Origin of the sequence: Kitasatospora sp. NPDC049285 (assembly GCF_040678815.1) — a bacterium.
GTDB lineage: Bacteria > Actinomycetota > Actinomycetes > Streptomycetales > Streptomycetaceae > Kitasatospora.
Window position 1 is genome coordinate 57672 of the sequence record NZ_JBFAQR010000010.1, and the last position, 93880, is coordinate 151551.

The window sequence follows — 93880 nt, forward strand, 5'->3', positions numbered from 1 at the left end:
CGGTGCCGTAGCCCATCAGCACGTAGTCGGCGATGAACACCGGGATCTGCTCGCCGCTGACCGGGTTGGTCGCGTGGGCGCCGGTGAAGACGCCGGTCTTCACCTTGGCGTCGGCCTGCCGCTCGACGTCGGACTTGGCGGCGGCGGCCGCCCGGTACGCGGCGACGGCCTCGGCCGGGCTCGCGGCGCCGCCGGTCCACTCGTCACGGGTGCCGGCCGGCCAGGCGGCGGGCACGATCGTGTCGACCAGGGCGTGCTCGGGGGCCAGCACCATGTAGGTGGCGCCGAACAGCGTGTCGGGGCGGGTGGTGAAGACGGTGACGGTGTCGCCGCCGACGCCGAAGTCGACCCGGGCGCCCTCGGAGCGGCCGATCCAGTTGCGCTGCTGCAGCTTGATCGCCTCGGGCCAGTCCAGCAGGTCCAGGTCGGAGATCAGCCGGTCCGCGTAGGCGGTGATCCGCATCATCCACTGGCGCAGGTTGGACTTGAACACCGGGAAGTTGCCGCGCTCGGAGCGGCCGTCCGCGGTGACCTCCTCGTTGGCCAGCACGGTGCCCAGACCGGGGCACCAGTTGACCGGCACCTCCTTGGAGTACGCCAGCCGGTACTCGCCCAGCACCTCGTCGCGCTCGACGCCGGACAGCTCGGCCCAGGCACGGCCGCCCGGCACCTCACGCTCGCCGGACTCGAACCGCGCCACCAGCTCGGCGATCGGGCGGGCCTTGCCCGCCTCCTCGTCGTACCAGGAGTTGAAGATCTGCAGGAAGATCCACTGGGTCCAGCGGTAGTACTCGGGGTCGATCGTGGAGATCGAGCGGCGCGAGTCGTGGCCCAGGCCCAGCCGGCGCAGCTGGCGGCGCATGTTGGCGATGTTGTCCTCGGTGGACACCCGCGGGTGCACGCCGTGCTGGACGGCGTACTGCTCGGCGGGCAGGCCGAACGCGTCGTAGCCCAGGGTGTGCAGGACGTTGTGCCCGTTCATCCGCTGGTAGCGGGCGTACACGTCGGTCGCGATGTAGCCCAGCGGGTGACCGACGTGCAGACCGGCGCCCGACGGGTACGGGAACATGTCCATGATGAAGCTGTGCGGCTTCGCGGCGACGGACGTCCCGTCCGCCAGCGGGCCGACCGGGTTGGGGGCGTTGAACGTCCCCTCCTTCTCCCACAGGTCCTGCCAGCGGGACTCGATCTCGGCGGCCAGCGCGGCGCCGTAGCGGAAAGGCTCGGTGGCGGCTTCGGCCGCGCCGGAAGCGGGGGTCGTCTCGCTCATGGTCCTTCGGGCTCCATCGTCATCAGTCGCGAACAGGCCGTGGAAAGCAGAAAACCCCTCACGCAGGAGGGGATGCCACGCTGACTCCGGCCACCCGGCCGGTCCTGGTCAGCGCGGCCGGCTAAGAAGCAGGCGCACCGTTCGCATGGGCTCAGGGTACCGCACCGTCACAAGGCGGATTCGCGCCGCCGACGCCGCCGATGCCACCGACGCCACCAGCCCGCCAGCCCGCCGGTCCTGGCCCCCGACCCCGCCCGTCAGTCCCCCGGCGTCTCCGCGCGCATCGCGGTGTCGAACTCCCGCAGCGCCCGGGCCACCCGCGCGGACTGCATGCCCGCCGCCAACTGCCGGGCCCGGTCGGCGGTGCGTTCGGCCTCGGCGCCCTCGCCGGTGCGCCGGTAGGAGTCGGCCAGCCGGACCATCAGCAGCGCCTTGGCGCGGGCGCGCTCCGCGGTCAGCGCCTCGATCGCGCCGGCCAGCAGCCCGCGGGCGCGCTCGTGCTCGCCGAGCAGCAGGTAGCCCTCCCCCACCATGCCTTCCAGGTCGGCGCGTTCCTGCCCGTGCCCGTCGAAGCCGTCCAGCTCCCGGAAGGCCCGCTCGGCGACCGCCTCGGCGCTGATCTGCTCGCCCTTGCGGCCGTGCGCGCGGGCGATCCGGCCGAGCTGCAGCGCCCGCTCACGGGGTGTCAGCACCCCGTCGGCGGCGCGCAGCGCGGTGGAGAGCATGGCGACCGGGTCGAGGCCCCGCCCGCCGGAGTTGTAGGTGGCCTGGACGGCCAGGCAGCCGACCACGCCGACGCCGAGCCGCGGGTCGCCGGAGACGTGCGCGGCCCGCAGCGCGGCGACGAAGGCGCGCTGCGCGGCGGCGTCGTTGCCCATGTCGTAGTTGGCCCAGCCGACCAGCCGGGCCAGCCGGCTGGCCGCCCCGTAGAGTTCGCGGCCGAGCGGCTCGTCGTAGCTGCCGAGCTCCAACAGCTTTCCCACCATGGCGAGTTCGGCCTTGGCGAGGTCGAGGATCAGGCCGCCGCCGTAGGTGCGTTCCAGCCGCTGCTTGGAGTCGTGGGACAGCCGCAGGTCGGCGAGCTGCTCGGGGGCGATGCGCAGGGCCCCTTCGCCGCCGACCACCGGGGGCGGTGGCGAGGCCCAGTGCCGGGCGGCCTGTTCGAGTTCGTCGCCGCGGAACAGGTCGGTGAGCCGGACCGGACCGGCGTCCGCCCCCGCCTCGCGCAGCGCGGTCTGCGCGGTGTCGGCGGTCCACGGGTCGGTGAGCAGCCGCGGGGAGAGCATCTTGGCGCCCCGGTTGGTGCCCATCTGGCCCCAGAGCTGCTCGTACGTGACGGCGATGCCGACGCTGCGGCCGAGCACCTCGCAGACCGTCTGGTCGTGCGGCGAACGCGGCACCATGCCCCGGTCCCGCCACTTGTACGGGGCGGTGGAGCTGATCGCGAGCCCGGTCGGCAGCGCCGCGTTGACCTCGCGAGCCAGCCGCTCGGGGCTCCAGCCGAGCTGGTGGAGTATCCGGGCCAGCTCCTCGTTCCGTTTCCGCGCCAGATCGGCCATGGCACGACGGTAGCGGCCTCGGCGGCCCGCTCGGTAGGGAAGTCCGGTGAACGACCGAAGGCCGCCCCTGCCGGGACGGCCTTCGAACTGCTGTGGAGCTACGGAGAATCGAACTCCGGACCTATTGCATGCCATGCAATCGCTCTACCAACTGAGCTATAGCCCCATACTCTTGTCACCTGCGGTTTCCCTCGGCGACATCGACAACTGTACACGCTCGGCGGGGAGTCCCCTAATCCGTTCCGGACCCCGCGCACCGCGCCCCGGAAACACCGAAGGCCGCCACCCGGTCTCGGGTCGCGGCCTCGCGGAACTGCTGTGGAGCTACGGAGAATCGAACTCCGGACCTATTGCATGCCATGCAATCGCTCTACCAACTGAGCTATAGCCCCGCAACACTGACGACCCGTCAATGACGGACCGCCGGTGCGGAGTGGAGCTACGGAGAATCGAACTCCGGACCTATTGCATGCCATGCAATCGCTCTACCAACTGAGCTATAGCCCCACGGTCCCGCGACTTCCGCCCCCGTCTCCGGTCTGCGTTCCTCGCTGCGAACGAGGAAGACTCTAGCTGGTCAGAGGCGGAACTGTGAAATCCGGTCGCGGCCCGGCCTCAGGTCTCGTCGCCGATGACCGGCTGCGGCAGCGTCCCCGCGTTGTGCTCCAGCAGCCGCCAGCCGCGCGAGCCGCGGCCGAGCACCGACCAGCAGCAGTTCGACAGGCCGCCGAAGCGCTCCCACGACTGCGGCTCCATGTCCAGCAACCGGCCGATCATGGTGCGGATGGTGCCGCCGTGGCTGACCACCACCACGGTGCCGTTCTCGGGCAGCTTGCCGACCGCGTCCAGCACCACCGGGACGGACCGGTCGGCCACCTCGGTGGCCAGCTCGCCGCCGCCGCGGCGGACCGGCTCGCCGTTCGCCCACGCCTCGTACTGCTCCGGGTAGCGGGCCCGGATCTCGGCGTTGGTCAGGCCCTGCCACTCCCCCGCGTAGGTCTCCCGCAGGCCCTCGTGGTGGTGCACCTCCAGGCCGGTGAGCCGGGCCAGCTCGACCGCGGTGCGCCGGGCCCGCTGCAGGTCGGAGGAGACCAGCAGGTCGGGCCGCAGCGCGGCGAGCAGCCGGGCGGACCGCTGGGCCTGGAAGAGGCCCTGGTCGGTCAGCTCGATGTCGGTGGTGCCCTGGAACCGCGACTCGAGGTTCCAGGAGGTCTGACCGTGCCGCCAGAAGACGATCCGCGGACCGGCCGCGGAGCCGCTCAGAGCTCGCCCCCGGAGACGGCGTTGCCGGCCGCGTCGGTGACGGCGTTCTCGGGCCGGTTGCGGGTGGCCAGCGCGTCCGCGGGGATCGGCAGTTCGGGGCAGTCCTTCCAGAGGCGGTCCAGCGAGTAGAAGGAGCGCTCCTCGGAGTGCTGGACGTGCACGACGATGTCGAGGTAGTCCAGCAGGATCCAGCGGCCCTCGCGCTCGCCCTCCCGGCGGACCGGCTTGACGTCCAGCTTCTCGCGGAGCTGGTCCTCGATCTCCTCGGCGATGGCGCGGACCTGGCGGTCGTTGGCGGCGGAGGCGATCACGAAGGCGTCGGTGATCGACAGCACCTCGCTGACGTCGAAGGCGATGATGTCGTGGGCCAACTTGTCGGCCGCCGCCTGGGCGGCGACGTTGATGAGTTCCTGGCTGCGGTCAGTGACGGTCACGATGCTCTTCCGGATCGGCTGTAGAGATACCCACCCAGGATCTCACGAACGCGCCGAGGCCCCCGAGCGGTTTCCCGCCGAGGGCCCCGATGCGTGCCCCGCCACGGCGGCGGGACGCGTCCGGCTACTGCGACTTGGGCTGGTAGTCCTTGCCGAGGACCAGCACCAGGTCGGCGTTCTGCGCCTCCGTGACCTTCTTCACGGCGGTGTCCGGCAGGCCCAGGCTGGTGGCCAGGGTCAGCGCGGCGGGCTGCTTCGCGTCGTCGGTGTAGCGGATCTCCGAGTTCGCCTGCACCGCCGCCTTGGCGGTGGACGGCAGCGCGTCCATGCCCGCGTTGGAGACGCCGACCTGCGCGGCGGTCACCGCGTCGTTGTTGCCGGAGGCGTTGACCACGGTGACCCGGGTGCTGCCGCCGGTGCCCTTGGCGTTGTTGACGGTGCCGCCGAGGATCTCCTTCACCTGCTGGCCGGCGGTGGCGTCGTCCAGGGTGCCGTCCGGCTTGGCCTTCAGCACGGCGGTGGTCAGGTGTCCGGCCTTGGCCTGCTCGGAGAGCTTCACCAGCACCCCGGCCAGCGCGGTCTCCGGCAGCGAGGGGTCGGCGACCGCGTTCATCCGGTGCACGTCGTCGGTGGCGTCGGCCAGCGTGGTCGGCATCGACCGCACCACGGCCTCCAGCACCTGGCCGAACCGCGCCAGTTGCGCGTCCCGGCCCTCCCCCGCGGCCTGCAGGGTGGCGTAGGCGACGGCGGCATGGCCGGTCAGCGTGGTGCCCTTGCCCGCCGGGGCCAGCACCTTGCCGTCGGGCTTGTTGCCCTCGCGCACCTCGGCGTTGGTGTCGACCTTGATGCTGCCGAGCTGGGCGACCAGCAGCTGCAGGTAGGGGGTGTCCAGCCGCCAGGTGCCGGCCACCTGGGCGCCGAGCACGGTGGACAGGCCGTCGCGGGTGGCGGAGGCGCCGACCGCGTCCAGCGCCTGGCCGACCGTGGTGGTGGCGCTGTCGCCGTTGCTGGGCAGCCGCAGGGTGTCGGGCAGCAGCAGCACGGTGGCCTTCTGCCCGCCCTCGTCGTCGACCAGCAGCGCGGTGGTGACCTTGCCCTGCAGGTCGCGCAGGTGCACCACGTTGACGCTGCGCCCGCCGGCCGCCTTGGCCGCGGTGTCCGCGCCGCCGAGCTTGCCGGTGAACCACAGGTAGCCGGCCGCGCCGGCCGCCAGCACGGCCAGCACCACCAGCAGCGCGATCAGCCGGTTGCGCAGCCGGCGCCGGCGCTCGGCCCGCACCTCGCTGCGTGACTCGGCGAACTTCAGCCAGTCGATGGCGTCCTCGGACTCCTCCGTCTTCTCGTCGACGAAGGTGAACTCGCCCGTGGCGTAGGAGTCCCGGGCCTTGGCCGCGGCCCGGCCGCCGACCATCTCGGACGGCTCCTCGCGCTCCGGCGCGGGCGCCGCCGCGGGGGCGGGCCGCGGCCGCGGCGGCGGAGGCACCACCGGGGCGACCGGGGTGACCTGGGCGACCGGCGGCGCGGGCGGCGCCTGCACCGGCTGCTGCTGGTAGTACCCCTGCGCGGGCTGCTGCTGCCCGTAGTACGGGTCGTACGGCTGCTGCCCGTACTGCTGCCCGCCGTACGGCTGCTCGTAGCCGGGCTGGTAACCGCCCTGGTCGTAGCCGCCCTGCTCGTAGCCGGACTGCTGGTAGCCCTGCTGCTGGTAGCCGGGCTGCGCGGCGTACGGGTCCTGCGGCGGGTAGCCCTGGTACGGCAGCTGCTCGTACGGGCCGCCGCCGTACTGCTGCTGCTCCTGGCCGTACTGCTGGTGCGGCTGCTCCTGCGGGTACCCCTGCTGCTGCGGGTAGCGCGGCTGGCGCTGCTCGAACCAGCTGTCGTCCTCCGACGTTCCGGTCACGCCGTCCCTCCCAGGATCACGGCCGGGCCGACGCGTAGAGCGCCCGCTTGTGGATGTATCGGACCACGCCGTCCGGCACCAGGTACCAGATGGGTGCGCCCTTGGCGACCCGGATCCGGCAGTCGGTGGAGGAGATGGCGAGGGCGGGCACCTCGACCAGCGAGACCCCGCCGACCGGCAGGCCGGTGTCGGAGAGAGTATGGCCCGGCCGGGTGCAGCCGATGAAGTGCGCGAGGTCGAAGAGCTCCTCGGAGGAGCGCCAGGAGATGATCTGGGCGAGCGCGTCGGCGCCGGTGATGAAGAACAGCTCGGCGTCGGGGTGCAGGGCGCGCAGCTCGCGCAGGGTGTCCACGGTGAACGTGGGGCCGTGGCGGTCGACGTCGATCCGGCTGACCGAGAACTGCGGGTTCTCCGCGGTGGCGATCACCGTCATCAGGTAGCGGTCCTCGGCCGGGGAGACCGTGCGGTCGGACTTCTGCCACGGCTGCCCGGTCGGGACGAAGATCACCTCGTCGAGGTGGAAGGCGCTGGCCACCTCGCTGGCGGCCACCAGGTGACCGTGGTGGATCGGGTCGAAGGTGCCGCCCATCACGCCCAGCCGGCGCCGGCGCGGCGCACCGCCGGACGCGGGCGCGCCCGTCGCGGTACCGGCCCGGGTGGTCTCGACCTGCTCTCTCATGGCGCCACACCTTACGCGACCCGGATGACCCGGGGGTTCCGCCCGTTCGCGGGCCCCGGGCGGTCCGGTCGCTGCACTGCCGCCGGGGTCAGCGGTCGCGGTTGAAGCGGGTGGTGATGAAGAGCAGCAGCAGCAGGATGAACAGCGCCGAGCCGCCCGTCAGCAGGGGGTTGAGGCTCTCGTGGTTCCCGCCCTCGGCGAGGTGGGCGAGGGTGGGCAGGGTGGCAGCGCTCATGATCGGCGGGACCTTCTCGGCTCGGCTTGGAGGACCAGGCGGTCACGGACCGTGCGGCCCGCGCGCTCATCGTACGGGGGCCCTATACGCAACCGCGCGGCGGCCCACCGCGTCTGACCCCGCGTGAGCCCGCGGCGCTCAGCCCTGGTCGGCGTGCTCGCGCTCGGCCGCGCGCGCGGCGTCCCGCTTGGCACCGTCGCGGGAGGCTCGGGCCAGCGCCCAGACCAGCAGCCCGACGCCGACGAAGGAGGCGATCAGGATGATCCGCAGGAACAGCCCGGGGCCGGATTCGTTGGAGATCGGTCCGGCGAGCTGGACCAGGTCGGCAGGGGACATCACGGGGCTCCTTTTCGGTACGTCACAGTCAGGGTAGTCGCGCTTACCGCCTGCGCCGCCCGCACCCCCGGTCGGCGCGGCGCGCGGCGGGGACGACTTCGGGCACAGCGACGTTGAATCCGACAGCAGCGGGGGCCGGCCGTACGGAGCCGGTGCCGGCGTCGATCCAGGGAGGGCATTCACACCATGACCGACATGACCAAGGGCGCCGCACCGAGCCGCCGCCGGCAGCGGTTCCCGGAGATCTCCACCCGCGCCTGGGAGCACCCGGCCGACCGCTCCGCGCTGGTCGCGCTGCGCAAGCTCAGCGGGTTCGACGAGATCCTCAAGAAGCTGGCCGGCCTGGTCTCCGAGCGCAGCGTCCGGCTGATGTTCCTGGCCACCGCGGTACGCGCCTCCGAGCGGCAGTTCCCCGAGCTGTTCGACATGGTGCGGGACGCGGCGTACGTGCTGGACCTGGAGAAGGTCCCGGAGCTGTACGTCACCCAGGACCCGCGGGTCAACGCGATGTGCATCGGCATGGACACCCCGGTGATCGTGGTGACCACCGGCCTGGTGGACCTGCTGGACGAGGAGGAACTGCGCTCGGTGATAGGCCACGAGGTCGGGCACGCGATGTCCGGCCACGCGGTGTACCGCACCATGCTGCTGATCCTCACCAACCTGGCCGCCCGGCTCGGTTGGCTGCCGCTGGGCAACCTGGCGATCACCGCGGTGATCACCGCGCTCAAGGAGTGGTTCCGCAAGGCCGAACTCTCCAGCGACCGGGCCGGCCTGTTGGCGGGTCAGGACCTGCAGGCGTCGATGCGGGCGCTGATGAAGCTGGCCGGCGGCGCGAACCTGGCCGAGATGAACGTCGACGCCTTCCTGGAGCAGGCCGAGGAGTACGACCGGGCCGGCGACCTGCGCGACGGCGTGCTGAAGCTGCTGCAGGTGCTGCCGCAGACCCACCCGTTCGCGGTGGTGCGGGTGGCCAAGCTGAAGAAGTGGGCGGAGAGCGAGGAGTACCGGTCGATCCTGGCGGGCGCGTACCCGCGCCGCGGCGACGACCCGGACACCTCGGTCGGCGCGCAGTGGAAGGCCGCCGCGGACTCCTACTCGCAGTCGGTGAAGGAGAGCAAGGACCCGCTGATGGGCCTGCTGCGCGACATGGCGGGCGGGGTCGGCACGGTCGGCGGGAAGCTCCGCGACACCTTCACGGGCGCCGCCCGCGCCGCGTCGAACGGCGCGAACGGGTCCCACGGCTCCACCGGTGCCGACGGCTCCGCGGAGAGCTGATCAGCCGGTGATCGGCCCGAGCACCCCGCAGCTCTGCCAGGCGGGCCGGCTGTGGTCGGCCGGGTCGACGGCGGGCGGGCTGCTCGGGCGGACCCCGGCCGCGGTGGCCAGCACCGGCTGCAGGTAGTCGGACTGCGCGACGCCGCAGTTGGTCGGCCCGGACTGCACCGCGGCGTCCACCACCCGCAGCCGCCCGGTGTCCAGGTCGGCGCGGTCGATCTCGAAGCGCACCGCCCGGCGCACCGCGTACAGGCCGACCGAGGGGTCGCTGGTGGTGCCGGCCGGGCGCAGCGCGTAGACGAAGGTGTGGTCGGCGACGATCTCCAGGGTGCCGCTGTCCGCCTCGCCGACCTGGACGCTGCCGGCGACCTTGACGGTGTCCCCGGCGAGCGCGATCTGCCCGGGGTCGAACCGGACCAGCCAGCCGGTCGCCGCGTGGTGCTGATCGTCACGCGGCGTGTTGACGCTGTCGTCGTACTGGGCCTGCTCGCCGGGGGTGACCAGCCGGCGGGCCTGCCCGGTCTCGCTCTGCCCGACCGTGGCGGGGCTGAGCGAGGAGACCGCCAGGTACTGCTCGACGGTGCCGAGCGCGCGGGTCACCTCGGACTTGGTGAAGTGTGAGGTCGCCGCGGCGGCCGGCACGCCGAGGCCCGCGGTGCCGTCCGCGTAGCCCGGCGGCAGCCCCGCGAACGGGTTGGCCGGGTCGGCGACCGCCGCGACCACGCCGGCCGGGGCGAGCGCGGTCAGGCTGACGGTGAGCTGGTTGCCGCTGGGCGGGGAGACCTGCCGGTGCGGGGAGCTGATGCCGAAGTACACGGCCGCGCCGAACGCCACCACGACCAGGAGCAGCAGGGCCACCGCCTGGCGCGGCAGCGAGCCGAACCAGCCCCAGCCGCGCGGCCGGGTGGCACGGCCGAACGCGCCGCTGAGCCGCTCGCGCGCCGACAGCTCCTGGATCCGGGCAGCCTTTACGAACGATTCGTCGAAGACGACGGACCGGAACTCGTCCTCGTTGGAACCGCCCTCGGGCCCGCCCTCGGGAGGCTCGCGCGGGTCACCCATAGCACCAGGGTAGACGCGCCTGCCGTCCGGTACGAGGGGCCGCGCGTAACGGCTGCACGACAGCGCCCAGCAGCGCGGCTCAGCCCACCGGCAACGGGACCATCGACGGCTCCACGTGAGTGGGCGCCGCGCCCGGGCTGCTGCTGCCGGACTGCGGCCGCGCCGGCGAACCGGCCGCCCCGCCGACGCCCCGGTAGACCGCGGCGACCGCCAGCGCGACCACACCGACGCCCATCACCACGGCCAGCACCCAGGCCACCGGCCGGTGCCAGCGCTGCTGGGCGACCTGCCCGCCGCGCAGCGGGTCGAAGCCGCGCATCCGGCCCCACCGGGAGCGGCGTCGCACCCGCTCGCGGCCGGACCACGGGTCCGGGTAGAAGCAGTCCTCGTCCAGCCCGCCGGGCAGCGGCCGCAGCTCCAGCGGCAGGCCGTCGCTCCCGGACACGAGCTCATGGCCCCGGACCGACCCGCCCTGCTCGGGCTCGAGCCTGGCCTCGGCCGCGGCGAGCTGCCGCTCCCTGGCACTCGGCTCGCGCACGGCGGCGGAACGGACGAAGCTCTCGTCGAAGACCACGGCGGCGAACTCGTCGTTCGCACCACCGTGGTCGGCGCCGTCGGAGTACGGCGAGCCCCCCACTTCCTCAGCCACGGATTCAATGTATTACCGGCCCGGGCTTTTGTCTGTGGGTCGCGCCGATCGGACCGCGGAAGCGTCCGACGGGGTGTCGGCCGGTCAGCCGCCGACCGTCTGCCGGGCCTCGCCGCGGACGTGGCCGTCACCGGTGACGATGTACTTGGTGCTGGTCAGCTCGGGCAGGCCCATCGGGCCGCGGGCGTGCAGCTTCTGGGTGGAGATGCCGATCTCCGCGCCGAAGCCGAACTCACCCCCGTCGGTGAACCGGGTCGAGGCGTTGACGGCCACCGTGGTGGAGTCCACCAGCTGCGTGAAGCGGCGGGCGGCGGCCTGCGAGGTGGTGACGATCGCCTCGGTGTGACCGGAGGAGTAGCGCCGGATGTGGTCCACCGCCGCCTCCAGCGAGGGCACCACCGCGGCCGCCAGGTCCAGCGAGAGGTACTCGGTCTCCCAGTCCTCCTCGGTGGCCGGCACGGCCGTCACCGCGCTGCCCTCGGCGGCCTTCAGCACCGCCTCGTCGCCGTGCACCGTCACCCCGGCCTCGGCCAGCGCGGCCAGCGCGAGCGGCAGGAAGGCGTCGGCGACGTCCTGGTGCACCAGCAGGGTCTCCGCGGCGTTGCAGACGCTGACCCGCTGCGCCTTGGAGTTCAGCAGCACGCCGACGGCCATCGCCAGGTCGGTCTGCGCATCCACGTACACGTGGCAGTTGCCGGTGCCGGTCTCGATCACCGGGACGGTCGATCCCTCCACCACGGTGCGGATCAGCGCGGCGCCGCCTCGCGGGATCAGCACGTCCACCAGGCCGCGGGCGCGCATCAGCTCCTGCACCGACTCGCGGCTCTCGCCCGGCACCAGCTGGATCACGTCGGCCGGCAGGCCGGCCCCGGCGACCGCCGCGCGCAGCACCTCGACCAGCGCGGTGTTGGAGCGGTACGCGGAGGCGGAGCCGCGCAGCAGCACCGCGTTGCCGGACTTCAGGCAGAGCGCCGCGGCGTCCACCGTCACGTTCGGCCGGGCCTCGTAGATGATGCCGACCACGCCGAGCGGGACCCGCACCTGGCGGACGTCCAGACCGTTCGGCAGGGTGTAGCCGCGCACCACCTCGCCGACCGGGTCGGGCAGGCCGACCACGCTGCGCACGTCGGCGGCGATCGCGGCGATCCGGTCCTGAGTGAGCGTCAGCCGGTCGATCACCGACTCCGCGGTGCCCGCCTCGCGGGCCCGGGCGACGTCCTGCGCGTTGGCCGCGGTGATCTCCCCGGCGCGGGCGACCAGCGCCTCCGCGATCGCCAGCAGCGCGGCGTCCTTCACCGACCGCGGCACTGGCGCCAGGACGGCGGCCGCCTCCCGGGCACGGCGCGCGGCGGCGAGGACGGGGCTGTCGGCGGTGGCGGTGAGGTCGCTCATGCGCCCAGCCTAGCGAGAAGCCGGTCCCGTCCCGCCGCACATTTCGCCCGCTGAGACGTACCGCCGGAGGTCAGTACGGGTGCACGCCGCCGAGCTGCGGCGGCGGATCGCCGAAGCCCTCCGCGACCCGCTTGTGGTAGGTCGGCCGGTCCACCACCTCGAGGCCGACGATCTCCCAGGCCGGCAGCTTCGCGCTCACCTTGTGCTCGCCCCACAGCCGCAGCGCGATCGCCGCGGCGTCGTGCAGGTCGCGGGCCTGCTCCCAGTAGCGGATCTCGGCGTGGTCGGCCGCGTAACGGGCCGTCAGGAAGAAGGAGTGGTCGTGCGCCAGCTTCTCCAGCCCGGCCCGCAGCTCGGGCAGCGGGGACGCCGCCCCGGCCACGCTCAGCACCACGTGCCAGAGCCGGCCCTGCTCCGGTTCCACGACGCCCGGGTTCGGGTCCTCGTCGCTCCGGCCGCCCTCGATGCTGGTGAGCCGGCGCTCCGTCCGCTGCTGCCCGGGCAGCGCTTCCTCCCGCCTGCGTCCCACCGGCGGCCTCCTGTTCAGCGTGTCGCGCGGGCCCCCCGACCCGCTGCTCCCACCCCCCGTACCGGCCCCGCCGCCCGTGCTCAGGCGCGCAGTACCACCAGGTCGTCCCGGTGGACGACCTCACGTTCGTACGCGGCACCGAGCTCCTGGGCCAGTTCTCGGGTGGACCGGCCGAGCAGACGGGGCAACTCCCTCGCATCAAAGTTGACCAGTCCGCGGGCGACGATGTGACCGTTTTCGCCAAGAAGGTCGACGGGATCACCCGCGACGAACTCCCCCTCCACCCGGGTCACTCCGGCCGGCAGCAGCGACTTGCCGCCGTGCACCACCGCGGCCACCGCACCGTCGTCGAGGGTCAGCGCGCCGCGCGGCGAGGAGGCGTGCTCCAGCCACAGCAGCCGGTCCGCCGAGCGGCTGCCGGTCTTGCGGAACAGCGTGCCGGTGGGCCGGCCGGCCAGCGCGTCGGCCGCGTGGCTGGCCGCGGTGAGCACCACCGGGATGCCCGCGCCGGTGGCGATCCGGGCCGCCTCCACCTTGGTCACCATGCCGCCGGTGCCGACGCCCGCCTTGCCCGCGCTGCCGATCTCCACGCCCGCCAGGTCCTGCGGGCCGTCCACCACCGCGATCCGGCTGCTGCCGGGCTTGCTCGGGTCGCCGTCGTACAGGCCGTCCACGTCGGAGAGCAGCACCAGCAGGTCGGCCCGCACCAGGTGCGCCACCAGCGCCGCCAGCCGGTCGTTGTCGCCGAACCGGATCTCGGCGGTGGCCACCGTGTCGTTCTCGTTGACGATCGGCATCGCGCCCATCACCAGCAGCTGGTCCAGCGTCCGGTACGCGTTGCGGTAGTGCGCCCGCCGGCTGGCGTCCTCGGCGGTCAGCAGCACCTGGCCGACCCGCACCCCGTAGCGCGCGAACGAGGCCGTGTAGCGGGCCACCAGCAGGCCCTGGCCGACACTGGCCGCGGCCTGCTGGCGGGCCAGGTCCTTGGGTCGGCGCTCCAGTCCGAGCGGCGCCAGGCCGGCCGCGATCGCGCCCGAGGACACCAGCACGATCTCCGGCGCCGTCGCCCCCGCCCGGGCCTTCGCCAGCGTGTCCACCAGCGCGTCGACCCGGTCCGCGTCCAGGCCGCCGGCCGCGGTGGTCAGCGACGAGGAGCCGACCTTCACCACGATCCGCCGCGCCGAAACGACCTCTTCGCGGAGCAACTGATCCACCATCAGTGGGACCCTTCCGACGCGACGCTGGTACGCCCGCAATGTAGCCAGTCGGCGAGCCGAGCACGAAATCCGTCCAGGAACGCCGAACGCGCACCGCGGCCCGGTGGCCTGCGGTGCGCGTCCCGGTGCGCGGCTGCTACTGCTCCAGCTGCTCCCGACCCGAGGAGAGCGCCTCGAAGTCGAGGTACTCCTGCTCCGCGGCGTCGCGGCCGCGCTGGCGCTCGCGGCGGCGGTCGACGGCCGGACGCTGGCTCTCCAGGCGGTGGTCCTCGCCGCGGCGGCCGAGCATCTCCGCGCCGGCGGCCATGGTGGGCTCCCAGTCGAAGACCACGGCGTTGTCGTCGGGGCCGATGATGACGGTGTCGCCCTCCTGCGCGCCGATCTTCCAGAGCTCCTGCTCGACGCCGAGCCGGGCGAGCCGGTCGGCGAGGTAGCCGACCGCCTCGTCGTTGGCGAAGTCGGTCTGCCGGACCCACCGTTCGGGCTTGACGCCGCGGATGCGGTACGCGCCGTCCTCCTCCTCGATGGTGAAGCCGGCGTCGTCCACCGCCTGCGGACGGATCACGACCCGGGTGGACTCCTCGACCGGCTTGGCGGCGCGCGCCTCGGAGACGATCTCGGCCAGCGCGAAGGAGAGTTCGCGCAGGCCCTTGTGGGCGAGCGCGGAGACCTCGAAGACCCGGTAGCCGCGCTCCTCCAGCGAGGCGCGGGTCAGGTCGGCGATGTCCTGCCCGTCCGGGACGTCGACCTTGTTCAGCGCGACCAGCCGCGGCCGGTCCTCCAGGCCGCCGTACTGGGCGAGCTCGTCCTCGATGGTCTCCAGGTCGGTGAGCGGGTCGCGACCGGGCTCCAGGGTGGCGCAGTCCAGCACGTGCACCAGCACCTCGCAGCGCTCGACGTGTCGCAGGAACTCCAGGCCGAGGCCCTTGCCCTGGCTGGCGCCGGGGATCAGGCCGGGCACGTCGGCGATCGTGTAGACGGTCGAACCCGCGGTCACCACACCGAGGTTGGGGATCAGCGTGGTGAACGGGTAGTCGGCGATCTTCGGCTTGGCGGCGGACAGCACCGAGATCAGCGAGGACTTGCCCGCGCTCGGGTAGCCGACCAGCGCGACGTCGGCGACGGACTTCAGCTCCATCACGATGTCGCGGGCCTCGCCGGGCTCGCCGAGCAGCGCGAAGCCCGGGGCCTTGCGGCGGGCCGAGGCGAGCGCCGCGTTGCCGAGGCCGCCGCGGCCGCCCTGGGCGGCGACGAAGCTGGTGCCGTGGCCGACCAGGTCGGCCAGCACGTTGCCCTTGCGGTCGAGCACCACGGTGCCGTCCGGGACGGGCAGCACCAGGTCCTGGCCCTCCGCGCCGGTGCGGTGGCCGCCCGCGCCCGGCTTGCCGTTGGTGGCCTTGCGCTTGGGCGAGTGGTGGTACTCGAGCAGCGTGGTGATCTGGGAGTCGACGACGAGCGTCACCGAGCCGCCCTCGCCGCCGTTGCCCCCGTCGGGGCCTCCCAGCGGCTTGAACTTCTCCCGGTGCACGGAGGCGCAGCCGTGGCCTCCGTTACCCGCGGCGACGTGCAGTTCGACGCGGTCCACGAAGGTGGTCATGAGGTGTGCCTCCCGTGCGAAGAAAAAAGTGTTCCTGCGATAAAGCATGAAGGGTGAGCCGGATCATCCCGGCCCACCCTTCACAGCGAGTCTGTACGGACTCAGGCCTCGACGGCCACGATGTTGACGACCTTGCGGCCGCGACGGTTGCCGAACTCCACGGCACCGGCGGTCAGCGCGAACAGGGTGTCGTCGCCGCCACGGCCGACGTTCGCACCCGGGTGGAAGTGGGTGCCGCGCTGGCGGACGATGATCTCGCCGGCGGAGACGACCTGACCGCCGAAGCGCTTCACGCCAAGGCGCTGAGCGTTCGAGTCACGACCGTTGCGAGTGGAACTCGCACCCTTCTTGTGTGCCATCTGGCTATCCCCTTTCTAAGGAAGACCGCAGTAAGTGATTACTTGCTGACCGAGTCGATGCTGGTGATGCGCACCGCGGTGTGCTTCTGGCGGTGGCCCTGACGACGGCGGTAGCCGGTCTTGTTCTTGTAGCGCAGGATGACGATCTTGTCGCCCTTGGTCTGGTCGACGACCTCGGCGTGCGCCTTCACGCCGCCGAGCACCCACGGGTCGGAGGTGATGGACTCACCGTCGACGATCAGGATGGTCGAGAGCTCGACCGAGTCACCCGGCTTGGCGTCAATGCGGTCGATCTCCAGCACGTCGCCGACGGCGACCTTGTGCTGGCGGCCGCCGGCGCGAACGATCGCGTACATGCGGTACCTGCTTTCCTAAACTCGGTCGGAACTCCGGATGCCAGCCACCTGGGTATGGACACAAGCGGCCTCCCCCGGAACGCCGGAAGCGGCGTCCACCCGGGAGGTGAGGTGCTCTGGAGCGTGGCGTCAACACGCCGAGGGTCAAGAATACGGACCTGTCCACCCAGGGGCAAACCGGGCCCTACCGAGGGCCGGGACCTCCACCGATACGGCGGCGGTCCCGGCCCCGGGGCTCACTCTGCGGCGCCGTCACCCTCGGCGGCCGCGGCCTTCTTGGCCGCCGCGCTGCTCCGCTTGGTGGCGGTCTTGCGGGCGGTGGTCTTCTTCGCCGCGACGGTCTTCTTCGCGGCCGTCTTCTTCGCGGCGGTCGTCTTGGCGGCCGTCTTGCGGGCGGCGCGCTTCTTCGGCGCGGCCTCCTCCTCGACGGCGGGCTCCTCGGCCTCGGCCTCGGCCGCGACCTCGGGCTCCTCCGCAGCGGCGACCTCGACGACCTCGACAGCCTCGCCGGCCTCCGCGGCCGGCTCGACGACCTTGCCGGCCGCCTCGGCGGCGCTCAGCGCGGCCTCCATCGCGGCCTCGGCCCGGGCCTGCAGCACCACGATCTCGGCGTCGCCGGCAGTGCCGGCCGGCGCGGTGGCCTTGCGGACCGCGCGGCGGCGGGTGCGGCCACCGGTCGCGGGCGCGGCCGGCGGGATCTCCACCAGGCTGACCCGCTCCTCGACGGCCTCCTCGACCACCGGCTCGGCCTCGACCGCCTCGACCGCCTCCGCGGCCTCCTCGGCCTCCACCGGCTCGGCCTCGAACAGCTCGGTCTCGACCGTCTCCACGGTCTCCGCCGCCTCCGCCTCGCCCTGCCCGGCGCCCCCGCGGCCCCGGCGGCGGCGCTTGCCGCCGCCCTCGCCCGCGGTGGCGGCGGCAGCGGCGTTGGAGCCGCCGCCGTGGCTGTGCGGCTGGTCCATGTGGACGATCACGCCGCGGCCGTTGCAGTGCACGCAGGGCTCGGAGAAGGACTCCAGCAGGCCCTGGCCGACCCGCTTGCGGGTCATCTGGACCAGGCCGAGCGAGGTGACCTCGGCCACCTGGTGCTTGGTGCGGTCCCGGCCCAGGCACTCCAGCAGGCGGCGCAGCACCAGGTCGCGGTTGGACTCCAGGACCATGTCGATGAAGTCGATCACGATGATGCCGCCGAGGTCGCGCAGCCGCAGCTGGCGGACGATCTCCTCGGCCGCCTCGATGTTGTTGCGGGTGACGGTCTCCTCGAGGTTGCCGCCCTGGCCGACGAACTTGCCGGTGTTGACGTCGACCACGACCATCGCCTCGGTCCGGTCGATCACCAGCGAACCGCCCGAGGGCAGCCAGACCTTGCGGTCCAGTGCCTTCATCAGCTGCTCGTCGATCCGGTACGTGGCGAACACGTCGACGTCCGAGGTCCACCGCTGCAGGCGCTCGGTGAGGTCCGGGGCCACGTTGGACACGTACTCGTGGATGGTGCTCCAGGCATCCGCGCCGGAGACGATGACCTTGGTGAAGTCCTCGTTGAAGATGTCGCGGACCACCCGGACGGTCATGTCCGGCTCGCCGTACAGCAGCGCCGGGGCGTTGCCGCTCGCGGCCTTCTTCTGGATCTCCTCCCACTGCTGCTGCAGGCGCTGCACGTCGCGGGTGAGCTCGTCCTCGCTGGCGCCCTCGGCGGCGGTGCGCACGATGACGCCGGCGTCGTCCGGGACGATCTTCTTGAGGATCTGCTTCAGGCGGGCGCGCTCGTTCTCCGGCAGCTTGCGGGAGATGCCGGTCATCGAGCCCTCGGGCACGTAGACCAGGTAGCGGCCGGGCAGCGAGATCTGGCTGGTCAGGCGGGCGCCCTTGTGGCCGATCGGGTCCTTGGAGACCTGGACCAGCACGGACTGGCCGGACTTCAGCACCGACTCGATCCGGCGCGGCCCGCTGTGCCCGCCGAGCGCGCCGAAGTTGACCTCGCCCGCGTACAGCACGGCGTTGCGGCCCTTGCCGATGTCGACGAACGCGGCCTCCATCGACGGCAGCACGTTCTGCACCTTGCCCAGGTACACGTTGCCGACGTACGAGGTGGCCTGCTCCTTGTTGACGTAGTGCTCGACCAGCACGCCGTCCTCGAGCACGCCGATCTGGGTGCGGGCGCCGTTCTGACGGACCACCATGACCCGCTCGACCGACTCGCGGCGGGCCAGGAACTCGGCCTCGGTGATGATCGGCACCCGGCGGCGGCCCAGCTCGCGGCCCTCGCGGCGGCGCTGCTTCTTGGCCTCCAGGCGGGTGGAGCCCTTGATGGACTGCACCTCGTCCGGGTCGAACGACGGCTCGCCGGAGCGGCGGCGCGGCTCGCGGACCTTCACCACGGTGCGCACGCCGTCCTCGGTGGTCTCCACCGGCTCGGCGGCACCGTCGCCGCTGCGACGGCGGCGGCGACGGCGGCGCCGCGAGGAGGACAGGCCGGCGGCCAGGTCGTCCTCGTCGTCGTCGTGGTCCTGGGCCTCGGGCTCCTCCTGCGCGTCCTCGTCGGACTCGCCCTCGGCGTCGGTGCCCTCGACACCCTCGGCGGCCGAGTCGTCCGCGTCACCGCGGCGGCGACGGCGGCCACCGCGACGGCGACGGCGGGACGGGCGACCGTCCTCCTCCCACTCCGTCTCGGCCTCCGGGCCGGCGGCGGGCGCCTCGACCTCGGCCGGGGCCTCCACGGGCTCCGGCGGGGCGGCCTTGACCGGCTGCGCGGCCTTCGCGGGCTGGGCGGCCCGGGCCGGCTGCGCGGCCCTGGCGGACTGCTGGACGCGCACCGCGGTGCGCACCCGGCGGCGACGGCCGACGCCGCTGTACTCGAACTCCTCCTCCTCGCCCTGGACCGGCTCGGCGGCCGGAGCGGCCTTGGCCGCCGCCGCGGGCTCGGCCTTGGCGGGCTTGGCGGCCGGGGCGGTGAAGGGCGCGGGCTCCTGGAAGACCGGCGCCTGGAAGATCGCGGTGGACGGGCGGACCGCGCGGCGGCGGACCCGGCCCGTCTCGGGCTCGGCGGCGGGCGCCTCGACGGCGGCCGGGGCCTCGGCCTCCTCGGGCTCCTCCTCGACCGGCTCCTCGACCGCCACGGGCTCCTCGACGGCGGCGGGGGTCTGCGCGGGGGCCGAGGCGCGCTTGCGGGTCCGGCGGGCGCGGGCCGGCTTCTCGTCGACGGGCTCGGCCTCGGCGGCCGGCTCCTCGACCGCCACGGGGGCCTCCACGGGCTCCTCGACGGCGGCGGGGGTCTGCGCCGGGGCGGAGGCCCGCTTGCGGGTACGGCGGGCGGGAGCGGGCTTCTCCTCGGCGGGCTCGGCCTCGGCGGCGACCGGCTCCTCGACCGCGGCGGGAGCCTCCGGCGCGCCGGCCGGGGACTCCGCACGCTTGCGGGTGCGGCGGGCCCGGACGGGCTTCTCGGCCGGGGCCTCGGCCGCGGCGGGCTCCTCCGCCTCGGCGGCGGTCACCGGGACGACGGTCTCGGCGGTCTCGCTCGCGGCGCCCTGCGGGGAGCCGGCCGGGCGGGACACCGCCCGGCGACGGCGGCGCGGCGGGGCCGCGGAGGTGCCGTCGGAGTCATTGTTGTCGGCCGCAGCGGGCTGCGGTTCGGTGTTTTCGAGCATGCGGGGGTTCTCCCGTCAGGCCCCCGGGCTCCGCATCCGGGCACGACGTGCCACCGCAATCACCAGCCGGCCGCGATCTGGCGGTCCGGCTCCCACGGTGCCGTCGTGCGGACGCGAGGCCGCACAGGGGCTCGTAGTCTCGCTCGACCCCCGCACGTCGCGGGGTGTCGAAAAGTCTTCTGGTCTGACCAGTCTTCTCAGTTTTCAAGGGCCGGGCCGAGGGGTGGCCGGGCCTGCGCGCGACGACGCTCGCTCCCCTGGGGAGCCGCGGGGGCCGGGGAGCCGCAGGCGCGGAGGTGTGCTCCGTGCCTGCGCTCCCGCCCACTCGGCGGACGGCGGTTGCGCGCGGCAGGTCGGCCTAGCGGCCGGCCTCGGCCGCGGCGCGGTCGAGCGCCAGCGGGTCGGTCACCGTGCCGGTCTGCTCGTCGAGCGGCCCCTGCGCCAGCCTGGTCACCTCTGCGGGGACCGGCGGCGCGAGGTCGGCCGTCGAACGGAGACCGGACAATACGTCGTCGGGTCGTACGGCGGGTGTGGCGTGTCGTACTACCAGGCGCAGTATCGCACAGGGAGCGCCATTGCGAACATCGTCTGCACCGTCCGCGCCGGTGTCGTCACCGATCCCGACCTGCACGGAGCCCTCGGGGAGGAGTTCCATGGCGGCGACCGCGGCGCGCGCGTCGAAGGTGCGCAGGCCGTTCTTGGTCATCCGCTGCACCTCGACCGCGTCGGCGGCGAGGAACACCGCGGCGGCCTTCTCGGCCTCGGCGGGCTCGACGCCGGGCAGGCGCAGCAGCCATTCGGAGGCCTCCAGGCGCTCCACGAAGTTGGCGGTGCGGACCTCGACGGCGTCGGTGATGTCCAGGCCGGGCGGCAGCGACTCGTCCAGCTGGCGGCGCAGCGCCTCGGGGTCGCGGGTCTCGGCGAGGCCGATCTCCAGGTACTCGGCCTCGCTGGCGGTGCCGGTCGGGGCGGCGTTCGCGTAGGAGACCTTGGGGTGCGGGGTGAAGCCCGCGGAGTAGGCCATCGGGACGGCCGAGCGGCGGAGCGCGCGCTCGAACGCCCGCTGGAAGTCCCGGTGGCTGGTGAAGCGCAGACGACCGCGCTTGGTGTAGCGGAGACGGATGCGCTGCACCGTCGGCGCGGGCGGCGGACCGTCGGGCGTGCGGCGTGCCAGGGAGCTCAGTCCTTCGTCAGTTGTCCCCGTCCGGCCTCACGCCGGTTGCGGCTCCGGCCGGACTCTGTCGTCACCAGGGTACGCGCTGGTTCAGCCCAGCAGCGTCCGCCGTACCTCCCGGGCCACCCGGCGGATCTCCGCCCTGACCGGCCACCAGACCTCCCGGCGCACCCAGCGGCAGGGCCGCACCACGGTGAAGCGCCAGATCCGGCCGCCGATCCGCCACGACCACAGGAACGCCAGCCACAGCGCGCGCAGCACCGGGAACAGCAGCGTCCGCCACAGCCACCGCAGCGGAACCCACAGCAGGTGGTACAGCACCCGCCCGATCGGCACCGCGACCCGGTGCCACAGCCGGCGCACCACCTTCGCGACCCGCACCGCGACCGCGCGCAGCACGCGTCCGAGCGGGGCCAGCACGTAGCGCCACAGCCACTGCGCGAGGGGCACCACCACCCAGCGCAGCAGCCAGCGCAGCGGTATGACGATCAGCCAGTTCCCCAGCGGTGCCAGCACGTACCGCCACAGCAGGTCCAGCGGTCGCCCCACCACCCGCTCGAGCAGCCACCAGAGCCCCCGGCCGACCAGCACGGCCAGCTCCCACAGCAGCCGCACCGGCACCACCACGGCGACCACGACCGGCCGCACCACCGCGACCAGGCACCCCTGCGACTCCTGACCCACCGTCACTCCCCCGTCGACCGATCGGGCGATGGTACGGCACGCGAACGCCCCCGGCGCAGGGGGTGCGCCGGGGGCGTTCGAGGTGAGGGGGTGTCAGCTGTTGACGACCGTCAGCGGGAGGAGCTTCTTGCCGGTCGGGCCGACCTGGATGTGGGTGTCCATCTGCGGGCAGACGCCGCAGTCGAAGCACGGGGTCCAGCGGCAGTCCTCGACCTCGACCTCCTCGAGGGCGTCCTGCCAGTCCTCCCACAGCCAGTCCTTGTCGAGGCCGCTGTCGAGGTGGTCCCAGGGCAGGACCTCCTCGTAGGTGCGCTCGCGGGTGGTGTACCAGTCGACGTCGACGCCGGTGCCGGTCAGGCCCTTGGCGGCGGACGCCATCCAGCGGTCGTAGGAGAAGTGCTCGCGCCAGCCGTCGAACCGGCCGCCGTCCTCGTAGACGGCGCGGATCACGGCGCCGAGCCGGCGGTCGCCGCGGGAGAGCAGGCCCTCGACGATGCCGGGCTTGCCGTCGTGGTAGCGGAAGCCGATGTTCTTGCCGTACTTGCGGTCACCGCGGATCGAGTCGCGGAGCTTGGCCAGCCGCTCGTCGGTCGCCTCGGCGGACAGCTGCGGCGCCCACTGGAACGGGGTGTGCGGCTTGGGCACGAAGCCGCCGATGGAGACGGTGCAGCGGATGTCGTTGGTGCCGGTGACCTCGCGGCCCTTGGCGATGACGTTCTTCGCCATCTCGCCGATCTGCAGCACGTCCTCGTCGGTCTCGGTGGGCAGGCCGCACATGAAGTACAGCTTCACCTGGCGCCAGCCGTTGCCGTACGCGGTGGCCACCGTGTTGATGAGGTCCTCCTCGGACACCATCTTGTTGATGACCTTGCGGATCCGCTCGGAGCCGCCTTCGGGGGCGAAGGTCAGGCCGGAGCGGCGGCCGTTGCGGGAGAGCTCGTTGGCGAGGTCGATGTTGAAGGCGTCGACCCGGGTGGAGGGCAGCGACAGGCCGACCTTGTCCGCGGCGTAGCGGTCGGCCAGGCCCTTGGTGATGTCGGCGATCTCGGAGTGGTCGGCGGAGGACAGCGAGAGCAGGCCGACCTCCTCGAAGCCGGTGGCCTTCAGGCCCGCCTCGACCATCTCGCCGATGCCGGTGATGCTTCGCTCCCGCACGGGGCGCGTGATCATGCCGGCCTGGCAGAAGCGGCAGCCGCGGGTGCAGCCGCGGAAGATCTCCACCGACATCCGCTCGTGCACGGTCTCGGCGAGCGGGACCAGCGGCTGCTTGGGGTAGGGCCACTCGTCGAGGTCCATGACGGTGTGCTTGGAGACCCGCCACGGGACGCCGGGGCGGTTGGGCACCACGCGGCCGATCCGGCCGTCCGGCAGGTACTCGACGTCGTAGAAGCGCGGGATGTACACCCCGCCGGTCTTCGCCAGGCGCAGCAGCAGTTCGTCGCGACCGCCGGGGCGGCCCTCGGCCTTCCAGGCGCGGACGATGTCGGTGATGTCGAGCACGGCCTGCTCGCCGTCGCCGATCACGGCGGCGTCGATGAAGTCGGCGATCGGCTCGGGGTTGAACGCGGCGTGCCCGCCGGCCAGCACCACCGGGTCGTCCATGGTGCGGTCCGCGGCGAGCAGCGGGATGCCCGCGAGGTCGAGCGCGGTCAGCATGTTGGTGTAGCCGAGCTCGGTGGAGAACGACAGCCCGAAGACGTCGAAGGCCTTGATCGGGCGGTGCGCGTCCACGGTGAACTGCGGGACGCCGTGCTCGCGCATCAGCGCTTCCAGGTCGGGCCAGACGCTGTAGCTGCGCTCGGCGAGCACGCCCTCGCGCTCGTTGAGCACCTCGTAGAGGATCATCGTGCCCTGGTTGGGCAGCCCGACCTCGTAGGCGTCCGGGTACATCAGCGCCCACCGCACGTCACAGGAATCCCAGTCCTTGACGGTCGAGTTGAGCTCGCCACCGACGTACTGGATCGGCTTCTGGACGTGCGGGAGGAGGGCCTCCAGGCGTGGGAAGACCGATTCGACAGTCATGCGCAAGGACCTTTACGGCAGAAAACGAGGTGACCCTTCAGGGTAGCCGAGCCCCGAGGGTCACCGTTTCCGCGCGCAGGCCCGGATCCCGATCGCCTAGATCCCTATCGGCCGCTGGGAGCGGACCGACTGGAGCAGTCCGACGGCGATCCAGACCGCGAACATCGACGAGCCGCCGTAGGAGACGAAGGGCAGCGGGATGCCCGCCACCGGCATGATGCCGAGGTTCATCCCGATGTTCTCGAAGGCCTGGAAGGCGAACCAGGTGACCACGCCCGCGGCCAGGATCGTGCCGTACAGGTCGGTGGCCTGGCGCGCTATCCGGCAGGCGCGCCAGAGGATGACGCCGAGCAGGCCGATCATCACCAGGCCGCCGACGAAGCCGAGTTCCTCGCCGGCCACGCTGAACACGAAGTCGGTCTGCTGCTCGGGGACGAACTGGCCGGTGGTCTGGGTGCCGTGGAACAGGCCCATGCCGGTGAGGCCGCCGGAGCCGATGGCGATCCGGGCCTGGGCGGTGTTGTAGCCGACGCCGGCCGGGTCGAGCGCGGGGTTGGCGAAGGCCGCGAACCGGTCGACCTGGTACTTGCTGAGCACCCCGAGCTGCCAGATCGCCAGCGCCCCGGCCGCGCCGCCGCCGAGCAGGCCGAACACCCACTTGTTGGAGGCGCCGGAGGCGAGCAGCACGCCGAGCACGACGACCGCCATCACCATCACCGAGCCGAGGTCCGGCATCAGCATGACCACGGCCATCGGGAAGGCGGCGAGGCCGAGCGCCTGCAGCACGCTGCGGCCGGTGGGGAACTCGCGTTCGCCGGCGTCGACCCGGGCGGAGAGCACCACGGACATCCCCAGCACGATCGCCAGCTTGGCGAACTCGGCGGGCTGGATGGAGAAGCCGCCGCCGAACTGGATCCAGGAGTGCGCGCCGTTGATGGTCGAGCCGAGCGGGCTGAGCACCGCGAACAGCATCAGCACCACGGCCAGGTAGACGAACGGCACCACCGTGCGCAGCCGCCGGGTGCCGGCCACCACGACCACCGTGCACAGCGCGACGCCGATCAGCAGGTTGGTCAGGTGCCGGTACAGGAAGTACTGCGGGTCGCCGTGGGTGAGCTGGTCGCGGCCGCGGGTGGCGGACCAGACCAGCATCGAGCCGATCAGGGACAGCCCGAGCGCCGCCAGGATCATGATCCAGTCGAGCCGGCGCAGCGGGGAGTCCTTGGCCATCACCTTGGCGAAGGAGTTGCGCCGGGGGGCGAGCCGGACGGTGCGGTACGAGCCGTAGGAGGTCATGCCCTGCCCCTTCCGTACCCGGTGCGGGTGGGTTCGACGGCGGCCAGCAGCACGGTGGCGGGGGCGTCGGCGCCGGCCGGCGGGGCCGGGTCGAGGAAGGTCGCGCCGGTCTCGTAGGTGTACGCGGCCTGGATGATCGCGGTGCCGTCCGGGTTGAACTTGGGCAGCTGTGCCTGCGGCTGCGGGAGCAGCGCCTTGGCGTTGTCGATGTTGCCCTTGTCGTCGACGCCGTACAGCGCCTGGTAGATCCGGCGCACCGAGTCGCCGGAGCCGCCGGAGCCGGTGCCGCCCTGACTGATCGTCATGACCACCGCGTAGTCCTTGCTGTAGGTGGTCAGCCAGGAGGTGGTCTGCTTGCCGGCGACCTCGGCGGTGCCGGTCTTGGCGTGCAGCTCGATCTTGCCCTGCGGCCAGCCCGCGCCGGTGAACTTCCAGGCGGCGGTGCCGCTGGTGATGACGCCGGCGGTGGCCTGGTCGATGTACTGCAGCAGCTGGCCCTGGGCGGGGATCTTGCCGTCCTCGTGCGGGGCGATGTCGCGCACCAGCGCGCCGCTGGGGCTGACGACCGCCTTGCCGATGGTGGGCCGGTACAGCGTGCCGCCGTTGGCGAGCGCCGCGTAGACCCGGGCCATCTGCAGCGGGGTGACCAGGGTGTCGCCCTGGCCGATGGCGAAGTTGACCATGTCACCGGCGCGCATCTGGTTGCCGTCGGCGCAGTTCTCGCGGGCGATCTCGTCGGCGTACTCGTGGCCGCCCTTGGCCGCCTGGTCGCACCAGGACTGCTTCATGGCGTCGTAGTACGACTGCTTCCACTGCCGGTCGGGCACCCGGCCGGTCACCTCGCCCGGCAGGTCGATGCCGGTCTTGGCGCCCAGGCCGAACTGGTGGGCGGTCTTGAAGAACCAGTCGCCGGCGTCCTTCTTGGGCTTGAGACCGCCGTCCTTCATCCACTGGTCGTAGGCCAGGCCGTAGAAGACGGTGTCGCAGGAGACCTCCAGGGCCTTCTCCAGCGAGATGTCACCGAAGCTCTCGGACTCGAAGTTCTTGAACTCGCGGCCGCCGATGGTCAGCGACTTGGGGCACGGGTAGTGCCCGTTCAGGGAGTACCCGGCCTGCACGGCGGCGGTCGTGGAGATCACCTTGAAGGTGGAGCCGGGCGCGGACTGACCCTGTATGGCCCGGTTGATCAGCGGGTAGTTGGAGTCCTTGCTGTTCAGCGCCTGGTAGTCCTTGGCGGAGATGCCGCCGACCCACAGGTTGGGGTCGTAGGTGGGGGCGCTGGCCATCGCGACGATCCGGCCGGTGTGCACGTCCATGACGACGGCCGCGCCGGAGTCGGCCTCGTAGTTCTTCTGGGTCTCCTTGTCGTACACCTTGCGGGCTTCGGCCATCGCCTGCGCCAGCTGGTCCTCGACCACCTTCTGCACCCGGGCGTCGATCGAGGTGACCAGGTTGTTGCCGGACTGCGCGGGGGTGGTGCCGGCGCTGCCGATCACCCGGCCGAGGTTGTCGACCTCCAGCCGGTCGACGCCGGTGGTGCCGCGCAGGTCGTCGTCGTAGACCGACTCCAGGCCGGCCCGGCCGATCTGGTCGGAGGGCAGCCGGCGCTCGCGGCCGGTCTTGTCGGCGGTCTTGGTGACCTCGTCGTCGGTGACCGGCGACAGGTAGCCGAGGATCTGCGCGGCGCTGGCGCCCTCGACGCCGGTGTAGCGGCGGGTCGCGGTGGGCTGGGCGGTGACGCCGGGGAAGTCCTCGCGGCGTTCCATTATCTGCATCGCCTGCTGCGTGGTGGCCTGCTGGGTGACCGGGATCGGCTGGTAGGGCGAGCCGTTCCAGCACGGCTGCGGCGTCTTGGCGTCGCACAGGCGGACCTTGTTGCGCACGTCGTCGGCGGGCACGCCGAGGACCTCCGCCAGCCGGGTCAGCACGGCCTTGCCGTGGTCCTTCTGCTGCAGCAGCGAGGTGCGGGAGACCGACACCACCAGCTTGGTCTCGTTGCCGGCCAGGATGCGTCCGGAGGCGTCCAGGATCTCGCCGCGGACGGCGGGCTCCACCACCTCGCGGATGTGGTTGCCCTGGGCCTGGGCGGTGAACTCCTTGCCGTTGCGGACCTGCAGGTACCACAGCCGGCCGCCGAGGGTGGCGAGCAGCGACAGCACCAGCACCTGGAGCACCACCAGACGGATCGTCACCCGCTGGGTCCGGCCGGTCTCGGGGATGTTACTCACGTTGCGCGGGGCTCCGTCCCGGCTCAGGGGCGCTTGGCGAGGCCGAGCGCGCGCTTCTTCTTGTAGGTGGGCATGGGCGAGGCCTCGCGGGTGGTCCGGTAGCGGCCCAGCGAGCCGAGGCCGGAGCCGCCGTCGGCGCCGCGCGCCGATTCGTTGACCACCCGGTCGCCGTCGAAGCGGCGGGCCAGCAGCATCACCAGCGGGACCGTGAACGGGGCCAGCAGCACGTCGTAGAGCAGCGCGCTGATCACCAGCCCGGTGAGGCCGACGTGCCGGGCGGCGGTGTCGCCGACCAGGGCGCCGACCGCGGCGTACAGCAGGGTGGAGACCACCGCGGCGCCGGCCACCACGGCGAGCGCGCTGAGCGCGGAGCGCTGCCGGCCGCCGTCCGGCTTGAGCAGGCCGGCGGCGTAGCCGACCAGGCAGAGCACCAGGGCGTAGCGGCCGATCGCGTGGTCGGACGGCGGGGCGAAGTCGGCGAGCAGGCCGGCGCCGAAGCCGACCAGGCAGCCGCCCTTCGGGCCGTAGACCAGGGCCAGGCCGACCACCACCAGCATCAGCAGGTCCGGGGTGGCGCCGGGCAGTTGGAGCCGGCCCAGCACGCTGACCTGGAGCACCAGGGCGACCAGCAGCAGGACGGCGGAGAGCAGGATCCGGTTCAGACGCGGCATCAGTGTCCCCCGGTGGTGGGCGGTACGGCGGCGATCGGCGCCTGCGGGTTGCTGGCGGCGGACGCGGCGGGCACGGGCGGCAGCACGGCGTCCCGCGGGTCGGTGCGCGGCGGGACGACCACCACGCCGACCAGGTCGAGGCGGGTGAACTGCACGTACGGCTGGACCAGGATGGTCTTGGTGAGCTGGCCCGGGGTGGCCTGGACCTCGCTGACCGTGCCGACCGGGACGCCCGGCACGAACGGGCGGCCGCTGTGCGAGCCGAAGGTGACCAGCCGGTCGCCGGGCTTGACCTGGGCGCGGCCGTTCAGCAGCTGGATCTTCATCGGGGCGGTGCCCTGTCCGGCGGCGAAGCCGATCTCGTCGCTGCCCTCCAGCCGGACGCCGGCGGTGAAGCCGGGGTCGGAGGCGAGCAGCACGGTGGCGGTGGTCGGCGCGACGGTGGTGACCCGGCCGACCAGGCCCTGGCCGTCGATCACGGTCATGTCGCGGGTCAGGCCGTCGTCGCTGCCGGCGTCGATGGTGATGGTCCAGGAGAAGCCCTGGGCGGCGCCGATCGCGATCACCTGGGCGGCCTTGATGGTGTAGCCGCCGGAGCCCGCGGTGCGCAGCAGCTCGTCGAGCTGCTTGGTGCGGCCGACCGCGGCGTCCGAGGACGCCAGCTTCTGCCGCAGCTCGGTGTTCTCGCGGGTGATCTGGTCCAGGCGCTGCTGGTGGGTGCCGGCGTCGCGGATCGCCCGGATGTACCCGGCGACCGGGTCGACGGCACCGGCCGCGACGTTCTCCACCGGGCCGAGCACCGAGGCGGCGGCCCGCCGGGCCCCGCCGAGCGGCGAGGACTCGCCGCCCTTGATGTCCACGGTGATCAGCGCGAAGGCGACGGCGACCAGCAAGACCAGCAGCAGTCGGCTCTCTCGGGTGTCCCTCACGGTGCTGGTGCTGCCCCTTCGTGCTGAGTGTCCGTCAGCTGAGTCTTGTTCAGTTGGGATGCTTAACGACGCGGCTGCGCGTCGAGGACCTGCTGCAGCGCCTCGAACTCCTCGACGCACTTGCCGGCGCCGAGCGCCACCGAGTCGAGCGGGTTCTCCGCGATGTGGATCGGCATGCCGGTCTCCCGGCGCAGCCGCTCGTCGAGGCCGCGCAGCAGGGCGCCGCCGCCGGTGAGCACGATGCCGCGGTCCATCACGTCGCCCGCCAGCTCCGGCGGGCACTGGTCGAGGGTGGTCTTCACCGAGTCGATGATCGAGTTCACCGGCTCGTCGATCGCCTCGCGGACCTCGGCGGCCGAGATCACCACGGTCTTCGGCAGGCCGGAGACCAGGTCGCGGCCGCGGATCTCGGCGTGCTCGTCCTTCTCGCCCTCGCTGCCGAAGGCGGAGCCGATCGACATCTTGATCTGCTCGGCGCTGCGCTCGCCGAGCAGCAGGCTGTACTCCTTCTTGATGTGCTGGACGATCGCGTTGTCCAGCTCGTCGCCGGCCACCCGCAGCGACTGGGCGGTGACGATCCCGCCGAGCGAGATCACCGCCACCTCGGTGGTGCCGCCGCCGATGTCGACCACCATGTTGCCGGTCGGCTCGTGCACCGGCAGGCCCGCGCCGATCGCCGCGGCCATCGGCTCCTCGATGATGTGCACCTGGCGGGCGCCGGCCTGCGAGCTGGCCTCGATCACCGCGCGGCGCTCCACCCCGGTGATGCCGGACGGCACGCAGACCACGACCCGCGGGCGGGCCAGGTAGCGGCGGCGGTGGATCTTCAGGATGAAGTAGCGCAGCATCCGCTCGGTGATCTCGAAGTCGGCGATGACGCCGTCCTTGAGCGGGCGGATCGCCACGATGTTGCCCGGGGTGCGGCCGATCATCTTCTTCGCCTCGGCGCCCACCGCGAGGATCCCGCCGGTGTTGGTGTTGACCGCCACCACCGAGGGCTCGTTCAGCACGATGCCCTTGCCCCTGACGTACACCAGTGTGTTCGCGGTGCCGAGGTCGATCGCCAGGTCCCGGCCGATGAACGACAGGTTGTTCGCCATGGGATGTCGAGTGCCTTCCCGAGTTCGGATCAAGGGCGCAGGGCGGGCCGGCCGCGCGGGCCCGCGCGAGGGCTGACGGCGGCTGAGCAACCGCGCCGGGCCCGTGAGTTGGGGTCCATCGTAGTCACGCCGGTCAGCACGAGCGGCGGGTACGGCATGCCGCCCATTCTCCGGCGGCGGTACGGCTTCTCATGGCATTGGGACGCCGTGTCGGGGGGTGGGGTTCCGTGATTTGAGGATTAACGCTCAGATGGTGGAACCAGGCTCTCACCAGCCCGAACACCCGGACGCGCGGGTGCCGGGAAGTCCCACGGCACCCACACGTCCGGACGCGGAATCCCTACCGGAACGTCACGCGTGGGCGGGGAAGAAGATCTTGATCTCGCGCTCGGCCGACTCCGGCGAGTCCGAGGCGTGGATCAGGTTCTCGCGGGTGATCGTCGCGTAGTCGCCGCGGATGGTGCCCGCGCCGGCCTGCAGCGGGTCGGTGGCGCCGGCCAGCACCCGGATGCCGGGGACGACGTTCTCGCCCTCGACGATCAGCGCGATCGACGGGCCGGAGGTCATGAACTCCAGCAGCGGCTCGTAGAACGGGCGGCCGACGTGCTCGGCGTAGTGCTGCTCCAGGGTGGCCCGGTCGAAGGTGCGAAGCTCGATCGCAGCGAACCGCCAGCCGGCCTTGCGCTCGATCCGGCTGATGATCTCGCCGGCCAGGCCGCGCTTCACGGCGTCGGGCTTGAGCAGGACGAGAGTGCGCTGGGACACGGTGCGGCTCCTGGTTGTTCGGTCGTGCCTGGTGTATGTCCCAGACACTACCCCGGCCAGGAGGCCGCCCCGTTGACCAGCCCGGTCAGAGCGCGGGCGCGGGCGCGGCGGCGGCCGCGGCGCGCTCCGCCTTGATGACGTCGATCTTGCGTCCGTAGTGCACCGAGCACCACCACAGGCCGCCGAAGACCAGGCCGAAGCCGTACATCGTCGGGAGCACCAGTCCGCTGGCCAGCACGCCGAGTTGGAGCGCCCAGCCGACCCAGACCGCGCCGGGCCGGGTGATCACGCCGCAGAGCAGCACGCAGAGCAGCATCGCGGTGCCGCTGACCGCCCAGATGGTGCCGGTGCCGACGTCGGTGAGCTTCATCGCGACCAGGCCGGCGAACATGATCAGCAGGGCCTCGCCGATCAGGGTGGAGGAGCACAGGGTGCGCATCGGCGGGTTACTTCCTTCCGAACAGTAGGCGCGCCTCGCCCACCGTGATGACGGAGCCGGTGACCAGGACACCGGCGCCGCCGAGGTCCTCCTCCTCGGCGAGGGTGACCGCGGCGTCGATGGCGTCGTCGAGGCGGGGCTCGACCTGGACCCGGTCCTCGCCGAAGACCTCCACCGCGAGCGCGGCGAGCCGGTCGACCGGCATCGCCCGGTGGGTGGAGTTCTGGGTGATGACCACCTCGGCGAGCACCGGCTCGAAGGCCTCCAGGAACCCGGAGACGTCCTTGTCGCCGCTGGTGGCGATCACGCCGACCAGCTTGGTGAAGCCGAACGCCTCGCCGAGCGCGGCGACCGTGGCCTGCGCGCCGTGCGGGTTGTGCGCGGCGTCCAGGATCACGGTGGGGCTGCGCCGGACCACCTCCAGGCGGCCCGGCGAGGAGACGCCGGAGAACGCGATCCGGACCTTGTCCTCGTCCAGGTGCTCGGCGCCGCCCTGGCCGACGCCGAAGAACGCCTCCACGGCCGCCAGCGCGAGCGCCGCGTTGTGCGCCTGGTAGTCGCCGTGCAGCGGCAGGAAGAGGTCCTGGTACTCGTGGCCGCCGAGGCCGCGCAGGGTGACCAGCTGTCCGCCGACCGCGACCTCGCGGCGGATCACGCCGAACTCCATGCCCTCGCGGGCGACGGTGGCCTCCACCTCGACGGCGCGGCGCAGGATGGTCTCGGCGGCGTCCAGCGGCTGCTGGGCGACCACGGCGAGCGCGCCGGCCTTGACGATCCCGGACTTCTCCACCGCGATCTTGCCGGTGGTGTCGCCGAGCTTGTCGGTGTGGTCCAGGCCGATCGGGGTGATCACCGAGACCTGGGCGTCGATCACGTTGGTGGCGTCCCAGGAGCCGCCCATGCCGACCTCGACCACCGCGACGTCCACCGGCGCGTCGGCGAAGGCGGCGTAGGCCATGCCGGTGAGCACCTCGAAGAAGGACATCGCGACCGGCTGCGCCGCGTCCACCATCTGCACGTAGGGCTCGATGTCGCGGTACGTCTCGACGAACTTCTCCGGGCTGATCGGCGCGCCGTCCAGGCTGATCCGCTCGGTGACCGACTCCACGTGCGGCGAGGTGTAGCGGCCGGTGCGCAGTTCGAAGGAGCCGAGCAGCTGCTCGACCATCCGCGCGGTGGACGTCTTGCCGTTGGTGCCGGTGATGTGGATCGAGGGATAGGCGCGCTGCGGCTGGCCGAGGATGTCCATCAGCGCCTCGATCCGCGTCAGCGAGGGCTCCAGCTTGTTCTCCGGCCAGCGGCCGGCCAGCTCGGCCTCGACGGCGCGCAGTTCGGAGTCGGTCCCGCCGGCTTCGGCGGGGCGGACGGTGTAGGGGTTGGGCTCGGCCTTGTCGCTCACCCCGCAAGTCTAAGACCGACCGGCGGCCGTACCCGACCGTGCGCGCGCCAACCCTCAACGGGCCCTCTTGACACCGGAATTGGTCTACTCCACCGTGTGAGTCGCTCCCCCACCGCTCCCCGCACCGCACCACCCATCGACACTCCCCCACATGGAGATGGCATGCGTGCACCACATCACCGACCCCGCACCCAGCGGACCCTGCTCGCCGGGCTGCTGTCCGTCGTCCTCGCCCTGGTCGGCCTGCTGATGGCAGGCACCGGGACGGCCACGGCCGCCAACGTGGACGTGATCCAGAACGGCGACTTCAGCGCCGGCAACCACATCAGCCCGTGGGTCTGCGGCCCGACCGTCGCCGCGGTGAACAACTCCGGCACCGGCTGGGACCTGCAGGGCACCCCGGCCGGCCAGGACTACGCCGGCTGCACCCAGCAGGTCGCCGTGCTCCCCAACTCCACCTACACGCTGACCGCGGTGGTGCAGGGCCCCTACACCTTCCTCGGGGCCACCGGCACCGGCGGCACCGACCCGTCCACCTGGACCAGCGGCACCGGCTGGTCGACGCTGACCACCACCTTCACCACCGGCGCCTCGACCACCTCGGTCTCGGTGTGGTTCCACGGCTGGTACGGCCAGGCCGCCTACCTGGTGGACAAGGTCTCCCTGGTCGGCCCGGGCAGCGGCTCGCCCAGCCCCTCGGCCACCGCCTCCTCGCCGCGGCCGTCCACCTCCACGTCCACCTCGCCCTCCCCGTCGCCCTCCGTCTCGACCTCGCCCAGCAGCTCGCCGACCACTCCCCCGCCGCCTCCCGGGAAGCACCGGCTGACCGGCTACTGGCAGAACTTCTACAACGGCGCCACCCCGCAGCGGATCAGTGACGTCCCGGCCGCGTACGACATCATCGCGGTGGCCTTCGCGGACGCCACCAGCACCCAGGGCGCGATCGGCTTCACCCTGGACTCCACGCTGTCGTCCAAGCTGAACGGCTACACCGAGGCCCAGTTCAAGGCCGACATCGCGGCGAAGCGGGCGGCCGGCAAGAAGGTGATCGTCTCGGTCGGCGGCCAGAACGGCACGATCTCGGTGGCCAGTTCCGCCGCCGCGACCAACTTCGCCGACTCCGCCTACAGCCTGATCCAGACCTACGGCTTCGACGGCGTCGACATCGACCTGGAGAACGGCGTCAACTCCACCTACATGTCGCAGGCGCTGCACTCGCTGGCGAGCAAGGTCGGCTCCGGCTTCGTCCTGACCATGGCCCCGCAGACCATCGACATGCAGTCCACCGGCGGCGAGTACTTCAAGCTGGCGCTGGCCACCAAGGACATCCTCACCATCGTCAACATGCAGTACTACAACAGCGGCACGATGCTCGGCTGCGACGGCAACGTCTACGCCCAGGGCACCGAGAACTTCCTCACCGCGCTGGCCTGCATCCAGCTCCAGGGCGGCCTCGACCCGGGCCAGGTCGGCCTGGGCGTGCCCGCCTCCACCAGTGCGGCGGGCGGCGGCTACACCAGCCCGGCGACCGTCAACGCGGCGCTGGACTGCCTGGCCGCCGGCACCAACTGCGGCACCTTCAAGCCCAGCCGGACCTGGCCGGGCATCGGCGGCGCGATGACCTGGTCCACCAACTGGGACGCCTCGGCGGGCAACCCGGTCGCCACCACCATCGGCTCCCACCTGCACGCCATGCCGTAACCGGCGCCGGCCCGGCAGGAGCGCCGACGCCCTGCCGGGCCCGACCGCCGACCGGCGGCGCCCGACTCAGCAGTGACGATCCGTCAGTAGGTGGCGCGGGGGGTGGGCAGCCGCCCGCCGTGCCGCCGGCGCAGTTCCGCGGCGACCTCCTCCGCCTCGCCCTCCGGCAGCAGCGGCAGCATCATCGCGACCGCCTGCACCAGGCCGCCCAGCAGGTAGGTGGTGTCGGCGGTGCTCGCCACCAGCGCCCGCACGGTGGCGACGTCCCCGGCGGCCACCGCCTCCAGCAACTGGGCGGCGCCGGCGGCCTCCTCGTCCACCGCGACCTGGGAGCTGTCCAGCGGGGCGCGCCGGGCCAGTCCGCGCAGCACCCGGTCGGCGACCTCGGGCGCGTACGCCTTGCGCACCGCCTCGGCGGCGATCCACACCAGCAGGGTGGCCACCTCCCGCTCGGCGTGCTCGGCGAGCAGCAGATCCAGCTCGGTGTCGAAGGCGAGCTGGTTTCCGTGCCGGAATGCCAGCAGCAGCGTCGCCGCCCGGGCCTTGGCCGCCTCCACCTCTTCCATCGGCAGTTCGTCGGCCAACTCCCTGGTCACCACCATGTGCGTGCCCTCCGTTCGTCGCCCCGCCCGAATGGGAACTTCCGTCCACCGTACACATCTGAACTGCGAAGGTCGCTGAACGCGGCGGGAGCGACAACGGAATGCGGCCCAATGGAGTTTGCCCGCGCAATTGCCCCGGAATGCACGCCGAATAGCCGCTGCGAAAGAACTCGGGTCCCGCCTTCAAAAGAAAGGCGGAGGGCCGCCGCCCCCCGGTGGGAGCGACGGCCCTCGACGACCGACGGTGCGTCAGCCCTGCGGCAGCGCGGCGAGCTGCGCGGTGATCCGGACGATGTCGGCCTCCGCGGCCTCCTGCCGGGTGCGGATCTTCGCCACCACGTCGTCCGGCGCCTTGGCCAGGAAGGCCTCGTTGCCGAGCTTGGCGGAGGTCTGCGCCTTCTCCTTCTCGGCGGCCGCGAGGTCCTTCTGCAGGCGCTTGCGCTCGGCCGGGACGTCGATGGTGCCGGACAGGTCGAGCGACACGGTGGCCCCGGCGACCGGCAGCGAGGCGGTGGCGTGGAAGCCCTCCGCCGGCTCGGTCAGCCGCAGCAGCGAACGGATCGCCGCCTCGTGCACCGCGAGCCGGGTGCCGGCCAACTCCAGCTGCGCCGGGACCTTCTGGGTGTCGCGCAGGCCCTGGTCGTTGCGGAACCGGCGGACCTCGGTCACCACCTGCTGCAGCAGGGCGATCTCCGACTCGGCGTCGGCGTCCCGGTAGCCGGAGTCCTTCGGCCACTCGGCGACGACCACCGACTCGGCGCCGGTGAGCGCCGTCCACAGCGCGTCGGTGACGAACGGGACGATCGGGTGCAGCAGACGCAGCGTCACGTCCAGCACCTCGCCGAGGACCCGGCGGGCGTTGTCGGCCTGCGCGCCGCCCTTGCCCAGGGTGGTCTTGGAGAGCTCGACGTACCAGTCGAAGACCTCGTCCCAGGCGAAGTGGAACAGCGTGTCGGAGACCTTGGCGAACTCGAAGTCCTCGTAGAGGGCGTCGACCTCGGCCACCGTGGCGTTCAGCCGGGACAGGATCCAGCGGTCCGCGGCGGTGAGCTCCTCCGGCGCGGGCAGCGGGCCCTGCACGGTGGCGCCGTTCATCAGCGCGAAGCGGGTGGCGTTCCAGATCTTGTTGCAGAAGTTCCGCGAGCCCTTGACCCAGTCCTCGCCGATCGGCACGTCCGCACCGGGGTTGGCGCCGCGGGCCAGCGTGAAGCGGACGGCGTCCGCACCGTAGGCGTCCATCCAGTCCAGCGGGTCGACGGCGGTGCCGGAGGACTTCGACATCTTCTTGCCGAACTCGTCGCGGACCAGGCCGGTCAGCGCGACCGTCTTGAACGGTGCCTGGCCGTCCATCGCGTACAGGCCGAACATCATCATCCGGGCGACCCAGAAGAAGATGATGTCGTGGCCGGTCAGCAGCACGTCGGTCGGGTAGAACTTCTCCAGGTCCGCGGTCTGCTCCGGCCAGCCCAGGGTGGAGAACGGCCACAGACCGGAGGAGAACCAGGTGTCCAGGACGTCCGGGTCCTGCACCCAGCCCTCGCCGGTGGGCGGCTGCTCGTCCGGTCCGACGCAGACGACCTCGCCGTTCGGGCCGTACCAGACCGGGATCCGGTGGCCCCACCAGAGCTGGCGCGAGATGCACCAGTCGTACATGTTGTCGACCCAGTCGAAGTAGCGGCGCTCCAGCTCCTTCGGGTGGATCTGGACCCGGCCGTCGCGGACCGCGTCGCCCGCGGCCTTGGCCAGCGGCTCGACCTTGACCCACCACTGCAGCGACAGCCGCGGCTCGACCACGGTCTTGCAGCGCGAGCAGTGGCCGACGGCGTGCTCGTAGGGGCGCTTCTCGGCGACGATGCGCCCCTGCTCGCGCAGCGCGCCGACCACGGCGGCGCGCGCGTCGTGCCGGTCCAGGCCGAGGAACGGCCCGTGCACCGTGATGGCGCCGCGCTCGTCCATCACCGTCAGGTTCGGCAGGTTGTGCCGCTGGCCGATGGCGAAGTCGTTCGGGTCGTGCGCGGGCGTCACCTTGACGGCGCCGGTGCCGAACTCCGGGTCGACGTGCTCGTCGGCGATGACCGGGATCTCACGGTCCGTCAGCGGCAGCTTGATGGTCCGTCCGACCAGGTGCGCGTAGCGCTCGTCGGACGGGTGGACGGCCACCGCGGTGTCGCCCAGCAGGGTCTCGGCGCGGGTGGTGGCGACCACGATCGAGTCGTCGCCGTCGCCGTAGCGGATCGAGACCAGCTCCCCGGGGACGTTCTCGTGCTCGACCTCGATGTCGGAGAGCGCGGTCAGGCAGCGCGGGCACCAGTTGATGATGCGTTCGGCGCGGTAGATCAGGCCGTCGTCGAAGAGCTTCTTGAAGATGGTCTGGACGGCCTGCGACAGGCCCTCGTCCATGGTGAAGCGCTCGCGGGACCAGTCGACGCCGTCACCGAGGCGGCGCATCTGGCCGAGGATCCGGCCGCCGTAGTTCTCCTTCCACTCCCAGACCTTGTCGACGAAGGCCTCGCGGCCCAGGTCGTGCCGGGACAGGCCGGACTCGGCGAGCTGCTGCTCCACCTTGTTCTGGGTGGCGATGCCCGCGTGGTCCATGCCGGGGAGCCACAGCGCCTCGAAGCCCAGCATCCGCTTGCGGCGGGTGAGGGCGTCCATCAGCGTGTGCTGGAAGGCGTGGCCGAGGTGCAGCGCGCCGGTGACGTTCGGCGGCGGGATGACGATGGTGTACGCCGGCTTCTCGCTCTTCGCGTCCGCCGTGAAGTAACCGCGCTCTACCCAGCGCTCGTACAGCTCGCCCTCTACGTCGGCCGGAGCGTAGGTCGTCGGGAGGGTGGCTGCGTCGTCCCCGGGGTAGGAATTCGCGGGGCGCTGGTTCGTCGTGTCGGTCACGACGGACAGTTTACGGAAGGCCGGGCCGCGGTTACGAACCGATAGTGCCCGGACCACTCGGGCGGCCCGTGGGGGGCGTACGGTACCGTGCCCGAATACTCGACGAGACCGGGGCCGCGCGAGTCAGCGGCGGGGGAGACGAAGCGCATGTACGGCCAGGGGCAGGGACAACCGTATCCGCAGGGGCAGCCGCAGCAGCCGTACGGCGCGCAGCAACCTCCGTACGGCGCACCGCCGCAGCAGCCGCCCGGCCAGCAGCAGTGGGGCGCGCCCCCGCAGCAGCCGTACGGCCAGCCCCCGCAGCAGCCCGGCTACGGCACCCCGCCACCCGCCGGGCAGCCGCCGTACGGCCAGCAGCCGCAGCCCGGTTACGGCTACCCGCAGCAGCAGCCGCCCGCGCAGCAGCCCTGGGGCGGCGCCCCGCAGCAGCCCGGGTACGGCTACCAGCCGCCGGCGCCGGCGAAGAGCGGCAAGGGTCCGCTGATCGCGATCGTCGCGGTGGTGGTGCTCGCGGTGCTCGGCGGCGTCGGGTACTACGCGCTGAGTGACGGCTCGTCCGGTCCCGGTTCCGGTACCGGCGGCAAGTACAAGCTGACCGCTCCGGACACGGTGGCCGGCTACACCAAGAAGTCGTCCTCGGACAAGGGCGCGGTGAACGGCACCGACGGCCTGGCTACCCTGGAGGGCTCGCTCGGCGCGCTGTACCAGAAGACGCCGACCGACATGATCAGCTTCGGCGGTGGCTGGGGCACCGTCAACGACCCCGGCGCGATGCTGAAGACCGCCTCCGACCAGGCCACCCAGTCCCAGGCCGCCGGTACCGCGGGCAAGTTGACCTGGAAGAAGCAGCCGACCGACGTCGCCGCCAACGACCCCACCGACCCGGGCGCCAAGCTGCAGTGCGGCGTGGCCACCTCCGGCGTGGTGGAGATGCCGGTGTGCATGTGGGCCAGCCACTCCACCTTCGGCACCGTCGCGTTCGTGACGATGAGCGCCACCGGCACCCCGCAGCCGATCACCCAGACCCAGGCGGCCGACCGCACCCGGCAGTTCCGGGACGCCGTGGTGGCCCCCAAGTAGCCACCGCCGCAGCGTCGTTCACACCCCTTCACCTCACCACTTTTCGCGCGAATCGGAGTTCTCCGTGTCCGACAACCAGTTCGGTCCGCCGCAGCCCGGCTTCGGCCCGCCGCAGCCGCAGGCCCCGGCCGGCGTGCCCCCGCAGGCCGGCTACGGCTACCCGCAGCAGGCGCCGGCCCAGCCGCAGCAGCCCTGGGGCGGCGGCCAGGTCCCGCCGCAGGCGTTCCCGGCCGGCGCCCCCGGCGGGTTCCCGCCCGGCTACCCGGCCCCGCCGAAGAAGTCCCGCAAGGCGCTGTGGATCGTGCTCGGTTGCGTGGCCGGCGTGATCCTGCTCGGCGGCGGCCTGCTCGGCTACTTCATCTACGACACCGCCTCGAAGACCGGCAAGAACAAGGTCGTGCTGCCGGAGACCTTCCACAGCATGACCCGCGACCCCAACGAGGACTCCGCCAAGGAGCTCGCCAACGAGCTGCAGTCGGACTTCAGCAAGGGCGACTCGGCGTGGACGCCGACCGAGGTGGTCAGCTCCATCTACCACTCGGCGGACAACGAGAAGGCCGCCATCGTGGCCGGCGCCTACGGCAACGTGCTGCTGCCGTCCAAGCAGGTCGACGCGGTCTTCACCGGCGCCACCTCGGGCGGCGCGGCGATCACCGACCGCAAGGACGTCGACCCGGGCCCGCTGGGCGGCCGGATGTCCTGCGGCACCACGGAGACCGGCGGCGAGAAGGTCGGCTTCTGCGCCTGGGCCGACGGCTCCTCGGTGATGATGCTGATGGAGTTCGACGCCTCCACCGCGGTCTCGCTGGACCAGATCGCCGCCGACGCGCGCGAGCTGCGCGGCATCTCGGAGATCCCCAAGTAACCTCCGGCACCCGGCAACAGAACGGGCCCCGCACCGAACTCCGGTGCGGGGCCCTTCCGTTGAAGCCTTGACGGAGCGTCAGGCGCTCTTCTCCCGACGCTCGCGCTTGATCATGTCGCGCGGCACCAGGGTCGGGATGGCGTGCTTGGAGACCACGTCGCCGGTGACCACCACGCGGGCGACGTCCTGCCGGGACGGCACCTCGTACATCACGGACATCAGCACCTCCTCCATGATGGCCCGCAGCCCGCGCGCGCCGGTGCCGCGCAGGATCGCCTGGTCGGCGATCGCCTCCAGCGCGTCCCGGGTGAACTCCAGCTCCACGCCGTCGAGTTCGAAGAGCTTGCGGTACTGCTTCACGAGCGCGTTCTTCGGCTCGGTGAGGATCTGCAGCAGCGCCTCGCGGTCCAGGTTGTGCACGCTGGTGATGACCGGGAGGCGGCCGATGAACTCCGGGATCATCCCGAACTTCACCAGGTCCTCCGGCATCACCTGGCGGAAGTGGTCGGAGGCGTCCTGCTCGCGCTTGGAGCGGATGGTGGCGCCGAAGCCGATGCCCTTCGCGCCGGCCCGGCCCTCGATGATCCGCTCGAGGCCGGCGAACGCACCGCCGACGATGAACAGCACGTTGGTGGTGTCGATCTGGATGAACTCCTGGTGCGGGTGCTTGCGGCCCCCCTGCGGCGGCACCGAGGCGGTGGTGCCCTCCAGGATCTTCAGCAGCGCCTGCTGCACGCCCTCGCCGGAGACGTCCCGGGTGATCGACGGGTTCTCGCTCTTGCGGGCCACCTTGTCGATCTCGTCGATGTAGATGATCCCGGTCTCGGCCTTCTTGACGTCGTAGTCGGCCGCCTGGATCAGCTTCAGCAGGATGTTCTCGACGTCCTCGCCGACGTACCCGGCCTCGGTCAGCGCGGTGGCGTCGGCGATCGCGAACGGCACGTTCAGCATCCGGGCCAGGGTCTGCGCGAGCAGCGTCTTGCCGGAGCCGGTCGGGCCGAGCAGCAGGATGTTGGACTTGGCCAGCTCGATCGCGTCGTCCCGGCCGTTGCCGGCGCGGCCGGTCTCGCCCGCCTGCACCCGCTTGTAGTGGTTGTAGACCGCGACCGACAGCGCCTTCTTGGCGAGGTCCTGGCCGACCACGTACTGGTCGAGGAACTCGTAGATCTCGCGGGGCTTCGGCAGCTCCTCGAAGCGCACCTCGGAGCTCTCGGCGAGCTCCTCCTCGATGATCTCGTTGCACAGGTCGATGCACTCGTCGCAGATGTACACGCCTGGCCCGGCGATCAGCTTCTTCACCTGCTTCTGCGACTTGCCGCAGAACGAGCACTTGAGCAGGTCGCCACCGTCTCCGATGCGTGCCACGAGGTGCTTCCCCTTCGCCAGGGGCCCCGCGGGGGTCGGGGCCTGGTGCTGTGGACCGGCCCCGCCGTCGGCGGTCGGTCCCGGTATCCGACGGTACTCTGCCGAGCCGCGGTTTCCGCCGACTTCGACAGCTCTGCCGTACGCCCTGGGCGAATTGATACCGAACAGATGCCGTCGCGGGTGCATGACCCGTCAAGTCATTGTGCCGGGGCGGACGCCCCGACCGGAACGCCCCGCGACGGGGCGTACGTCACGTACGCGCCGTCGCGGGGCGGTGGATCACTCGCCGTACGAGGTCTTCCGGGTCGAGATGATCTGGTCGATCAGGCCGTACTCCAGCGCTTCCTCGGCGGTGAGGATCTTGTCGCGCTCGATGTCGTCGCGGACCTGGGTCACGTCCTTGTTGGAGTGCTTGGCCAGCATCTCCTCCAGCTGCGCGCGCATCCGGAAGATCTCGTTGGCCTGGATCTCCAGGTCGGACACCTGGCCGCGGCCGGTCTCGGTGTACGGCTGGTGGATCAGGATGCGGGCGTTCGGCAGCGCCATCCGCTTGCCGGGGGAGCCCGCCGCCAGGATCACCGCGGCGGCCGAGGCGGCCTGGCCCATGCAGACGGTCTGGATGTCCGGCTTCACGAACTGCATGGTGTCGTAGATCGCGGTCAGCGCGGTGAACGAGCCGCCCGGGGAGTTGATGTAGACCGAGATGTCGCGGTCCGGGTCCATCGACTCCAGGCAGATCAGCTGCGCCATGATGTCGTTCGCGGAGACGTCGTCCACCTGCGAGCCGAGGAAGATGATGCGCTCCTCGAACAGCTTGGCGTACGGGTCGTACTCCCGGATGCCCTGCGAGGTGCGCTCGACGAACCGCGGGACGATGTAGCGGCCCTCGGCCCGCATGTCCTCCAGGCGGGCCTTGGCACCGGACAGGCTGGGGATGTTCATGTTCTCTGGTCCTCCGAAGCGTGCGGTCTGGGTTCCGATGCCGGTCAGCCGGCCAGGCCGGCGCCGGTGCCGCCGCCACCGGGGACGTCCGCGGCGCTGTGCATGATGTCGTCGATCAGGCCGTAGGCCTTGGCCTCCTCCGGCGTGAACCAGCGGTCACGGTCGGAGTCCGCGGTGATCTGCTCGAAGGACTGGCCACTGTGGTGGGCGATCAGCTCCGACATCCGCTTCTTGGTGCGCAGCAGCTGCTCGGCCTGGATCCGGATGTCGGTGGCCGAGCCGCCGAGGCCCGCGGAGGGCTGGTGCATCAGGATGTTGGCGTTCGGCAGCGAGAAGCGCTTGCCCTTCGCACCCGCGGTCAGCAGGAACTGACCCATCGAGGCGGCCATGCCCATCGCGATGGTGACCACGTCGTTCTTGATGTACTGCATGGTGTCGTAGATCGCCATGCCCGCCGAGATCGATCCACCCGGGGAGTTGATGTAGAGGTAGATGTCCTTCTCGGGGTCAGCCGCGAGCAGCAGCAGCTGGGCGGTGATCTTGTTGGCGATGTCGTCGTCGACCTGCTGGCCGAGGAAGATGATGCGCTCGTTGAGCAGCCGGTTGTAGACCTGGTCGCCCAGGCCGCCGAGCACGTCGCCGGCGGCGGCGTGCGGCGCCATCAGTCCAGGCATCTGCATCTGCGGGAACGTCACTTAGCCACCTGCTCAGTCGATCTGCTTTGGGTGTCGCTGTCTATGGACCCTAACGCCCGGGCCCGGCCGCTGAATCCCCCACGCAGAACTGTTCGCTGTGAGCGCAGGGTGAGCACGGGAACGCGAACGGGCCCGGGCACCGTGCGGTGCCCGGGCCCGTTCCCGGCTGACGCGGCGTCGGCTGACGCCCGCTAGTGCGGAGCTCAGGCCTCCGCGGACTCCTCGGCGGCGGCCTCGACGGTCTCGTCGGCGGCCTCGTCCTCGTCGTCCTCGAAGGAGACGGTCTCACCGTTGGTGTCGGTGACCTTGGCGGCCTCGACCACCAGGGCCAGCGCCTTGCCGCGGGCGACCTCGCCGACCAGGAGCTGCACCTGGCCGCCCTGGACGACCTGCTGCGCGAACTGGTCCGGGGTCAGGCCCGAGCCGGCGGCGCGGCGGATGAGGTGCTCGGTGAGCTCCTCCTGGTTGACGCCCAGCTCCTCGTTCTTGACGATCTGGTCCAGCACGAACTGGGTCTTGATGCCCTTCTTCGCCTGCTCCTCGGTCTCCGCGTCGTAGTCCTCGCGGGACTTGTCCTGGGAGGCCAGGTAGGTGTCGAGGGTCAGGCCCATCGGCTCCAGCTGGTGGTGCTCGAGGTTGTGCTTGCGGGTGCCGATCTCGTCCTGGAGGAGCTTCTCCGGGTAGTCCATCTCGACCCGGCCGAGCAGCTCGTCGAGGACCTTCTCCTGGGCCTGGGTGGCCTGGTCGAACTCCTTCATCCGCTCAAGGCGCTTGCGGGAGTCCCCGCGCAGCTCCTCCAGGGTGTCGAACTCGCTCGCCAGCTGCGCGAACTCGTCGTCCAGCTCCGGGAGTTCCTTCTCCTGGACGGCGGTCACGGTGACCGTGACCTCGGCGTCCTGGCCGGTCTGGCTGCCACCCTTGAGGGCGCTGGTGAAGGTCTTGGACTCACCGGCGGACAGGCCGATCACGGCCTCGTCGATGCCGTCCAGCAGACGACCGGAGCCGATCTCGTAGCTCACGCCGGTGGCGGTGCCGTCGTCCGGCACCTCACCGTCGACCTTGGCCTCCAGGTCGATCACCACGACGTCGCCCTCGGCGGCGGCGCGCTCGACGTCCTTGACCGAGGAGAAACGCTCGCGGAGCTGCTCCAGCGACTTCTCGATGTCCTCGTCGCTGACCTCGATCGGGTCGACGACGACGGCGATCTCGGTGAAGTCGGGCAGGGTGACCTCGGGGCGCACGTCGACCTCGGCGACGAACTTGAGGTCACCGCCGTCCGCCAGGTTCTCGACACCCTCGATGCCGGTGATGTCCGGCTGGCCCAGCACGTCGATCTGGCCCTCGTCGACGGCCTGCGTGTAGAAGCGCGGAAGCGCGTCGTTGACGGCCTCCTCCAGCACGGCGCCACGGCCGAACCGCTGGTCGATCACCTTGTTCGGGATCTTGCCCTTACGGAAGCCCGGTACGGTGACCTGCTGGTTGATCTTCTTGTACGCCGCGTCGAGGCTGGGCTTGAGCTCCTCGAAGGGCACCTCGACGGTGAGTCGAACCCGGGTCGGGTTCAGAGTCTCGACGGCGCTCTTCACGGTTAGGTCTCCTAGGGGCTTGCGGTCAGGGCGATAGGCGGTTGGGGCTGCATTGCTGTCCGTACTACCGCCAGCGGTCCATCCTACCGGTACCACGAAAGCGACTGTGCCCGGCACCGGCGGCGTTCCGGAAAAGCGGAAGACGACAACAGGGCCCCGCCCGCCGGACGAGACCCTGCCGCACACGGTCGGGGTGACCGGATTCGAACCGACGGCCTTCCGCTCCCAAAGCGGACGCGCTACCAACCTGCGCCACACCCCGTGGTGCCGAGCAGAAGAGTACACGTCGGCCCGCCCCCGACCGGAGCGAAATCCGCGAGCCGACGGCGGCAAAGCGGTGTGCATTCCGCGGCCCCGACCAGGTACGCTAGGCCAGTCCTCACCACCGCCACGGCGGTGCGGGTACGCCTACGCGGGTGTAGCTCAATGGTAGAGCCCCAGTCTTCCAAACTGGTCACGCGAGTTCGATTCTCGTCACCCGCTCCACAGCCCGACGGCCCCGACTGCACCCGCAGTTGGGGCCGTCTGCGTTTCCGCTCGGGCCGTCGGTGTTTCCGCCCGGCAGCCCGAAGGCCCCGCGCAACGCTGCGCGGGGCCTTCGACGGTTACTGCGGGGATCAGACGTTGACGCCGTGGGCGGCCAGGTAGGCGACCGGGTCGATGTCGGAGCCGTAGTCCGGGGTGGTGCGGATCTCGAAGTGCAGGTGCGGGCCGGTCACGTTGCCGGTGGCGCCGGACAGGCCGATCTGCTGACCCGCCGTCACGGACTGGCCGGCCGAGACGGAGATCGAGGAGAGGTGGGCGTACTGGGCGTACTTGCCGTCGGCCAGCTTGATGATGACCTGGTTGCCGTAGGCGCCACCGTTGCCGGCGGAGACCACGGTGCCCGCGGCGATCGCCTTGAGGCTGGTGCCGGTGGAGACCGGGAAGTCGATGCCGGTGTGGTAGCCGCTGGCCCAGTTGGAGCCCGCCACCTTGTAACCGGTGGTGACGCTGCCGGGGGCCGGCGCGACGTAGCCGGAGGAGGCCACCGAGGAGGTGGACGCCTTGGGGGCGGCCTGCACGGTCTTGGCGGTGGAGGTGGTCGACTTCGCCGCGGAGGTGGTCGACTTGGTGGAGCCGGACGCCTTGGCGGTGTCGTTGCTGGACGCCTTCGGGGCCTGCTCGGCCTTCGGGGCGGCCTGCTCGGTCTTCGGCGCGGCGGCGGTCTCCGCGGCCTTGCCGTTGACGGTGAGCTGCTGGCCCGGGTAGATCAGGTTCGGGTTGCCGCCGATGACCGAGCGGTTGTCCTGGTACAGCTTCTGCCAGCCGCCGTCCACCTTCTGGGCGGTGGCGATCTTCGACAGGGTGTCGCCGGAGACGACCTTGTAGTCGTGCGCGGCGGCGGCCGGAGCGGCCTGCGGCGCGGCGGCGGCGGTGTCGGCGACCGGGGTGGCGTCCACCGAGACCTGGGCCCACTGGCGGCCGTTGTCCTGGTGGTCGGTGGTGACGTGCGCGGAAGCGGCGGTCACCGGGAGGCCGACCGCGGCGCCGGCGACGCCGGTGGCGATGGCGATACGGACGAGGGTGGTCATACGCGGCTTGCGGTGCTTGCCCTTGACGGACATGAGCATTCCTCTCCGACGCCTACGAGGTGAGCTGTCGGGTTCGGGCGAGAGTTGCCCGGCCGCAAGCGCGGCTTCACCCCGAGCCGGGGCCCGTGTTCCGGGTCCGGCGACTTACCTGTGGTTCCCCCGCTCCTGCCGTGACTGGGTATCTGGTCGGCACCGGACGGCGGCAGGACTAGGCGTTCCGCTCGGTGGCCCACCCGGACCATTGCCGGGCTGCTGAGGAAGCAAAACCCACGGGTCAGGAGGCTGGCAAGCGCCGAAAAGCCCCGTTCCCAAGATCGGGAAGGGGCTGACGGATCGACAGGTCACGCTCTGCCGAGCGGCCTGCTGCGGTCCGCGCACGGGATCATGACGGTGTGCCTACGAACCCTCTACGCGGGGCGATTTCGGGCACCCTCCGCAGTGCGGTGCGGACGCGGAGTGACGGAACGGGTGACCCTGGTCACCCGCGGGCAGGCCGGTGCGACGGCGCGGGGCGCCTCCCCGTCCGTCGCGGTGTTCCCCCCGGGAGCCGACGGTGCGTCAACCCGCGATCGAGGAGATGGCTTTGGCGACCGAGTTGAGGAACTGCTGGATCGGACCGGCCGCGGTCGACTGGCTCAGCATGAAGCCGAACAGCGCGGCGACGATGAAGTGCCCGCTCTTCAGCTGCTTGTTGCGGATGAAGATGGCGCAGACGATGCCGAACAGGACCAGCGCGGAGACGGAGAAGGCCACCCGGACTCACTTCCTCGGTTCATGGCGGGGACTCGTGTCGGAACCGGAGATGGCTCCAGGCGGAAACCGGCCCCAACCCCCCGTGTCCCCACCAGCCCATCCGGACTCAGTGTGGTCGTTCGTGCGGACTGCGTAAAGGACTTGCCCACAAGCCCGGCGCCGCAACCCGCGCGATGAGACTGATTTTCGCCGACCGTGACCATAGCGGACCGGCCTTGACGGACCGTCGGCGGGCGGCGGACTGCGGGGGCTCTCCCGGCAAACCGGCAGGCAGACCCGCAGGTGATCCATTCCCCGGGTGCCGCAGGAGAATTGGCCGAAGATCAACGTCCCGGGTTGACACTCCGTGGACAGCCCGCGAGCGCCTCCCGCACGGTGCGCCGACCGGCGCGGGCGGGAGTCAGCGACGCCAGACCAGCAGCACGGCGCGGTCGTCGTTGACGTGCTTGGCGACGGTGTCGATGAGCCGGACCGCGGCGCCGGAGCGCCCGGCCACCGGGGCGGTGGCCACCAGCCGGTCCGCCTCGCCCATCAGCCGGTCCATGCCCTCGGCGAGGTCGCGGCCGGGGATCTCCACCATGCCGTCGGTGCACATCAGCAGCAGGTCACCGGGGCCGAGGGTGCCGCGCACCCCTTCGAACTTGGCGCCGTCGTACACCCCGAGCAGCGGGCCCTCGGCCTGCTTGACCTCCCAGTGGCCGGCGCCGGCGAGGCGGTGCATGCCGGGCAGGTGGCCGGCCGACAGCAGCTCGTACTCGCCGGTGTCCAGGTCGAGCACCAGGTGGACGGCGGTGGCGAAGCCCTCCTCCCAGTCCTGGCGGAGCAGGTAGCCGTTGGCGGCGGGCAGGAAGTCGTGGGCGGGCAGCGAGCCGAGCAGGCCGCCGAAGGCGCCGGACAGCAGCAGGGCCCGGCTGCCGGCGTCCATGCCCTTGCCGGAGACGTCGGCGAGCACCGCCTCCAGCACCCGGCCGCCGGGGCCGGTGCGGGCGGCCACCATGAAGTCGCCGGAGAAGGACTGGCCGCCGGCCGGGCGCAGCGCCATGTCGGCGTGCCAGCCCTCCGGGAGCCGGGGGACGCGGCCCTGCACCCGGATCCGCTCGCGCAGGTCGAAGAGCATGGTGGAGCCGCCGCGCCACGGCACGCCGACCCGGCGGCGGAACTGGGCGACCAGCAGCCCGGCGACGCCGACCGCGCCGACCACCAGGGCCGCGCCGGGGGTGACCCCGTAGATGTAGGCGTCGGGGTTGTCGGCCGCGGTCCGCTCCCCGGTGTGCACCAGGGACTCGGTGATCAGCCCGCCGGCCGCGACCGCGTACAGCAGCACCAGGGTGCCGGGGCGCAGCAGCAGGGCGCCGGCCAGGATCGGCAGCACCAGGGCGGTGGGCGGGCACCAGTTGGGGATCCAGACGTTCAGCATGACCAGCAGCGGGACGGCCAGCGCGAGCAGCGCGAAGGCCCACCAGTCGGCGCCGTCGCCGCGGAAGTAGTCCACCCCGGTTCGGCGCAGCCTGCGTCGGGCCCGGTACAGCGCCGCGCGCCACCGGGCCGTCACGGGCTCGCGGGCCGCCTTGGCGGCCGGGCGGCCCGTCGCACTCGTCCGCGTGCTGTCGGCCATGGGGTCCGACCTTATCCACCGGCGGTGCGCGCGTCGACGGGGTGGGCGGCCCGGGCGCGCCGGGCCGCGCGCCGCGGGCGGGTTTCGGCCGCCGGGCGGCCGGGGTGCGGCCACCCGGCGGCAGGGCGGGCGCCGGGGCGGCCGGGCCGGTGGCACGTCCGCAATTCCGTCGCCATCGCCCGGATCGGGTGATAGGAGGGGTACATGACGATTCGACACCCCGAGCTGACCGTCCGGCCGTTGCGCGCCGAGGAGTGGGAGGAGTGGTACCGGAACCTGGAGGTGGCCTTCGGCGGGGACCAGGAGCCGCCCGAGGAGCGGTCGCTGTGGCGGGAGTTGACCGAGGTGGAGCGCTCGCTGTCGATCTGCGAGGGCGAGCGGACGGTCGGCGGCGGCGGGGCGTTCACCTTCCGGGTGGTGGTGCCGGGCGGTGCGGTGGTCCCGGCGGCGGGGGTGACCATGGTGGGCGTGCTGCCGACGCACCGGCGGCGCGGCGCGCTGACTGCGCTGATGCGCCGTCAGCTGGACGACGTGCGGGCGGCCGGTGAGCCGCTGGCGGTGCTGACCGCCTCGGAGCCGCCGATCTACGGCCGGTTCGGCTACGGGCAGGCGACCCGCAAGGTGGCGGTGGAGCTGGAGCGCGGCCGGGTGCGGGTGCACGTCCCGCCGGGCCCGGCCGCGGCGCTGCGGCTGGCCGACCCGGTGGCCGAACTCGCGCGCTGCGAGGAGCTGTACGCCGCGCTCGCCACCCGCCGCCCGGGCACCCTGGTGCGCGCGCCGGGCTGGGACCGGGTGGGCGTGCTGGACGCCCCGGCGTCCCGCGGCGGCTACTCCCCGCTGCAGTGCGTGCTGGCCGAGGACCCGGCCACCGGCGAACTGCTGGGCTACGCCCGGTACGCGGTGAAGGGCGACTGGCGGGACGGCAGCCCGGTCGGCGTGGTGCGGGTCCGCTCGGTGGTGGCCGCGCACTCGGGGGTGTCCGCCCGGCTGTGGGAGTACCTGCTGGACCAGGACCTGACCGAGCGGGTGGAGGTGCGCAGCCTGCCGGTGGACGATCCGCTGCTGCACCTGGTGTCGGACGTCCGGCGGCTGCGGCCGCGGCTGGAGGACGCGATGTTCGTCCGCCTGGTGGACCTGCCGGCGGCGCTGACGGCCCGCGGGTACGCGCAGTCGGTGGACGTGGTGCTGGAGGTGACCGACGCGTTCTGCCCGTGGAACGCCGGGCGCTGGCGGCTGACCGCGGGCCCGGGCCGCTCGGCGGTCTGCGTCCGCACCGAGGAGGCGGCCGAACTGGAGCTGGACGTCCGGGAGTTGGGGGCGGTCTACCTGGGCGGCGGCTCGCTGGCGGCGCTCGCCTCGGCAGGCCTGGTGACCGAGCTGCGCCCGGGGGCGCTGGAGGGCGTCTCGGCGGCCTTCCGGTCGGCGCTGGAGCCCTGGCTGCCGCACGGCTTCTGACCGGGCGGCCGACCCGGCGGCGGAACGCCGACGCCCGCCGCCGGTCGAGCACCGGCGGCGGGCGTCGTGCGTCCGGGGTTCAGCCCTGCGGGTGGTGGGCCGGGATCGGGGGGAGCTCGCCGGTGGTCTCGTACTCGGACAGCATGGTGATCCGGCGGGTGTGCCGCGGCTCGCCGCTGTAGGGGGTGTTGAGGAAGATCTCGACGAACTTGGTGGCCTCGTCGACGGTGTGCATCCGGCCGCCGATCGACACCACGTTGGCGTTGTTGTGCTCGCGGCCGAGGGCGGCGGTCTGCTCGCTCCAGGCGAGGGCCGCCCGGACGCCCTTCACCTTGTTGGCGGCGATCGCCTCGCCGTTGCCCGAGCCGCCGATCACCACGCCCAGCGCCTCGGGGTCGGCGGCGGTGCGCTCGGCGGCCCGGAGGCAGAACGGCGGGTAGTCGTCCTCGGCGTCGTAGATGAGCGGGCCGCAGTCGACCGGCTCGTGCCCGGCTCCCTTCAGCCACTCGACGAGGTGGTTCTTCAGTTCGTATCCGGCATGGTCGGAGCCCAGGTACACGCGCATGACCATGAGTGTGACATGTCGCGCAGCCCGCTCCCCGACAGGGGCGCGGGCTCGTGCGCGGACGGGTCGTCAGCGACGGCCGAGCAGCTTCCAGGTGAGCGGCAGGGCGGCCGTCGCGAGGACCAGCTTGAGGGCGTCGCCGACCAGGTACGGGTAGAGGCCGAGGTCGGCGGCCTTGGCCAGCGGGACGTCCAGCGCGAACGCCAGGTACGGCACGCCGACGGCGTAGATCGCCAGGCTGCCGAGGGCCATCACGCCGGCGGTGGCCAGCGGGCTGCGGTCGGCGCCGCGGCGGGCCAGCGCGCCGGTGAGCGCGGCGGCCAGCACGAAGCCGATCACGTAGCCGAGGCTCGGCATCGACCAGCCGGAGCTGCCCTCGGCGAACCACGGCATCCCGGCCAGGCCGGCCAGCAGGTAGAGGCCGAGCGAGGCGGCGCCGCGGCGGGCGCCCAGCGCGGTGCCGACCAGCAGGGCGGCGAAGGTCTGCCCGGTCACCGGCACCGGCGAGCCGGGCACCGGAACCGACAGCTGCGCGGCCGCGCCGGTCAGGGCGGCGCCGCCGACCACCAGGGCCAGCTCGCGGGCCCGCGCCCCGAGTCGGGTGGACGCCGCGGGCAGCAGGTCGGCGAGGACGGCGGTGGACGGTATCGGCGCGGCGGTGGCCATGGACGCTCCCGGGGGGTTCCGATGCGGATGATCACCACGAACCTACGCCGCGTCAGGCCGCGGGCACCGCGTCGGCCCGTGACAAAGCCGGGCGGCCCGGGGTTGTCGGATCCGGCCTGTGACCAAGCACTCACGTCCCGTCTCGGTGCCGGTGCGGTCACGTTCCGTCAAATGGCCGTCCGGATTCCGGGCATGCTTTGGGGCGTCCACGTCACGTGCCGAATAGTGGACGGAACTCCCCGGAGTCCCCCGATAGTCGAACGTCTGGATCCACCCGCATGACCAGTCCCACCACCGCGCCCGCCGCGCCGCCGCAGGCGTCCGACGACGCGGGCCTGGCCCACGGCCTGAAGCAGCGTCACCTGTCGATGATCGCGCTCGGCGGCGTGATCGGCGCCGGCCTCTTCGTCGGCTCCGGCGCCGGCATCGCCGCGGCCGGTCCCGCCGTGGTGCTCGCCTTCGCCGCCTCCGGCCTGCTGGTCATGCTGGTGATGCGGATGCTCGGCGAGATGTCCGCGGCGCGCCCGGCGTCCGGCTCCTTCTCGGTGCACGCGGAGCGCGAGATCGGCCCGTGGGCCGGCTTCGCCGCGGGCTGGCTGTTCTGGATCCTGCTCTGCGTCGGCGTCGCGGCCGAGGCGATCGGCGCGGCCGGCATCGTCTCCGGCTGGCTGCCCGCCGTCCCGTCCTGGGCCTGGGTCGCCGTCTTCATGGCCTTCTTCTGCGCCACCAACCTCGCGGCGGTGCGCAACTTCGGCGAGTTCGAGTTCTGGTTCGCCGCGGTCAAGGTCCTCGCGATCAGCGCCTTCCTCGTGATCGGCGTGCTCGCCGTGCTCGGCCTGCTGCCCGGCACCGACTCCCCCGGCGCCGCCAACCTCACCGGTCACGGCGGGTTCCTCCCGACCGGCGCCGGCGGCCTGGTCACCGGCCTGCTCGCCTCGGTCTTCGCCTACGGCGGCCTGGAGACCGTCACCATCGCCGCCGCCGAGTCCGAGAACCCGCGGCGCAGCGTCGCCCTGGCCGTGCGCACCGCGATGTGGCGGATCGCCCTGTTCTACGTCGGCTCGATGGCGGTGATCGTCACCCTCGTCCCGTGGAACGACCCGTCCGTGGTCAAGCCCGGCCCCTACGTCGCGGTGCTCGACACCCTGGGCATCCCCGGCGCCGCCCAGCTGATGAACGTGGTCGTGCTGATCGCCCTGCTCTCCGCGATGAACGCCAACATCTACGGCTCCTCCCGGATGGCCCACTCGCTGGTGGCCCGCGGCCAGGGCCCGCGCGCCCTCGCCCGGATCTCCGGCGGCGTCCCGCGCCGCGCCGTGCTGGCCTCCTCGGCGTTCGGCTTCTTCGCCGTCCTGCTCTCCTACTGGTGGCCGGAGACCGTCTTCAGCTGGCTGCTCAACATGGTCGGCGCCGCCGTCCTGGTGGTCTGGGCCTTCATCGCGGTGGCCCAGCTCCGCATGCGACGGCGCCTGGAGCGCGAGGAGCCGGCGAAGCTGACCGTCCGGATGTGGGGCTTCCCGTACCTGACGTACCTGGCCCTGGCCGCGATCCTCGGCATCCTGCTCCTGATGACCGTGGACTCCGCCAACCGCATCCAGCTCTACTTCACGGCGGGTCTGGCAGCCGTGCTCGCCGTTCTCGGCTACCTGAAGTCCCGCGCCCCGCAGGGGGCGCGGGGAACTTCGCGAGCAACCGAGCTCGGGCAGGACTGACGCTCCGACAGGAACCGCCCGGACGCCCTTGGGCAATCCGGGCGGTACGCCTCGCGGAGCGAGCTACTCGAACGACGGGCCGGCGGTGCGGGTGCGCTTGATCTCGTAGAAGCCGGGCGTCGAGGCCACCAGGACCACGCCGTCCCACAGCCGGGCCGCCGCCTCGCCGCGCGGCGTGGGGGTGACCACCGGGCCGAAGAACGCGACCCGGCCGTCGGGGCCGTCGAGGGCGATCACCGGGGTGCCGACGTCCTCGCCGACCAGGCCGATGCCCTCCGCGTGCGAGGCGCGCAGCGCCTCGTCGTGCGCGTCGGTGTCGGCGGCGTCGGCCAGGTCCTCGGGCAGGCCCGCGGCCTGCAGCGCGGCGACGATGGTCTCCCGGTTGTTCGGCAGGCCCTGGTTGTGGAAGCGGGTGCCGAGCTCGGTGTAGAGCGGGCCGAGCACCTTCTCGCCGTGCGCCTCGGCGGCGGCGATCAGGACCCGCACCGGACCCCAGCCCGCGGCCAGCAGCTCCCGGTACTTCTCGGGCAGGTCCTCGCGGTTCTCGTTGAGGACCGAGAGGCTCATCACGTGCCAGCGGGTGTCCACCGGGCGGAGCTTCTCGACCTCCAGCATCCAGCGGGAGGTCATCCAGGCCCAGGGGCAGATCGGGTCGAACCAGAAGTCGGCGATCTTGCGGGAGTCGGCAGTCGTCACGGACGGCGTCCTTCGGGTCGTCAGGTCATGGGTGCGGGGAGCCCGGGCAGCCGGACTCCCGAGGGAGTCGAACTCCGGGGCGGCCGGGATGATTCCTCCCCCAGTGCAATGGCACAGGAGTCGGGGCGTGAAAGGATGCCCTGGAGGAGTGCCATGAGCACTCCCGACCGTGTGTTCCGTACACCGCGTGTTCCGTACAGAGGAGTGCCGACGTGCCGGGGAAGAACCTGAGCCGCGAGGAGGCCCGCGAGCGGGCCGCGATCATCCGGGTGGAGGGCTACCGCGTCCACCTGGACGTGAGTGCGGCGGCCGACCCCGCCCGGCCCACCTTCCGGTCCACCACGACCATCGACTTCCACTGCTCCGCCCCGGGCTCGGCGAGCTTCGTGGACCTGCTGGCCCCCGCGGTGCACGAGGTGGTGCTGAACGGGCGCCGACTCGACCCGGCGGAGGTGTTCGACGGCGCGCGGGTCGCGCTGCCGGAGCTCGCCGCGCGCAACGAGCTGACCGTGGTCGCGGACTGCGCCTACAGCCGCACCGGCGAGGGCCTGCACCGCTTCGTCGACCCGGTGGACGGCGAGACCTACCTCTACACCCACTACGAGCCGGCCGACGCCCGCCGGGTCTTCGCGAACTTCGAACAGCCGGACCTGAAGGCCCCGTTCACGTTCACCGTGACCGCCCCCGCGGCGTGGGACGTGTACGCCAACGCGGTCGCCGAGCAGATCGTCGAGCAGGACGCCGCCCGCACCTGGAACTTCGCGCCGACCCGGCCGATCTCCACCTACCTGACCGCCGTGGTGACCGGCCCGTACCACGTGGTCCGCGACCACTACACGCGCGAACTCGCCGACGGCACCGTGCTGGAGATCCCGCTCGCCGCCACCTGCCGGCGCTCGCTCGCCCCGTACTTCGACGCCGACGAGATCCTCACCGTCACCAAGCAGGGCCTGGACTTCTTCCACCAGGAGTTCGACTACCCGTACCCGTTCGGCAAGTACGACCAGTGCTTCGTCCCCGAGTACAACATCGGCGCGATGGAGAACCCGGGCTGCGTGACCTTCCGCGAGGAGTTCATCTACCGCTCCAGGGTCACCGAGGCGGCCTACGAGTCCCGGGCCAACGTGATCCTGCACGAGATGGCCCACATGTGGTTCGGCGACCTGGTCACCATGAAGTGGTGGGACGACCTGTGGCTCAAGGAGTCCTTCGCCGACTTCATGGGCTCCTTCGCCCAGATCGAGGCCACCAGGTACGGCGCCGCCTGGATCACCTTCGCCAACCGCCGCAAGGCCTGGGCCTACCGGCAGGACCAGTTCCCCACCACCCACCCGATCACCGCGGACATCCGCGACCTCGAGGACGCCAAGCTCAACTTCGACGGCATCACCTACGCCAAGGGCGCGTCCGTCCTCAAGCAGCTGGTCGCGTACGTCGGCCGGGACGCCTTCTTCGAGGGCGTGCGCGGGTACTTCCGCAAGCACGCCTTCGGGAACACCGTCCTGTCCGACCTGCTGGACGCGCTGGAGGAGACCAGCGGCCGCGACCTGACCGCCTGGTCCGCCGCCTGGCTGGAGACCTCCGGCGTCAACGTGCTCACCCCCGAGCTCACCACCGACGCCGACGGCCGGATCACCGAACTGGCGATCCGTCAGGACGGCGAGGTGCTCCGCCCGCACCGCATCGCGGTCGGCCTCTACGACCTCGCCGAGGACGGCTCGCTGCAGCGCACCGACCGCTACGAGCTGGACGTCACCGGCGCCCGCACCACCGTCCCGGACGCGGCCGGCCGTTCCCTGCCCGCGCTGGTGCTGGTCAACGACGACGACCTGACGTACTGCAAGGTCCGCTTCGACGAGCACTCGCTGGAGACCCTGCGCACCGGCCTCGGCGACCTCTCCGACGGCCTGGCCCGGGCGCTCGCCTGGTCCGCCGTGTGGAACCTGACCCGGGACGCGCTGATGCCCGCCCGCGACTACCTCGACCTGGTGCTGCGCTTCGCCGGGCACGAGTCCGACATCGGCGTGCTGCAGTCGCTGCACCAGCAGGCCGGCACCGCGCTGGAGCTCTACGCCGACCCGGCCCGCCGCTCCGACGACGGCACCGCGCTCGCCGAGTGCGCGTTGCGCGAGCTCTCGCAGGCCACCCCCGGCAGCGACCACCAGCTCGCCTGGGCCCGCTTCCTGGCCCAGACCGCCGAGCGCGCCGACCACCTCCAGCTGCTGCGCGGCCTGCTGGAGGGCACCGCCCGGATCGACGGCCTCGCCGTCGACCAGGAACTGCGCTGGGGCCTCTGGCTGGCACTCGCCGCGAACGGCGCCGCCACCACCGAGGAGCTGGCCGCCGAGCTGGCGCGCGACAACACCGCCAGCGGCCGCCGCCAGCAGACCCAGTGCCTGGCCGCGCTGCCCACGCCGGGCGCGAAGGCCGCCGCGTGGACCTCGGTGGTCGACTCCGACGAGCTGCCCAACGCCCTGGTCGAGGCCCAGATCGCCGGCTTCAACCAGGCCGGGCAGCGGGAGCTGACGGCGTCCTACACGGCGCCGTACTTCGAGCTGCTCGAGCCGATCTGGGCGGACCGCTCGATCGAGATCGCGATGCGGATCGTCGGCGGGTTCTTCCCGCGCTACCAGACGACCCCGGAGACGCTGGCGGCCACGGACGCCTGGCTGGCCGAACACGCCGACGCCGCACCGGCGTTGCGCCGGCTGGTGGTGGAGTGCCGGGACGACCTGGCGAGGGCGCTGCGCGCGCAGGCGGCTGACGCGTAACGACTGCGCGCGCGGGAACGACTGCGCGACCGGCCCGGCGCTCCACGAGGAGTGCCGGGCCGGTCGCGCGTCCGTCGCTGCTGCGGCTACTTCAGAGTGGCCGAGGTCAGGCCTGCCTGGACCTGGCGCTGGAAGGAGAGGTAGACCACCAGCACCGGCAGCATGGCGATCGTCATGCCGGCGAACAGGGCCGGGGCGTCGCTCTTGTAGCCGGACTGCAGGGCGAGGTTGACCAGGCCCTGGGCGAGCATCGAGTGGTCGGCCTCGCCGGCCTGGGTGGGCTGCATCAGGGTGACCGGGAGGATGTACTGGTTCCACTGGCCGAGCACGTTGAAGATGCCCACGCTGATCAGGCCGGGCTTGGCCATCGGGACCATGATCTGGAAGAACGTCCGGGTGTGCGAGCAGCCGTCCAGCATCGCGGCCTCGTGCACGGCGCTGGGCAGCGTCCGGAAGAACGAGTACATGAAGAAGACGGTGAACGGCAGCGAGTAGGCGACGTACACCAGGATCAGGCCGGCGTAGCTGTTCAGGCCGAGGTACGGCGAGATCTCACCGAGGTTGCGGACCATGAAGAACAGCGGGACCAGGGCCAGGTACACCGGGAACATCGAACCCGCGACGAACAGGTAGTAGATGAACCGGTTGCCCTTGAACTCGTAGCGGGCCAGCACGTACGCGGCCATCGAGCCGAACAGCATGGTCAGGGTGACGGAGCCCAGCAGCACGATGATCGTGTTGAGGAAGAACCCGCCGATGCCCTTGGACCAGGCCCGGGAGAAGGCGTCGAAGTGGAAGCTCGACGGCCAGCTCCAGGCCGAGCCGTTGATCTGCGAGTCGGTCTTGAAGGAGCCGAGGACCACCCAGCCCAGCGGCAGCACGATCATGATCGCCCAGATGGCGAGGAAGCCGTGCGAGAAGACGTTCAGCACGCCTCCGCCGTCGCCGAAGCGCTGGCCCCGGTGAGGCTTGGGCTTGCTGCCGGCGGTGCGCTGTCCGGGGACGCTCGCGGTTGTGTCGAGAGTGCTCATGTCCGGGTCCCCGCTCAGTACTCGATCTTGTCGCGCTTGGTGGCCCAGAGCGAGACGACGGTCAGGATGAGGGTGAAGAAGAAGATCACCACACCCATCGCACAGGCGTAGCCCGCCTCACCGTTGCGCAGGAAGCTGCGCATCAGGTAGGTCGAGATGAGCTCGCTGTGGTGGTCGGGCCCACCGCCGAAGTAGGCGCCCGGAGTGATCGAGGCGACCAGCGCGAAGGCGTCCATGGCGACGATGGCCAGGTAGACCCAGGCGGTCTGCACGGTCTCCCAGAGCAGCGGCAGCGTGATCTTGAAGAAGGTCTGGCCGCGCTTGGCGCCGTCCAGCAGCGCCGCCTCGTAGATGTCCTTCGGGATGCCCTGCATGGCGGCCGAGAACAGCACCAGGTAGAAGCCGACGCCGGACCACACCAGCACCGCGAGGACGCACCACAGGACCATGTCCGGGTCGGACAGGAACGCCACCGGGTCGTGGGCGGTGGCCAGGCCGAGCTTGATCAGGATGCCGTTGGCCAGACCCGACTCGTCGGTCCGGTACACCGCGCCCCACAGCACCGCCAGGATGGCGATCGACAGCACCTGCGGGAAGAAGAAGACGACCTTGTAGAAGCCCGCTCCCTTGACGCCCTGGACGCCGCCGGTGCCGCCCTTGCCACCGACGTTGAGCATGAAGGCGAAGAACAGCGCGATCAGGATGGTGATGACCGGCAGCAGGATCAGCAGCAGCAGGTTGTGCCAGAGGGCACCGGCGAAGACCTCGTCATCGAGGAGTCTCGTGTAGTTGGCCAGGCCCACGAAGTTCATGTCCTGGCTCGCCCCTGACCAGTCGGTCAGGGAGTATCCGAAGGTCTGCGCGTACGGCCAGAGCACCAGCCCGACGTACAGCACGATCGGAAGGAAGAGGAACCCCACGATGAAGGGGTACTTGCCGTGACGCATGGTCACTTACTCCTGTCCCTCAGGCAGACGCACCGGGGGCGGTTCGGGGCCCCCGGTGCGGTTGGGTCAAGTGACTGGTCAGGCCGTCTTGTTCTTGGTGGCCGACTCCTTGGCGCGCTTGATCCACTCGTCCGGAGTGATGCGCTTGGCCATGAGCTCGCCCGAGGCGTTCTGCAGGTCCTCGTCGAACTTGGAGGCGGTGTTCGGGTACTGGAAGTTGAAGGTGTTGGTACCCGCAGCCTTCAGCGACACCACGGTGGAGGCGGTGCCCGGCTTCAGCTGGACCTCGGGGCCGACGCCGTCCTTGAGGCAGGTGAGGCTGTTGGCGGTCTGGGCGAACTTGCCCGAGGCCTCCTTGGTCAGCATCTTGCGCAGGAACTCCAGGCCACCGGCCACGTTCTTGGCCTTGGACGGGACGATGAAGGGCTCACCGGCACCGGCACGGATGGCCTCGAAGGGCAGCTTGTCGCCGGTCAGCGACGGGATCGGCAGGAACTTCATGTCGAAGTCGGCCGGGGTGGTGGGCAGCTGCTCGTTCTCCAGCCAGGAGCCGGACGGGATGAACGCGGCCTTGTACTGGTTCCACGCGGTCTGCGACTCGATGTGGGTCATGCCGTTGGTGCCGGGGAGCAGGTAGTCCTTGTCGACCACCTTGAAGAACTCGGTGACCGCGGTCTTGACGGCCGGGTCGTCCCAGGCGGTGGCGTCGAGCGAGTCGATCCGCTTCATGAGGTCCAGGCCGCCCTGCTTGGCGATCATGTCCATCATGACGACGTTGATGTAGTACGGGTACTTGCCCTGGTGGGCGAGCGGGGCGATGCCCTTGGCCTTGATCTGCTCGCACAGGGTCAGGAAGTCGGCCCAGGTCTTCGGCGCGGTCCAGCCGTTGTCCTTGAACAGCTTGCCGGAGTACCAGAAGCCCCAGACCGTGTACACGTAGGACAGGTTGTAGACCTTGCCCTTGACCGTGCCGGACTCGATGGTGCCGGGCATCAGCACGTCGCGGATCTTCTTCGACGGGTCGTCGATGTACGGCGCGTCCAGCAGCGGGGCCAGGTCGGTGAGCTGGTTGGAGTCCGCGAGGACGTCCAGCTTCATCTGCTTGGCGCCGGAGTCGTCGATGACGTCCGGCGGGGAGCCGCCGTTGAAGCGCGGCTGCAGCTTGCCGGTGACGTCCTTGTCGGCCTGGTGGTTGATCTTCGCGCCCGGGAACTGCTTCGAGTAGATCGCCTCGAAGGACTTGGCGTACTCGTTGCCGTAGCCGCCGTCGAAGATGAAGACCTCGAGCCCGTCGGCGTCCTTCACGCCGAACGGGTTCTTGGCGTCGGTCAGGTTGTAGCCGCCGGACGACTTGGACCCCTTGTCGGAGCTGCTGCCGGTGCCACCGGCGCAGGCGGCGAGCAGCGAGCCGCCGCCGGCCGCGAGCACCGTGACGGCGGCAGCACGCTTGAAGATGTCACGACGGTTGTACTCGGTTGCAGAGCCCATTGAGTGCCCTAACCCCTCGGTTCCAGAAGATGCAGACCATGAGCTGACGGATCGTCAACTCTGGGTGGCCATACCGTGCCCAGCGGCGAAGTCGCCGGTCAGAGGCGGTTTTTACGATGCGCAAAGGTATAGTCCACTGTTCATCTGGCGGCAATAGTCAGCCCGCCGGATCACAGTCCTGACAGCCAAAGTGTTGTCGGCAGTGCAGCATGTGCAATGTGCAGGAACCCTGCACATTGCGTGTCCGCGCCACCGATGACGGAGAATGTAGCGCGTTAGTGTTCGGTTGAACATAGAAATGCGCAGCTTCGCGCAACACGACACTCAAATCGTGATGCACGAAGCTGCGCGGGTACTGACGTCCGCTCAGTTCCTCGGACTGGGAGGTCTACCCGGTTCAGTCGTCCCGCAGACCCTTGTCCAGCGCGGCGACGAGCGAACCCTGGGCGTCGTCGTTGTCGAGCGACCACGCCATCACGCCGCCCAGGCCCTCGTCCTGGACGTACTGCGCCTTGCGGGTGAGCAGCTGCGGGGTGTCGTAGCTCCAGAACTCGGTGCCGTCGTACTTCCAGGTCGCCCCGTGCGCCCGGTCGTAGGAGACGGTGCCCGGCAGGTCCTTGATCTGGTTGTAGGGCAGGTTGCCGCCCCGCGCCAGGCCCGTGGCGGGCTGGTACAGGCCGCGCTTGGCGCCGGCCGGGACGCCGGTCCAGCCGTAGCCGTAGAACGGGACGCCGAGCACCGCCTTCTTGGCGGGCAGGCCGCGGTCCAGGTAGTACTGGACCGTCTTGTCGGCGCTGAGGCCGCCGTTGGTGGTGGCGACGTCGGCCGGGTCGCTGAAGAGGTTGGCCTGGTGGTCGGTCGGGCCCAGGGACTCCCACGGACCGTGCAGGTCGTAGGTCATCAGGTTGAGCCAGTCCACCGACTTGGCGACCTTCCTGACCTCCAGCTGGTCGGCCTTGGCCTGGCCGGCCGGGACGGCGGCGGTCAGCAGGTAGTGCGGGCCGCGGCGGCCGCTGAGCTCGTCCAGCTGGCGGCGGAACTCCTGCATCAGCAGGGTGTAGTTCCGCCCGTCCTCGGGACGCACCACGTTGCCCGCGTCACCGCCGCCGCCCGGGTACTCCCAGTCGATGTCGATGCCGTCGAACACCCCGGCGCCGGCGCCCGCCCCGCCCTCGACCGAGCCGAGCTGGGGCAGGTCGCCCTTGAGGTAGAGGTCGAGGCAGGAGGAGACGAACTTCTTCCGGGAGGCGTCGGTCGCCGCCGCGTCGGAGAAGTACTTGGACCAGCTCCAGCCGCCGAGCGAGACCACCACGCGCAGCTGCGGGTTGCTCGCCTTGAGCTTGCGGAGCTGGTTGAAGTTGCCCTTGAGCGCCTGCTCGGGGGTGTCGGCCACGCCGTCCACCGACTCCTCGGCGCCCACCGGGCGCTGGTAGTCGGCCCACGGGTCGCCGACACCGGCGCCGGCGGCCTCGAAGCAGGTGCCGTCGGCGGAGACGTTGCCGAAGGCGTAGTTGAGGACGGTCAGCTTGCCGGCCTGTCCGCTGGATTGGACCTTCTTGGCCGAGAAGCCGCCGTAGATGCCCCACTGGGTGAAGTACCCGACCCGCTGGCCCTGGAGCCGCTCACGGCCCTCGTGGGCCTGTGCCGGGGTGGCTGCGACGGAGGCGAGCAGGACCGCCGCGAGAACTGCCTGTGTGCGTCTGGTCATTCCGTGAATCTCTCCGATTCAGCGTCAATTGGTATGGACCATGTGCTGATGGAGAGGTTTAGTCCATTGCCCCGGAGCGCACAAGAGGCCGGACCGCGTGACGCGGTCCGGCCTCTTGCCCGGCTAGTGCCTGGTTCAGCCGATCAGGCTGCGCAGCACGTACTGCAGGATGCCGCCGTTGCGGTAGTAGTCCGCCTCACCGGGGGTGTCGATGCGCACGACCGCGTCGAAGGTGACGTCGCCCGCGGTGACCCTGACGGTCTTCGGGGTGCGGCCCTCGTTCAGCTCGGTCACGCCGGTGAAGGAGAAGGTCTCCTCGCCGGTCAGGCCCAGCGAGTCGGCGTTCTGGCCGGCCGGGAACTGCAGCGGCAGGACGCCCATGCCGATCAGGTTCGAGCGGTGGATGCGCTCGTAGGACTCGGCGATGACGGCCTTGACGCCGAGCAGCGCGGTGCCCTTGGCCGCCCAGTCGCGGGACGAGCCGGAGCCGTACTCCTTGCCCGCCAGGACGACCAGCGGGGTGCCGGCGGCCTGGTAGTTCTGCGAGGCGTCGTAGATGAACGACACCGGCGCGTCGGCCTGGGTGAAGTCGCGGGTGTAGCCGCCCTCGGTGCCCGGCGCGATCTGGTTGCGCAGGCGGATGTTGGCGAAGGTGCCGCGGATCATGACCTCGTGGTTGCCACGGCGCGAGCCGTAGGAGTTGAAGTCACGCTTCTCCACACCGTGCTCGGTGAGGTACTGCGCCGCCGGGGTGCCCGGCTTGATGTTGCCGGCCGGGGAGATGTGGTCGGTGGTGACCGAGTCGCCCAGCTTGGCCAGCACGCGGGCGCCGGCGATGTCGGTCACCGGGCTCGGGGTCTTGGCCATGCCCTCGAAGTACGGGGGCTTGCGGACGTAGGTGGACTCGGCGTCCCACTCGAAGGTGTTGCCGGTCGGGACCGGGAGCGACTGCCAGCGCTGGTCGCCGGCGAAGACGTCCTGGTAGCCCTTGTCGAACATGGCCTCGTCGATGGAGCCGGCGACGGTGTCGGCGACCTCCTGCTCGGACGGCCAGATGTCGGCGAGGAACACGTCGTTGCCGTCCGCGTCCTGGCCCAGGGCGTCCTTGGTGATGTCGACGTTCATGTTGCCCGCGAGGGCGTAGGCGACCACCAGCGGCGGGGAGGCCAGGTAGTTCATCTTGACGTCGGGGTTGATCCGGCCCTCGAAGTTGCGGTTGCCCGAGAGCACCGAGACGACCGCCAGGTCGGCCTCGTTCACCGCGGCCGAGACCTCCTCGGGCAGCGGGCCCGAGTTGCCGATGCAGGTGACGCAGCCGTAGCCGACCAGGTTGAAGCCCAGCTTCTCCATGTACGGGAGCAGGCCGGCCTTCTCGTAGTAGTCCATGACGACCTTGGAGCCGGGCGCCAGGGTGGTCTTGACCCAGGGCTTGACCGTCAGGCCCTTCTCCACGGCCTTCTTCGCCAGCAGGGCGGCGCCCAGCATGACGGAGGGGTTGGAGGTGTTGGTGCAGGAGGTGATCGAGGCGATCACGACCGCGCCGTTGTCGATCTGGTAGGTCGACCCGTCGGGGGCGGTGACGGCGGTCGGCTTCGAGGCCTCGGCCGAGTAGGTCGGCAGAGCCTCGGCGAACTTCGCGGCGGCCTCGGCCAGGATCACGCGGTCCTGCGGGCGCTTCGGGCCGGAGATCGACGGGACGACGGTGGAGACGTCCAGCTCCAGGTACTCGGAGTAGACCGGCTCGACCGACGGGTCGTGCCAGAGGCCCTGCTCCTTGGCGTACGCCTCGACCAGGGCGAGCTGCTGCGCGTCGCGGCCGGTGAGCTTCAGGTAGTTGATGGTCTCGGCGTCGATCGGGAAGATCGCACAGGTCGAGCCGAACTCCGGCGACATGTTGCCGATGGTGGCGCGGTTCGCCAGCGGGATCGCGGTGACGCCCTCGCCGTAGAACTCGACGAACTTGCCGACCACACCGTGCTTGCGCAGCATCTCGGTGATGGTGAGCACCAGGTCGGTGGCGGTGGTGCCGGCCGGGAGCTGGCCGTTGAGCTTGAAGCCCACCACGCGCGGGATCAGCATGGAGACCGGCTGGCCGAGCATCGCGGCCTCGGCCTCGATGCCGCCGACGCCCCAGCCCAGCACGCCCAGGCCGTTGACCATGGTGGTGTGCGAGTCGGTGCCGACGCAGGTGTCGGGGTACGCCTGGCCGTTACGGACCATGACGGTGCGGGCCAGGTGCTCGATGTTGACCTGGTGGACGATGCCGGTGCCCGGGGGGACGACCTTGAACTCGTCGAACGCGGTCTGGCCCCAGCGCAGGAACTGGTAGCGCTCCTTGTTGCGGCCGTACTCGATCTCGACGTTCTGGACGAAGGCGTCCGGGGTGCCGAACTTGTCGGCGATGACGGAGTGGTCGATGACCAGCTCGGCCGGCGCCAGCGGGTTGATCTTGGACGCGTCGCCGCCCAGCTCCTTCACGGCCTCGCGCATGGTGGCCAGGTCGACCACGCACGGCACGCCGGTGAAGTCCTGCATGATCACGCGGGCCGGGGTGAACTGGATCTCCTCCGACGGCTCGGCCGTCGGGTCCCAGCCGCCCAGGGCGCGGATGTGGTCGGCGGTGATGTTCGCGCCGTCCTCGGTGCGGAGCAGGTTCTCCAGCAGGACCTTGAGGCTGTACGGCAGCCGCTCGGAACCCTCGACGGCGGAGAGCTTGAAGATCTCGTACGACTCGTCGCCCACCTGCAGCGAGCTGCGGGCGTCGAAGCTGTTCGCGGACACGACTGACTCCTTCTTGGTCCACCCGGTGATAAGGTAAGCCTTAGCTAACCTGCCTGCCGCCGCTTACCGGAGCCGATGATGGAAGGCGTGCGCCTCTCGGCAAGTATCTTGACGTCAAGATAAAGTCTAGCGCGAAATGTATCTCGATGTCGAGATAAACCATAGTGCATGGCTCCGTCCAAACTTCACCGGCACATCCCGTAACGCAACCGCAGTACTCGCGCGTCCGTCCCTGTAGGGGAGCCCGTGCGGGTCCCCCGGTGGCGGGCGGACGACCGGCGAGGGGGGGTGCGGGTGGTGGTGGGACGGCGGCGGGCGGCCGAGGAGCGGCGCGAGTTCGAGGAGTTCGCGCAGGCCAGGGGCACCGCGTTGTTCCGCACCGCGCTGCTGCTGTGCGGCGACTGGCACCTCGCCGAGGACCTCACCCAGACCGCGCTGGCCCGGATCTACGCCTCCTGGGGGCGCGTCAAGAACGCCGAGAGCCCCGCCGCGTACGCCCGCGCCGTGCTGGTCCGCTGCTACCTCTCGCACCGGCGGCTGCGCCGCAGCACCGAACTGCCGGTCCTCGCCGACCTGCCCGAGCTGCCCGCGCCCGACTCCGACCCCGCCCTGCGGGTCGCGCTGCTCGCCGCGCTCGCCCAACTGCCGCCCAAGGACCGTGCGGTCCTGGTCCTGCGCTACTGGGAGGACCGCAGCGTCGAGCAAACCGCCACCGAGCTCCAGCTCACCCCCGGCACCGTCCGGGTCCGCACCCTGCGCGCCCTGACCAGGCTGCGCCGACAGCTCGCCCCGCAGCTGGACACCCTGGTCCCGTGAGCCCGCCGCCGCACCGCTCCTCCCCCATTTCCCTCCGCTCCCCCCGCCGACCGTCCGTCAGAAAGCGAGAGCCCGTCATGCCCTCCATCGCGCCCGAGCCGGAGCCGTGGGACGCCGCCGAGCGCCGCGGGCTGAGCGAGGACGAGGTGCGGCCGGTCTTCGAGCGGGCGGTCGGGGAGGCGGTGCCCGACCTCGGGGCACTGATCGCCGGGGCGGCGGAGCAGGGGCGGGCGATCCGGCTGCGGCGGCGGGCGGCCGTGCTGGGAACGGTCGCCGCGGTCGCCGGCCTCGCGGTCGGCGCCGGGCTGCTGCTGCGGCCCGCCATGCCAGGCGGCGCGACCGCCGCGGTCTCCGCGCTGCCGGTGCTACCGCCGCTCGGAGCGGGAACGGCGGCCGGGGCGGGCACGGTCGGGGCGGCCGTCGAGCCCACTCCCCTGCCGTCGCCCTCGTACCCCGGGGAGAAGGTGGCGCTGACCGGGCCGGCCGCGGTCATGGTGCTGCTGTCACTGCTGCCGGCGGACCTGCGGGCGAGCGAGTACGCGGGGCAGGACGAGAGCGCCGGGCAGGGCGAGAGCGCTGGGCAGGAGGGTGAGCGGTCCGCTACCCGGGTGGTGGTCGTGGCCCGGGTGCGGGTCCGGGCCGCGGACGGGACGGACCGGGGGTGGATCGAGGTCCACCTGCAGTCCGCCCTCGCCCCCGCGGTGTCCGCCCCCGCCGACGCGTACGGCTGCACGCCGCGCCCGAAGAACGGCTCCTGCACCGGTGCCCCGGTGCCCGACGGCTCCTTCCGCCAACTGCGCACCGACCACCGGGCCGACGGCGTGAGCGAGCACACCGCCGACCTCCTGCGCGCGGACGGCGTCCGGATCATCGCCACCGCCACCGGACCGGCCGGTGGCGGCCCGGCACCGATCACCCTCGACCGGCTCGCCAAGCTCGCGCAGAGCCCCGGCTGGCAGCCCGTCATCGACCGGGACGCGGCCGTGGCCGCCGCGGCGAAGCTCCGCCCTTACCAGTCCCTGGGCTCCGCGACGATCGCTCCCACCCCGAGTCGACCGCCCTCTGGCGGGTAGGGCGGCACCTCTCCGCTCGGGGGCGGCCTACTCGGGCACGTCGGCTCAGGCGTCGGCTCGGACGTCGGCTCAGCCGCGTCGGCTCGGGCCCGGCTGCCGGGCGGCGGCGCTCACGGGCTACCGTGGGCGGGTGATCGTGGTGGATGCTTCTGCGCTGGTACTGGCCCTCGCCGACCAGGGGGCCCGGGGAGACGCCGCGCGCGCGGCGCTGGCGGCCGACGGGGAGTGGGTGGCCCCGGAGCACGTGGTGATCGAGGTGATGCAGTCGCTGCGCGGGTTGTACCTCGCCAAGGAGCTGACCGCCGAACGGGTGGCCGAACTGACCGTGCACCTCCCCGAGTTGGCCATCCGCAAGGTCGAGGTGGCACCGCTGCTGGGCCGGATCTGGGAGCTGAAGGACAACCTCACCCCCGACGACGCCGCCTACGTCGCGGTCGCCGAACGCTTCGACGCCCCACTGATCACCGCCGACCTGCGACTGATGCGCGCCAGCGGTCCGCGCTGCGAGATCCGCGGCATCGTCGCGGCGCCGCCCGCGAACTGACTCCCCGTCTCTCCGCTCGCCGGGTCCGCGACCTGACGTTCCCGCAGCTTCCGACGTGTCGATCCGGTGTGCGCCCGGCGCTCCCGTACGGGTGACCGCGCGGCACGGCGGCGTGCGCGGGGCGGGACCGGCGGCCACCGTGGGCGGTGTTCCCTGACGGATCGTCGGAAGGCCCGCGATGCCCCCGTTCTCCGCCGCCGCACTGCTGGTGCCGCTCGCCCTGCTGCCGATCAGCCCGCCGGACACCCCCGGCCCCGCGGGGCTGACCCCCGATCAGACCGTGGACACCCGCTTCGACCGGGCGGACGGCTTCGTCCCGGCCGGCGCGATCACCTACGCGCCCGACCTGGTCCCCTACGGCGCGCCGGTCCGAGTGACCGTCACCCGGACGCCCGGCCACACCGCTGTCGCGGTGGAACTGGCCGGAGTGGCGGGCGACCACGCCTTCCCCGCGCACGTGCACACCGGGCGGTGCGAGAAGGACCCGGCGGCCTCCGGCGGGCACTACCTGCAGGCGGCCGGCTCGGACGCGGCCGACAACGAGGTGCGGATGACGGTCCGTACGGACGCGGACGGTGCGGGCTCGGCCTCGGCCACCGTCCCGTGGGAGTTCCGGCCCGGCGAGGCGCACTCGCTGGTGCTGCACGCGGGCACCCCGGCCGGACCGCACTCCCCGACCGACCGCGCCGCCTGCGTGGACGTCGACTTCTGACGTCGGCGGTCGGTCGGCCGGCCGTGGGGCGCCCCGTCCCCGGGCCGACCGTCTGATCCCAGCTGTCCGTACCCCGGCTCAGGAGCCGAGGGTGGCCACCATCACGGCCTTGATGGTGTGCAGGCGGTTCTCCGCCTGGTCGAAGACCACCGAGTGCGGCGACTCGAAGACCTCGTCGGTGCACTCCAGTTCGGCCATGCCGGTGAGCTCGTGCATCTGCCGCCCGATCTCGGTGCCGAGGTCGTGGTACGCGGGCAGGCAGTGCAGGAACTTGACCGCGGGGTTGCCGGTGGCCCGGAGGGTGTCCATCGAGATCTGGTACGGCTTCAGCAGGGCGATCCGTTCGGCCCAGACCTCCTTGGGCTCGCCCATCGACACCCAGACGTCGGTGTAGAGGAAGTCCGCGCCGGCCACGCCCTCCGCCACGTCCTCGGTCAGGGTCACCCGGGCGCCGCTGGTCTCGGCCAGCGCCTGCGCCGCCTTGCGGACCTCCTCGGACGGCCAGAGCTGCGCCGGGGCGACGATCCGGATGTCCATGCCCAGCAGCGCGCCGGTGACCAGCAGCGAGTTGCCCATGTTGGACCGGGCGTCGCCGAGGTACACCAGGGTGGTCTCGGTCAGCGGCTTGGCGGTGTGCTCACGGATCGTCAGCACGTCGGCCAGCATCTGGGTGGGGTGCCACTCGTCGGTCAGGCCGTTCCACACCGGGACGCCCGCGTGCTCGGCGAGCTCCTCGACGATGGCCTGGCCGTCGCCCCGGTACTCGATGCCGTCGAACATCCGGCCCAGCACCCGGGCGGTGTCCTTGATCGACTCCTTGTGCCCCATCTGCGACCCGGCCGGGTCCAGGTAGGTGGTGGACGCGCCCTGGTCGTGAGCGGCCACCTCGAAGGCGCACCGGGTGCGGGTGGAGGTCTTGGCGAAGATCAGCGCGATGTTCTTGCCCCGGAGCCGGGGCTGCTCGGTGCCGGCGTACTTCGCCGCCTTGAGCTGCGCGGCGAGGTCGACCAGGTGGCGGAACTCCTGGGGAGTGAAGTCGAGCTCCTTGAGGAAGTGCCTGTTCCGGAGGTTGAACGCCATACCGGTCTCCTGGGTCGGTCTACGGGCTGAGACGGGAAGTGTATACGAGTATTCGAATAACCATGCAACCAGTGGATGGCCGCCAGTTGACCGGGACCACGCCGGGGGCCGCCCATCGGACGCGCATCGGACGTACGTCCCACGCGCAGCAGGTGAGCGGCCCCCCGGGCGGGGTCAGAGCCGGGGGTCGACCGGCTCGGACTCCAGGGCGAGCACCGCGAACACCGCCTCGTGCACCCGCCACAGCGGCTCCCCGGCGGCCAGCCGGTCGAGCGCCTCCAGGCCGAGCGCGTACTCGCGAAGGGCGAGCGAGCGCTTGTGGCCGAGCGAGCGCCCACGCAGCCGGTCCAGGTGCCGGGTGTAGTCCGGGCCGTAGATGATCCGCAGGTACTCCCGGCCGCGCACCTTGAGCCCGGGCTGCACCAGCCGACCGGAGCCGTCGCGCTGCAGCGACTCGACCGGCTTGACCACCATGCCCTCGCCGCCGGCTCCGGTCAGCCCCTCCCACCAGGCGACGGCCGCCGCGACCGAGGACTCGTCCCCGGTGTCGACCAGCATCCGCCCGGTGCGGTGCAGCACCGGCCCGACCGGCTCACCGGTCCGCTCGGCCGCCTGCTCGGCGGCCGCCCGATCGGCCTCGACCAGCCGGTCGATCAGCTCGAGGTGCTCGGTGTGCGGACGCAGCGCCAGGTTGGCGTCCTCCGCGGCGAGCAGCTGGAACGGGGCCAGCCGGATGCCGTCGAGGCCCTCGGTCGGCCAGCAGTAGCGCCGGTAGGCCTCGGTGAAGGCCGCCGCGTCGGCGGACCGCTCCTGCTGGCGGACCGTCAGCTCGGCGACGTCCAGCCCCCGGTCGGCTGCCCGGGCGAGGGCGGACAGCGCGGCGGGCAGGGCGGCGCCGGCCGCCGCGCCGACCGCGGCGTACTGGCGGCGCAGCAGCTCGATCGCCTTCAGCGACCAGGGCATCAGCTCGGCGTCCAACAGCAGCCAGTCGCTGGCGAGTTCGTCGAACAGGCCGGAGCGCTCGGCGGCGGTCCGGACCCGGTCGAGGAGCGCGCCGGTCAGCTCCCGGTCGTCGAGGAAGGCGCGGCCGGTCCTGGTCCAGATCGCGCCGGCACCGGCCAGTCCGAACCGCTTCTCCAGCGCGGCGGCGTCCCGCGCGACCAGCACCACGGCTCGCGAGCCCATGTGCTTCTCCTCGCAGACCACCTGTCGAACCCCGTCGTGCCGGTAGGCGTGGAACGCCTCCTCGGGGTGCTCCAGGTAGCCCTCGCGACGGGAGGTCGGCGAGGGCGCCATGGTCGGCGGCAGGTACGCGAGCAGCCGGGGATCGAGGGCGAAGCGGCTCATCACCTCCAGCGCCGCGGCGGCGTTCTCCTCCCGGACGGCGATCCGGCCCGCCCGCGTGGTCTCCACCGTGCGGCGGCCGACCACGTCGGCCAGGTCCAGCGGACGGCCCTCGCGGGCGCCCGGCGCCTCCGTGAACATCGGCCGCACCGGCGCGTACCACTCCTGCTCGGCCGGGACGGCGACGATCTCCCGCTCCGGGTAGCGCAGTGCGGTGAGGCTGCCGCCGAAGACGCAGCCGGTGTCCAGGCAGATGGTGTTGTTGAGGAAGCTCGCCACCGGTACCGGGGTGTGGCCGTAGACCACCAGCGCGCGGCCCCGGTACTCCTCGGCCCACGGGTAGCGGACCGGCAGCCCGTACTCGTCGGTCTCCCCGGTGGTGTCGCCGTACAGCGCGTGCGAGCGCACCCGGCCGGAGGACCGGCCGTGGTACTTCTCCGGCAGACCGGCGTGGCAGACCACCAGCGCACCGCCGTCCAGCAGGTAGTGGCTGACCAGGCCGCGCATGAACTCCCGCACCTGGGCGCGGAACTCCTCCGACTCGTCGGCCAGCTGGTCGATCGACTCCTGCAGGCCGTACGCGACGGTGACCTTGCGGCCGTCCATCCAGCGACCCAGCTTGTTCTCGTGGTTGCCGGGGACGCAGATCGCGTGCCCGGCCGCGACCATGCCCATCACCAGCCGCAGCACGCCCGGGGTGTCCGGGCCGCGGTCGACCAGGTCACCGACGAAGACCGCGGTGCGGCCCTCGGGGTGCTCGGCGTCCACCGCACGGCCCTCGGCGTCCCGGTCGATCCGGTAGCCGAGCCGGCCGAGCAGGGTCTCCAGCTCGGAGCGGCAGCCGTGGATGTCGCCGACGATGTCGAACGGGCCGGTCAGGTGCCGCAGGTCGTTGTAGCGCTTCTCCGGCACGATCTCGGCGGAGTCGATCTCCGCGACCCCGCGCAGCACGTGCACCTTGCGGAAGCCCTCGCGCTCCAGCCCGCGCAGTGAGCGGCGCAGCTCGCGCTGCTGACGGGGGATCACGTGCGCGGGCAGCTGCCGGTCCGGCCGGGTGCGGTTGCGCTCGGCGCACACCTCGGCGGGTACGTCCAGCACGATGGCGATCGGCAGTACGTGGTGCTCGCGGGCGATCGCGATCAGCTGCCGCCGGGACTCCGGCTGCACGTTGGTGGCGTCGACCACGGTCAGCCGACCGGCCGCCAGCCGCTTGCCGACGATGTAGTGCAGCACGTCGAAGGCGTCGGCGGAGGCCGACTGGTCGTTCTCGTCGTCCGCCACCAGCCCCCGGCAGTAGTCGGAGGAGATCACCTGGGTGGAGAGGAAGTGCCGCCGGGCGAAGGTCGACTTGCCGGAGCCGCTGCTGCCGATCAGCACCACGAGGGAGACGTCGGTGACCGGGAGCCGGCGACCGCTCGGTGCCGTGTCGGTGGTGTCGATGGTGTCGGGGGTCATCGGTTCGCGCTCCCTTCCGAGGCGAGGTCGGCCGACGGATCGTCAGCCCGGGTGGTGCCGACGGCGATTGACCGGTCGGCTGTGGTGCTGGTGCTGGTACTGGAGACGGTGCTGGCGCTGGAGTCGGTGTCGGTGTCGGTCAGGCGGAAGTGGGCGAGCTGGGTCGGTGCGCCCACCTCGGGGTCGAGCGGGCCGACCGGGGCGAACTCGACCGCGTAGCCGAAGGTGTCGGCGACGCGCTCGGCCCAGGCGGCGAACTCGGCCCTGGTCCACTCGAAGCGGTGGTCGGCGTGCCGGTGGTGCCCGGCCGGCAGCGTCTCCCAGCGCACGTTGTACTCGGCGTTCGGGGTGGTGACCACGACCGCGGACGGCCGGGCCGAGCCGAACACCGCGTACTCCAGCGCGGGCAGCCGCGGCAGGTCCAGGTGCTCGATCACCTCGCACAGCACTGCTGCGTCGTACCCCTTCAGCCGGGCGTCGGTGTAGGTCAGCGCGCCCTGCACCAGCCGCACCCGGGACGCCAAGCGCTCCGGCAGCCGGTCCAGCCGCAGCCGCCGCTCCGCGATGGCCAGCGCCCGCGAGGACACGTCCACCCCGAGCACCTCGGTGACCCGCGGCTCCTTGAGCAAAGCGCCCACCAACTCGCCCTGCCCGCAGCCCAGATCGAGCACCCGGGCAGCACCGGTGGCGGCCAGCGCGGCAAGGATCGCCGTCCGCCGCTGAGCAGCCAGCGACTCGCTGCGCTCGGCGGCCCCGGCAGGCCCGGCGGTCCCCCCAAGCACGGCAGTCCCGGCAGTCCCGGCAGTCCCGGCAGTCCCGGCAGTCCCGGCAGTCCCGGCAGTCCCGGCAGTCCCGGCAAGCATGGCAGTCCCGGCAAGCCCGGTGGTCCCGACAGTCCTGGCAAGTCCGGTGGTCCCGGCGGTCCCGCCAAGCCCGGTGGTCCCGGCGATCGCGGCCGTGCCTGCCATCTCGGCCGCACCTGGCACCTCGGTCGTGCCTGCCACCCAGGCGGTGCGGGTGGTCTCCGCGGAGCCGGAAGGCTGCCCGACCTCGGCCGTGGCGCGTTCACCTGACGCGTCGTCGGCGACCGTGTCCGCGGTGTGCGGATCGAGGGCGGTCACCTCCTCCGGGGCGTCCGGGACGGCGTTGTCGAGTTCCTCCGCCTCGCGGTCGTCGGCCTCGGCGAGGCGGGCGAGCGCGAGCCGTTCCATCGCGAGCCGGGTGAGCGACCAGCGGCGGGAGAGGTAGCGGCGGGCGATCAGTGCGTGGTCGGGGTGGTCGGCGAGCCAGCCCTGACCGGCGGCCAGCAGCTTGTCGACCTCGTCCGGGGCGACCCAGTAGTGCTTGGCGCCGTCGAGGACCGGCAGCAGCACGTACAGGTGCTGCAGCGCGTCGGCGAGCCGTAGCGTGCCGGTCAGTTCGAGCTGGACGTACCGGGAGTCGCCCCAGGCGGGGAAGGCCTCGTCGAGCGGGACGGACGTCGCCTCGACCTGCCAGCCCAGCGGGGCGAACAACCGCTCCACCAACTCGGGACCGCCACCACCGGCCACCGGGACCGCGGGCAGCGCGATCCGCAGCGGCATCGCCCTGCCGGGCAGCTCGGGCCGCAGCGGGCAGTCGCCCTTCATCGCCGACCGGAACACCGTGCGCAGCGCCACCGCGAGCAGCGAGGAGGCGGCGTACGGCCGGTCGTTGACGTACTCGGCGAGCGCCAGGTCGGGCGAGCCGGAGCGACCCTTGCCGCGGCCTTGGCGGATCAGGGCCGCCGGGTCGACCTCGAGCAGCAGCGCGGCGGTGCACGACTGCTCCCCCGACTCGGGGTAGAAGACGTGCGCGGTGCCGTGCGCCGTGCTGAAGCGCTGCACCCGGTCGGGGTGCTTGTGCAGCAGGAAGCCCAGGTCGGAGGCAGGGTTCTCGGCTGTGCCGGTGGTGGAGATGGATACGAACACCCGGTCGAGTATGGCTGCTCGAACTGTGCGTGAGCACCAGGTTTTGTCCGTCCGGTGAGCGTGTTGGTAAGTCGCCGCCCGGATTGGTTAACGTGCCGGATGTGACAGCTGAAACCTCCACCACCGCAAGCGGCGCCGTCGCCGCCGGCCTGGCGACCATCGCGGCCGACGGCACCGTCCTCGACACCTGGTTCCCCTCCCCCGAGCTGGCGGCCGCCCCTGGCCCCTCCGGCACCGTCCGGCTGAGCGCCGAGGAGGCCGAGCTGGCGCTCGGCCCGGGCGCGGCCGAGGCGCTGCGCCCGGACGCCCGGCGCGGCGTCGAGGTGGTGGCGGTGCGCACCGTGATCTCCTCGCTGGACGAGAAGCCGCTGGACGCGCACGACGTCTACCTGCGCCTGCACCTGCTCTCCGCCCGGCTGGTCAAGCCGCACGGCCAGAACCTGGACGGCATCTTCGGCCTGCTGGCCAACGTCGCCTGGACGTCGATCGGCGCGGTGCCGGTGGGCAACGTCGAGCAGGCCCGGCTGGCGGTGCGCTCCCAGGGCGGCCAGCTCGCCGTGTACGGCATCGACAAGTTCCCGCGGATGACCGACTACGTGGCGCCCTCCGGGGTCCGGATCGCGCACGCCGACCGGGTGCGCCTGGGCGCGCACCTGGCCGAGGGCACCACGGTGATGCACGAGGGCTTCGTCAACTTCAACGCCGGCACGCTGGGCACCTCGATGGTCGAGGGCCGGATCAGCGCGGGCGTCGTGGTGGGCGACCACAGCGACATCGGCGGCGGCGCCTCGATCATGGGCACCCTCTCCGGCGGCGGCAAGCAGGTCGTCTCGGTCGGCGAGCGCTGCCTGCTCGGCGCCAACGCGGGCATCGGCATCTCGCTGGGCAACGACTGCGTGGTCGAGGCCGGCCTGTACGTCACCGCCGGCACCCGGGTGACCGCCCCGGACGGCACCGTCGCCAAGGCGGTCGAGCTCTCCGGCCAGGACAACCTGCTGTTCCGCCGCAACTCGCAGTCCGGCGCGGTCGAGGTGATCGCCCGCACCGGCTCGTGGGGCGGTCTGAACGCGGATCTGCACGCGCACAACTGATCTCCTTTCAGGACACGTGCCGTCAGGTCGTCCGCGCTCCGTTCGGCGCCCTAGCCGAGCGGAGCGCGGGTCGCAAACCGGGCTCACCCCTGGGGCTGACCTGCGGCGGGGGTTGGACCTCATCGGGTGGTCCGGGGTGACCGCGTGCGGCGGGCGCTCGTTGGACCGGCGGCGCCGACATCCGTCGCCTCATACCGCACCACCGAGCTGAAGGGGCCCCCTCATGTCCGAGCCCTGGACCGAGCCGCCCACCCCGGGCGCACCCGCGGGCGGCGCGCCCGCCACTCCGAAGTCGCTGCTGGAGCAGATGCAGGAGTTGCTCGCCTCGATCAACACCGACCTGGCCGGACTCGACTCCGACCTGCGCACCTCCGCCGCCCGCGACGAGCAGGACACCCCGGCGGACAGCCCGACCCGGGGCTGAGCGCACGCCGCCGGGACCGGCGGGCCCAGCGGGACGACGAGCCTCGGCTCCGCCCGCCGGGCCGCTCCCGGCGCGGGATCCGCCTCCCGCTGCCACGCGGGCAGCCCGTCCCCGGTGACCCGCCCCGCCCGCGGCTCGCCGTTGCCGTCCGACTCGCCCGCCGATTCGCCCTCCGCCTCGCCCGCTGCCTCGCCCGCTGCCGGTGCCCGGCTCGACTGCCGCTCCTGCCGCAGCAGTTCGACCACCAGGTCGCGGCACTCGGCACCGGAGTCCAGGCCGTCGATGCAGCTCCAGTAGAGGCTCTCGGTCTCCGCCCCGCAGGCCAGCACCACCAGGCTCTCGCTCATCTCGTCGAGCAGCGCGGAGAGTTCCACCAGCACGGGCTCCAACTCGCCCAGCTCGTGAAGCCGTTCCACCCGGGCGGGCCTGGACCACTCGGCCAGCGCGCCGTCCGCGTCCACGTCCGGCGGCTGGTGCAGACAGCCGGCCGTGTGCGCGCCCGCGTCGCACAGCAACTGCCCGAGGGTGGCGAACCGTTCACCCTCCCGGTCGGCGATCCGGGCGCCGACCGCCTCGGTGAGCAGCCCGGCCTGCCACGCCTCGTGCAGGATGTCCGGCACCTCGCGGGCCGCGGCCAGGGCGTGCCGGGCGGTCTTGATCAGTCGCAGCGCCTCCATGCGGGGCTCCCCTCGCTCACCGGCCGCCGCCGTTCGGCAGCCGTTCACGGGGCACAGCGTGCCGCCCGGCACCAGGGCGGGCCCAGCGAGTTCGCCGCGGCTGTGGACAACCCGGGCCTGTGGACAACCGAGGTCCCCCGCAGGAGGGAAGAACGGCTGATTCCTCCGGCAGCCGGGAATTCGGTGCCGGGTGGTCAGAGGGCGGGTGGTCAGAGGGCGGGTGGTCAGGCGGCGGGTGGTGAGGGGGCAGGTGGTCAGGGGGCGGGGAACCGCGTCTCGTTGCGGTCGATCTTCTCCGCCAGCGCGGCCAGTGGGTCCACCCCGAGCACGGTGCAGAACTGCAGCAGGTAGGCCAGCACGTCGGCGACCTCGTCGCGGACGCGGTGCGCGCTCTCCGGTTCGGCCATCACCGCCGCGGCCTGATCGGGCGTCAACCACTGGAAGATCTCGAGCAGTTCCCCGGCCTCGACGGACAGCGCCGAGGCCAGGTTCTTCGGGGTGTGGTACTCCTCCCAGTTCCGGGCCGCGGCGAAGTCGGCCAGCCGCCGCTGGAGTTCGGGCACGCTCAGGTGGTCGCTCATTCCCCCAGGTCTACCACCGCACCACCGGCCGCCGGGGCGCCCTCCGACGCGGCGTGGTCCGCACCAGGGGGCGGCGCGCCCTGCGCGGGCACCCGGGCGGTGTGGTCGGTGCGGCGCAGCAGGCTGTGGCCGGTGGCCGGGTCGCGCCGGCACTCGATCAGGTCGAGGCCGTCCAGGCCGACGGCGGGCCCCGGGTCCTGCAGCGCGGCGACCAGTCGGACGTCCTCCTTGGCGGCGACCTCGTGGGCCAGCCGCAGCAGCGCGGTGATCTGCTCGTGCGCCAGGCCCGCCCCGAGGTCCTCCGCGAGCAGCACCAACTGCCGGTGGGCGTCCGGCACTTCGTCGGCCGGGTCGACGTCGATGACGCCCGCGCCGGTGAGCAGGACGGCGGCGAAGGCGAGCAGTCGCAGCATGCCGTCGGAGGCCTGGTCGGCGCCGGTGCGGCCGAGCACGCCCTCGTCGAAGACGGCGAGCAGCCGCTGCTGGCCGGCCTCGCCGCGGCGGGCCACGTCCAGACCGAGCAGCGGGTGCGGGGCGGCGGCCTGGACGGCGCGCAGCAGTCGGGCCCAGCGGCGGTTGCACTCGTACTTGAGCCGGCCGAGCACGGCGGAGATGTTGGCGGCGGTGCCGAGCAGCCTGGCCTGCGGGTCGGGGCGTGCCCAGCCGCGCATCGCGGCGGGCACGGGGTGCAGCGGGAAGACCTCGCGCAGCGCGGTCAGCAGGTGCTCGGCGGCGGTCAGCACCTTCCGCTCGCCGTTGGAGGAACCGGCCACCCGCAGCGGCAGTTGGGAGGTGATCAGGGCGGAGCTGGGCAGCGGGGCACGGATGTCGCCCTGCCGGGAGTCGTTGTGCCAGGTGACGTTGACCCGGCCGCGGCCGACGTCCTGCTCACCGGTCTCCATCAGGGTCTGGCCGTCCAGGGTGAGCCACTCGCGGGCGATCCGGACCCGTTCGTCGGTGCGCACCACCACCTCCAGCCGGATCGGCCCGGCGGTGGAGCGGACGGTGCAGCCGAGGATGATCGCGTTGCGGCCGTGCGGCACGCAGCCGGCCAGGCCGCCGCGCACGGGGACGGCGAGCGGCCCGCTGAGCCCGCCGATGCCGTCCAGCGACGGCCGGATCTCCTCGCCGAGCGCGAGCCGGGACAGCACGCTCAGCGCGTCCAGCGCATTCGACTTGCCCGCCCCGGAGGGCCCGTGCAGCACGGTCAGCGGCGACAGCGGGAGCGTGGCGCGGCGGTACGACTTGAAGGAGGTGAGCCGCAGTTCCTCGACGGTCGGGCGCTGGACCCGGCTGGCCGCGGGCTGACTCGGGCGGGCCGCGGCGGGGCCGGGCGGGCCGGGCGGGAGATGGACGGAGGGGGCTTGGCTGGTCACCCCGAGGACCCTATGCCCGCCCTGAGCAGGAGAAACGTCCCTCCTGACGGTCTTTCACCCCTTCGAGTCCCAACCGTCGGCGTGGCCGCCCGGGACGTCACTCGTACGCGGTGATCCGCACCGATCCGGTGACCTCGACCGGCTCGGGCAGCGCGTCCAGCGCGGCGGCGAGCGCGGCCGGGTCGGTGTGCCAGGCGCTCGGCCCCATCCCGACCACCGCGGCGGCGTCCGCCCGGGCCAGGCGCAGGGTGAACTCCACCTCGGTGCGCCCCACCGGCGTGAACCACGGGCCGAGCTTCTCCTCGATCCGCCGGTCCTTGTCCTCGTCCACCGACAGCAGCCCCAACGCGCCGACCAGCTCACCCAGATGACGGCTGGTCGGGGCGGCCACCAGCAGCCGGCCACCGGGGCGCAGGACACGGCGCATCTCCGGTCCGTTGCGCGGGGCGAAGACGTTCAGCAGCACGTCCGCGGCGGCGTCGCGCAGCGGCAGCGGACGCCAGGCGTCGCAGACCACCGCGCCGATCGCCGGGTGCGCCTTGGCGGCGCGCCGCAGCGCGTACTTGGACAGGTCGAGTGCGGCCCCCGCCGAACCGGGCCGGGCGTCCAGCACCTCGGCGAGATAGTGGCCGGTGCCCGCACCGAGGTCCGCGACCAGGCCGGTCTCCGCTGCGATGCCCGCCGCGGCCACGCGCAGCGCCTCGGTGAGCGGACGGTAGTGGCCGGCCGCCAGGAACGAGCTGCGGGCGGCGACCATCTCCGCGGTGTCGGCGGTGCCCGCCTTGGCGTCCCCGGCCAGCAGGCTGACGTACCCCTGCCGGGCCTGGTCGAAGCTGTGCCCCGACGGGCAGCGCAGCGTACGGCCGTCCAGCGTGAGCGGCCGGGCGCAGTGCGGGCAGACCAGGTAGGGCTCGATGTCCTGCAGCAAGAGTGCGGTTCCTCGCGGGTCGTCAGGGGCCGGGGGAACTGCGAGGGTATCCCGCGCGCGGACGCCTCGTCGCTCTCGCTGCCCCTGACACGGGGCGACGGCTCACCGACCGCCTGCCGGTCGACGGCGCACCCACCGCCACCGGGCCGACCGCTCAGTCGTCGCCGTCGTCGCCGACCTCTTCCTCCTCCGACTCGTCGATCACCCACATCGCCAGCCGCTCCGCCACCCCGGTGATGCCGAGCTTGCCCTCCCGGATCGCCCGGGCCAGGCTGCGCACCTCGCGCGCCGTGGTCGCCACCCGGCAGCCGCTCGCGACCAGGTACGCGTACGCGACGGCGGTGGCGAACAGCTCGTTGTTGCGCTCCAGCGCGGGCACCCGGATCAGCTGGTGCATCAGCGCCGCCGCCCGGTCCTGCGGCTCGGGGTAGACCGCGATGTCGAACACCTCGGCCTGGTGCCTGGTGATCGCGGCGAGCAGCGATCCGTAGTCGGTGACCTGGGGATCACCGGGCGTGTACTGCTCCGCGGTCATGAGCAGCCACGAGAGGTCGACCTCCAGTTTCAACGGCGCACGTCCTGCAGTTCACTCGGCGACCCGAACTCGGCGAGGAACGACGCCTCGTGCTCCTTCATGAACTGGGCCGCGGCGTCGACGAAGTTCCGTCCGGCTTCGCCCATGTCGTGCTGTACCAGGCGCTCGATGTACTGGTTCATGCTGATCCCCTGCTGCTCGGCCCGCTCACGGGCCATCTCGGCGGTGGTCGCGTCCACCCTGACGTTCAGCTGCTTCTTGGCCATGAATTCAAGCTAGCGCTGCATTGCTAGCACAACAAGGGCGCACGCACGTCGTCCCCCCGCTCCCCACCATGTCCGCGCGCGCCCCGGCGAAAACCAGCCAATCAGCCGGTTTCGCCAAATCGCCTCCCCGGAACGCCGGTTGCCGCGCCTCCCCGGCACCGGAGCGCACCGGGTCCCGGAATGCCGGACGGGCGCGGGGGTCACCCCGCGCCCGTCGGCTGGCAGATCGTCGGAGGCTACTCGGCGGCCGGCTCCAGGATGGCGACGCACTCGAAGTGGTGGGTCATCGGGAAGAGGTCGAAGGCGCGCAGCGAGGTCGGGCGGTAGCCGCCCTCGCGGAAGAAGGCGAGGTCGCGGGCGAGGGCCGCGGGGTCGCAGGCGACGTAGGCGATGCGGCGGGCCTCGAGGGTGCAGAGGTGGGCGACGGTCTCGCGGCCGGCTCCGGAACGCGGGGGGTCGAGGACGATCAGGTCGGTGCTGGTGATGCCGGTGCGGGGCAGCAGGGTCTCGACCTTGTCGCACTCGATCCGGACGTTCTCCAGCGCGGCGAGGTTGTGCCGGGCGTCGGCCACGGCCTGCTTGCCGGACTCGATGCCGAGCACCGCGCCGTCCTCGCCGACCCGCTCGGCCAGCGCCCCGGCGAACAGGCCGACGCCGCAGTACAGGTCGAGCGCCATCTCGCCCCACTGCGGGTCGAGCCCGGTGAGCACCGCGTCGACCAGGGTGTCGGGCGCCTCCGGGTGGATCTGCCAGAAGCCGCCGTTGGAGACCCGCCAGGTGCGGCCGGCCGCCCGCTCGCGGACGAAGGTGCGGCCGTGCACCCGGTGGAACAGGTCCTGCTCGTCGATCCGGGCGATCGAGGTCTCGCGGTCCAGTTCGACCAGCGGCAGCTGCTCGCCCGGCCGCGGCCGCAGGATCACCTGCCGGTCCGAGGAACCGGTGGCGGCGATCGCCTCGACGGCGGCCAGGCCGGTCCAGTCGCGGGCCTCGACGCCGAGCTCGGTGACCCCGGGTGCGGCGATCAGGCAGCGGTCGATCGGCTGGACGTCGTGCGAGCGGTGCTTGCGCAGGCCGATCTCGCCGTCCTCGTCGACCGCGTACTGCACCCGGGTGCGCCAGGCCGGCACCTCGCCGGCCGCCAGCTTGCCGCCGACCGGCTCCACCGAGCCGTCCCAGCCCGCCTCCGCCGGGGTGAGCCCGGCCAGCTTGGCGAGCTGCTCGGTGAGCACCGAGCCCTTGAGCTTGCGCTGCCCGCCCGGGGTGACGTGCTGCCAGTCGCAGCCGCCGCACATGCCCGGACCGGCGAACGGGCACGGCGCCTCGATCCGCTCCTTGGCGGCCTCCAGCACCTCCACCGCGTCCGCGCGCAGGAACCGCGAGGTGGTGGTGCCCTCGGTCACCAGCGCCACCACCCGCTCGCCGGGCAGCGCGTGCCGGACGAACAGCACCCGCCCCTCGTGCCGCGCCACGCAGTGCCCGCCGTGCGCGACCGGCCCGACCTCGACCTCGTACCGCTCCCCCACCAGCGGGTCCCCGGACGGGGCGCGCAGCACCGGCTGCGCCGCCCGCACGGCCTTCGGCGGCCGCACCGTCCCGGGCTTGCGCCCCTGCTTCACAGCACCCCGGCCGGCGCCGGTGCCCTTACCCGCACCGGCACCCTTACCCGCAGCGGCACCCGCGCCCTTCCCGCCGGCCGCGCCGCCCTTCGCGGCAGCGCCACCGGCACCGGCAGCGCCACCGGCGCCCGCAGCACCGCCGGCACCCCTGGCACCCGCACCGCCCTTCGCCGATGACGAGGCGTCACCCGGCACCGGCGGCAGGCTGCGGGCGGTGTTCCCCTCCCGGTCGGTGGCCTCGGGGCGGGCCGGCCGGGAGCTCCAGCGCGGGTGCGCCACCTGCCCCGGCTTGGCGCCGGACGCGCGGCCGGGGCGTCCCGACCGACCGGAGGAACGGGGCGGGTTGTTGCGGGTCACGGCGTCGTTTCCTTACAGGGGCTGGACGGGATGCGGAACGGGTCGGGTCAGCCGCGCGGTGCGGCGTCGCTCTCCCGGCCCTCGTCGGCGGCGGGCACCGCCTGGCGCGGCTCGCCGCGGCGCACCGCGCCGGGCGCGGACCACGCCTTGGGCGACTTGCGCCGCTCCGAGGACTCCAGCTGCCAGGGTACGGAAGTCACCATCACGCCGGGCTTGAACAGCAGGCGGCCCTTGAGCCGGAGTGCGCTCTGGTTGTGCAGCAGGTGCTCGTACCAGTGGCCCACCACGTACTCGGGGATGTACACCGCGACGACGTCGCGCGGGCTGGAGCGGCGGAGGTTCTTCACGTACTCCAGCACCGGCCCGGTGACCTCGCGGTACGGCGAGTCGAGGACCTTCAGCGGGACGTCGATGCCGCGCGCGTCCCAGTCCTGGCGGAGCGCCGCGGTGTCGACCGGGTCGACGTTGACGGTGACCGCCTCGAGGGTGTGCGCCCGGGCGAGTCGCGCGTACGCGAGGGCCCGCAGCGCGGGCTTGTGCAGCTTGGAGACCAGCACGATGGCGTGCACCCGGGTCGGCGGGGCGACGTCGTCGGGCTCCTCGGCGGCCACCAGCTCGGTGTTGACGCTGTCGTAGTGGCGGCGGATCGCCTTCATCATCACGAACAGCACCACCATGGTGGCGATCGCGATCCAGGCGTGGCTGATCTTGGTGGCGAGCACCACGATCAGCACCGCCATGGTCATCACCAGGCCGAAGGTGTTGATCGCCCGGCTGCGCTGCATGTGGGCGCGCTTCTTCGGGTCGGTCTCGGTCTTCAGCTCGCGGGTCCAGTGCCGGATCATGCCGGACTGGCTCATGTTGAAGGAGACGAAGACGCCGACGATGTACAGCTGGATCAGCCGGTTCGGGTCGGCGCCGAACGCCACGATGAACAGGATCGCCGCGCCCGCCAGCAGGATGATGCCGTTGGAGAACGCCAGCCGGTCGCCGCGGGTGTGCAGCTGGCGGGGCAGGTAGCGGTCCTGGGCGAGGATCGAGCCGAGCACCGGGAAGCCGTTGAAGGCGGTGTTGGCGGCCAGCACCAGGATCAGGCCGGTGACGCCGGCGATGAAGTAGAAGCCCGGGGTGAAGTTGGAGAACACCGCCTCGGAGATCTGCGCGAGCGCGGTCTTCTGGTGGTAGTTCTCGGGCGCGCCGACCAGCTGCTCGACCGGGTTCTCGGCCATCTGCGTGCCCGTCAGGTGCGCCAGGTAGATGATGCCCATGAACATCACCACGGCGATCGAGGCCATCATCAGCAGCGTGGTGGCGGCGTTCTTGCTCTTCGGCTTGCGGAACGCCGGCACGCCGTTGGAGATCGCCTCCACACCGGTCAGCGCGGCACAGCCGGAGGAGAACGCCTTCAGCAGCAGGAACACCAGCGCGAACCCGGCCAGCGAGTCGTTGCCGGGCGTCGCCTCCAGGTGGAACGGCGCGCTCTCGGCCGGCATCTGCGCGCCGAACGCGAAGTGCCGCACCAGGCCGTAGCCGACCATGCCGATCACGCCGAACATGAACGCGTAGGTGGGGACGGCGAACGCGCTGCCGGACTCCCGGACGCCGCGCAGGTTCATGCCCATCAGCACGATGACGAGGGTCACCGACAGCCCCAGCTCGTGCCCGCGCAGCGCGGGCACCGCCGAGACCACGTTGGCCACGCCCGAGGTGGTGGACACCGCCACGGTGAGGATGTAGTCGACCATCAGCGCGCTCGCCACCACCAGGCCGGAGTTCGGCCCGTGGTTGACGGTGGCGACCTCGTAGTCGCCGCCGCCGCTGGGGTAGGCGTGGACGTTCTGCCGGTACGACGCGACCACCGCGAGCATCACGATGGCGACCACGACGCCGATCTGCCACGAGAAGTGGATCGCCGACGCGCCGGCCAGCGACAGCGTGAGCAGGATTTCCTCGGGGGCGTAGGCGACCGAGGACAGGGCGTCGGAGGCGAACACCGGCAGCGCGATCCGCTTGGGCAGCAAGGTCTCCCCGAGCTTGTCGCTGCGGAGGGCACGCCCGATCAGGATGCGTTTCGGTAGGTCAGCAGGCATAGGCACAGCAAGGAATCGTAAGGGCTCCCGGTGCCGCCGCATGCCCCCGGTGCCACCTTGCTCGCGACTGTGTTCGGCGGACCGGCTAGCGTGTCGGATGAAGAGTTAACGGGCAACACCGAGTTGCCCGGCGCGTCGGATCCCAGGCGCGGCCCACGACTCGCCCCCGAATTCCGGGGCACGGAAGGACGATGAGCGGTGTTTACGCAGGTCATGACCCCAACGGACCGGGTGAGGTAGTCGCGTGCACATCGTCATCATGGGCTGCGGGCGCGTGGGCTCCGCCCTCGCCAGAACGCTCGAGAAACAAGGCCACTCGGTCGCGGTCATCGACCAGGACCCGACGGCGTTCCGCCGCCTCGGCGCCGGCTTCAACGGCCGCCGGGTCACCGGGGTCGGCTTCGACCAGGACACCCTGAAGGAAGCGGGCATCGAGGAGGCCGGCGCGTTCGCCGCCGTCTCCAGCGGTGACAACTCCAACATCATCGCCGCCCGGGTCGCCCGCGAGAACTTCGGCGTCGAGCACGTCGCGGCCCGCATCTACGACCCGCGCCGCGCCGAGGTGTACCAGCGCCTGGGCATCCCCACCGTCGCGACCGTCCGCTGGACCGCCGACCAGATGCTGCGCCGGCTGCTGCCGAGCGGCGCCGAGCCGGTCTGGCAGGACCCGTCGGGCGCAATCCAGCTCGCCGAGGTGGCGTTCTCCGCCGCGTGGGTCGGGCACCGCGTCTCCGAGCTGGAGGCCGCCGCGGACGTCCGGGTGGCGTTCGTCACCCGGGTCGGCGAGGGCGTGCTGCCCACGCCGCAGATGGTCGTGCAGGAAGGCGATCTGGTCCACGTGATGCTGCGCCGCAGCGAGCTGGCCGCCGTCGAGGCCGCCTTCGCCAAGGGCCCCGAGGAGGCTGATCACTGATGCGCGTCGCCATCGCCGGAGCCGGTGCCGTCGGCCGTTCGATCGCGGGCGAGCTGCTCGAGAACGGCCACGAGGTCCTGCTGATCGACAAGAACCCCAACTCCATCTCGGTGGAGCGCGTCCCGCTGGCCGAGTGGCTGCTGGCCGACGCCTGCGAGATCACCTCGCTGGACGAGGCCGCGCTGCAGCGCTGCCACGTGGTGATCGCCGCGACCGGCGACGACAAGGTCAACCTGGTCGTCTCGCTGCTCGCCAAGACCGAGTACGGCGTGCCGCGGGTGGTCGCCCGGGTGAACAACCCGAAGAACGAGTGGCTGTACAACGAGTCCTGGGGCGTGGACGTCGCGGTCTCCACCCCGCGCCTGATGTCGGCGCTGGTCGAGGAGGCGGTGAGCGTCGGCGACCTGGTCCGGCTGATGCGCTTCTCCCAGGGCAACGCCAACCTGGTCGAGCTGACCCTGGCCGCCGACACCGCACTGGTGGGCACCCGGGTCGGCGACGTGGCCTGGCCGGTGGACACCGCGCTGGTCACCATCATCCGCGAGGGCCGGGTGCTGGTCCCCAGCGGCAACGACACCCTGGAGGCCGGCGACGAGCTGCTGTTCGTCGCCGCCCAGGAACGCGAGGAGGAGCTGGAGACGCTGCTCGCCGGCTGATCCCGCGAACGACGACGAAGGGCCCGCGCCGTCGGCGCGGGCCCTTCGTTCACTTCTGCTCGTCCTCGTCCTCGAGGACCTCCGCCTTGATCGGCGGCGGCGCCTTCAGCAGGATCTGCCAGGTCACGTACATCGCCAGCAGCAGCGGCGGGATGCCGAGCGCGACCTTCAGCCAGCCCAGCAGGTTGACGTTGCCGGTGAAGTACAGCGGGAAGAGGACCAGCGGCTTCAGGCCCATGATCAGCACCCAGGCCCAGGTGGCCTTGGTGTAGGCGGCCAGCCGGCCGGGGTTCTGCTTGCGCCAGGTGAACATCTCGCCGGTGATCGGGCCGAGCATCACGCCGATCATCGGCCAGCGGACCAATGCGGAGATCGCCAGCGCCACGCAGTAGCCGACGTTCCACAGCAGGCCCGGCAGGTAGAAGTCCTGCGCCTTGCCGGTCTTCATGGAGATCCAGGCACCGATCGCCACGCCGAACACGCCGCTGAAGGCGTGCTGGATGGTCTCCCGGCGGGCGAGCCGGATCACCACGAACACCGCGCACAGGGCCAGCGCCGACCAGGCGGCGACCGGCACCTTGTGGGTGATGTTGAAGGCGATGATGAAGACCAGGCCCGGCAGCGTCATGTCGACCATGCCGCGGACGCCGCCGAAGGCCTTGAGCACCGTCTCGGCCGCTTCCTTGGAGGCGTCCCGCTCGTACACGCTGTTGTCGTCGTCCTGCCGGTCGTCGGGGGTCATGCGGGCGGCCTCGGCCTCGTTGGTCACGCTGACTCGCTCCCGTGTCCCACCGGACGCAGCTCGTAGCGGGGGTTGAAGAGCACGCGACGGCCGCGTGCATGGCTGATCCGGCCGCTGGCGATCAGACGGCGGCCCGGCTCGATTCCCACGATCGAGCGACGGCCCAGCCAGACCACGTCCAGCGCCTCGGTCCCGTCGAACAGCTCGGCCTCCAGCGCCGGGACTCCCGCGCGCGGGCGGAGCGTCACCGTCCGCAGGGTGCCGGCGACGGTGACCACCTCGCGGTCGCCGCAGGCGGCGATCGGGGTGCAGCCCGCCTCGGCGGTGTCCTGCCGCAGCTCCTGCGCGGCGAGCTCCTCCGAGGAGGACGTCAGCCGGGTCAGCATGCGGCGGAAACGGCCCTGCGCCGGCGCGCCGATGTTGTCACCACTCATGCCGGAAGGGTACCGGTTCGGCACCGCCCGGCGGCAGAGCGGCAGGTCCCGTCCGGCCGTCCGTTCACGGCTCGAACCGGTATCCCATGCCCGGTTCGGTGATGAAGTGCCGCGGGTGCGACGGGTCGGCCTCCAGCTTGCGGCGCAGCTGCGCCAGGTAGACCCGCAGGTAGTTGGTCTCCTTGCGGTAGGCGGGGCCCCACACCTCCTGCAGCAGCTGGGTCTGGCTGACCAGTCGGCCGGAGTTGCGCACCAGCACCTCCAGCAGGTGCCACTCGGTCGGGGTGAGGCGGACGTCCGCGCCGTCCCGGTTGACCTTCTTGGCGGCCAGGTCGACGGTGAAGGACTCGGTGGCGATCACCGACTCGCCCTCGGCGGCGACCGGTTCGGCGCGGCGGACGGCGGCGCGCATCCGGGCCAGCAGCTCGTCCATCCCGAACGGCTTGGTGACGTAGTCGTCGGCGCCGGCGTCCAGTGCCTCCACCTTCTCGTCGGAGGCGTGCCGGGCGGAGAGCACGATGATCGGCACCCGGGTCCAGCCGCGCAGGCCGCGGATCACCTCGACACCGTCCATGTCGGGCAGGCCCAGGTCGAGCACCACCACGTCGGGGTGGCGGGCGGCGGCCAGTTCCAGGGCGCTCGCGCCGTCGTGCGCCGAGTCGACCTCGTACTTGCGGGCCTTCAGGTTGATCACCAGCGCGCGGACGATCTGCGGTTCGTCGTCCACGACGAGGACCCGGGTCATGCGGGACCGGCCTTTCGGTTGTCGGGGTGGTCGTGCAGGTCGACGGCGTCGAGCGCGACCACCATGGTGAGTCCGCCGCCGGGGGTGTCCTCGGCGGTGACGGTGCCGCCCATCGCCTCCGCGAAGCCGCGGGCGACGGCCAGGCCCAGGCCCACGCCGTTGCCGCGCGGCGCGTCGCCGTGCCGCTGGAACGGCGCGAAGATCCGCTCCCGCGCCTCCTCCGGGACGCCCGGGCCGCGGTCCACGATCCGCAGCTCGACCCGGGCCGCCCGCCCCGCCTGGTCCAGCCGGTCGGCCTTGACCAGCACCGGGCTGCCGTCCGGGCTGTACTTGACGGCGTTCTCCACCAGGTTGGCGAGCACCCGCTCCAACAGCCCGGCGTCGGCGCGCACCATCGGCAACGTCTCGGCCACGTCCAGCTTGACGCTGCCCGCCGGGACGCCGCCCAGCGCGAACGGCACCACCTCGTCCAGGTCGGTCGGCTGGATCAGCGGGGTGACGGTGCCGGTCTGCAGCCGGCTCATGTCCAGCAGGTTGTTGATCAGGTGGTCCAGCCGGTCGGCGCCGGCCTCGATGCCGGCCAGCAGCTCGGCCTCGTCCTCCGGCTCCCACTCGACGTCCTCGGCGCGCAGCGAGGTCACCGCGGCCTTGATCCCGGCGAGCGGGGTGCGCAGGTCGTGCGAGACGGCGGCGAGCAGCGCGGTGCGGATCCGGTTGCCCTCGGCCTCCCGGCGGGCGGCGGCGGCCTCCCCGGCGAGGCGGCGGCGGTCCAGCAGGACGGCGGCCTGGTTGGCGAACGCGCCGAGCATCCGCCGGTCCTCGGCGGGCACCACCCGGCCGCGCAGCACCAGGGCGAGGCGCTCGCCGACCGGCACGTCCACGTCGGCCTGCTCGGGGCCGGCCGGCGGACGCGGCCCGGCGGAGGCCGCGGTGTGCCACGCGGTGTGCGGGTCGGGACGCTCCAACAGCGCCACCGCGTCCTGCTGGAAGGTCTCCCGGACCTGCTCCAGCAGCGCCGTCAGCACCCCCTCACCGCTCGGCGCGCCGCGCAGCACGGTGCCGGCCAGCGCGGACAGGGTCTGCGCCTCGGCCTGGCTGCGGGCGGCCTGGTGGCTGCGCCGGGCGGCCAGGTCGACCACCGTGGCGACCGCGATGCCGACGGCCGTGAAGATCGCCACCGCCATGATGTTCTGCGGCTCGGAGATGGTGAAGGTGTGCACCGGCGGCGCGAAGTAGTAGTTGAGCGCGGACGAGCCGACCAGCGCCGAGGCGATCGCCGGGAACAGCCCGCCGACCAGCGCCGCACAGACCGTCAGCGACAGGAACAGCAGCATGTCGGTGGAGAGCCCGAGCCCGTGGAAGTGGGTGAGCAGCACCGCCAGCAGCGGCGGCCCGGCCACCCCGATGAACCAGCCCGCGAGGGTGCGGGTGCGGCCCAGGTCGGTGACCTTGCGGATCGGGATCCGGCCGCGGCCGCGGGCGGCGTGCTCGTGGTTGACCATGTGGACGTCGATGTCGCCGGAGTCCCGGGTCACCGTGTAGCCGACGCCCGGCCCGTACACGTACTGCCAGAACTTGCGCCGGCTGGTGCCGATGACGATCTGGGTGGCGTTGACGCCGCGGGCGAAGTCCAGCAGGCCGGCCGCCGGATCGTCGCCGAGCACGGTGTGGAAGGAGCCACCGAGGCTCTCCACCAGGGCCCGCTGCTCGATCAGCGCCTGCGGCGAGGAACCTGACAGTCCGTCGGACCGGGTGATGTGCACCGCGAGGAGTTCACCGGCCGACGCGCGGGCGGCGATCCGGGCCGCCCGGCGGATCAGCGTGGCGCCCTCGGGGCCGCCGGTCAGGCCGACCACGATCCGCTCGCGGGCCTGCCAGGTGCCCTGGATGCCCTGCTCGGCCCGGTAGCGCTGCAGGTACTCGTCGACCCGGTCGGCCGTCCACAGCAGCGCGAGCTCGCGCAGCGCGGTCAGGTTGCCGGGCCGGAAGTAGTGGGCGAGCGCCGCGTCGACCTTCTCCGGCGCGTACACGTTGCCGTGCGCGAGACGGCGGCGCAGCGCCTGCGGGGACATGTCGACCAGCTCGATCTGGTCGGCCCGGCGCACCACGTCGTCCGGGACGGTCTCGCGCTGCCGCACCCCGGTGATGCCCTCGACCACGTCGCCCAGCGACTCCAGGTGCTGGACGTTGACGGTGGAGATCACGTCGATGCCGGCCGCCAGCAGCTCCTCCACGTCCTGCCAGCGCTTGGCGTTGCGCGAGCCGGGGACGTTGGTGTGCGCCAGCTCGTCGACCAGCACGATCGCCGGGTCGCGGGCCAGCACCGCATCCAGGTCCAGCTCGGTGAAGTCGGCGCCGCGGTGCGTCATGGCACGGCGCGGGACGATCTCCAACCCGGCCAGCAGTTCGGCGGTCCGCTCCCGACCGTGCGTCTCCACGAAGCCGACCACCACGTCGGAGCCCCGCTCCCGGCGCCGGTGCGCCTCGGACAGCATGGCGTACGTCTTGCCGACCCCCGGGGCCGCCCCGAGATAGATCCGCAGTCGGCCGCGGCCCGTGTCCACCATGCCTCAGAGATTACGACTTCTGATCCGAATATCCGCTGATCAGTCCGTCACTGGGGGAGAATTGTCATCATCTTGACGGCGCGTGCGCCCCACCGGAGCGCACGCCGACTACAGGGGGAACCACCTTGCGCGGACTGGTACTCGGCGGCGGCGGACTCACCGGCATCGCCTGGCAGACCGGACTCCTGCACGGCCTCGCCGAAGCCGGAATCGACGTCCCCGGCCGCGCCGACCACGTGATCGGCACCTCCGCCGGCTCCACCGTCGCCGCCCAGCTCGCCGGCGGCCTCCCGCTCGCCGAGCTCTACCGGCGACAGACCGACCCCGGCCTGCAGAACCACGAGATCACACCTCCCTTCGAAGCCCTCGGCACGGTCATCGCCACCCTCAACCAGCTGCTGGACGAGGTCACCGACCGCACCGAACTCCGCCGCCGGCTCTGCGCCCTCGCCCTCGCCGCCGACACCGTCCCCGCCGCCGACCGGCACGCCGTCATCGCCGGCCGACTCCCCCGCCACGACTGGCCCAGCTGGCCGCTCACCCTCGTCGCCGTGGACGTCGACACCGCCGAACCGCGCTACTTCGACCGCGACTCCGGCATCCCCCTGGTCGACGCCGTCGCCGCCAGCTGTGCCGTCCCCGGCATCTGGCCCGTCGTCGAGATCGAAGGCCACCGCTACACCGACGGCGGCGTCCGCAGCTCCAACAACGCCGACCTGATGACCGGTCAGCAAGCCGTCCTCATCCTCTCCCCGATGCCCGACCAGTTCACCGAACCGGAGATCGTCGAGCTGGAGAAGACCGCCCGGGTCCTCGCCCTCACCCCCGACGACGACTCCCGCGCCGCGTTCGGCGCCAACCCGCTCGACCCGGCCGTCCGCACCCCCGCCGCCGAAGCCGGCCGCGCCCAGGCCGCCCGCGTCGCCGACCAGGTCCGCGACCTCTGGGCCTGAACCCGCCCCACCACGCGGGGGCCCGGGTCCAGCACCCGGGCCCCCGACTACTCGACGATCCGGCCGTCCCGCAACTCCAGGACCCGGTCCGCCAGTTCCATCAGCTGCTGGTCGTGCGTCGCCACCAGCGCCGTCACCCCCTCGCTGCGCACCACCGAACGCAGCAACCGCATGATCGCCAGCCCGGTGTCCGCGTCCAACTGCCCGGTCGGCTCGTCCGCGACCAGCAACGCCGGCCGGTTCGCCAACGCCCGCGCCACCGCCACCCGCTGCTGCTGACCACCCGACAGCTCCGCCGGACGCTGCGCCGCCTGCTCGCTCAGCCCGACCATCGCCAGCAGGTCGCGCACCCGCTCCTCGCGCTCCCGCACCGCCACCCGCCGCAGCCGCATCGGCACCCCGACGTTCTCCGCCGCCGTCAGCACCGAGATCAACCCGAACGACTGGAACACGAACCCGATCCGGTCCCGCCGCAGCGCCAGCCGACCCGCCTCGTCCAACCCCGCCAGATCCGTGCCGTCGATGCTGATCCGCCCCGCCGACGGGGTGTCCAGCCCGCCCACCAGGTTCAGCAGCGTGGTCTTCCCCGACCCCGAGCGGCCCCGCAGCGCCGTCAGCTCCCCCGCATGCGCCGTGAACGACACCCCGCGCACCGCGTGCACCGCCCGGTCCCCCACGCCGAACGTCCGGTGCACCCCCTCCACCACCACCATCGCCTCGGTCACCCGCGCACCTCCGACTCCTCGACCCGCCACACCCCGATGTGGTCCTCCTCCAGGGCCAACCGCACCCGGCGGCGCAGCCTCAGCGCCTCGGTGAAGTCCTGCGGCAACTGCAACCGGCCCACCCGGTCCAGCACCGCGTACTCCACCCCCGGCTCCCCGCGCTCCGGCCGCAGCACCTCCGTCGAGGTCCGGCCGTTGCGGATCCGCACCGTCCGGCGCACCTCCTGAGCCACCATCAGGTCATGGGTGACGATCAGCACCGTCACCCCCAGCTCCTCGTTCACCGCCCGCAGCGCGCCGAAGATCTCCTCACCCGTCGCACTGTCCAACTCCCCCGTCGGCTCGTCCGCCAGCAACAGCGCCGGGGCGTTCGCATTGGCCACCGCGATCGCCACCCGCTGCTGCTCACCGCCCGACATCTCGGCCGGCCGCCGCCCCGCCAACCGGCCGATCCCCAGCAGCTCCAGCAACTCCACCGCCCGCGCCCGCCGCTCCCGGCGCCGCACCCCCGCGTAGCCCATCGGCAGCATCACGTTCTCCACCGCCGTCAGATACGGCAACAGGTTCCGAGCGGTCTGCTGCCAGACGAAACCCACCGTCCGGCGACGGAAATCCAGCCGCTCGCGCCTCCCCATCGCCAGCAGATCGTGCCCCGCCACCCGGGCACTGCCCGCCGTCGGCACGTCCAGCCCCGCCAGGATCCCGAGCAGCGTCGACTTCCCCGACCCCGACGCCCCGACCACGGCCAGCAACTCGCCGTCCTCCACGGTCAGATCCAGCCCCTGCAGGGCCTGCACCTCGACCCCCTCGGCGCGATGGATCCGCACCAGGTTCTCGCAGACCACCATCGACTCCACCGGCCCGGACCCCGAACCCGTCACCCGCCCGCGCAACCCCGCCGGCTCCGACACCGCCCCCACGCCCACGGCACCCCACCTCTCCCCGGCCGGGCCCGCCGACCGCCGCTCACCGGCGGCCCGCTCGGCCGGACACCGGGGCAGTCCCCTGTTCTGCCCCGATGACCCGGCCGAGCGCATCCCCCGTCGGACCACCGCCCAAGCGGCAGCGGTCCCATCACACTTACGCGGCAGGCCAGGGGCAGGTTGCATCGAGTTCCGGAAATTTTTCGATGAACCCCAACTTTTTGAAGAACCCTGGACGGGCTCCGCCGCCTCGCTTCGACGAGCTCCCCCGCGTCCGCAGCGACCAGCTCGCCCGCCTCACTGCGCCGGGGAGTCACCCAACGCCAGGAACTCCGTCGCCGCATCCCGGAACGGCTCCGACAACCCCTCCCCCGGCCACACCCCGCGCCCACCCCGATGCACCGTCAACACCGCCACCAGCGGCCCGTCCACGTGCACGGCGACCTCCTCCGCCGCCGCCACCGGCACCTCCACCCCCAACGCCACCACCCCGCCGACCTGCTGCTCCACCACCCAGCCCGCACTCGGCGCCACGCAGTCCCCACCCGCCAGCAACCGGCCACCCACGAGCGCCGCCTCCTGCGAACTCCCGAAACGCAACACGAACTGGTGCGCCGTCACCTCCTCCCGGCCCCCGTCCGTGTAAGCCTCCCCCCACACCTGCTCGGCCCCGACCGACCGCACCAGCCTCGCCACGCACCCCTCCGCGAACGGCTCCGCAGTCTCCGTCACCACCTCGCCGGACCCCGGCGACGGCGAACCCGCCTCCGCGCTCGGCGACGCGTCAGCGGCCACCGCCCACGGCCCGTACGCCCCCAGCACACTCGGCAACCGCGACACGTCCAGCACCAGCGACCGCACCGGCGCCTCCGCCGACGCCAACGGACCCGGCACCCGATCCAGCACCACCGGCATGGGCGCCACCGAAGGGAACGACGGACCATCCGTCGGCAACGGCAACGGCGCCACCGAATCCGGCACCGGATGACCCGCCACCCCGTGCCCACCCCGCGCCGGCAACACCGACAAGCCCGACCACAGCACCGCCGCCCCGAGCACCCCCGCCCCGGCCGCCGCGCCCACCCGACGCCGCCGACGCCGCACCCCCCGACGCACCACCTCCGCCGAAGGCGGCACCGGCACCCCCAGCACCACCTCCCGCCGCAGCCCGTCGAACAAGTCCTCCAACCGCCCGGCCGGAATCGCCGGACGGTCCTCCTCGTCCACCCCGCCCCTAGACACGCGAACCACAGTCCTCCGGCACCCGCACCGGCGCGCCCTGATCCTCCGTCAACTCCACAGCCGCCGGCTCCCCGTCAGCCCCGCCGTCCCGCACCGCCGCCCCCTGCTCACCCGCGGCGCCCGCCCGAACCGGCCGCAGCGGCGCGACCACCGGCTCCTGCGCGACCGCCGCCGGCTCTTCCCCCAACAGCACCGCCAACGCCTGGCGCCCCCGATGCAACCGCGCCTTCACCGTCCCCACCGGGACCCCCTCGTCCGCGGCGATCTCCGCCACCGAACGACCCCCCATGTGATGCCACACCAACGCCGACCGCTGCGCCTCCGGCAACCGCCGCAACGCCTCCACCAACGCCACCGTCTCCGGTCCGGGGCCCGGCACCGGCAGATTCGCGTCCCCGTGCCGGATCCAGCTCTGCAACGCCGTCCGCGCCCGCCGCCACCGGCTGATCGCGATCCGCTGCCCCGTCAACCGCACCCACGCCACCGGATTCTCATGCGCCGACAGCCGCCCCCAGTGGTTCCACGCCCGGACGAACGCCTCCTGCGCGGCATCCTGCGCCTCGCCCAGATCGCCCGTCAGCGCGTACAGATGCGCCACCAGTTGCCCGTACGCCGCCTCATAGAACGCCCGAAAAGCGTCGCCGCCCCGCCCAGCTCTCTCGCCGGTGCCCTCGTCCCGCTCCACGACCATGACGCCACAGTGTGCCGCCCACCGCCGGAACCGGCAATGGTACGGACCTGTCGGGTCCTTTTCTGTCCCGGAATCTGTCAGAGAACGCGAAGAAGCCCCCTGACATCCCGTCAGGGGGCTTCTTCTGAAAGATTGTTCGGCGGCGTCCTACTCTCCCACAGGGTCCCCCCTGCAGTACCATCGGCGCTATGAGGCTTAGCTTCCGGGTTCGGAATGTAACCGGGCGTTTCCCTCACGCTATGACCACCGAAACACTATGAAACCATCCGCCACCCACCCGTATCGATGGGGGTCGTTGTTTCAGAACAACACAGTGGACGCGAGCAACTGAGGACAAGCCCTCGGCCTATTAGTACCGGTCAACTCCACCCCTCACAGGGCTTCCATACCCGGCCTATCAACCCAGTCGTCTACTGGGAGCC

Annotated in this window: 79 protein-coding genes, 5 tRNA genes, 2 rRNA genes and 1 riboswitch (1 of these 87 running past the window's edge); of the genes, 16 read left to right on the forward strand and 70 right to left on the reverse strand. The window is 72.1% G+C overall.

Going from position 1 to position 93880, the window contains the following annotated elements:
• The 11 genes from leuS to AB0K51_RS09970 form a co-directional block, all read right to left on the reverse strand.
• A protein-coding gene (gene leuS, locus AB0K51_RS09920) for a leucine--tRNA ligase (RefSeq protein WP_363452528.1) crosses the window boundary here: on the reverse strand, nt 1-1270 show its start. It extends 1604 nt beyond the left edge of the window; only the first 1270 of its 2874 coding nucleotides appear in the window; the start codon lies at nt 1268-1270; the stop codon falls past the left edge of the window.
• Between the two features lie 257 nt (nt 1271-1527).
• Complete coding sequence (locus tag AB0K51_RS09925) at nt 1528-2829, reverse strand: hypothetical protein (RefSeq protein ID WP_363452530.1); 1302 nt, start codon at nt 2827-2829, stop codon at nt 1528-1530.
• Nucleotides 2830-2922: 93 nt separating this feature from the next.
• A tRNA-Ala gene (locus tag AB0K51_RS09930) sits at nt 2923-2995 on the reverse strand.
• Between the two features lie 153 nt (nt 2996-3148).
• A tRNA-Ala gene (locus tag AB0K51_RS09935) sits at nt 3149-3221 on the reverse strand.
• A gap of 42 nt (nt 3222-3263) precedes the next feature.
• Nucleotides 3264-3336, reverse strand: a tRNA-Ala gene (locus AB0K51_RS09940).
• Between the two features lie 108 nt (nt 3337-3444).
• Nucleotides 3445-4092 (reverse strand): histidine phosphatase family protein, encoded by a 648-nt coding sequence (locus tag AB0K51_RS09945; protein WP_363452674.1) that lies wholly within the window; start codon nt 4090-4092, stop codon nt 3445-3447.
• On the reverse strand, nt 4089-4526 hold the full coding sequence (gene rsfS / locus AB0K51_RS09950; protein ID WP_363452532.1) for a ribosome silencing factor: 438 nt from the start codon (nt 4524-4526) through the stop codon (nt 4089-4091). Before rsfS ends, AB0K51_RS09945 begins: the two co-directional genes overlap by 4 nt.
• A gap of 124 nt (nt 4527-4650) precedes the next feature.
• Nucleotides 4651-6426 (reverse strand): LytR C-terminal domain-containing protein, encoded by a 1776-nt coding sequence (locus AB0K51_RS09955; RefSeq protein WP_363452534.1) that lies wholly within the window; start codon nt 6424-6426, stop codon nt 4651-4653.
• Between the two features lie 16 nt (nt 6427-6442).
• Nucleotides 6443-7105: a nicotinate-nucleotide adenylyltransferase gene (gene nadD, locus AB0K51_RS09960; RefSeq protein ID WP_363452535.1), complete on the reverse strand. Its 663-nt coding sequence runs from the start codon at nt 7103-7105 to the stop codon at nt 6443-6445.
• A gap of 88 nt (nt 7106-7193) precedes the next feature.
• Nucleotides 7194-7340, reverse strand: coding sequence for a hypothetical protein (locus tag AB0K51_RS09965; RefSeq protein ID WP_363452537.1), 147 nt, complete (start codon nt 7338-7340; stop codon nt 7194-7196).
• A gap of 138 nt (nt 7341-7478) precedes the next feature.
• Entirely contained in the window at nt 7479-7676 is a 198-nt protein-coding gene (locus tag AB0K51_RS09970; RefSeq protein WP_363452539.1) for a hypothetical protein, read from the reverse strand.
• A gap of 186 nt (nt 7677-7862) precedes the next feature.
• Here AB0K51_RS09970 and AB0K51_RS09975 point away from each other — a divergent pair, with 186 nt between their 5' ends.
• Nucleotides 7863-8954, forward strand: coding sequence for a M48 family metallopeptidase (locus AB0K51_RS09975; RefSeq protein WP_363452541.1), 1092 nt, complete (start codon nt 7863-7865; stop codon nt 8952-8954).
• Here the strand turns inward: AB0K51_RS09975 and AB0K51_RS09980 are convergent, their stop codons facing one another.
• The 20 genes from AB0K51_RS09980 to AB0K51_RS10075 form a co-directional block, all read right to left on the reverse strand.
• The gene (locus AB0K51_RS09980) at nt 8955-10016 is read right to left on the reverse strand and encodes a hypothetical protein (protein ID WP_363452543.1); all 1062 of its coding nucleotides are present in this window, start codon (nt 10014-10016) and stop codon (nt 8955-8957) included.
• Nucleotides 10017-10095: 79 nt separating this feature from the next.
• Nucleotides 10096-10665: a hypothetical protein gene (locus tag AB0K51_RS09985; protein WP_363452545.1), complete on the reverse strand. Its 570-nt coding sequence runs from the start codon at nt 10663-10665 to the stop codon at nt 10096-10098.
• Nucleotides 10666-10749: 84 nt separating this feature from the next.
• Entirely contained in the window at nt 10750-12057 is a 1308-nt protein-coding gene (locus AB0K51_RS09990) for a glutamate-5-semialdehyde dehydrogenase (RefSeq protein ID WP_363452547.1), read from the reverse strand.
• 70 nt (nt 12058-12127) lie between these two features.
• Nucleotides 12128-12523 carry a hypothetical protein gene (locus AB0K51_RS09995; RefSeq protein ID WP_363452676.1) on the reverse strand — a complete coding sequence of 132 codons (396 nt, stop codon included), beginning with the start codon at nt 12521-12523 and terminating at the stop codon, nt 12128-12130.
• Nucleotides 12524-12666: 143 nt separating this feature from the next.
• Nucleotides 12667-13803, reverse strand: a complete 1137-nt coding sequence (proB, locus tag AB0K51_RS10000; protein WP_363452549.1) for a glutamate 5-kinase — start codon at nt 13801-13803, stop codon at nt 12667-12669.
• A gap of 136 nt (nt 13804-13939) precedes the next feature.
• Nucleotides 13940-15400 carry a GTPase ObgE gene (obgE, locus tag AB0K51_RS10005; protein ID WP_363452551.1) on the reverse strand — a complete coding sequence of 487 codons (1461 nt, stop codon included), beginning with the start codon at nt 15398-15400 and terminating at the stop codon, nt 13940-13942.
• Between the two features lie 101 nt (nt 15401-15501).
• On the reverse strand, nt 15502-15759 hold the full coding sequence (gene rpmA / locus AB0K51_RS10010) for a 50S ribosomal protein L27 (RefSeq protein WP_030906548.1): 258 nt from the start codon (nt 15757-15759) through the stop codon (nt 15502-15504).
• Between the two features lie 38 nt (nt 15760-15797).
• Complete coding sequence (rplU, locus tag AB0K51_RS10015; protein ID WP_363452553.1) at nt 15798-16115, reverse strand: 50S ribosomal protein L21; 318 nt, start codon at nt 16113-16115, stop codon at nt 15798-15800.
• Nucleotides 16116-16351: 236 nt separating this feature from the next.
• Nucleotides 16352-19759 (reverse strand): Rne/Rng family ribonuclease, encoded by a 3408-nt coding sequence (locus tag AB0K51_RS10020; RefSeq protein ID WP_363452555.1) that lies wholly within the window; start codon nt 19757-19759, stop codon nt 16352-16354.
• Nucleotides 19760-20117: 358 nt separating this feature from the next.
• On the reverse strand, nt 20118-20891 hold the full coding sequence (locus AB0K51_RS10025; protein ID WP_363452557.1) for a TIGR03936 family radical SAM-associated protein: 774 nt from the start codon (nt 20889-20891) through the stop codon (nt 20118-20120).
• Between the two features lie 132 nt (nt 20892-21023).
• A complete protein-coding gene (locus tag AB0K51_RS10030) occupies nt 21024-21617 on the reverse strand; it encodes a hypothetical protein (RefSeq protein WP_363452559.1) in 594 nt (197 codons plus the stop codon).
• Between the two features lie 93 nt (nt 21618-21710).
• The gene (locus AB0K51_RS10035; RefSeq protein WP_363452562.1) at nt 21711-23639 is read right to left on the reverse strand and encodes a TIGR03960 family B12-binding radical SAM protein; all 1929 of its coding nucleotides are present in this window, start codon (nt 23637-23639) and stop codon (nt 21711-21713) included.
• 96 nt (nt 23640-23735) lie between these two features.
• Entirely contained in the window at nt 23736-24935 is a 1200-nt protein-coding gene (rodA, locus tag AB0K51_RS10040) for a rod shape-determining protein RodA (RefSeq protein ID WP_363452565.1), read from the reverse strand.
• The gene (gene mrdA / locus AB0K51_RS10045; RefSeq protein ID WP_363452567.1) at nt 24932-27163 is read right to left on the reverse strand and encodes a penicillin-binding protein 2; all 2232 of its coding nucleotides are present in this window, start codon (nt 27161-27163) and stop codon (nt 24932-24934) included. The genes rodA and mrdA overlap by 4 nt, the downstream gene beginning before the upstream one ends.
• A 23-nt stretch (nt 27164-27186) precedes the next feature.
• Nucleotides 27187-27834, reverse strand: a complete 648-nt coding sequence (mreD, locus tag AB0K51_RS10050; protein WP_363452569.1) for a rod shape-determining protein MreD — start codon at nt 27832-27834, stop codon at nt 27187-27189.
• Nucleotides 27834-28763 carry a rod shape-determining protein MreC gene (mreC, locus tag AB0K51_RS10055; protein WP_363452571.1) on the reverse strand — a complete coding sequence of 310 codons (930 nt, stop codon included), beginning with the start codon at nt 28761-28763 and terminating at the stop codon, nt 27834-27836. The genes mreD and mreC overlap by 1 nt, the downstream gene beginning before the upstream one ends.
• Before the next feature lie 62 nt (nt 28764-28825).
• Nucleotides 28826-29851, reverse strand: coding sequence for a rod shape-determining protein (locus AB0K51_RS10060; RefSeq protein WP_363452678.1), 1026 nt, complete (start codon nt 29849-29851; stop codon nt 28826-28828).
• A 363-nt stretch (nt 29852-30214) separates the two neighbouring features.
• Nucleotides 30215-30628, reverse strand: coding sequence for a nucleoside-diphosphate kinase (ndk, locus tag AB0K51_RS10065; protein WP_363452573.1), 414 nt, complete (start codon nt 30626-30628; stop codon nt 30215-30217).
• Between the two features lie 85 nt (nt 30629-30713).
• Nucleotides 30714-31067: a DUF4233 domain-containing protein gene (locus AB0K51_RS10070; protein ID WP_363452575.1), complete on the reverse strand. Its 354-nt coding sequence runs from the start codon at nt 31065-31067 to the stop codon at nt 30714-30716.
• A gap of 7 nt (nt 31068-31074) precedes the next feature.
• Nucleotides 31075-32466: a folylpolyglutamate synthase/dihydrofolate synthase family protein gene (locus AB0K51_RS10075; protein ID WP_363452577.1), complete on the reverse strand. Its 1392-nt coding sequence runs from the start codon at nt 32464-32466 to the stop codon at nt 31075-31077.
• 162 nt (nt 32467-32628) lie between these two features.
• On the opposite strand from AB0K51_RS10075, the gene AB0K51_RS10080 reads away from it, so the two are divergent.
• Nucleotides 32629-34167, forward strand: coding sequence for a chitinase (locus AB0K51_RS10080; protein ID WP_363452579.1), 1539 nt, complete (start codon nt 32629-32631; stop codon nt 34165-34167).
• Nucleotides 34168-34250: 83 nt separating this feature from the next.
• On the opposite strand, the gene AB0K51_RS10085 is transcribed toward AB0K51_RS10080, so the two are convergent.
• Both AB0K51_RS10085 and AB0K51_RS10090 read right to left on the reverse strand, forming a co-directional pair.
• A complete protein-coding gene (locus tag AB0K51_RS10085) occupies nt 34251-34769 on the reverse strand; it encodes a hypothetical protein (protein WP_363452582.1) in 519 nt (172 codons plus the stop codon).
• 249 nt (nt 34770-35018) lie between these two features.
• Entirely contained in the window at nt 35019-37658 is a 2640-nt protein-coding gene (locus AB0K51_RS10090; RefSeq protein WP_363452584.1) for a valine--tRNA ligase, read from the reverse strand.
• Between the two features lie 147 nt (nt 37659-37805).
• On the opposite strand from AB0K51_RS10090, the gene AB0K51_RS10095 reads away from it, so the two are divergent.
• Together AB0K51_RS10095 and AB0K51_RS10100 are read left to right on the forward strand one after the other, a co-directional pair.
• The gene (locus AB0K51_RS10095) at nt 37806-38738 is read left to right on the forward strand and encodes a hypothetical protein (RefSeq protein ID WP_363452586.1); all 933 of its coding nucleotides are present in this window, start codon (nt 37806-37808) and stop codon (nt 38736-38738) included.
• 64 nt (nt 38739-38802) lie between these two features.
• Nucleotides 38803-39603 (forward strand): hypothetical protein, encoded by an 801-nt coding sequence (locus AB0K51_RS10100; protein WP_363452588.1) that lies wholly within the window; start codon nt 38803-38805, stop codon nt 39601-39603.
• Nucleotides 39604-39681: 78 nt separating this feature from the next.
• Here the strand turns inward: AB0K51_RS10100 and clpX are convergent, their stop codons facing one another.
• The 5 genes from clpX to AB0K51_RS10125 form a co-directional block, all read right to left on the reverse strand.
• Complete coding sequence (gene clpX / locus AB0K51_RS10105; RefSeq protein WP_363452590.1) at nt 39682-40968, reverse strand: ATP-dependent Clp protease ATP-binding subunit ClpX; 1287 nt, start codon at nt 40966-40968, stop codon at nt 39682-39684.
• 279 nt (nt 40969-41247) lie between these two features.
• A complete protein-coding gene (locus AB0K51_RS10110) occupies nt 41248-41910 on the reverse strand; it encodes an ATP-dependent Clp protease proteolytic subunit (protein WP_363452591.1) in 663 nt (220 codons plus the stop codon).
• A 44-nt stretch (nt 41911-41954) separates the two neighbouring features.
• Nucleotides 41955-42590 (reverse strand): ATP-dependent Clp protease proteolytic subunit, encoded by a 636-nt coding sequence (locus tag AB0K51_RS10115; RefSeq protein WP_363452592.1) that lies wholly within the window; start codon nt 42588-42590, stop codon nt 41955-41957.
• A 218-nt stretch (nt 42591-42808) separates the two neighbouring features.
• Nucleotides 42809-44191 carry a trigger factor gene (tig, locus tag AB0K51_RS10120; protein ID WP_363452594.1) on the reverse strand — a complete coding sequence of 461 codons (1383 nt, stop codon included), beginning with the start codon at nt 44189-44191 and terminating at the stop codon, nt 42809-42811.
• 188 nt (nt 44192-44379) lie between these two features.
• Nucleotides 44380-44453: transfer RNA gene (locus AB0K51_RS10125), tRNA-Pro, on the reverse strand.
• A gap of 150 nt (nt 44454-44603) precedes the next feature.
• Here AB0K51_RS10125 and AB0K51_RS10130 point away from each other — a divergent pair.
• Nucleotides 44604-44677, forward strand: a tRNA-Gly gene (locus tag AB0K51_RS10130).
• A 131-nt stretch (nt 44678-44808) separates the two neighbouring features.
• Here AB0K51_RS10130 and AB0K51_RS10135 read toward each other — a convergent pair.
• From AB0K51_RS10135 to AB0K51_RS10145, 3 genes are all read right to left on the reverse strand, one after another.
• Nucleotides 44809-45798: a peptidoglycan DD-metalloendopeptidase family protein gene (locus AB0K51_RS10135; protein WP_363452596.1), complete on the reverse strand. Its 990-nt coding sequence runs from the start codon at nt 45796-45798 to the stop codon at nt 44809-44811.
• 1 nt (nt 45799) lies between these two features.
• A riboswitch (cyclic di-AMP (ydaO/yuaA leader) is annotated at nt 45800-45956 on the reverse strand.
• A gap of 367 nt (nt 45957-46323) precedes the next feature.
• Nucleotides 46324-46518: a hypothetical protein gene (locus tag AB0K51_RS10140; RefSeq protein WP_363452598.1), complete on the reverse strand. Its 195-nt coding sequence runs from the start codon at nt 46516-46518 to the stop codon at nt 46324-46326.
• Nucleotides 46519-46918: 400 nt separating this feature from the next.
• Nucleotides 46919-48133, reverse strand: a complete 1215-nt coding sequence (locus AB0K51_RS10145) for a PP2C family protein-serine/threonine phosphatase (protein WP_363452600.1) — start codon at nt 48131-48133, stop codon at nt 46919-46921.
• 204 nt (nt 48134-48337) lie between these two features.
• On the opposite strand from AB0K51_RS10145, the gene AB0K51_RS10150 reads away from it, so the two are divergent.
• Nucleotides 48338-49588 carry a GNAT family N-acetyltransferase gene (locus tag AB0K51_RS10150; RefSeq protein ID WP_363452602.1) on the forward strand — a complete coding sequence of 417 codons (1251 nt, stop codon included), beginning with the start codon at nt 48338-48340 and terminating at the stop codon, nt 49586-49588.
• Nucleotides 49589-49667: 79 nt separating this feature from the next.
• Here the strand turns inward: AB0K51_RS10150 and AB0K51_RS10155 are convergent, their stop codons facing one another.
• Both AB0K51_RS10155 and AB0K51_RS10160 read right to left on the reverse strand, forming a co-directional pair.
• Entirely contained in the window at nt 49668-50153 is a 486-nt protein-coding gene (locus tag AB0K51_RS10155; protein ID WP_363452604.1) for a ribose-5-phosphate isomerase, read from the reverse strand.
• A gap of 69 nt (nt 50154-50222) precedes the next feature.
• Nucleotides 50223-50819, reverse strand: coding sequence for a biotin transporter BioY (locus tag AB0K51_RS10160; protein WP_363452606.1), 597 nt, complete (start codon nt 50817-50819; stop codon nt 50223-50225).
• A 278-nt stretch (nt 50820-51097) separates the two neighbouring features.
• On the opposite strand from AB0K51_RS10160, the gene AB0K51_RS10165 reads away from it, so the two are divergent.
• Nucleotides 51098-52531: an amino acid permease gene (locus tag AB0K51_RS10165; RefSeq protein ID WP_363452608.1), complete on the forward strand. Its 1434-nt coding sequence runs from the start codon at nt 51098-51100 to the stop codon at nt 52529-52531.
• 63 nt (nt 52532-52594) lie between these two features.
• Here AB0K51_RS10165 and AB0K51_RS10170 read toward each other — a convergent pair whose 3' ends face one another.
• The gene (locus AB0K51_RS10170) at nt 52595-53227 is read right to left on the reverse strand and encodes a DsbA family protein (protein WP_363452610.1); all 633 of its coding nucleotides are present in this window, start codon (nt 53225-53227) and stop codon (nt 52595-52597) included.
• 212 nt (nt 53228-53439) lie between these two features.
• Between AB0K51_RS10170 and pepN the strand changes: the two genes are divergently transcribed.
• Nucleotides 53440-55998, forward strand: coding sequence for an aminopeptidase N (gene pepN, locus AB0K51_RS10175; protein WP_363452612.1), 2559 nt, complete (start codon nt 53440-53442; stop codon nt 55996-55998).
• Between the two features lie 86 nt (nt 55999-56084).
• On the opposite strand, the gene AB0K51_RS10180 is transcribed toward pepN, so the two are convergent.
• The 5 genes from AB0K51_RS10180 to acnA all read right to left on the reverse strand — a co-directional run bounded on the left by AB0K51_RS10180 (nt 56085) and on the right by acnA (nt 63953).
• Nucleotides 56085-57029 carry a carbohydrate ABC transporter permease gene (locus tag AB0K51_RS10180; protein ID WP_363452614.1) on the reverse strand — a complete coding sequence of 315 codons (945 nt, stop codon included), beginning with the start codon at nt 57027-57029 and terminating at the stop codon, nt 56085-56087.
• A gap of 14 nt (nt 57030-57043) precedes the next feature.
• Nucleotides 57044-57976 (reverse strand): sugar ABC transporter permease, encoded by a 933-nt coding sequence (locus tag AB0K51_RS10185; RefSeq protein ID WP_363452616.1) that lies wholly within the window; start codon nt 57974-57976, stop codon nt 57044-57046.
• 78 nt (nt 57977-58054) lie between these two features.
• Nucleotides 58055-59464, reverse strand: a complete 1410-nt coding sequence (ngcE, locus tag AB0K51_RS10190; RefSeq protein WP_363452618.1) for an N-acetylglucosamine/diacetylchitobiose ABC transporter substrate-binding protein — start codon at nt 59462-59464, stop codon at nt 58055-58057.
• A gap of 397 nt (nt 59465-59861) precedes the next feature.
• Nucleotides 59862-61172 (reverse strand): glycoside hydrolase family 18 protein, encoded by a 1311-nt coding sequence (locus tag AB0K51_RS10195; RefSeq protein ID WP_363452620.1) that lies wholly within the window; start codon nt 61170-61172, stop codon nt 59862-59864.
• A 135-nt stretch (nt 61173-61307) separates the two neighbouring features.
• The gene (gene acnA, locus AB0K51_RS10200) at nt 61308-63953 is read right to left on the reverse strand and encodes an aconitate hydratase AcnA (RefSeq protein WP_363452622.1); all 2646 of its coding nucleotides are present in this window, start codon (nt 63951-63953) and stop codon (nt 61308-61310) included.
• Between the two features lie 294 nt (nt 63954-64247).
• On the opposite strand from acnA, the gene AB0K51_RS10205 reads away from it, so the two are divergent.
• From AB0K51_RS10205 to AB0K51_RS10220, 4 genes are all read left to right on the forward strand, one after another.
• Nucleotides 64248-64769 (forward strand): SigE family RNA polymerase sigma factor, encoded by a 522-nt coding sequence (locus AB0K51_RS10205; RefSeq protein WP_363452680.1) that lies wholly within the window; start codon nt 64248-64250, stop codon nt 64767-64769.
• A 77-nt stretch (nt 64770-64846) separates the two neighbouring features.
• Entirely contained in the window at nt 64847-65842 is a 996-nt protein-coding gene (locus tag AB0K51_RS10210; RefSeq protein WP_363452624.1) for a hypothetical protein, read from the forward strand.
• A gap of 130 nt (nt 65843-65972) precedes the next feature.
• Nucleotides 65973-66386, forward strand: a complete 414-nt coding sequence (locus AB0K51_RS10215) for a type II toxin-antitoxin system VapC family toxin (RefSeq protein ID WP_363452626.1) — start codon at nt 65973-65975, stop codon at nt 66384-66386.
• Nucleotides 66387-66564: 178 nt separating this feature from the next.
• A complete protein-coding gene (locus tag AB0K51_RS10220; protein WP_363452628.1) occupies nt 66565-67098 on the forward strand; it encodes a superoxide dismutase family protein in 534 nt (177 codons plus the stop codon).
• 78 nt (nt 67099-67176) lie between these two features.
• On the opposite strand, the gene argF is transcribed toward AB0K51_RS10220, so the two are convergent.
• The 3 genes from argF to AB0K51_RS10235 form a co-directional block, all read right to left on the reverse strand.
• Nucleotides 67177-68178, reverse strand: coding sequence for an ornithine carbamoyltransferase (argF, locus tag AB0K51_RS10225; protein WP_363452630.1), 1002 nt, complete (start codon nt 68176-68178; stop codon nt 67177-67179).
• A gap of 174 nt (nt 68179-68352) precedes the next feature.
• Nucleotides 68353-70977 (reverse strand): polynucleotide kinase-phosphatase, encoded by a 2625-nt coding sequence (locus tag AB0K51_RS10230; RefSeq protein WP_363452632.1) that lies wholly within the window; start codon nt 70975-70977, stop codon nt 68353-68355.
• Nucleotides 70974-72926, reverse strand: coding sequence for a 3' terminal RNA ribose 2'-O-methyltransferase Hen1 (locus AB0K51_RS10235; protein ID WP_363452634.1), 1953 nt, complete (start codon nt 72924-72926; stop codon nt 70974-70976). The genes AB0K51_RS10230 and AB0K51_RS10235 overlap by 4 nt, the downstream gene beginning before the upstream one ends.
• Before the next feature lie 101 nt (nt 72927-73027).
• On the opposite strand from AB0K51_RS10235, the gene dapD reads away from it, so the two are divergent.
• Complete coding sequence (gene dapD, locus AB0K51_RS10240) at nt 73028-74017, forward strand: 2,3,4,5-tetrahydropyridine-2,6-dicarboxylate N-succinyltransferase (RefSeq protein ID WP_363452636.1); 990 nt, start codon at nt 73028-73030, stop codon at nt 74015-74017.
• Nucleotides 74018-74206: 189 nt separating this feature from the next.
• Here dapD and AB0K51_RS10245 read toward each other — a convergent pair whose 3' ends face one another.
• From AB0K51_RS10245 to AB0K51_RS10280, 8 genes are all read right to left on the reverse strand, one after another.
• Nucleotides 74207-75118, reverse strand: a complete 912-nt coding sequence (locus AB0K51_RS10245; RefSeq protein WP_363452638.1) for a DUF6099 family protein — start codon at nt 75116-75118, stop codon at nt 74207-74209.
• Between the two features lie 254 nt (nt 75119-75372).
• Entirely contained in the window at nt 75373-75699 is a 327-nt protein-coding gene (locus tag AB0K51_RS10250) for a nucleotide pyrophosphohydrolase (RefSeq protein ID WP_363452640.1), read from the reverse strand.
• Nucleotides 75696-77075: an ATP-binding protein gene (locus AB0K51_RS10255; protein WP_363452642.1), complete on the reverse strand. Its 1380-nt coding sequence runs from the start codon at nt 77073-77075 to the stop codon at nt 75696-75698. The genes AB0K51_RS10250 and AB0K51_RS10255 overlap by 4 nt, the downstream gene beginning before the upstream one ends.
• A gap of 97 nt (nt 77076-77172) precedes the next feature.
• On the reverse strand, nt 77173-78003 hold the full coding sequence (locus AB0K51_RS10260) for a putative RNA methyltransferase (RefSeq protein WP_363452644.1): 831 nt from the start codon (nt 78001-78003) through the stop codon (nt 77173-77175).
• Between the two features lie 154 nt (nt 78004-78157).
• Nucleotides 78158-78571: a fic family toxin-antitoxin system, toxin component gene (locus AB0K51_RS10265; protein WP_363452646.1), complete on the reverse strand. Its 414-nt coding sequence runs from the start codon at nt 78569-78571 to the stop codon at nt 78158-78160.
• On the reverse strand, nt 78568-78804 hold the full coding sequence (locus AB0K51_RS10270) for a toxin-antitoxin system HicB family antitoxin (protein ID WP_363452648.1): 237 nt from the start codon (nt 78802-78804) through the stop codon (nt 78568-78570). Before AB0K51_RS10270 ends, AB0K51_RS10265 begins: the two co-directional genes overlap by 4 nt.
• A gap of 236 nt (nt 78805-79040) precedes the next feature.
• Nucleotides 79041-80354, reverse strand: coding sequence for a class I SAM-dependent RNA methyltransferase (locus AB0K51_RS10275; protein ID WP_363452682.1), 1314 nt, complete (start codon nt 80352-80354; stop codon nt 79041-79043).
• A 470-nt stretch (nt 80355-80824) separates the two neighbouring features.
• Nucleotides 80825-82867, reverse strand: coding sequence for an APC family permease (locus tag AB0K51_RS10280; RefSeq protein WP_363452650.1), 2043 nt, complete (start codon nt 82865-82867; stop codon nt 80825-80827).
• Nucleotides 82868-83111: 244 nt separating this feature from the next.
• Between AB0K51_RS10280 and AB0K51_RS10285 the strand changes: the two genes are divergently transcribed.
• Nucleotides 83112-83780 carry a TrkA family potassium uptake protein gene (locus AB0K51_RS10285; RefSeq protein WP_363452652.1) on the forward strand — a complete coding sequence of 223 codons (669 nt, stop codon included), beginning with the start codon at nt 83112-83114 and terminating at the stop codon, nt 83778-83780.
• Nucleotides 83780-84436 carry a TrkA family potassium uptake protein gene (locus tag AB0K51_RS10290; protein ID WP_363452654.1) on the forward strand — a complete coding sequence of 219 codons (657 nt, stop codon included), beginning with the start codon at nt 83780-83782 and terminating at the stop codon, nt 84434-84436. The genes AB0K51_RS10285 and AB0K51_RS10290 overlap by 1 nt, the downstream gene beginning before the upstream one ends.
• A 49-nt stretch (nt 84437-84485) precedes the next feature.
• Here AB0K51_RS10290 and AB0K51_RS10295 read toward each other — a convergent pair whose 3' ends face one another.
• The 4 genes from AB0K51_RS10295 to AB0K51_RS10310 all read right to left on the reverse strand — a co-directional run bounded on the left by AB0K51_RS10295 (nt 84486) and on the right by AB0K51_RS10310 (nt 88924).
• Nucleotides 84486-85205: a DUF3159 domain-containing protein gene (locus AB0K51_RS10295; protein ID WP_363452656.1), complete on the reverse strand. Its 720-nt coding sequence runs from the start codon at nt 85203-85205 to the stop codon at nt 84486-84488.
• Entirely contained in the window at nt 85202-85612 is a 411-nt protein-coding gene (locus AB0K51_RS10300; RefSeq protein ID WP_363452658.1) for an OB-fold nucleic acid binding domain-containing protein, read from the reverse strand. Before AB0K51_RS10300 ends, AB0K51_RS10295 begins: the two co-directional genes overlap by 4 nt.
• A gap of 64 nt (nt 85613-85676) precedes the next feature.
• Entirely contained in the window at nt 85677-86357 is a 681-nt protein-coding gene (locus AB0K51_RS10305; protein ID WP_363452660.1) for a response regulator, read from the reverse strand.
• The gene (locus AB0K51_RS10310; protein WP_363452662.1) at nt 86354-88924 is read right to left on the reverse strand and encodes a sensor histidine kinase KdpD; all 2571 of its coding nucleotides are present in this window, start codon (nt 88922-88924) and stop codon (nt 86354-86356) included. The genes AB0K51_RS10305 and AB0K51_RS10310 overlap by 4 nt, the downstream gene beginning before the upstream one ends.
• Nucleotides 88925-89049: 125 nt before the next feature.
• On the opposite strand from AB0K51_RS10310, the gene AB0K51_RS10315 reads away from it, so the two are divergent.
• Nucleotides 89050-89877, forward strand: coding sequence for a patatin-like phospholipase family protein (locus AB0K51_RS10315; RefSeq protein WP_363452664.1), 828 nt, complete (start codon nt 89050-89052; stop codon nt 89875-89877).
• A gap of 47 nt (nt 89878-89924) precedes the next feature.
• Here AB0K51_RS10315 and AB0K51_RS10320 read toward each other — a convergent pair whose 3' ends face one another.
• The 6 genes from AB0K51_RS10320 to AB0K51_RS10345 form a co-directional block, all read right to left on the reverse strand.
• A complete protein-coding gene (locus AB0K51_RS10320) occupies nt 89925-90590 on the reverse strand; it encodes an ABC transporter ATP-binding protein (protein WP_363452684.1) in 666 nt (221 codons plus the stop codon).
• 8 nt (nt 90591-90598) lie between these two features.
• The gene (locus AB0K51_RS10325) at nt 90599-91450 is read right to left on the reverse strand and encodes an ABC transporter ATP-binding protein (protein ID WP_363452686.1); all 852 of its coding nucleotides are present in this window, start codon (nt 91448-91450) and stop codon (nt 90599-90601) included.
• A gap of 372 nt (nt 91451-91822) precedes the next feature.
• Nucleotides 91823-92440 (reverse strand): hypothetical protein, encoded by a 618-nt coding sequence (locus AB0K51_RS10330; protein WP_363452666.1) that lies wholly within the window; start codon nt 92438-92440, stop codon nt 91823-91825.
• Between the two features lie 319 nt (nt 92441-92759).
• A complete protein-coding gene (locus AB0K51_RS10335; protein WP_363452668.1) occupies nt 92760-93458 on the reverse strand; it encodes a SigE family RNA polymerase sigma factor in 699 nt (232 codons plus the stop codon).
• A 134-nt stretch (nt 93459-93592) separates the two neighbouring features.
• Nucleotides 93593-93709 (reverse strand): 5S ribosomal RNA (rrf, locus tag AB0K51_RS10340).
• A 78-nt stretch (nt 93710-93787) separates the two neighbouring features.
• Nucleotides 93788-93880 (reverse strand): 23S ribosomal RNA (locus AB0K51_RS10345); the annotation flags it as partial.

Bases quoted from the DNA above. Each gene is read 5' to 3' on its own strand.
- AB0K51_RS09925 (WP_363452530.1), bottom strand. From the start codon at position 2,829: ATGGCCGATCTGGCGCGGAAACGGAACGAGGAGCTGGCCCGGATACTC.
- nadD (WP_363452535.1), bottom strand. From the start codon at position 7,105: ATGAGAGAGCAGGTCGAGACCACCCGGGCCGGTACCGCGACGGGCGCG.
- AB0K51_RS09965 (WP_363452537.1), bottom strand. From the start codon at position 7,340: ATGAGCGCTGCCACCCTGCCCACCCTCGCCCACCTCGCCGAGGGCGGG.
- AB0K51_RS09970 (WP_363452539.1), bottom strand. From the start codon at position 7,676: ATGTCCCCTGCCGACCTGGTCCAGCTCGCCGGACCGATCTCCAACGAA.
- AB0K51_RS09975 (WP_363452541.1), top strand. From the start codon at position 7,863: ATGACCGACATGACCAAGGGCGCCGCACCGAGCCGCCGCCGGCAGCGG.
- AB0K51_RS09980 (WP_363452543.1), bottom strand. From the start codon at position 10,016: ATGGGTGACCCGCGCGAGCCTCCCGAGGGCGGGCCCGAGGGCGGTTCC.
- AB0K51_RS09990 (WP_363452547.1), bottom strand. From the start codon at position 12,057: ATGAGCGACCTCACCGCCACCGCCGACAGCCCCGTCCTCGCCGCCGCG.
- proB (WP_363452549.1), bottom strand. From the start codon at position 13,803: ATGGTGGATCAGTTGCTCCGCGAAGAGGTCGTTTCGGCGCGGCGGATC.
- obgE (WP_363452551.1), bottom strand. From the start codon at position 15,400: ATGACCACCTTCGTGGACCGCGTCGAACTGCACGTCGCCGCGGGTAAC.
- rpmA (WP_030906548.1), bottom strand. From the start codon at position 15,759: ATGGCACACAAGAAGGGTGCGAGTTCCACTCGCAACGGTCGTGACTCG.
- rplU (WP_363452553.1), bottom strand. From the start codon at position 16,115: ATGTACGCGATCGTTCGCGCCGGCGGCCGCCAGCACAAGGTCGCCGTC.
- AB0K51_RS10020 (WP_363452555.1), bottom strand. From the start codon at position 19,759: ATGCTCGAAAACACCGAACCGCAGCCCGCTGCGGCCGACAACAATGAC.
- AB0K51_RS10035 (WP_363452562.1), bottom strand. From the start codon at position 23,639: ATGACTGTCGAATCGGTCTTCCCACGCCTGGAGGCCCTCCTCCCGCAC.
- rodA (WP_363452565.1), bottom strand. From the start codon at position 24,935: ATGACCTCCTACGGCTCGTACCGCACCGTCCGGCTCGCCCCCCGGCGC.
- mreD (WP_363452569.1), bottom strand. From the start codon at position 27,834: ATGCCGCGTCTGAACCGGATCCTGCTCTCCGCCGTCCTGCTGCTGGTC.
- AB0K51_RS10070 (WP_363452575.1), bottom strand. From the start codon at position 31,067: ATGCGCACCCTGTGCTCCTCCACCCTGATCGGCGAGGCCCTGCTGATC.
- AB0K51_RS10080 (WP_363452579.1), top strand. From the start codon at position 32,629: ATGCGTGCACCACATCACCGACCCCGCACCCAGCGGACCCTGCTCGCC.
- AB0K51_RS10085 (WP_363452582.1), bottom strand. From the start codon at position 34,769: ATGGTGGTGACCAGGGAGTTGGCCGACGAACTGCCGATGGAAGAGGTG.
- AB0K51_RS10095 (WP_363452586.1), top strand. From the start codon at position 37,806: ATGTACGGCCAGGGGCAGGGACAACCGTATCCGCAGGGGCAGCCGCAG.
- AB0K51_RS10110 (WP_363452591.1), bottom strand. From the start codon at position 41,910: ATGAACATCCCCAGCCTGTCCGGTGCCAAGGCCCGCCTGGAGGACATG.
- AB0K51_RS10115 (WP_363452592.1), bottom strand. From the start codon at position 42,590: ATGCAGATGCCTGGACTGATGGCGCCGCACGCCGCCGCCGGCGACGTG.
- AB0K51_RS10135 (WP_363452596.1), bottom strand. From the start codon at position 45,798: ATGTCCGTCAAGGGCAAGCACCGCAAGCCGCGTATGACCACCCTCGTC.
- AB0K51_RS10145 (WP_363452600.1), bottom strand. From the start codon at position 48,133: ATGGCCGACAGCACGCGGACGAGTGCGACGGGCCGCCCGGCCGCCAAG.
- AB0K51_RS10150 (WP_363452602.1), top strand. From the start codon at position 48,338: ATGACGATTCGACACCCCGAGCTGACCGTCCGGCCGTTGCGCGCCGAG.
- AB0K51_RS10155 (WP_363452604.1), bottom strand. From the start codon at position 50,153: ATGCGCGTGTACCTGGGCTCCGACCATGCCGGATACGAACTGAAGAAC.
- AB0K51_RS10160 (WP_363452606.1), bottom strand. From the start codon at position 50,819: ATGGCCACCGCCGCGCCGATACCGTCCACCGCCGTCCTCGCCGACCTG.
- AB0K51_RS10165 (WP_363452608.1), top strand. From the start codon at position 51,098: ATGACCAGTCCCACCACCGCGCCCGCCGCGCCGCCGCAGGCGTCCGAC.
- AB0K51_RS10180 (WP_363452614.1), bottom strand. From the start codon at position 57,029: ATGAGCACTCTCGACACAACCGCGAGCGTCCCCGGACAGCGCACCGCC.
- AB0K51_RS10185 (WP_363452616.1), bottom strand. From the start codon at position 57,976: ATGCGTCACGGCAAGTACCCCTTCATCGTGGGGTTCCTCTTCCTTCCG.
- ngcE (WP_363452618.1), bottom strand. From the start codon at position 59,464: ATGGGCTCTGCAACCGAGTACAACCGTCGTGACATCTTCAAGCGTGCT.
- AB0K51_RS10195 (WP_363452620.1), bottom strand. From the start codon at position 61,172: ATGACCAGACGCACACAGGCAGTTCTCGCGGCGGTCCTGCTCGCCTCC.
- AB0K51_RS10210 (WP_363452624.1), top strand. From the start codon at position 64,847: ATGCCCTCCATCGCGCCCGAGCCGGAGCCGTGGGACGCCGCCGAGCGC.
- AB0K51_RS10220 (WP_363452628.1), top strand. From the start codon at position 66,565: ATGCCCCCGTTCTCCGCCGCCGCACTGCTGGTGCCGCTCGCCCTGCTG.
- argF (WP_363452630.1), bottom strand. From the start codon at position 68,178: ATGGCGTTCAACCTCCGGAACAGGCACTTCCTCAAGGAGCTCGACTTC.
- AB0K51_RS10230 (WP_363452632.1), bottom strand. From the start codon at position 70,977: ATGACCCCCGACACCATCGACACCACCGACACGGCACCGAGCGGTCGC.
- AB0K51_RS10245 (WP_363452638.1), bottom strand. From the start codon at position 75,118: ATGGAGGCGCTGCGACTGATCAAGACCGCCCGGCACGCCCTGGCCGCG.
- AB0K51_RS10250 (WP_363452640.1), bottom strand. From the start codon at position 75,699: ATGAGCGACCACCTGAGCGTGCCCGAACTCCAGCGGCGGCTGGCCGAC.
- AB0K51_RS10270 (WP_363452648.1), bottom strand. From the start codon at position 78,804: ATGGCCAAGAAGCAGCTGAACGTCAGGGTGGACGCGACCACCGCCGAG.
- AB0K51_RS10280 (WP_363452650.1), bottom strand. From the start codon at position 82,867: ATGCCTGCTGACCTACCGAAACGCATCCTGATCGGGCGTGCCCTCCGC.
- AB0K51_RS10290 (WP_363452654.1), top strand. From the start codon at position 83,780: ATGCGCGTCGCCATCGCCGGAGCCGGTGCCGTCGGCCGTTCGATCGCG.
- AB0K51_RS10300 (WP_363452658.1), bottom strand. From the start codon at position 85,612: ATGAGTGGTGACAACATCGGCGCGCCGGCGCAGGGCCGTTTCCGCCGC.
- AB0K51_RS10305 (WP_363452660.1), bottom strand. From the start codon at position 86,357: ATGACCCGGGTCCTCGTCGTGGACGACGAACCGCAGATCGTCCGCGCG.
- AB0K51_RS10310 (WP_363452662.1), bottom strand. From the start codon at position 88,924: ATGGTGGACACGGGCCGCGGCCGACTGCGGATCTATCTCGGGGCGGCC.
- AB0K51_RS10320 (WP_363452684.1), bottom strand. From the start codon at position 90,590: ATGGTGGTGGTGGAGGGGGTGCACCGGACGTTCGGCGTGGGGGACCGG.
- AB0K51_RS10325 (WP_363452686.1), bottom strand. From the start codon at position 91,450: ATGGTGGTCTGCGAGAACCTGGTGCGGATCCATCGCGCCGAGGGGGTC.
- AB0K51_RS10330 (WP_363452666.1), bottom strand. From the start codon at position 92,440: ATGCCGGTGGTGCTGGATCGGGTGCCGGGTCCGTTGGCGTCGGCGGAG.
- AB0K51_RS10335 (WP_363452668.1), bottom strand. From the start codon at position 93,458: ATGGTCGTGGAGCGGGACGAGGGCACCGGCGAGAGAGCTGGGCGGGGC.